This window comes from Anaerostipes sp. 494a (assembly GCF_001940315.1).
In the GTDB taxonomy this organism is placed as follows: Bacteria; Bacillota; Clostridia; order Lachnospirales; family Lachnospiraceae; genus Anaerostipes; species Anaerostipes faecalis.
In genome coordinates, this window is sequence record NZ_MJIF01000001.1 from 2,235,344 (window position 1) to 2,350,686 (window position 115,343).

The 115,343-nt window shown below is 36.4% G+C and carries 107 protein-coding genes, 1 riboswitch and 1 other annotated feature (2 of these 109 running past the window's edge); of the genes, 102 read left to right on the forward strand and 5 right to left on the reverse strand.

Annotation, left to right across the window (positions count from 1 at the left end):
- The 30 genes from BHF70_RS11210 to groL all read left to right on the forward strand — a co-directional run.
- Positions 1-1,409 carry the 3' portion of a valine--tRNA ligase gene (locus tag BHF70_RS11210; protein ID WP_075760296.1) on the forward strand. The gene continues 1,234 nt to the left of window position 1, outside the view, so only the last 1,409 of its 2,643 coding nucleotides appear in the window; its start codon lies beyond the left edge, outside the window; the stop codon is at positions 1,407-1,409.
- A gap of 289 nt (positions 1,410-1,698) precedes the next feature.
- A complete protein-coding gene (thiS, locus tag BHF70_RS11215) occupies positions 1,699-1,893 on the forward strand; it encodes a sulfur carrier protein ThiS (protein WP_075760297.1) in 195 nt (64 codons plus the stop codon).
- A gap of 97 nt (positions 1,894-1,990) precedes the next feature.
- Positions 1,991-2,761, forward strand: coding sequence for a thiazole synthase (locus BHF70_RS11220; protein WP_075760298.1), 771 nt, complete (start codon positions 1,991-1,993; stop codon positions 2,759-2,761).
- Positions 2,762-2,770: 9 nt separating this feature from the next.
- Positions 2,771-3,934: a 2-iminoacetate synthase ThiH gene (thiH, locus tag BHF70_RS11225; protein ID WP_075760299.1), complete on the forward strand. Its 1,164-nt coding sequence runs from the start codon at positions 2,771-2,773 to the stop codon at positions 3,932-3,934.
- A gap of 139 nt (positions 3,935-4,073) precedes the next feature.
- Positions 4,074-4,997, forward strand: a complete 924-nt coding sequence (gene pyrF, locus BHF70_RS11230) for an orotidine-5'-phosphate decarboxylase (protein WP_075760300.1) — start codon at positions 4,074-4,076, stop codon at positions 4,995-4,997.
- Positions 4,998-5,012: 15 nt separating this feature from the next.
- On the forward strand, positions 5,013-5,780 hold the full coding sequence (locus BHF70_RS11235; protein ID WP_075760301.1) for a dihydroorotate dehydrogenase electron transfer subunit: 768 nt from the start codon (positions 5,013-5,015) through the stop codon (positions 5,778-5,780).
- A complete protein-coding gene (locus BHF70_RS11240; protein ID WP_075760302.1) occupies positions 5,780-6,682 on the forward strand; it encodes a dihydroorotate dehydrogenase in 903 nt (300 codons plus the stop codon). Before BHF70_RS11235 ends, BHF70_RS11240 begins: the two co-directional genes overlap by 1 nt.
- 28 nt (positions 6,683-6,710) lie before the next feature.
- A complete protein-coding gene (locus tag BHF70_RS11245; RefSeq protein ID WP_075760303.1) occupies positions 6,711-7,136 on the forward strand; it encodes a CBS domain-containing protein in 426 nt (141 codons plus the stop codon).
- A gap of 11 nt (positions 7,137-7,147) precedes the next feature.
- The gene (gene pyrE / locus BHF70_RS11250; RefSeq protein WP_075760304.1) at positions 7,148-7,825 is read left to right on the forward strand and encodes an orotate phosphoribosyltransferase; all 678 of its coding nucleotides are present in this window, start codon (positions 7,148-7,150) and stop codon (positions 7,823-7,825) included.
- Between the two features lie 2 nt (positions 7,826-7,827).
- Positions 7,828-8,319: a VanZ family protein gene (locus BHF70_RS11255; protein WP_075760305.1), complete on the forward strand. Its 492-nt coding sequence runs from the start codon at positions 7,828-7,830 to the stop codon at positions 8,317-8,319.
- Positions 8,306-8,632 (forward strand): hypothetical protein, encoded by a 327-nt coding sequence (locus BHF70_RS11260; protein ID WP_075760306.1) that lies wholly within the window; start codon positions 8,306-8,308, stop codon positions 8,630-8,632. The genes BHF70_RS11255 and BHF70_RS11260 overlap by 14 nt, the downstream gene beginning before the upstream one ends.
- 10 nt (positions 8,633-8,642) lie before the next feature.
- A complete protein-coding gene (locus BHF70_RS11265) occupies positions 8,643-9,230 on the forward strand; it encodes an HD domain-containing protein (RefSeq protein ID WP_075760307.1) in 588 nt (195 codons plus the stop codon).
- A gap of 15 nt (positions 9,231-9,245) precedes the next feature.
- On the forward strand, positions 9,246-11,264 hold the full coding sequence (locus BHF70_RS11270; RefSeq protein ID WP_075760598.1) for an aminopeptidase: 2,019 nt from the start codon (positions 9,246-9,248) through the stop codon (positions 11,262-11,264).
- A gap of 41 nt (positions 11,265-11,305) precedes the next feature.
- Positions 11,306-11,809, forward strand: coding sequence for a 5-(carboxyamino)imidazole ribonucleotide mutase (gene purE / locus BHF70_RS11275; protein ID WP_075760308.1), 504 nt, complete (start codon positions 11,306-11,308; stop codon positions 11,807-11,809).
- A 31-nt stretch (positions 11,810-11,840) separates the two neighbouring features.
- Positions 11,841-12,866, forward strand: a complete 1,026-nt coding sequence (gene purM / locus BHF70_RS11280; RefSeq protein ID WP_075760309.1) for a phosphoribosylformylglycinamidine cyclo-ligase — start codon at positions 11,841-11,843, stop codon at positions 12,864-12,866.
- Positions 12,860-13,495: a phosphoribosylglycinamide formyltransferase gene (purN, locus tag BHF70_RS11285; protein WP_075760310.1), complete on the forward strand. Its 636-nt coding sequence runs from the start codon at positions 12,860-12,862 to the stop codon at positions 13,493-13,495. The genes purM and purN overlap by 7 nt, the downstream gene beginning before the upstream one ends.
- On the forward strand, positions 13,495-14,100 hold the full coding sequence (locus BHF70_RS11290) for a C40 family peptidase (protein ID WP_075760311.1): 606 nt from the start codon (positions 13,495-13,497) through the stop codon (positions 14,098-14,100). Before purN ends, BHF70_RS11290 begins: the two co-directional genes overlap by 1 nt.
- Positions 14,101-15,372 carry a phosphoribosylamine--glycine ligase gene (gene purD, locus BHF70_RS11295; protein ID WP_075760312.1) on the forward strand — a complete coding sequence of 424 codons (1,272 nt, stop codon included), beginning with the start codon at positions 14,101-14,103 and terminating at the stop codon, positions 15,370-15,372.
- Positions 15,373-15,585: 213 nt separating this feature from the next.
- Positions 15,586-16,668: a D-alanyl-D-alanine carboxypeptidase family protein gene (locus tag BHF70_RS11300; RefSeq protein ID WP_075760313.1), complete on the forward strand. Its 1,083-nt coding sequence runs from the start codon at positions 15,586-15,588 to the stop codon at positions 16,666-16,668.
- Positions 16,669-16,912: 244 nt separating this feature from the next.
- Positions 16,913-18,043: a tyramine oxidase subunit B gene (locus tag BHF70_RS11305; protein WP_330390948.1), complete on the forward strand. Its 1,131-nt coding sequence runs from the start codon at positions 16,913-16,915 to the stop codon at positions 18,041-18,043.
- Positions 18,044-18,063: 20 nt separating this feature from the next.
- Positions 18,064-18,894, forward strand: a complete 831-nt coding sequence (locus BHF70_RS11310; RefSeq protein ID WP_075760315.1) for a helix-turn-helix domain-containing protein — start codon at positions 18,064-18,066, stop codon at positions 18,892-18,894.
- Between the two features lies 1 nt (position 18,895).
- Positions 18,896-19,240, forward strand: a complete 345-nt coding sequence (locus BHF70_RS11315) for a P-II family nitrogen regulator (protein ID WP_075760316.1) — start codon at positions 18,896-18,898, stop codon at positions 19,238-19,240.
- Positions 19,241-19,252: 12 nt separating this feature from the next.
- On the forward strand, positions 19,253-20,659 hold the full coding sequence (locus BHF70_RS11320; protein WP_075760317.1) for an APC family permease: 1,407 nt from the start codon (positions 19,253-19,255) through the stop codon (positions 20,657-20,659).
- 131 nt (positions 20,660-20,790) lie between these two features.
- On the forward strand, positions 20,791-21,180 hold the full coding sequence (locus BHF70_RS11325; RefSeq protein WP_075760318.1) for a GntR family transcriptional regulator: 390 nt from the start codon (positions 20,791-20,793) through the stop codon (positions 21,178-21,180).
- Positions 21,177-23,639, forward strand: coding sequence for an ATP-dependent Clp protease ATP-binding subunit (locus tag BHF70_RS11330; protein WP_075760319.1), 2,463 nt, complete (start codon positions 21,177-21,179; stop codon positions 23,637-23,639). The genes BHF70_RS11325 and BHF70_RS11330 overlap by 4 nt, the downstream gene beginning before the upstream one ends.
- Before the next feature lie 69 nt (positions 23,640-23,708).
- Positions 23,709-24,122, forward strand: a complete 414-nt coding sequence (locus tag BHF70_RS11335; protein WP_075760320.1) for an endosialidase — start codon at positions 23,709-23,711, stop codon at positions 24,120-24,122.
- Positions 24,123-24,146: 24 nt separating this feature from the next.
- Entirely contained in the window at positions 24,147-25,505 is a 1,359-nt protein-coding gene (gene radA, locus BHF70_RS11340) for a DNA repair protein RadA (protein WP_075760321.1), read from the forward strand.
- Between the two features lie 92 nt (positions 25,506-25,597).
- On the forward strand, positions 25,598-27,259 hold the full coding sequence (locus tag BHF70_RS11345) for a glutamine--tRNA ligase/YqeY domain fusion protein (protein WP_075760322.1): 1,662 nt from the start codon (positions 25,598-25,600) through the stop codon (positions 27,257-27,259).
- Positions 27,260-27,889: 630 nt separating this feature from the next.
- A complete protein-coding gene (locus tag BHF70_RS11350) occupies positions 27,890-28,162 on the forward strand; it encodes a co-chaperone GroES (RefSeq protein ID WP_075760323.1) in 273 nt (90 codons plus the stop codon).
- Positions 28,163-28,184: 22 nt separating this feature from the next.
- Positions 28,185-29,813, forward strand: coding sequence for a chaperonin GroEL (gene groL / locus BHF70_RS11355; protein ID WP_075760324.1), 1,629 nt, complete (start codon positions 28,185-28,187; stop codon positions 29,811-29,813).
- Between the two features lie 155 nt (positions 29,814-29,968).
- On the opposite strand, the gene BHF70_RS11360 is transcribed toward groL, so the two are convergent.
- A complete protein-coding gene (locus tag BHF70_RS11360) occupies positions 29,969-30,790 on the reverse strand; it encodes a MerR family transcriptional regulator (protein WP_075760325.1) in 822 nt (273 codons plus the stop codon).
- Between the two features lie 220 nt (positions 30,791-31,010).
- Between BHF70_RS11360 and BHF70_RS11365 the strand changes: the two genes are divergently transcribed.
- The 11 genes from BHF70_RS11365 (at position 31,011) to guaB (ending at position 42,867) form a co-directional block, all read left to right on the forward strand.
- A complete protein-coding gene (locus BHF70_RS11365) occupies positions 31,011-32,159 on the forward strand; it encodes a tyramine oxidase subunit B (protein WP_075760326.1) in 1,149 nt (382 codons plus the stop codon).
- A 72-nt stretch (positions 32,160-32,231) separates the two neighbouring features.
- A complete protein-coding gene (locus tag BHF70_RS11370) occupies positions 32,232-32,507 on the forward strand; it encodes a (2Fe-2S)-binding protein (protein ID WP_330390949.1) in 276 nt (91 codons plus the stop codon).
- Positions 32,507-34,075 carry an FAD-dependent oxidoreductase gene (locus tag BHF70_RS11375; RefSeq protein WP_075760327.1) on the forward strand — a complete coding sequence of 523 codons (1,569 nt, stop codon included), beginning with the start codon at positions 32,507-32,509 and terminating at the stop codon, positions 34,073-34,075. The genes BHF70_RS11370 and BHF70_RS11375 overlap by 1 nt, the downstream gene beginning before the upstream one ends.
- 12 nt (positions 34,076-34,087) lie before the next feature.
- Complete coding sequence (locus BHF70_RS11380; RefSeq protein ID WP_075760328.1) at positions 34,088-34,414, forward strand: (2Fe-2S)-binding protein; 327 nt, start codon at positions 34,088-34,090, stop codon at positions 34,412-34,414.
- Positions 34,414-35,550 (forward strand): NAD(P)/FAD-dependent oxidoreductase, encoded by a 1,137-nt coding sequence (locus tag BHF70_RS11385; RefSeq protein WP_075760329.1) that lies wholly within the window; start codon positions 34,414-34,416, stop codon positions 35,548-35,550. The genes BHF70_RS11380 and BHF70_RS11385 overlap by 1 nt, the downstream gene beginning before the upstream one ends.
- A 74-nt stretch (positions 35,551-35,624) precedes the next feature.
- Positions 35,625-37,139 carry a Na+/H+ antiporter NhaC family protein gene (locus BHF70_RS11390; RefSeq protein ID WP_075760330.1) on the forward strand — a complete coding sequence of 505 codons (1,515 nt, stop codon included), beginning with the start codon at positions 35,625-35,627 and terminating at the stop codon, positions 37,137-37,139.
- Positions 37,140-37,159: 20 nt separating this feature from the next.
- Positions 37,160-38,317, forward strand: coding sequence for an iron-containing alcohol dehydrogenase (locus tag BHF70_RS11395; protein WP_075760331.1), 1,158 nt, complete (start codon positions 37,160-37,162; stop codon positions 38,315-38,317).
- Between the two features lie 274 nt (positions 38,318-38,591).
- Positions 38,592-39,413 carry a sulfide/dihydroorotate dehydrogenase-like FAD/NAD-binding protein gene (locus tag BHF70_RS11405; protein WP_075760333.1) on the forward strand — a complete coding sequence of 274 codons (822 nt, stop codon included), beginning with the start codon at positions 38,592-38,594 and terminating at the stop codon, positions 39,411-39,413.
- Between the two features lie 2 nt (positions 39,414-39,415).
- Positions 39,416-40,807, forward strand: coding sequence for an NADPH-dependent glutamate synthase (gene gltA, locus BHF70_RS11410; RefSeq protein ID WP_075760334.1), 1,392 nt, complete (start codon positions 39,416-39,418; stop codon positions 40,805-40,807).
- 21 nt (positions 40,808-40,828) lie between these two features.
- Entirely contained in the window at positions 40,829-41,194 is a 366-nt protein-coding gene (locus tag BHF70_RS11415; protein ID WP_075760335.1) for a PTS glucitol/sorbitol transporter subunit IIA, read from the forward strand.
- A gap of 221 nt (positions 41,195-41,415) precedes the next feature.
- Positions 41,416-42,867: an IMP dehydrogenase gene (gene guaB / locus BHF70_RS11420; RefSeq protein WP_075760336.1), complete on the forward strand. Its 1,452-nt coding sequence runs from the start codon at positions 41,416-41,418 to the stop codon at positions 42,865-42,867.
- A gap of 114 nt (positions 42,868-42,981) precedes the next feature.
- On the opposite strand, the gene BHF70_RS11425 is transcribed toward guaB, so the two are convergent.
- Positions 42,982-43,605, reverse strand: a complete 624-nt coding sequence (locus BHF70_RS11425) for a superoxide dismutase (protein WP_075760337.1) — start codon at positions 43,603-43,605, stop codon at positions 42,982-42,984.
- Positions 43,606-43,802: 197 nt separating this feature from the next.
- On the opposite strand from BHF70_RS11425, the gene BHF70_RS11430 reads away from it, so the two are divergent.
- The 9 genes from BHF70_RS11430 (at position 43,803) to BHF70_RS11470 (ending at position 57,584) form a co-directional block, all read left to right on the forward strand.
- Positions 43,803-47,492 (forward strand): efflux RND transporter permease subunit, encoded by a 3,690-nt coding sequence (locus BHF70_RS11430; protein ID WP_075760338.1) that lies wholly within the window; start codon positions 43,803-43,805, stop codon positions 47,490-47,492.
- Between the two features lie 188 nt (positions 47,493-47,680).
- Positions 47,681-48,406, forward strand: a complete 726-nt coding sequence (locus BHF70_RS11435; RefSeq protein WP_075760339.1) for a phosphatase PAP2 family protein — start codon at positions 47,681-47,683, stop codon at positions 48,404-48,406.
- A 5-nt stretch (positions 48,407-48,411) separates the two neighbouring features.
- Positions 48,412-49,443, forward strand: coding sequence for a lysylphosphatidylglycerol synthase transmembrane domain-containing protein (locus tag BHF70_RS11440; RefSeq protein ID WP_075760340.1), 1,032 nt, complete (start codon positions 48,412-48,414; stop codon positions 49,441-49,443).
- A gap of 12 nt (positions 49,444-49,455) precedes the next feature.
- Complete coding sequence (locus BHF70_RS11445) at positions 49,456-50,073, forward strand: CDP-alcohol phosphatidyltransferase family protein (protein ID WP_075760341.1); 618 nt, start codon at positions 49,456-49,458, stop codon at positions 50,071-50,073.
- A gap of 11 nt (positions 50,074-50,084) precedes the next feature.
- A complete protein-coding gene (locus tag BHF70_RS11450; protein ID WP_075760342.1) occupies positions 50,085-50,948 on the forward strand; it encodes a phosphatidylserine decarboxylase in 864 nt (287 codons plus the stop codon).
- A 78-nt stretch (positions 50,949-51,026) separates the two neighbouring features.
- A complete protein-coding gene (locus BHF70_RS11455) occupies positions 51,027-52,283 on the forward strand; it encodes a DNA polymerase Y family protein (protein WP_330390950.1) in 1,257 nt (418 codons plus the stop codon).
- Positions 52,284-52,391: 108 nt separating this feature from the next.
- Entirely contained in the window at positions 52,392-53,093 is a 702-nt protein-coding gene (locus tag BHF70_RS11460) for a C39 family peptidase (RefSeq protein ID WP_075760344.1), read from the forward strand.
- Between the two features lie 261 nt (positions 53,094-53,354).
- Entirely contained in the window at positions 53,355-55,979 is a 2,625-nt protein-coding gene (ppdK, locus tag BHF70_RS11465; protein WP_075760345.1) for a pyruvate, phosphate dikinase, read from the forward strand.
- Positions 55,980-56,174: 195 nt separating this feature from the next.
- The gene (locus BHF70_RS11470) at positions 56,175-57,584 is read left to right on the forward strand and encodes a phospholipase D family protein (protein ID WP_075760346.1); all 1,410 of its coding nucleotides are present in this window, start codon (positions 56,175-56,177) and stop codon (positions 57,582-57,584) included.
- 139 nt (positions 57,585-57,723) lie between these two features.
- Here the strand turns inward: BHF70_RS11470 and ilvC are convergent, their stop codons facing one another.
- Positions 57,724-58,740: a ketol-acid reductoisomerase gene (gene ilvC, locus BHF70_RS11475; RefSeq protein ID WP_075760347.1), complete on the reverse strand. Its 1,017-nt coding sequence runs from the start codon at positions 58,738-58,740 to the stop codon at positions 57,724-57,726.
- Between the two features lie 74 nt (positions 58,741-58,814).
- Positions 58,815-59,828 (reverse strand): bile acid:sodium symporter family protein, encoded by a 1,014-nt coding sequence (locus BHF70_RS11480; protein ID WP_075760348.1) that lies wholly within the window; start codon positions 59,826-59,828, stop codon positions 58,815-58,817.
- A gap of 96 nt (positions 59,829-59,924) precedes the next feature.
- Positions 59,925-60,156 (reverse strand) — a binding site (T-box leader).
- Positions 60,157-60,355: 199 nt separating this feature from the next.
- Here BHF70_RS11480 and BHF70_RS11485 point away from each other — a divergent pair.
- The 21 genes from BHF70_RS11485 to phnX all read left to right on the forward strand — a co-directional run bounded on the left by BHF70_RS11485 (position 60,356) and on the right by phnX (position 84,149).
- Complete coding sequence (locus BHF70_RS11485) at positions 60,356-61,390, forward strand: metallophosphoesterase family protein (RefSeq protein WP_075760349.1); 1,035 nt, start codon at positions 60,356-60,358, stop codon at positions 61,388-61,390.
- Between the two features lies 1 nt (position 61,391).
- Entirely contained in the window at positions 61,392-62,726 is a 1,335-nt protein-coding gene (locus tag BHF70_RS11490; protein WP_075760350.1) for an ATP-binding protein, read from the forward strand.
- A gap of 13 nt (positions 62,727-62,739) precedes the next feature.
- Positions 62,740-63,735, forward strand: coding sequence for a LacI family DNA-binding transcriptional regulator (locus tag BHF70_RS11495; RefSeq protein WP_075760351.1), 996 nt, complete (start codon positions 62,740-62,742; stop codon positions 63,733-63,735).
- A 135-nt stretch (positions 63,736-63,870) separates the two neighbouring features.
- The gene (locus BHF70_RS11500; RefSeq protein WP_075760352.1) at positions 63,871-65,784 is read left to right on the forward strand and encodes a sucrose-specific PTS transporter subunit IIBC; all 1,914 of its coding nucleotides are present in this window, start codon (positions 63,871-63,873) and stop codon (positions 65,782-65,784) included.
- Positions 65,785-65,802: 18 nt separating this feature from the next.
- Positions 65,803-67,266, forward strand: a complete 1,464-nt coding sequence (locus tag BHF70_RS11505) for a glycoside hydrolase family 32 protein (RefSeq protein ID WP_075760353.1) — start codon at positions 65,803-65,805, stop codon at positions 67,264-67,266.
- Positions 67,259-68,233: a carbohydrate kinase family protein gene (locus BHF70_RS11510; protein ID WP_075760354.1), complete on the forward strand. Its 975-nt coding sequence runs from the start codon at positions 67,259-67,261 to the stop codon at positions 68,231-68,233. Before BHF70_RS11505 ends, BHF70_RS11510 begins: the two co-directional genes overlap by 8 nt.
- 265 nt (positions 68,234-68,498) lie before the next feature.
- Positions 68,499-69,746, forward strand: a complete 1,248-nt coding sequence (gene codA / locus BHF70_RS11515; RefSeq protein WP_075760355.1) for a cytosine deaminase — start codon at positions 68,499-68,501, stop codon at positions 69,744-69,746.
- Between the two features lie 18 nt (positions 69,747-69,764).
- Positions 69,765-70,961 (forward strand): PucR family transcriptional regulator, encoded by a 1,197-nt coding sequence (locus BHF70_RS11520; protein ID WP_075760356.1) that lies wholly within the window; start codon positions 69,765-69,767, stop codon positions 70,959-70,961.
- A gap of 206 nt (positions 70,962-71,167) precedes the next feature.
- Positions 71,168-71,842, forward strand: a complete 675-nt coding sequence (gene deoC / locus BHF70_RS11525) for a deoxyribose-phosphate aldolase (RefSeq protein ID WP_075760357.1) — start codon at positions 71,168-71,170, stop codon at positions 71,840-71,842.
- Positions 71,843-71,863: 21 nt separating this feature from the next.
- A complete protein-coding gene (locus BHF70_RS11530; protein ID WP_075760358.1) occupies positions 71,864-72,880 on the forward strand; it encodes a Gfo/Idh/MocA family oxidoreductase in 1,017 nt (338 codons plus the stop codon).
- A 12-nt stretch (positions 72,881-72,892) separates the two neighbouring features.
- On the forward strand, positions 72,893-74,302 hold the full coding sequence (locus BHF70_RS11535; protein WP_075760359.1) for a PTS mannitol transporter subunit IICB: 1,410 nt from the start codon (positions 72,893-72,895) through the stop codon (positions 74,300-74,302).
- An 80-nt stretch (positions 74,303-74,382) separates the two neighbouring features.
- Positions 74,383-75,141, forward strand: coding sequence for a DeoR/GlpR family DNA-binding transcription regulator (locus tag BHF70_RS11540; protein ID WP_075760360.1), 759 nt, complete (start codon positions 74,383-74,385; stop codon positions 75,139-75,141).
- An 18-nt stretch (positions 75,142-75,159) separates the two neighbouring features.
- Entirely contained in the window at positions 75,160-75,588 is a 429-nt protein-coding gene (locus BHF70_RS11545) for a PTS sugar transporter subunit IIA (RefSeq protein ID WP_083638515.1), read from the forward strand.
- Between the two features lie 116 nt (positions 75,589-75,704).
- Complete coding sequence (locus BHF70_RS11550; RefSeq protein ID WP_075760362.1) at positions 75,705-76,988, forward strand: M18 family aminopeptidase; 1,284 nt, start codon at positions 75,705-75,707, stop codon at positions 76,986-76,988.
- Complete coding sequence (locus BHF70_RS11555) at positions 76,988-77,656, forward strand: YoaK family protein (protein WP_075760363.1); 669 nt, start codon at positions 76,988-76,990, stop codon at positions 77,654-77,656. Before BHF70_RS11550 ends, BHF70_RS11555 begins: the two co-directional genes overlap by 1 nt.
- Positions 77,657-77,775: 119 nt before the next feature.
- Positions 77,776-78,645, forward strand: coding sequence for a MurR/RpiR family transcriptional regulator (locus tag BHF70_RS11560; protein WP_075760364.1), 870 nt, complete (start codon positions 77,776-77,778; stop codon positions 78,643-78,645).
- Between the two features lie 179 nt (positions 78,646-78,824).
- Positions 78,825-79,604, forward strand: a complete 780-nt coding sequence (locus BHF70_RS11565) for an ABC transporter ATP-binding protein (protein ID WP_075760365.1) — start codon at positions 78,825-78,827, stop codon at positions 79,602-79,604.
- Positions 79,605-79,637: 33 nt separating this feature from the next.
- Complete coding sequence (locus tag BHF70_RS11570) at positions 79,638-81,275, forward strand: ABC transporter permease subunit (protein WP_075760366.1); 1,638 nt, start codon at positions 79,638-79,640, stop codon at positions 81,273-81,275.
- Entirely contained in the window at positions 81,272-82,282 is a 1,011-nt protein-coding gene (locus BHF70_RS11575) for an extracellular solute-binding protein (RefSeq protein WP_192846108.1), read from the forward strand. Before BHF70_RS11570 ends, BHF70_RS11575 begins: the two co-directional genes overlap by 4 nt.
- 3 nt (positions 82,283-82,285) lie before the next feature.
- Complete coding sequence (locus BHF70_RS11580) at positions 82,286-83,383, forward strand: 2-aminoethylphosphonate--pyruvate transaminase (protein ID WP_075760367.1); 1,098 nt, start codon at positions 82,286-82,288, stop codon at positions 83,381-83,383.
- A complete protein-coding gene (phnX, locus tag BHF70_RS11585; protein WP_075760368.1) occupies positions 83,376-84,149 on the forward strand; it encodes a phosphonoacetaldehyde hydrolase in 774 nt (257 codons plus the stop codon). The genes BHF70_RS11580 and phnX overlap by 8 nt, the downstream gene beginning before the upstream one ends.
- Before the next feature lie 43 nt (positions 84,150-84,192).
- Here phnX and BHF70_RS11590 read toward each other — a convergent pair whose 3' ends face one another.
- Positions 84,193-84,744 carry an HD domain-containing protein gene (locus BHF70_RS11590; RefSeq protein WP_075760369.1) on the reverse strand — a complete coding sequence of 184 codons (552 nt, stop codon included), beginning with the start codon at positions 84,742-84,744 and terminating at the stop codon, positions 84,193-84,195.
- Between the two features lie 176 nt (positions 84,745-84,920).
- Between BHF70_RS11590 and BHF70_RS11595 the strand changes: the two genes are divergently transcribed.
- The 31 genes from BHF70_RS11595 to BHF70_RS11745 form a co-directional block, all read left to right on the forward strand.
- The gene (locus BHF70_RS11595) at positions 84,921-86,030 is read left to right on the forward strand and encodes a prephenate dehydrogenase/arogenate dehydrogenase family protein (protein ID WP_075760370.1); all 1,110 of its coding nucleotides are present in this window, start codon (positions 84,921-84,923) and stop codon (positions 86,028-86,030) included.
- Positions 86,031-86,033: 3 nt separating this feature from the next.
- Entirely contained in the window at positions 86,034-87,314 is a 1,281-nt protein-coding gene (aroA, locus tag BHF70_RS11600; RefSeq protein WP_075760371.1) for a 3-phosphoshikimate 1-carboxyvinyltransferase, read from the forward strand.
- A 31-nt stretch (positions 87,315-87,345) separates the two neighbouring features.
- Positions 87,346-88,119 carry an HAD family hydrolase gene (locus BHF70_RS11605; protein ID WP_075760372.1) on the forward strand — a complete coding sequence of 258 codons (774 nt, stop codon included), beginning with the start codon at positions 87,346-87,348 and terminating at the stop codon, positions 88,117-88,119.
- 42 nt (positions 88,120-88,161) lie between these two features.
- On the forward strand, positions 88,162-89,439 hold the full coding sequence (locus BHF70_RS11610; RefSeq protein ID WP_075760373.1) for a glycoside hydrolase family 10 protein: 1,278 nt from the start codon (positions 88,162-88,164) through the stop codon (positions 89,437-89,439).
- A 147-nt stretch (positions 89,440-89,586) separates the two neighbouring features.
- A complete protein-coding gene (gene putP / locus BHF70_RS11615) occupies positions 89,587-91,113 on the forward strand; it encodes a sodium/proline symporter PutP (protein WP_075760374.1) in 1,527 nt (508 codons plus the stop codon).
- A 138-nt stretch (positions 91,114-91,251) separates the two neighbouring features.
- Positions 91,252-91,512, forward strand: a complete 261-nt coding sequence (locus BHF70_RS11620) for a spore coat associated protein CotJA (protein WP_242946363.1) — start codon at positions 91,252-91,254, stop codon at positions 91,510-91,512.
- Positions 91,509-91,769, forward strand: a complete 261-nt coding sequence (locus BHF70_RS11625; protein WP_075760375.1) for a spore coat protein CotJB — start codon at positions 91,509-91,511, stop codon at positions 91,767-91,769. The genes BHF70_RS11620 and BHF70_RS11625 overlap by 4 nt, the downstream gene beginning before the upstream one ends.
- Before the next feature lies 1 nt (position 91,770).
- Positions 91,771-92,373, forward strand: a complete 603-nt coding sequence (locus tag BHF70_RS11630; RefSeq protein WP_075760376.1) for a manganese catalase family protein — start codon at positions 91,771-91,773, stop codon at positions 92,371-92,373.
- 219 nt (positions 92,374-92,592) lie between these two features.
- Positions 92,593-92,859 carry a PqqD family protein gene (locus BHF70_RS11635; RefSeq protein ID WP_075760377.1) on the forward strand — a complete coding sequence of 89 codons (267 nt, stop codon included), beginning with the start codon at positions 92,593-92,595 and terminating at the stop codon, positions 92,857-92,859.
- A gap of 4 nt (positions 92,860-92,863) precedes the next feature.
- Positions 92,864-93,343, forward strand: coding sequence for a S24/S26 family peptidase (locus BHF70_RS11640; RefSeq protein ID WP_230973597.1), 480 nt, complete (start codon positions 92,864-92,866; stop codon positions 93,341-93,343).
- A gap of 25 nt (positions 93,344-93,368) precedes the next feature.
- The gene (locus BHF70_RS11645; protein ID WP_075760378.1) at positions 93,369-93,845 is read left to right on the forward strand and encodes a 3-isopropylmalate dehydratase small subunit; all 477 of its coding nucleotides are present in this window, start codon (positions 93,369-93,371) and stop codon (positions 93,843-93,845) included.
- A gap of 2 nt (positions 93,846-93,847) precedes the next feature.
- Positions 93,848-95,089, forward strand: a complete 1,242-nt coding sequence (locus BHF70_RS11650) for a 3-isopropylmalate dehydratase large subunit (RefSeq protein ID WP_075760379.1) — start codon at positions 93,848-93,850, stop codon at positions 95,087-95,089.
- 30 nt (positions 95,090-95,119) lie between these two features.
- A complete protein-coding gene (locus BHF70_RS11655; protein WP_075760380.1) occupies positions 95,120-95,611 on the forward strand; it encodes a LeuD/DmdB family oxidoreductase small subunit in 492 nt (163 codons plus the stop codon).
- A gap of 5 nt (positions 95,612-95,616) precedes the next feature.
- On the forward strand, positions 95,617-96,858 hold the full coding sequence (locus tag BHF70_RS11660; RefSeq protein WP_075760381.1) for a 3-isopropylmalate dehydratase large subunit: 1,242 nt from the start codon (positions 95,617-95,619) through the stop codon (positions 96,856-96,858).
- An 88-nt stretch (positions 96,859-96,946) separates the two neighbouring features.
- A complete protein-coding gene (locus tag BHF70_RS11665; protein ID WP_075760382.1) occupies positions 96,947-98,119 on the forward strand; it encodes a cation diffusion facilitator family transporter in 1,173 nt (390 codons plus the stop codon).
- A gap of 151 nt (positions 98,120-98,270) precedes the next feature.
- Entirely contained in the window at positions 98,271-99,455 is a 1,185-nt protein-coding gene (locus tag BHF70_RS11670; protein WP_075760383.1) for a MerR family transcriptional regulator, read from the forward strand.
- 13 nt (positions 99,456-99,468) lie between these two features.
- Complete coding sequence (gene rfbD / locus BHF70_RS11675) at positions 99,469-100,314, forward strand: dTDP-4-dehydrorhamnose reductase (protein WP_075760384.1); 846 nt, start codon at positions 99,469-99,471, stop codon at positions 100,312-100,314.
- Positions 100,315-100,324: 10 nt separating this feature from the next.
- Positions 100,325-100,879 carry a dTDP-4-dehydrorhamnose 3,5-epimerase gene (gene rfbC / locus BHF70_RS11680; RefSeq protein ID WP_075760385.1) on the forward strand — a complete coding sequence of 185 codons (555 nt, stop codon included), beginning with the start codon at positions 100,325-100,327 and terminating at the stop codon, positions 100,877-100,879.
- Positions 100,880-100,909: 30 nt separating this feature from the next.
- Positions 100,910-101,791 carry a glucose-1-phosphate thymidylyltransferase RfbA gene (gene rfbA / locus BHF70_RS11685; protein WP_075760603.1) on the forward strand — a complete coding sequence of 294 codons (882 nt, stop codon included), beginning with the start codon at positions 100,910-100,912 and terminating at the stop codon, positions 101,789-101,791.
- Positions 101,792-101,803: 12 nt separating this feature from the next.
- Positions 101,804-102,826 (forward strand): dTDP-glucose 4,6-dehydratase, encoded by a 1,023-nt coding sequence (gene rfbB, locus BHF70_RS11690; protein WP_075760386.1) that lies wholly within the window; start codon positions 101,804-101,806, stop codon positions 102,824-102,826.
- Positions 102,827-102,843: 17 nt separating this feature from the next.
- A complete protein-coding gene (locus BHF70_RS11695) occupies positions 102,844-103,326 on the forward strand; it encodes a VanZ family protein (RefSeq protein ID WP_242946365.1) in 483 nt (160 codons plus the stop codon).
- A gap of 7 nt (positions 103,327-103,333) precedes the next feature.
- Positions 103,334-104,095: an N-acetylmuramoyl-L-alanine amidase gene (locus tag BHF70_RS11700; protein WP_075760388.1), complete on the forward strand. Its 762-nt coding sequence runs from the start codon at positions 103,334-103,336 to the stop codon at positions 104,093-104,095.
- Between the two features lie 115 nt (positions 104,096-104,210).
- Positions 104,211-105,095, forward strand: a complete 885-nt coding sequence (locus BHF70_RS11705; protein WP_075760389.1) for a DUF445 domain-containing protein — start codon at positions 104,211-104,213, stop codon at positions 105,093-105,095.
- Positions 105,096-105,191: 96 nt separating this feature from the next.
- On the forward strand, positions 105,192-105,968 hold the full coding sequence (locus BHF70_RS11710; RefSeq protein WP_242946367.1) for a polysaccharide deacetylase family protein: 777 nt from the start codon (positions 105,192-105,194) through the stop codon (positions 105,966-105,968).
- A gap of 45 nt (positions 105,969-106,013) precedes the next feature.
- Positions 106,014-106,190, forward strand: a riboswitch (cobalamin riboswitch).
- A gap of 176 nt (positions 106,191-106,366) precedes the next feature.
- Positions 106,367-107,059 carry a DUF4430 domain-containing protein gene (locus tag BHF70_RS11715; RefSeq protein ID WP_230973595.1) on the forward strand — a complete coding sequence of 231 codons (693 nt, stop codon included), beginning with the start codon at positions 106,367-106,369 and terminating at the stop codon, positions 107,057-107,059.
- A 1-nt stretch (position 107,060) separates the two neighbouring features.
- Positions 107,061-107,897 (forward strand): energy-coupling factor transporter transmembrane component T, encoded by an 837-nt coding sequence (locus tag BHF70_RS11720; protein WP_075760391.1) that lies wholly within the window; start codon positions 107,061-107,063, stop codon positions 107,895-107,897.
- Complete coding sequence (locus BHF70_RS11725; RefSeq protein WP_075760392.1) at positions 107,884-109,431, forward strand: ABC transporter ATP-binding protein; 1,548 nt, start codon at positions 107,884-107,886, stop codon at positions 109,429-109,431. The genes BHF70_RS11720 and BHF70_RS11725 overlap by 14 nt, the downstream gene beginning before the upstream one ends.
- The gene (locus BHF70_RS11730) at positions 109,428-110,045 is read left to right on the forward strand and encodes an ECF transporter S component (protein ID WP_242946369.1); all 618 of its coding nucleotides are present in this window, start codon (positions 109,428-109,430) and stop codon (positions 110,043-110,045) included. The genes BHF70_RS11725 and BHF70_RS11730 overlap by 4 nt, the downstream gene beginning before the upstream one ends.
- A gap of 27 nt (positions 110,046-110,072) precedes the next feature.
- Positions 110,073-111,908 (forward strand): outer membrane protein assembly factor BamB family protein, encoded by a 1,836-nt coding sequence (locus BHF70_RS11735; RefSeq protein ID WP_075760393.1) that lies wholly within the window; start codon positions 110,073-110,075, stop codon positions 111,906-111,908.
- Between the two features lie 104 nt (positions 111,909-112,012).
- Positions 112,013-113,677 (forward strand): hypothetical protein, encoded by a 1,665-nt coding sequence (locus BHF70_RS11740; protein ID WP_075760394.1) that lies wholly within the window; start codon positions 112,013-112,015, stop codon positions 113,675-113,677.
- A gap of 247 nt (positions 113,678-113,924) precedes the next feature.
- A protein-coding gene (locus BHF70_RS11745) for a glutamine synthetase III family protein (RefSeq protein WP_075760395.1) crosses the window boundary here: on the forward strand, positions 113,925-115,343 show its 5' portion. The gene runs 702 nt beyond the window's last position; the window shows 1,419 of its 2,121 coding nt (coding positions 1-1,419); the start codon lies at positions 113,925-113,927; its stop codon lies off the right edge, out of view.

The following is a 115,343-nucleotide window of genomic DNA, read 5'->3' on the forward strand; positions in this document are numbered from 1 at the left end:
GACATAGAATCCCGGCATATTATTGTGATGAATGTGGAGAAGTTGTGGTATCAGGAGATGTACCAGAAGTATGTCCAAAATGCGGATGCAAACATTTAACACAGGATGAAGATACATTGGATACATGGTTTAGTTCAGCTCTGTGGCCATTTTCAACTCTTGGATGGCCGGATAAAACGGAAGAAATGGATTATTTCTATCCAACCAATACACTGGTTACAGGATACGATATTATTTTCTTCTGGGTTGTCAGAATGGTATTCTCAGGATATGAACATACAGGAAAATGTCCATTTGACACTGTATTGATCCATGGACTTGTTCGAGATGAACAGGGACGTAAGATGAGTAAGTCTTTAGGAAATGGTATTGATCCTCTGGAAGTTATTGCCCAGTATGGAGCAGATGCATTGAGATTTACTCTTGTTACAGGAAATGCACCGGGAAATGATATGCGTTATACAGAAAAACGTGTCATTGCCAGCAGAAATTTTGCAAATAAAGTTTGGAATGCTTCCAGATTTATCATGATGAACCTGGAACAGGCAGATTTTACGAATGTGACGTTAGATGATCTGACAAGTGCAGATAAATGGATCTTATCTAAATTAAATACTCTGGCAAAAGATGTAACAGAAAATATGGAAAAATATGAACTGGGAATTGCAGTTCAGAAATTAAATGACTTCTTATGGGAAGAATTCTGTGACTGGTATATTGAAATGGTGAAACCACGTTTGTACAATGACGAGGATGAAACGAAAGCTGCAGCTCTCTGGACATTGAATACAGTTCTTACAGAAGCTTTGAAGCTGTTACATCCATATATGCCGTTTATAACAGAAGAAATTTACTGTAATCTGACAGATGAAGAATCTATTATGCTTGCAAAATGGCCTGAATTTAAAGAAGAATGGAACTTTAAAGCAGATGAAAAGGCAGTAGAAACAATCAAAGAAGCAGTACGCGGCATCCGTAATGTACGTGCAGAAATGAATGTATCACCAAAGAAAAAAGCTCAGGTATATGTGGTATCTGAAAGTGAGGAAATTCGAAATATCTTTGAAACAGGTAAAGTGTTCTTTGCAACTTTAGGATATGCAAGCGAAGTTATCATTCAGAATGATAAAAACGGCATTGGAGAAGATGCAGTATCAACGGTTATTCCAGAAGCAGTTATCTATATGCCATTTGCAGAACTGGTAGATATTGAGAAAGAAAAAGAACGTCTGGCAAAAGAACAGAAGCGTCTGACAGGAGAAATCAAACGTTGTGAAGGAATGCTTGGAAATGAACGATTTGTAAGCAAGGCACCAGCTGCAAAAGTACAGGAAGAAAAGGATAAACTGGCAAAATATCAGCAGATGTTAAGTCAGGTAGAAGAACAGCTTGGAAGATTAAATAAATAATTGACAGTGTTTTTGAATTATGATACTATTTCATATAGAGTGAGTTCGTTAAAAGGTTCACGAAGGGGCACACCACCTCGGGTGTGGGTTTCTTCGTGGACCTTTTTTATTACATAGGAAATTCCTATGTAATAAAAAACGCTCCGCGCGGATGTGCACGATGTGCAAAGGAAAACAATTAAAACTGCTACACATCGGCACGCCAAGCGGAGCAAGTCCCTTATGATTGAGGGATACAGGGAGTTGACAGCGGACTTGTCCGCTTTGTTCTTAAACAGGAGGATTTTATATGAAAGTAAATGGTGAGATGAAACCTTTAGAAACAGAAATGTCTCTTGAAGATTTTCTTGTCAGAGAAGGTTATCAGATTGCGCGAATTGCAGTAGAACGTAATGGAGAAATTGTTCCAAAGGGTGAGTATACAAATGTGATTTTAAGTGATGCAGATACACTGGAAGTGGTTTCTTTTGTTGGAGGCGGCTGATATATCAGATAGAAGATGAATTCCGTGTCAAGACTTTTGAGATGGTTTTGAATGGAAACAGAAATAAAATAAAAAAGTTTTTTAAAGGAGAAATATAATGAAACAGGATAAGTTGGTAATTGGTGGACACGAGTTTGACTCCAGATTTATTTTAGGCTCTGGGAAATATTCCCTGGATTTGATTAACGCAGCTGTACAAAATGCAGGTGCAGAGATTATAACATTGGCTTTAAGAAGAACAAATACAGGAGATACAGCAAATATTCTGGATTACATCCCAGAAGGAGTAACTTTGCTGCCAAATACATCAGGAGCAAGAAATGCAGAAGAAGCTGTTCGAATTGCAAGACTTGCAAGAGAAGTAGGGTGTGGTGATTTTATTAAAATCGAAGTCATTCATGACTCAAAATATCTGCTTCCAGACAATTATGAAACAATTAAAGCAACAGAGATTCTTGCAAAAGAAGGATTTGTTGTAATGCCATATATGTATCCGGATTTGAATGCAGCAAGAGACCTGGTAAATGCAGGTGCAGCATCTATTATGCCTTTAGGTGCACCAATTGGTTCCAATAAAGGAATTTGTACAAAAGATTTTATCCAGATTCTCATTGATGAAATTGATCTTCCAATTATTGTAGATGCAGGAATTGGAAAACCTTCACAGGCATGTGAAGCTATGGAAATGGGTGCTGCAGCAGTTATGGCTAATACAGCCATTGCAACAGCAGGGGATATCCCGGCTATGGCAGAAGCCTTCAAAAAAGCTATTGAAGCAGGAAGAAGTGCTTACCTTGCCGGCCTTGGAAGAGTTATTGAAAAAGGTGGAAGTGCATCTTCACCACTGACAGGATTTTTAAAGGACTAGGAGGATATCATGAGCGAAAGAATAGATGAACATACAGATCATATGAAATATACAGAAGATATGGAAGCAATTGATTCTGATATTATGGATAAAGTCATTGCCGAAATGAATGCATTTGATCCGGAAAAATATACAGCAGAAGATGTAAAACGTGCATTAAATGCGGAGACTTGTTCCCCAGAAAACTTTAAAGCTCTGCTTTCACCGGCAGCACTGCCTTTTCTGGAGGAAATTGCACAAAAGGCACAGAAAGAAACAAGAAAACATTTTGGTAATTCAGTTATGATGTTCACACCGTTATATATTGCAAATTACTGTGAGAATTACTGTATTTATTGTGGTTTTAACTGTCATAATAAAATTAAACGTGCAAAGCTCAATGCAGAAGAAATAGAAAAGGAAATGAAAACTATTGCGGAAACCGGACTGGAGGAAGTTTTAATTCTTACAGGAGAAAGTCCGAAAATGTCTGATGTGGAATATATTGGAGAGGCATGTAAAATAGCAAGAAAATATTTTAAGGTTGTCGGACTTGAAGTTTATCCAATGGATTCCAAAGATTATGCATATCTTCATGAATGTGGTGCAGATTTTGTAACAGTATTCCAGGAAACTTATAATTCAGAGAAATACAAGACATTACATTTAGGCGGAAGAAAGAGAATCTTCCCATACCGTTTCAATGCGCAGGAACGTGCAGTCATGGGAGGAATCCGTGGTGTCGGTTTTGCAGCACTTCTTGGTTTGGATGATTTCCGTAAAGATGCTCTGGCAACAGGAATGCATGCTTATCTTCTTCAGAGGAAATATCCTCATGCAGAAATCGCATTTTCATGTCCAAGATTACGTCCGATCATTAACAATGATAAAATTAATCCAAAAGATGTTCATGAACCGCAGCTATTGCAGATAATCTGTGCATATCGTATTTTTATGCCGTTTGCAAGTATTACCATTTCCAGCAGAGAATGTGCAAGGTTCCGTGATAATATCATTCAGATTGCAGCAACCAAGATTTCAGCAGGAGTAAACGTTGGAATTGGTGGACATACTGGAGAAGAAAAAGGTGATGAGCAATTTGAAATTGATGATGCAAGAAATGTAGAAGAAATTTATCATGCCATCGAGGAAAACGGAATGCAGCCGGTTATGACGGATTATATTTATGTATAAAACAAATGTTAAAGTAAAAGGAAGTTGAAAAACTTCCTTTTTTCTTTCTTAAGAACTGCTTCCGTATCTTGTCCTAGGCGATTTTTCATGTTATGATTAATTGAATATGCAAAGATAGCTAAAAAAAGGAGAAATTGCCATGATCAATCAGTTAGTAAAAAACATCAAAAAACTGGATGCACCGATTGTTGTAGGGTTAGATCCTATGCTTGATTACGTGCCGGAACATATTATGAAGGCAGCAATTGAGGAATATGGAGAAACACTGGAAGGTGCAGCCGAAGCCATATGGCAATATAATAAAGGAATTATTGACAGCGTATATGACCTGATTCCGGCAGTGAAGCCTCAGATTGCCATGTATGAGCAGTTTGGAATTCCGGGCCTCGTTGCATTTAACAAAACCTGTGAGTATGCAAAGAGCAAAGGACTGGTCATCATCGGAGATATTAAACGTGGAGACATTGGTTCTACATCAAAAGCATATGCTATAGGACATGTAGGTCAGGTACAGATTGGAAGTAAAAAATATAGCGGATTTTGTGAAGATTTTGTAACAGTGAATCCGTATCTTGGAAGTGATGGAGTTCGTCCGTTTATGGAAGTCTGCAGGGAAGAAAAGAAAGGGATGTTTGTTCTTGTGAAAACATCCAATCCGTCCAGTGGAGAATTCCAGGATCAGGAAGTTAATGGAAAGCCAATATATGAAATGGTAGCCGAGAAAGTTGCTTCCTGGGGAGAAGAATTAATGGGAGATGGTTATAGCTATGTAGGAGCCGTTGTAGGAGCGACTTATCCAAAGATGGGAGAAATCCTGCGAAATGTTATGCCAAAAGCATATATTCTGGTACCTGGATATGGAGCACAGGGTGGACAGGCAAAAGATCTGGCACCATTCTTTAACGAAGATGGTCTTGGAGCTATTGTTAACTCCTCCAGAGGTATTATTTGTGCATACAAACAGGAACAGTACAGTCAGTTTGGAGCTGAGAATTATGCAGACGCATCAAGACAGGCAGTACTGGATATGAAAGAAGATTTAAGACAGGCTTGGGAACGATAAGAAAGGAAGATGCCAATGAGTAAAAAACAGGTTATAGCCCAAATTTTATCACAGACATCTTTGGCAGATGGAATTTATGATATGACATTAAAAGCAGAAGACATAGCATCCGAGGCAAAGGCCGGACAGTTTATTTCTGTTTATGTAAATGATAAAAGCAAAATTCTGCCAAGACCGATCAGTATTTGTGGGATTAACAAAGAAGAAGGAACTTTAAGAATTGTATATAGAGTAGCTGGGGAAGGAACAAAGCAGTTGTCAGGTTACGGTCAGGGAGATTCTGTTAAGATTCTTGGACCGTTAGGTAACGGATTTACTCAAAAAGACAGTAAAGCGATTTTAATTGGAGGCGGCATTGGGATTCCACCGATGCTGGAACTTGCTAAAGGGCTTTCATGCGACAAGACTATTGTTCTGGGATATCGTGACAGTCAGATGTTTCTGAAAGAAGAGTTTGAACCATATGGCGAAGTGGTTATTTCTACGGAAGATGGTTCTGTGGGAACAAAGGGAAATGTTATTGATGCAATAAAAGAGCAGGCAGTGGCGGGAAGTATTATTTATGCATGTGGTCCTACTCCGATGCTTCGAGGAATCAAAGCATATGCAGAAGAACATGATATAGAAGCACAGATTTCCTTGGAAGAGCGTATGGCATGTGGAATTGGAGCATGTCTTGCATGTGTCTGTAAGTCAAAAGAAATTGATGCACATTCACATGTTCACAATAAACGCATTTGTAAAGATGGACCTGTTTTTGATGCCAGGGAGGTGGAACTGTAATGAATTTATCAGTAAATATTGCAGGGGTTACCATGAAAAATCCGGTAACTACCGGCTCTGGAACATTCGGTTCCGGACAGGAATATAACGAATTTGTTGATTTAAGTCAGCTGGGAGCAGTTACAACAAAGGGAGTTGCCAATATTCCATGGCCGGGAAATCCAACACCAAGAGTAGCAGAAGTGTATGGAGGAATGCTCAATGCCATTGGATTACAGAATCCTGGAATTGATGTATTTGTAGAAAGAGATATTCCATTTTTAAAAGATGCAGGGGCTACTATTATTGTAAATGTATGTGGAAAATCTGAAAAAGATTATGTTGAAGTAGTAGAGCGTCTTGCAGAACAGCCGGTTGATCTGTTAGAAATCAATGTTTCATGTCCAAATGTAAAAGAAGGTGGAATTGCTTTTGGACAAGATCCTAAGGCTTTATATGACATTACAAAAGCTGTAAAAGCCAAAGCCAGACAGCCAATTATTATGAAACTTAGTCCAAACGTTACAGATATTACAGAAATGGCAAAAGCAGCAGTAGACGCTGGAAGTGATGCATTATCTTTGATCAATACATTAACAGGTATGAAAATAGATATTGAAAGAAGAGACTTTGTTCTGGCCAATAAGACAGGAGGCATGTCCGGACCTGCAATAAAACCGGTTGCAGTCCGTATGGTTTATCAGGTGGCAAATGCAGTCGATGTACCAATCATTGGCATGGGTGGAATTGCCACAGCAGAAGATGCACTGGAATTTATTATGGCAGGTGCCACAGCCGTTTCAGTAGGAACAGCTAATTTTATTGATCCGACATCTACGATTAATGTTATTAAAGGAATAGAAGATTATATGAGACGTCATCAGATTGAAGATATTAAGGAATTGATTGGATGTGTCAAATAATCCGTTATAGAAAAAGGAGGGAGAAGATATGAATATATTATTTTTTCTGACTCCCAAAAAAGAAGTTGCGTATATTCCTGCATCAGATACATTAAGGCAGGCACTTGAAAAAATGAGATATCACGGATATACTGCAGTGCCGATGCTTACAAAAGAAGGGAAATATGCAGGAACCATAACAGAGGGGGATATTTTGCGGGCTATGCAGGATTTCTGTAACTGGAGTCTGGAAGCTGCAGAAAAAGTAAAAATTCTTGATATCCATCGAAGAAGGGATAATCAGTCCATATTGATTGATACAGATATGAATGATCTTGTGGATGTAATCATGGATCAGAATTTTGTACCGGTTAACGATGACCAGGGAAATTTTATCGGAATCGTGACAAGAAAAGATGTAATTCAATTTTATTACAATGAATATAAAAAAGTAAATCAACCATTAAGAGAATAGGAGTAGAAAATATGGAACAGTATAAAAAAGAATTTATTGAATTTATGATTGATTGCAATGTACTGAAGTTTGGAGATTTTGTAACAAAAAGTGGAAGAAATACACCATTTTTTGTTAATACAGGTTTTTACAGAACAGGTTCACAGTTACGTAAATTAGGTGAATATTATGCAAAAGCAATTGAAAGTAAATTCGGATTTGAGTTTGATGTATTATTTGGACCGGCGTACAAAGGTATTCCATTAAGTGTTGCTGCATCTATTGCAATTTCTGAAAAATATGATAAGGATATTCGTTATTGCGCGAACCGTAAAGAAGTAAAAGATCATGGAGATAAGGGAATTCTTCTTGGAAGTCCTATTGAAGACGGTGATAAGGTTGTAATCATCGAAGATGTAACAACAGCAGGTACCTCCATTCAGGAAACACTTCCAATAGTGAAAGCGCAGGGAGATGTGGATGTTCTTGGACTGGTTGTCTCTGTGGATCGTATGGAACGGGGTCAGGGAGAAAAAAGCGCATTAGATGAAATCCATGAAAAGTATGGATTGGAAACTACAGCAATCGTAACAATGGAAGAGGTTGTTGAACATCTGTATAATAAACCATATAAAGGGAAAGTTATCATTGATGATACATTAAAGGCTGCAATTGATGCATACTATGAAAAATATGGTGTAAAACATTAAGGATGGTTTCAGTGACAATTGAGAAAAAAAGAATAGGGCGTTTTAGTATAAAGATACTTTTTTACTTATATATTATTCTTATATTTTATTTTGTACTGCTAAGCGAGAGATATGGGAGGGAGACTGGTTATCAGACCTCCCATGTCAATTTTATTTTTTTAAAAGAAATTCGCAGATTTTGGGAATATCGGCATTTATTATCTTTGGAAGCTTTTATAACTAATTTGTTTGGTAATATTTTTGCATTTAGTCCCTTTGGATTTATGATTCCAATCGTAACGGAGAAGAGAAAGGGATGTATTCGTGCAGTTTTAGGCACATTTATTTTCAGTCTGGTAATCGAAACCAGCCAGTTGATTATGAAAGTGGGAGTGTTTGATGTGGATGATCTTCTGCTGAATACAGTAGGTGGATTTATTGGATATATTTTGTATAGAATTTTACTGGAAATTAGCCAAATCTTAGAAAGAAGGCATATACATGGGAAGAAATAGAAAGAAGAAATTTGCATATCGTCCATCAGACAGGGTAGTTTCCAGAGCATCTGCTGTTTCTGCTTTTTTAGGAATAGTGGGAATTGTTGGTTATGGATTGCTGATTGCGGGATCATTTTATTCAGAAGGAAATGGTGGTGTAATATATGGACTTGCAGGATGGGCAATTCTGATAATGTCAATTGTGGGGCTGCGCCTCTCAATAAAAAGTTTTGAAGATACGGCATCTATGGTAATATGGAAAATCATCGGATGTACAACCAACGGACTCGTTTTAGTATTTTCTGCTATTATTTTTATTCTAGGAATATAAGGAGACTATTATGAAGCGTTTAGAACAACAGATGAATTTTATTATTGAAATTGATAAGCTTAAGAATATTGTTCGTCAAACTTATGTGTCCAGTGGAGAACGAAAAGAAAACGATGCAGAGCATGCATGGCATTTTGCTATTATGGCAGTTTTACTTGCAGAATATGCAAATGAGCCTATAGATGTTTTGAAAGTGATAAAAATGGCATTAATCCATGATCTGGTGGAGATTGATGCAGGTGATACTTATCTATATGATGAAGAAGGAACGAAAACAAAGGCAGCACGTGAAATGAAGGCAGCTAACCGAATTTATCATTTACTGCCGGAGGATCAGGGGAAAGAGCTGTTTGATCTCTGGAGAGAGTTTGAGGAAAGAAAAACACCAGAAGCAAAGTTTGCAGCTACTTTGGATCGTACAGAACCGATTCTTTTAAATGACGCAACCGATGGAAAAGCATGGTTGGAGCATGGAATTACAGAAAAGCAGGTAAGAGAAAGAAATCTGCATACAAAAGAGGGTTCTGTTGCAATCTGGCAGTATCTGGAAGGTATTTTTGACAAGAATATAGAAAAAGGGAAAATTAAAAGGAGATAGCTAGTTTTGGATCCAATGTTAATAGAAAGACATGAGTTGAATCAAACCGGATTAGAGACTGTTTTACAAGAAGTGAAACAGGGTGGTAAGTATGCTGCGTATTTTAAAAAAGTGGCAGAAATGCTGCAGTATTTAAACGATATTTATGATGTGCAGCCAAAAACATTAGAACAGCTGAAAAAATGGAATCAGGAATGGTATGCAGAGATATCATCAGCAGCTTATGAAATGAGCTTTGCCAATCCAGAATTTTCTATAAAACAGGTGGGAATTGATTTTGGCCAGCTTTTCAGTTTTTTATTTGCAGAAATGCGTTGTGGATTTATTTATGCAGTAGAAGGAAGATTGTTTGATCTTGTAATTAATAATGAGTTATTTTTGGAAGTATATCAGGTTTTTCGTGATGGTGAAGAACATCCTGAAAAAATCAGACAGATTATATATGAACATATGAGAGATTACAGCAGTGATGTTTTTGAATATCGTATTCAGGAACAACTAAATCCAGAACTTTCTTTTGCAACAGATATTGTTATGAAGTCAGATTTATCAAATCCGGATTTTCTGTATCAGTATGGAGAATATATTTCAGAAAATGAAATCCGGACACTTGAATTTCTGAATCATCTTCCTAAAGAAAAAATTCGGGATATTGCAAAAACATATGTGGAAGGTTTTCATGAAGGATTTATTGTAAATAACATCGATATGACTCCCAAAAGGACTGTTAATATAAGATATAGCATTGGATTTGAACCGATTATTCGTGAAGCGGTGAAGCAATTTGCAGAAATTGGATTATCTCCTGTTATATATCGTTGCGGACATTCCACTCTGGTCAGAGGATTAAATAAAATAGGATATGTTTCATCCAGTCCAAATCTTCAATATGAATATGACCATAGATATGATCAGGCAGTTTACTTTGATAACCGATTTATGAAACATAAGCTGGAATGTTATAAAAACTCCTATGAAAAATGGAAAGAAGAGGCATTTGTATTTGCAGGTCCGGCATGTATGGAAACTTTTGGGGAAACTCCATTTCTACCGCAGAATAAAGAGGCAAATTATAAATTATCAAAAAAGCAGCAGGAGTTATCTGTAGAGTTTCAAATCAAGGCTTCAGAGATTATGAATCAATATATAAAACCTGACCAGAGAAGTTTTACCATTATAGCGTATCCTGTTCCAGAAATTGGAGAAGATTTTGAAAAGATTTTTCAGGAAGTTATTAAAGTAAATACGCTAGACAAAAAAATGTATTGTGAAATACAGCAGAAACTTATTGATGCTTTAGATCAGGCAGTGGAAGTTCATGTACAAGGTGAAGGAAATAACCAGACGGATTTATATATTGCTATGCATGACCTGCAAAATCCTGATCAGGAAACTAATTTTGAAAATTGTCTGGCAGATGTAAATATTCCGGTAGGTGAGGTATTCACTTCACCAAAACTGGCTGGGACTAATGGAATTCTACATGTTGGGGAAGTTTATCTGAACGATTTGAAATTTATTGATTTAAAGCTGGAATTTAAAGATGGAAAAATTGTTTCATATTCCTGTAAAAATTTTAGCAGTGAAGAAGAAAATAAAGAATTTATCAAAGAGAATCTTCTATATAATAGAGATACACTTCCAATGGGAGAGTTTGCAATTGGAACAAATACGACAGCCTATGTAATGGCAAAAAAATATGATATTTTATATAAATTACCAATTTTGATTGTTGAAAAAATGGGACCGCATTTTGCAGTGGGAGATACATGTTACAGCCACAATGAAGAAACAGAGGTTCATAATCCTGATGGAAAAGAAATTGTGGCAAAACATAATGAATGTTCAATAGAGGGAGAATATTTCCAGTGTCATACAGATATTACGATTCCTTATGAGGAACTGGATACTATCACAGCAATTGGACTTGGCGGAGAGGAAATACCATTGATCAGGAAAGGTATGTTTGTGCTACCGGGAACAGAAAGGTTAAATGAAGCATTGACGGGAAACGGTCAAGTTAGTAAAATGTAAGTGAAAAAATAAATTAGAATATAAACTTAAGGAGAAAAAAGATGGCAAAAGTAGCAATTGTAATGGGAAGCGATTCAGATATGCCTGTTATGAGAAAGGCAGCAGAATTTTTAGACGAGATGGGAATTGACTTTGAGATGACAATCATTTCTGCACACAGAGAACCGGATATTTTCTTTGAATGGGCAAAAGGCGCAGAAGACAGAGGCGTAAAGGTTATCATTGCAGGAGCAGGAAAAGCAGCACATCTTCCAGGTATGTGTGCGGCATTATTCCCAATGCCAGTCATTGGTATCCCAATGAAGACATCAGATTTAGGAGGAGTGGATTCATTATATTCCATCGTACAGATGCCATCTGGAATCCCGGTTGCAACAGTAGCAATTAACGGGGGATTAAATGCAGGAATTCTTGCAGCAAAGATTCTTGCGACATCAGATTCAGATCTTTTAGCTAAATTAAAAGATTACAGCGAGACAATGAAACAGTCTGTAGTAGAAAAAGCTGAAAAGCTTGATCAGGTTGGTTATAAAGACTATAAGTAATATTTCAAGTCATTTAGGAGGATTTTAACAAATGGATTACAAAAAAGCAGGTGTAGATATTGAAGCGGGATATAAATCTGTTGAGCTGATGAAAGAGCATGTTAAAAGAACCATGCGTCCAGAGGTTTTAGGAGGTCTTGGAGGATTCTCCGGTGCATTTTCTTTGGAAAAAATCAAAGAAATGGATGATCCGGTTTTATTATCCGGTACAGATGGATGTGGAACAAAAGTAAAACTTGCCATGATTCTGGACAAGCATGATACCATTGGTATTGATGCGGTAGCAATGTGCGTGAATGATATTGCGTGTGCAGGAGGAGAACCATTATTCTTCCTGGATTATATTGCATGTGGAAAGAATTATCCTGAAAAGATTGCAACTATTGTTAGTGGTGTGGCAGAAGGATGTGTTCAGTCAGATGCAGCGTTGATTGGAGGAGAAACAGCAGAACATCCAGGATTAATGCCAGAAGATGAATATGATCTGGCAGGATTTGCTGTTGGTGTATGTGACCGTAAGAATCTGATTACAGGAGAAAACTTAAAAGAGGGAGATGTTTTGATTGGTATGGCATCTACCGGTGTTCATAGTAATGGATTTTCTCTGGTCCGTAAAGTTTTTGAAATGACAGAAGAATCTTTAAATACATATTATGATGAGCTTGGAACAACTTTAGGAGAAGCACTTCTGGCTCCAACAAGAATTTATGTTAAGGCATTAAAATCTGTGAAAAATGCAGGAGTTACAGTGAAGGCCTGCAGTCATATCACAGGTGGCGGATTCTATGAAAATATTCCAAGAATGTTACCGGAAGGAATTCACGCAGTTGTTCATAAAGATTCCTACGAAGTTCCTGCAATCTTTAAACTTCTGGCAGAAACAGGAAATATTGATGAAGAAATGATGTACAACACATATAATATGGGACTTGGAATGATCGTTGCAGTAGATCCGGCTGATGTGGATACAACATTAGAAGCATTAAAAGCAGCTGGAGAAACAGCTTATGTTGTAGGTGAAGTCAAAGAAGGAGACAAAGGAGTTACTTTATGCTAAAGTTGGCTGTTTTAGTATCTGGAGGAGGAACAAATCTGCAGGCAATCATTGATGGAATTGAGAACCAGACCATTACCAATGCAGAAATTAATGTGGTCATCAGTAACAATAAAAATGCATATGCACTGGAACGTGCTAAAAAACATAATATTGATGCGGTTGCATTGTCTCCAAAAGATTTTGAATCCAGAGAGTTGTTTAATGAAGCACTGTATCAGGAACTGGTTGACCGAAAGATTGATTTGATTGTACTTGCAGGATGTCTGGTGGTTATTCCGGAAAAGATTATCAAAACATTTGAAAACCGGATTATTAACATCCACCCATCTTTAATTCCATCTTTTTGTGGAACAGGATATTATGGGCTGAAAGTTCATGAAAAAGCACTGGAACGTGGAGTGAAAGTATCAGGTGCAACGGTACATTTTGTAGACGAGGGAACTGACACAGGACCAATCATCAATCAGAAAGCCGTTTATGTTGAAGAAGGTGATACACCGGAGACTCTTCAGAGACGAATTATGGAACAGGCAGAATGGGTTATCATGCCAAAAGCCATTGATGATATTGCTAATGGACGAATTTGTGTAAAAGATGGGAAAGTAAAATTTACTTCTAAGGAAGCATAATGAAAAGATTTCTGATCAGAGCAGTGATCATTATAGGGATTATGGCAACAGCCATCTGGTTTTCTCTATTTAAGAATAATTTTAATAAAGAGAACCCGAAAAAGATCACAAAAACGGCAGAATATAAAACAAAAGAAAAGATTGAGAAGCCAAAGAATGAACAAACCAAAAAGGCGATAGCAGAGGCTTTGGAAATCTATAAAGAAAAACCTGTTTATAGCCAGAGCAAAAGGATGCTTGATGGATATGTGGACTGCAGTTCTTATGTATGGAGATGCTGGTCCAAGGCAGGAATTTCCTTTGGACAGGAGGATTATGCACCAACGGCAGCAGAGATTGCCAGATGGTGTCGGGAAAATAACAGATTACTATCGATGAAAACTGTCAATGGTCATAGTGAGAAACTGGAACCGGGAGATTTGATTTTCTATACAAAGCGAAAAGGAAACAACGGACGTTTCAAAAATATCGCACATGTGGGAATCTACATTGGAAATGGGAAAATGCTTCATGCAGACGGAGCTTCTCCTTCTTACCAGGACCCATGGTACCGGAAAACAGCAGCAGTGGCTAGACCGGCAGGTATAGCAGAAAGGGAAAGATAAATGAAGGTTTTAATCGTAGGAAGCGGCGGAAGAGAACATGCAATTGCCTGGGCAGTAGCTAAAAGCCCAAAAGCAGATAAAATTTACTGTGCACCTGGAAATGCAGGAATTGCAGAATTTGCAGAATGTGTTGATATTGGAGCAATGGAATTTGAGAAGCTGGTTGCATTTGCAAAAGAAAAAGAAATTGATTTGACTATCATCGGTATGGATGATCCTCTGGTAGGAGGAATTGTAGATGCATTTGAGTCAGAAGGATTAAGAGTCTTTGGACCTCGAAAAAATGCTGCGATTATTGAGGGATCCAAAGCTTTTTCCAAGGATTTAATGAAAAAGTACAATATTCCAACAGCAGCATATGAGAATTTTACAGACCCGGATGAAGCATTAAAATATCTGGAAACAGCAAAAATGCCGATTGTTTTAAAGGCCGACGGACTAGCACTTGGAAAAGGTGTATTAATCTGTAATACATTAGAAGAAGCAAAAGAGGGAGTAAAAACCCTGATGCTGGATAAACAGTTTGGTGATGCCGGAAATGAAATTGTTATTGAAGAATTTATGACAGGAAGAGAAGTATCTGTTCTTGCATACTGTGATGGAAAGACTATTAAATGTATGACATCTGCACAAGATCATAAACGTGCAAAAGATGGTGATCAGGGACTTAATACAGGCGGAATGGGAACATTTTCACCTAGTCCTTTCTACACAAAAGAAGTAGAAGAGTTTTGTGAGAAATATGTTTATCAGCCAACCATTGATGCAATGGCAGCAGAGGGAAGACCTTTTACCGGAATTCTATTTACAGGTCTGATGCTTACAGCTGATGGTCCAAAAGTGCTGGAGTATAATGCACGTTTTGGAGATCCGGAAGCACAGGTAGTTCTTCCTCGTATGAAGAATGATATTATTGATGTGATGGAAGCATGTATTGATGGAAAACTTGCAGATGTAGAACTGGAATTTGAAGATAATGCAGCTGTATGTGTCGTACTTGCATCTGATGGATATCCGGAAAAATATGATAAAGGTTTTGAAATCAAAGGTCTGGATACATTTAAGGATAAAGATGGATATTACGTATTCCATGCAGGAACTAAATTTGATGGTGACAAGATTGTAACCAATGGAGGACGTGTTCTTGGTGTTGTAGCCAAAGGAGATAATCTGAAAGCAGCCAGAGCTAATGCATATGAAGCAACAGAGTGGATTGACTTTGCAAATAAATACAAGAGAAATGACATTGGAAAAGCCATTGATGAGGCATAGATATAATTGAAAAGAGACAGAAAACAGGACAAGTCCTTCAGGTTCAGAAATGAATCTGAATGGACTTGTGCGCTTTGTTGATGCTCTGATTGCGTACCGGATTAAAAGTTGACTCGTTTTAAAAAATCATGTATACTAAATAAAAAATAAAATAAGTAGAAATACACGTCAGCCTGATAACAAAGGGCTGGCGGTTTTTTTGAGGGATTTTTTATGAAACAAATAAAACGAATTATAAATATATTGATCATATTATTAACAGCATCATTTTCCACATCTCCTGTTTCAGCAGTGGAGAGTGCTCCTAAAATTGTGGGAGAATCCGCAATTGTCATTGATGTAGAAACAGGTGATGTATTATATGAAAAAAATCCGGATATTAAACATTATCCGGCAAGTATTACAAAATGCATGACAGCATTGGTTGTTTTGGAAAATCGGGATCTTGATGATACGGTGGAATATAGTAATGAGGCATTATTGTCCATTGAATCGGGGAGTAGTGCTGCATACATTAAACCAGGAGAAATTATGACGGTGGAAGAAAGTCTGTATGTTATGATGCTGCATTCTGCCAATGATGTTGCTCATGGACTGGCTTATGAGGTAGGTGGAGATCTTCCTGGTTTTGCGCAAATGATGAATAAAAAGGCAAAAGAACTGGGATGTACGGACACTAATTTTGTAAATGCCAGTGGATTGAATGATTCTAATCATTATACGACAGCATCGGATATAGCTAAAATTGCACAGGCAGCGTATTGTAATGAAATTCTTCAGAAAATCATGGGGACGGTACGCTATGAACAGCCTGCTACAAATCTGACCAAGAATACTCGGACGTGGATCAATGGGAATCGAATGATTCGTGAAGGCAGTGAGTATTATTATGAACCTTGCCTTGGAGGAAAGACTGGTTATACTGTAGCTGCTGGAGGAACTTTGATTACTTATGCCAGACTTCATGATAGAGTTCTTGCCTGTGTCATTTTAAAAAGTCAAAATTCTGCAAAAGCTTATGAGGATAGTATTAAGTTATATAAATATATAGATGAAAATAAAGATTTTTCTGTCTATCAGCAAAGAAGTGTAGAGCAAAAAAATAAAGAATCAGTAGAAGAAAATACCCAAACTCAGAAAACCATAATGAAAGAAACAGGTAACATATTAAAAACTGCCATTGAGAAAATAAAAGATGATTGGATTTTGATTGTTTTCATTGTTTTGCTTTTTCTTTATGTAAAAAGAAGAATTCATCTGAAAAGAAAGGCAATAGCAAGAGAAAAGGCAAGGTAAAGAGCGAAAGCGAAGGCAAGACAACGAGAGAGAGAACGACGTAGAAGATATTATTAAATATAGATGAAAAACTCTTGAAAAATTATTTCACATCCTGTATAGTAAAAAAGTAAAAAATGAGTATCGTTTTTTACAATACATAATTTTGTATCTGTGATAAGATGATTACTATAGAAATTAACGAAGTTCAGTCAAAGGTGTCTGTATTCTATGCAGGCATCTTTTTGTTTTATGGGAGGAAATTATGGATACAAAAATCAAATTTTTATATTTAAGTGAACCCGATATGATTAAAGCCGGTGTAAAAGACATGGACCAGTGTGTGCAAGTCATGGAGAATATGTTGATTACCCTTAAAAAAGGTGATTACGTAATGGGTGGAAATAACCACAATTCTCATGGAACTCAGGTGACATTTCCTGATGACCCGAAATTTCCGGGGATGCCAAAGAACGCAGATGACCGTCGATTTATGGCAATGCCTGCTTATCTTGGAGGAGATACACAAATGGCAGGAATGAAATGGTATGGCTCCAATGTGGAAAATAAGAAAAGCGGGTTGCCACGATCCATTTTAATGATGATGCTTAACGATAAAGATACAGGAGCTCCAGTGGCAATGATGTCAGCAAATCTGGTAAGCAGTTATCGTACAGGAGCTATTCCAGGAGTAGGAGCAAAATATCTTGCCAGAAAAGATGCTTCAACGGTTGCAATCGTTGGACCTGGAGTTATGGGAAAAACCTCTCTGAGAGCATTTGTTAGTACATGTCCAAATCTGGATACATTGAAAGTAAAAGGTCGTGGGAAAAAATCCATGGATTCTTTCTTGAAATTTGTGAAAGAAGAGTGTCCACAGCTTAAAAATATTACAGTATGCGACACAGTAGAAGAAGCAGTGCGAGATAGTGATATTGTCTGCATGACTACAACAGCTCCGGTAAAAGAGAAAGATTTCCAGTATATTGACAAGGCATGGGTGAAGAAAGGTGCATTGATTTGCATGCCTTCTGCAGCGAGATTTGACGATGACTTTTTGATTAATGATTGTAAACTTGTTGTGGATAATTACAAACTGTATGAAGCGTGGGCAGAAGAATTTCCATATCCTAGCTATGAAATGGTACAGATTATCGGGTCTAAATTTACAGATCTTATGCATGAAGGAAAAATCCAAAGAGATGACATTATTGATCTTGCAGATATTATGATGGGAAATCATCCGGGAAGAGAAAGTGACGATGATATTATTATTTATTCTGTAGGAGGAATGCCTGTAGAAGATATTGCATGGGGAAATGTTGTTTATCAAAATGCTATGGAGAAAGGAATTGGAATTGAACTTCCTCTTTGGGATGTTCCTGAAATGGCATAGATCCAGGAGGAGTGAATGCTATGGAAAAAGAAGTGCCATATGATGTTATGGTACAGCCATATGTTTCTATGTATACAAGTAAATATCATTCAATGGTGCAAAGAAAATATGGAATTTCTCATTTTTATGAGTTTACAATAGAACATGAGTCTGAGAAGCAGATTCAGGCAGTTCCAGATGGAAGTGTGGATCTCCTTTTCGATATTGGTCAGAACAATGTTCGAACGTACATTGGTGGAACAGTATTACAGGCAAAAAACTGGCCGTTGACTGAAGGAAAAACATACTTTGGTGTTCGCTTTCAGCCGGGAAAATGTATTTTACCAAAGGAATTAGCGATTCAACAGATCATTGATAAAGATTTGGAAATTGATGGTAACAATTTTGGAGATCATTTAACAGAAGAATTGCAGGAACAAGATAGTCTGAGAAATCGTGCACATATTTTTTTAAAAAAGTATTTAGTGAATCAGGAAGAAGGCTTCCAGCAAAATGACCCAACTATGTTGTTGGAAAATTATATTCAAAGACGAATTTACGAAAGTCATGGAAATATCAGTATAAAACAACTGGCTGATGAAACCAGTTATACTGAATGCTATATAAGAAGAGTATTTAAAAAAGTTCATGGAATCAGTCCAAAAGTATTTGAACGATTTGTACGATTTCAGAATTTATTAAAACAAATGGATGTAATGGGGAAATCCAGTGAAATGGAGGAAATGGCCTTATCATGCGGATATTATGATCAATCTCATATGATAAAAGATTTTAAATCCTTTGCTGGTATGACGCCGGAAATATATTTGCAATTACTAAATAATAAAAAGAAAAACACAGGAGGACTTTGATATGAGTTTATCAAAAATTGAAATTATTACAGGAATGTCAAAATTACCAAATCTAAAAGCAGTTTTAAGTAAAGCTGGAGTGCGTGGAATGACGGTAACTCAGGTATTGGGATGCGGAATTGAAAAAGGAACCCGTGAATACGAAGTAGACGATGATTATGAAATGGAATTGCTTCCTAAACAGCAGATTAGTATTGTTGTTGAAAAAGAAAAGGTTGATGAAATTGTCGAAATTGTAAAACATGAATTATATACAGGACATATCGGAGATGGAAAGATTTTTGTATTTGGTATTGATAATGTAATCAGAGTGAGAACCGGTGATGAGGGAATAGATGCATTATAGTTGGAGGCGCATATGGAAAATGAAAAAAAACTGGGATTAAGAAATGTTGTTTCGGTTTCCGTAGGATTGGTTATTGCTACCAGCTGTCTGGTTTCTTTAGGACAAGGTGCTGGAACCATAGGTGTTGTATTTATTTTTGCAATGATTATGGCCTGTCTTTTAAATATGACAACAGTGGCATCACTTTCAGAGTTAAATGCTTTAATGCCGAATACAACAGGAGGACTGGCACAATATACACTGGCAAGTATGGGACCCTTCCCAACGCTTATATCAATGGTAGGAGGATATCTTCTGTGTAATGTTCTTTCATCAGGAGTAGAGGCATCAATTTTTGCTTATGCAATGGAACAGACATTTCATCTGCCGATTCCGCGAATTACTTATACTCTTGTGATGACGGTAGTGTTGCTGATTGCAAATTTAAGAGGTGTGGATATGTTCGCTAAGATTCAGGATCTGGTTGCGTATCTGCTGATTGGTTCTATGGCTCTGATGGGGCTTATGGGAGCATTGGGATTAGGAACAGGAAAAATGGTCCATCAGCCATGGAGTATGGCAACCGATTTTAAATCTGTCATTTCTATGACAGCAGTTGCATTTTGGCTGTTCATTGGTGCAGAATATGCAATACCGATTTCAAAAGAGGTAAAAAATGCTAAGAGAAATGTACCTTTGGGAATGATGCTTGGTCTGGCATTAATTTGTCTTGTTCAGTCTATACTGGTACTTGGATTTCATAATTATACAGATTGGGGAGAACTGGCGGACTCTGCAGCACCACATCTGTTATATGGCGTAAAACTTCTTGGACAGCCAGGAAAAATCTGGATGGCATTTGTTGCAGCTCTGGCAGTTATAAGCTCTCAGAATTCCGGGGTGCAGGGGCTATCTAGTATATGTCAGGGAATGGCAAAGATGAATATGATGCCACAGTGTTTTGCAAAGACTAATAAAAATGGAGTTCCATATGTTGGAGTATGGTTTGTCAGTATTGCCATTACAGTGTTTGCCATTGCAAGTAATGGTTCTACAGATGCCATCAGTTTCATGATTTTAGTGGGATCAGTATTTTGGATGATTTCTTATATTTTTGCACATATTGATGTATTAATCCTAAGGAAGAGGCTTCCTAAAGCACCTCGTTCTTTCAAAAGTCCAGGTGGAGGAATTTTACAGATTATTGGAATTCTGGGTACAGTTTATATGATTTTAAATATTTCTACTGATCCAACAGAAAAACATACCATATGGCTTTTGACTATTGTAGTTTTTGGAATATTGGCAGTATACGCATTTTTCTGGATTAAATATAAAATGAAGCTTCCAGTGTTTAAAAGCGTGCCGGTTGAAAAAGTTATGGCTATGGAAAATAGCATGTATTATGCGACTCGAAGAAAAAGAGGAATTGCAAATTAGAAATAGTATGAGTAAAGATCATGGACAAGAATTGTCTGTGATCTTTTTTTCTTGACAGGCTGTGCCTTTTATTATAGTCTGAGTATAACACAAACTAAAGAAAAGTAAAAAATAGAAAGAAGGGATTGCATATGGTATTGGAGATTGATTTCAATAGTGATGAAGCAATCTATGTCCAGCTTCGAAATCAGATTATATTAGGAATAGCATGTGAAGAATTTGCAGATGGTGAATCACTTCCTTCTGTACGTCAGCTGGCACAGATATTAGGTGTAAACATGCATACTGTAAATAAAGCATATGCTATTTTAAGAGAAGAAGGATATTTGAAATTAGACCGAAGAAAAGGTGCAGTAGTCAGCGTTGAAACTTTAGAGAAACAAAAAGAACTGGAAGCAATTGGAGAGAATCTCCAGCTGCTGGTTGCAGAAGCTGTCTGCAAGGGGATTACGAAAGAAGAGATGTGTTATCTTGTTGACTGCATGTATCAAAAGCTAGATAGAAATCAGGAGGGATTATGAACAGATTACCATTTACCAAACTTGCTGCAAGAGCTATAGAAGAAGGAAAAGAAATTGCAAAATATCTGGGATTTAAAGATATTAGCAGTATTTTTCTGATTCTCGGATTATACGGGACTGATGGATCTTTAGCCAGTGAAGTATTAAAAATGCATGGTCTTACCAGAGATATGCTGGAGGAATTTGTGCAGCAAAAGGCAACTCGACCTCAAGATGGAAGAAGAAAAGCCTCTCTTACCCCAAAAAGCGAAGCAATTTTAGAAATTGCAGGTGAAACTGCATTAAAATATGGATGTGATGCTATTGGAACAGAACATATTTTAATGGCTATGGTTCGAGATGGAGATAATGAAGCACTGGAGGTGTTAAAAAAGAATAAGATTGCACTGGATGGAATCTATACAGATATCCTTGTGACGGCAGGAATGGATTATAAAGTCGCCAAAGCGGAGTTTACAGAAGCAATCAATTCAGATATTTATGAGGGAGAGGGATCAGGAGATACTATACTGGAGCAGTACAGCACTGACCTGACAGAAAAGGCTTTAGAAGGACAGCTGGATCCTGTTATTGGAAGGATAGAAGAACTGGAACGTCTAATGCAGGTTTTAAGCCGTCGCACCAAGAATAATCCATGTCTTATCGGAGATCCTGGTGTTGGTAAAACAGCAATTGTAGAGGGATTGGCACAGAAAATCTCAAGTGGTATGGTACCATCACTTTTGAAAAATAAGAGAATTCTTTCATTAGATTTGACAAGGGTCATTGCGGGAACAAAATATCGTGGAGAATTTGAAGAGCGTATGAAGAGAATCGTTACGGAAGTAACAGAGGATCCGTCAATTATTTTATTTATAGATGAGATTCATACAATGATTGGAGCAGGTGGCTCAGAAGGGGCAATGGATGCATCCAATATATTAAAACCTGCATTGGCAAGAGGAGATTTTCAGCTGATCGGGGCAACTACCAGCGAGGAATATACAAAGTATTTTGAAAAAGATGCAGCGCTTGTAAGAAGATTTCAGCCGGTTAGAATTGAAGAACCATCCATTCAACAGACTGTGACGATTTTAAAAGGATTAAAATACAGATTTGAGGATTATCATAGAGTGCTGGTACCAGATGAGATTATAAATTTTATGGTTACATTATCAGATCGGTATATCAGTGACCGTTTTCTGCCAGATAAAGCAATTGATTTATTAGATGAAGCATGTGCAAGGAAACGTATGGGACTGTTGAAAAATTCTGAAGATTTTTATGAGGAAAAAAACCAGATCGAAATGCTGGTGCAACAAACAGAAGAAGCAATCTCTGACGGGGATATGGTAAAAGCCAGAAAAATTAAAGAAGAAAAACTGAAACTGCAGAAAGCTTTAGACAGCAAAATTAAAAGAATAAACAAAAAGCAGAATATTATTCCTGAGATTAATGAAGAAGATGTTGAAAATATAATTGCTTTGTGGACAAAAATTCCTGTTAATCAGTTGAAAAAAGGAGATCTGGAACGTCTTCGTAATCTGGAAAAAGAATTGCACAAGCAGGTGATTGGACAGGACCAGGCGGTTAAAGCTGTGGCAAAAGCAATCAAAAGAAGCAGAGTTGGATTAAAAGATCCAAAACGCCCAATTGGATCATTCCTGTTTCTTGGTCCAACAGGAGTTGGTAAGACAGAATTATCTAAAACACTGGCAAAAGCAATGTTCGGACGGGAAGAGGACCTGATTCGTGTAGATATGTCAGAATATATGGAAAAGCATAGTGTGTCAAAGATTATCGGATCTCCTCCAGGATATGTAGGATTTGGTGAAGGAGGACAGCTAAGTGAGCAGATTCGAAGGCATCCATATTCTGTTATTCTATTTGATGAAATTGAAAAAGCACATCCTGATGTATTTAATATTCTTCTTCAGGTACTTGATGATGGACATATTACAGATTCCAACGGAAGACAGGTAGATTTTAAAAATACAGTGATTATTATGACATCCAATGCAGGTGCCAATCGTATTATTGCACCAAAACAGTTGGGATTTGCTGCATCTATGGATAAAAAGAAGAATCATGAAATCATGACTAAAGGTGTAATGGAAGAAGTTAAACAGATTTTCAGACCAGAGTTTCTCAATAGAATTGATGAAACTATTGTATTTGCAGTGCTTACAAAAGAAGAAGTAAGAGAAATTGCAAAATTATTTATTAGTGATGTTAAAAGTCGTTTGATGAACAGTTATCAGATTTCCCTGAAAGTAACTCCAGGTGCCCTGGACTGGCTGGCAGAGAAAGGCTATGATGAGAACTATGGAGCAAGACCTCTTAGGAGAGTCATTCAAAGTGAAATTGAAGATGTTCTTGCAGACTGGATATTAGAAGGAAGATTAAAAAATGGCAGTCAGATGACTATTGGTAAGAAAGATAAAAAACTGACATTTTCTGTAAAGGAAGCTAGTAAATAAATAAGAAATATTATATAATAATAAAAGTATAAACGGTGCGTAACCAAACATTAATAGGAGGATAAAACAATGGCAGTGGTAACTGAATTATTTCGCAGCGAAGAGAATGGAACCCTTTGCTTTGGTGACTACACATTAGCAGCAAAAGCTAAAAAAGGTGATATCGAATTTGAAGGAGATATCTACAAAATTAAAACATTTAAGACAATGACAAAGCTGGATAAGAATGGACAGCTGATTTTTGAATCTGTACCTGGTTCAGCAGTACATAATTTTGTAGCTACAACAGATGGGGTTGCATTTGATATAGAATCTGACAGTGATGTTCAGGTTACTTTAGAGGTGGAACCACAGCAGGATTATAAAGTATATATTGATAATACGAATATTGGAACAATGAAAGCAAACCTTGCCGGAAAATTAACAATGGGAGTAGAGTTAAGTGAAGGAAGAGCTGTTTCAGTAAGAGTAAAGAAACAATAAAAGTATAAGAGGACAGGGGAATCTATGGCAAAGCAAAAGACCGTATATTTTTGCAGTGAATGTGGTCATGAATCTTCCAAGTGGATGGGACAGTGTCCTGCCTGTAAACAATGGAATACTTTTGTAGAAGAAAAGATAACAGCAGCCAAAAAAGGAGGGGCAAAGCCTGTAAAGGCTTCTGCCTCTCCTATGAGTATATCAGAGGTTACTGTTCAAAACGAAGAACGATTTCCAACAGGGATTCATGAATTAGATCGTGTACTTGGAGGAGGAATTGTGACCGGTTCTCTATCTCTGGTAGGTGGAGATCCTGGAATAGGAAAGTCAACTCTTCTTTTACAGGTATGCCGCAATCTTACTAATCAGGGTAGAAAAGTCTTGTATATATCCGGGGAAGAATCAATGCATCAGATTAAAATTCGCGCAGAAAGGATTGGTACATTTGAACAGGAAATGTTACTTTTCTGTGAGACAGATTTAGATGCAATCTGCAGTGCGATTCTGAAAACTAAACCACAATTTGTGGTGATTGATTCTATTCAGACTATGTACAGTGAAGAATTATCTTCTGCAGCAGGAAGTGTGTCCCAGGTACGGGAAGTAACATCACAGATGATGCGAATTGCAAAAGAGGAGAATATTGCAGTATTTATCGTTGGACATGTAACCAAAGAGGGTGTTGTTGCGGGTCCAAGAACATTAGAACATATGGTAGATACTGTGCTTTATTTTGAAGGAGAGCGGGAAGCGGTATATCGAATTTTAAGAGGTGTCAAAAATCGTTTCGGTTCAACAAATGAAATAGGCGTATTCGAAATGTGTTCAAATGGACTGATGGAGGTGGAGAATCCTTCTAAGACCATGCTAAGTGGTAGACCATTAGATGCATCTGGCTCTGTAGTAGTTTGTTCCATGGAAGGAACCAGACCGATTTTAATTGAAATTCAGGCATTGATTTCACCTACCAGTTTTCAGATGCCCAGAAGAACAGCGGTAGGTATTGATTATAACAGAGTGAATCTTCTAATGGCTGTATTGGAAAAACGAGTTGGATTACAACTGGGAGGCTGTGATGCCTATGTGAATCTGGCAGGCGGAATGAGACTTGGAGAACCTGCAATTGATCTTGGTGTTATAATGGCTATTGCATCCAGTTACAAGAATATGTCGATTTCGCAGGATACGATTATTTTTGGAGAAGTAGGACTGGTTGGAGAAATTCGTGGAGTATCTGGCGGGGAAGCAAGAATAAAGGAAGCTGAAAAGCTGGGATTTAAAAGATGTATTCTGCCGCAGGCTAATGTAGATCAATTAAAAATTTTCACGAATATGAAACTAATGGGCGTATCAAATGTTCTTGAAGCCTTGGATTTAATTGGCTGATAAGAGAAAAATACAGAGTATGTGGAGATATACTTGATTATATTGTGCAGATAATTTAAGATAAGGAAAGAAATATCATATGGAGGACAGACATGGAAGAAACTGTATCAAAGAATTTTATAGAACAGATTATTGATAAAGATATAGAAGAGGGACATTGTAAAAAAGTGGTTACAAGATTCCCGCCAGAACCAAATGGGTATTTGCACATTGGTCATGCAAAGTCTATTTTATTAAATTATGGATTGGCTCAGGAGTATAATGGAGAATTTCATTTTCGATTTGATGATACCAATCCAACAAAAGAAAAAGAGGAATTTGTTCAATCTATCAAAGAAGATGTAGAATGGCTTGGAGCAGATTACAAAGAACACATTTATTTTGCGTCAGATTATTTTGATAAAATGTATGAATGTGCGGAATTTCTGATCAAAAAAGGAAAAGCATATGTATGTGATCTGACACCGGAACAGATCCGTGAATATCGTGGAACATTGACAGAACCTGGAAAGAACAGTCCATATCGAGATCGTACACCGGAAGAAAATCTGCAGTTATTCCGTGATATGCGTGATGGTAAATTCCCGGATGGAAGTAAAGTACTTCGTGCCAAAATTGATATGACATCAGGTAATATGAATATGAGAGATCCGATTCTCTATCGTATTGCCAGAATGGAACATCATAATACAGGTAACAAGTGGTGTATTTATCCAATGTATGATTTTGCCCATCCATTGGAAGATGCTTTTGAGGGAATTACACATTCTATTTGTACTTTAGAGTTTGAAGATCATAGACCATTATATGACTGGGTGGTAAATGAATGTGAATTTGAAAATCCGCCAAAGCAGATTGAATTTGCAAAATTATATCTGACTAATGTGGTTACTGGAAAACGATATATTAAAAAACTGGTAGAAGATGGAGTTGTAGATGGATGGGATGATCCAAGACTTGTTTCATTGTCTGCGTTGAGAAGAAGAGGATATACTCCTGAGGCTATCCGTAAATTTATGGAACTGGTAGGAGTAGCAAAGAGTCACAGTTCAGTGGATAATGCAATGCTTGAGTATTGTATCCGTGATGATCTGAAGTTAAAGAGACCTCGTATGGCAGCAATCCTAGATCCGATTAAACTGGTTATTACAAACTATCCAGATGATCAGATGGAATATGTGGAAGTGCCGAATAACCAGGAAAATGAAGAGATGGGAACAAGAACTGTTCCATTCTGTAAAGAATTATATATTGAAAGAGAAGACTTCAAGATTGAGAAACCGAAAAAATATCGTCGCCTCTATGTAGGTAACGAGGTTCGTCTTATGAATGCATATTTTGTAACCTGTACAGGATATGATGCTGATGAAGATGGAAATGTAACGACAGTTTACTGTACTTATGATCCTGCATCTAAAGGTGGCAACAGTCCTGATGGAAGAAAGGTCAGAGGAACCATTCACTGGGTAGCAGTTCCTACAGCAGTTCAGGCAGAAGTAAGATTATATGAAAATATCGTAGATGAAGAAAAAGGTGTTTATAACGAAGAAGATGGTACTATGAACATTAATCCAAATTCATTGACGATTATTGAAAATGCTTATGTAGAACCTGCTTTGAAAGAATTCAATCCAGGAGACAGTTTCCAGTTTATGAGAACCGGTTATTTCTGTATTGATACAAAGGATACCACAGAAGATCATCTGGTATTTAATCGAATTGTAAATCTGAAGAGTTCATATAAACCAAATTAAAACAAAAATTCACATGCTTCTCGGAACGCTTCCTTCGCTGGCGCTTCGTCCAGATGTGTCCGAGTTCGCAAGTGAGATTTTATAGTAGAAATAAAAATGAGATGTCTTATAAAAAAATAAGATGTCTCGTTTTTGTTACTTAATGAATGAAGATATATTAAAGTTAAAAAATTCACATGCTTCTTGGAACGCTTCTTTCGCTGGCGCTTCGTCCAGATGTGTCCGAGTTCGCAAGTGAGATTTTATAGTAGAAATAAAAATGAGATGTCTTATAAAAAAATAAGATGTCTCGTTTTTGTTACTTAATGAATGAAGATATATTAAAGTTAAAAAATTCACATGCTTCTTGGAACGCTTCTTTCGCTGGCGCTTCGTCCAGATGTGTCCGAGTTCGCAAGTGAGATTTTATAGTAGAAATAAAAATGAGATGTCTTATAAAAAAGTAAGATGTCTCTTTTTTATTTACATCAGTGGAAAAGTTTACACATTTTTTATAAAAAAGGGGGTTGCATTTTTTTTCCTCGGTGTTATACTAAGAAACATAGAGTTAGCACTCGGTTAAAGTGAGTGCTAACAATAAAAGATAAAAAATGACAATTTTCTAAAAATTTTTTTGGAGGTAATACGATTATGAAATTAACACCATTAGGAGACAGAGTTGTTCTGAAACAGTTAGAAGCAGAAACAACTACAAAATCTGGTATTGTTTTAACAACAGCATCTCAGGAAAAGCCACAGGAAGCAGAAGTTATCGCTGTTGGTCCTGGAACAGAAGATGTGAAGATGGAAGTTTCTGTAGGACAGAAAGTAATTTATTCTAAATATGCAGGAACAGAAGTAAAATTAGAAGATGATGAATTCATTATCGTAAAACAGAATGACATCTTAGCCGTTGTAGAATAATTCATTTGGAGGTATGTAAATCATGGCAAAGGAAATCAAATACGGAATTGAAGCAAGAAAAGCACTGGAAGCAGGAGTAAACCAGTTAGCAGATACAGTGAAAGTAACAATCGGACCAAAAGGACGTAACGTAGTTCTTGATAAATCTTTTGGAACACCATTGATTACAAATGACGGTGTAACAATTGCAAAAGAAATCGAACTGGAAGATGCTTTTGAAAACATGGGAGCACAGGTAGTAAAAGAAGTTGCTACAAAGACAAATGATGTTGCTGGAGATGGTACAACAACAGCTACAGTTCTTGCACAGGCAATGATCAATGAAGGGATGAAGAACCTGGCAGCAGGAGCTAATCCAATTATTCTTCGTAAAGGAATGAAAAAAGCAACAGAAGCAGCTGTAGAAGCAATCGCAGAAATGAGCAGTCAGGTAACAGGAAGAGATCAGATTGCCAAAGTAGCAGCAATCTCTGCTGCAGATGAAGAAGTTGGAGAATTAGTAGCAGATGCTATGGAAAAAGTATCTAATGATGGAGTTATTACAATCGAAGAATCTAAGACAATGAAAACAGAATTAGATTTAGTAGAAGGTATGCAGTTCGATCGTGGATATTTATCAGCATATTTCTCAACAGATATGGAAAAAATGGTTGCTGAATTAGAAAATCCATATATTCTGATTACAGATAAGAAGATTTCTAATATTCAGGACATTCTTCCATTACTGGAACAGATTGTACAGGGTGGACAGAAGTTACTGATTATTGCAGAAGATATCGAAGGAGAAGCATTAACAACATTAATCGTTAACAAGTTACGTGGTACATTCTCAGTATGTGCTGTTAAAGCTCCTGGATATGGTGACAGAAGAAAAGCAATGTTAGAAGATATCGCTATTTTAACAGGTGGTACAGTAATTTCTGAAGAAGTTGGAATGGACTTAAAAGATGCAACTTTAGATCAGTTAGGACGTGCAAAATCTGTCAAAGTTGAAAAAGAGAATACAGTCATCGTTGACGGTGAAGGTGATAAAGATGCAATTCAGGCACGTATTGGACAGATTAAAGGTCAGATTGAAGAAACAACATCTGAATTTGATAAAGAAAAATTACAGGAAAGACTGGCTAAATTATCTGGTGGAGTAGCAGTTATCCGTGTTGGAGCAGCAACAGAAACAGAAATGAAAGAAAGTAAACTTCGTCTGGAAGATGCTTTAGCAGCAACAAAAGCAGCAGTAGAAGAAGGAATCATCTTTGGTGGAGGATCAGCATATATTCATGCTTCCAAGAAAGTTGCAGAAGCAACAAAAGATCTGGAAGGAGACGAAAAAACAGGTGCAAATATCATCTTAAAAGCATTAGAAGCACCATTATTCCAGATTGCAGTAAACGGTGGATTAGAAGGAGCTGTTATTGTAAATAAAGTAAAAGAACAGGAAATTGGAATTGGATTTGATGCACTGAACGAGGAATATGGAAATATGATCGAAAAAGGAATCATTGATCCAGCCAAAGTTACAAGAAGTGCATTACAGAATGCAACATCTGTAGCATCAACTCTGTTAACAACAGAATCTGTAGTTGCAAACATCAAAGAAGAAGCACCAGCAATGCCAGCAGGAGCAGGAGCACCAGGAATGGGTATGATGTAGACGCTGGACACTAAGCGAAAGTAAAGAATCAGATTCGTGGGAAAATCAGAATAATATAGAGAATCTCTTGGTAATTTTTAATTGGGGCTGTCATCAGGGTAACTGGGTAAGTTGCTATAGTGGCAGCCTCTATTTTTTTTGTGTGCAGATGCAGATTAAGACTTAATCTGCATCTGGACTTCAATGATATTTTCATTTTCATCGGTGGTTTCATATTCATTAATATAACCAAATTCAATGGGATCAGATATGATCTTTAAAGAATGTTCTTTGGCATAAAGAAACATTTTATTTACCCATTCTTTTGTGTAATCATAGCTGCCGGAATATATGACAGAAAGGTATTTTCCTGCCGGAAGAGTATAGTTGCTATCATACATTGGCTTTGGAGAATAAAAAAACACATTTTTTGTTCTCAATTGTTTAGATTTTGGATTACTGTTTTTTACATCCAGAGTATAGCAGTCACATGCACCAATGGTATGTATATCCTGGTGATGATTTTGCATATATTGTGTAACAGCATAATCAACATAATCGTTGGGAAGATTCGTATCACTGATCATAACACAATCACGTACAGGTAAGTCCAGGGTACGAATTTGGTTAAGATATTTTGTTTTTTCCAAAGCACTTTGAATATTTGAAAGACGGTTCAGGATACTGTTCTTGTTCTGAACCAACTTTTCAATGGATTCATCAATGATATCCAATTCTGTCTTTAATAATTTGATAGAATTTTCGACGGTACGATGGTCATCGAAATTTTTGATTTGTTCTAAAGGCATATTCAAAGCCAGCAATTCTCGAATCATTGTTAATTTTCGGATATCTTCCAAAGTGTATAATCGATAATTATTGTTTGGATCTCTTTTTGGGTGTAAAAGTCCCACTTGTTCATAATAACGGATAGAGTCCACACCTATATTGTATAACTTTGATAGTTCACCTATTTTAAAATATATTTCTTCGTTCATTTTTTTTTCCTTTTTATACGACTTGTTTATTGATATTCTAACATAAATTGAAAAAAATTGGGAAAAAGGTTATTGACTCTAGTATAATACTAGACTATATAATGCGTTTAGACAAAGAAAACAGCGCAAAGGAGCACTGAGGTTGTAAAACACCTATAGTGTTCCTTTTTTTAAGTTTTCTGAAAATTTCAATGTTCGCCATAATAAAAAGGAGGATATGATGAGTGACGCAAGGATTGATTTTTTATATTTGAATGAACAGGATATGATTAAGGCTGGAGTATTGGATGCGGGAAAATGTGTCGATGTAATGGAAGAGGTGGTATCACTTTTAGGAAAAGGTGATTATCTGATGGGAGGTCCTGATCACAATGCACATGGATTGATGTTGGAATTTCCTAAAGAATCTGATATTGAAGATTTTCCGCTGCAAGATTCCAGAGATCGTCGTTTTATAGCAATGCCGGCATATCTGGGAGGAAGATTTCATGTAGCAGGGCAGAAATGGTATGGATCAAATGGAAGAAACCGTGCAAAAGGTTATCCAAGATCTATTTTAATGGCAACTTTAAATGACGTAGAGACCGGAGCACCGATCAGTTATATGTCTGCAAATCTGCTGAGTTCTATGAGAACCGGAGCTATGCCTGGATTGGTAGCAAAACATTTTGCCAAAAAAGATGCAACAACTGTTGGTATCATCGGTCCTGGAGTTATCAATCGTTCTTCCATGAGAGCTTTTGCAGCTAAATTTCCAACGATTCATACAGTTAAAATGGTTGGAAGTTCACCAAATTCAAAAACAGCAATAAAAATGAAGGAGTTTATCGAAGAACATTTTCCAGAAATTACGACAATTGAGATTTGTGCTACTGTGCAAGAAGCAGTGAAGGATGCGGATATTGTTTGTGAAGCAGCATCTGTAACATATCCAAATTGGCCGGAATTAAAATATGAGTGGTTAAAACCTGGAGCAGTTGTTGTTTCCACCAACGGATTAAATATTTCATGGGAAGATGAAAAGAAATTTTCCAAAGTTGTTGACAACTGGGGAATGTATGAAGAATACGCTCAGGAAGATGGAGATGACTTTTATCCGGATGGAACAAGAAAGAATTGTGGAACTATAGGAGAAGATTTTGTGTTTATGGTCAGAGATGGCATGATCAAAAGAGAAGATGTGAAGAATCTGGCAGACATTGTAAATGGAGAGTGTAAAGGAAGAACATCAGAAGATGAAATCTTCCTTGTATCCATAGAAGGAATGCCAATTCAAGACGTAGCATGGGCTTATGAGTGTTATCATCAGGCAAAAAAGAAAGGCATTGGAACAATGCTTAATTTATGGGAAGAACCAGTAGCCTTTTAATATAAAGATAGGAGGAAATAACATGGGTAGAATTAAAGAACATCCAATTTTAGGAACTGCACCAGAAAAAAAGTGGTAAAGTTTTATTTTGATGGAAAAGAAATGGAAGGAATGGAAGGTGAACCGATTGCTGCAGCATTGAAAGCTGCAGGGGTTATGGTACATAGATATACAAAGAAACGTCATGAGCCAAGAGGTATTTTTTGTGCGATTGGACGATGCACAGACTGCGTTATGATCGTAAATGGACAGCCAAATGTGAGAACTTGTATTACTCCATTGGAAGAGGGGATGACAGTGCAGACTCAATATGGAGTTACAGCAAAAGAGGAAGGAGGCAGCCTATAATGAAAAGATATGATTTGATTGTAATCGGAGCAGGACCTGCAGGGTTATCTGCTGCCATTGAAGCCGCAAAATGTGGAATGAAACCAATTGTTTTTGACGAAAATGCAAAACCAGGCGGACAGCTGTTTAAACAGATTCATAAATTTTTTGGATCCAAAGAACATAGAGCTAAAATCCGAGGTTTCAAAATTGGAGAAGATTTATTAAAAGAAGCTGAGGAATATGGAGTAGAAGTTGTTTTAAATGCAACAGTTATTGGATTGTATCCTGAAAAAGAAATTACAGTAAAAATTGGAGATCAGGTAAAACATTTTAAGGGTGATTCCATTCTGGTAGCAACAGGAGCCAGTGAAAATATGGTTACATTCAAGGGATGGACAAAACCAGGAGTTATTGGTGCCGGTGCAGCACAGACAATGATGAACCTTCACCATGTAATGCCAGGAGAAAAAGTATTGATGCTTGGAACAGGAAATGTAGGATTGGTTGTAAGTTATCAGCTGTTACAGGCAGGATGTGAAGTAGTAGCACTGGTAGATGCAGCTCCAAGAGTTGGTGGATATGGAGTTCATGCATCTAAAGTATCTCGTTGTGGCGTGCCATTTTATTTATCCCATACAATTAAAGAAGCAGAAGGTGACGAATATGTAACTGGAGTCACCATTGCAGAAGTAGATGATAAGTTCCAGTTTATTCCTGGAACAGAAAAACATTTTGATGTTGATACCATCTGTGTGGCAGTTGGATTGTCACCTAGCTCTCAGTTATTAAAACAGGCAGGATGTAAAATGATGGATACACCAGGAGGATATATTCCAGAATGTGACGAATTTGGACAGACATCTATTGATGGAATTTTTGCAGCAGGAGATGTTTCCAGCATTGAAGAAGCAAGTTCAGCTATGATAGAAGGAAGAATCGCAGGTGTTTCCATTGCGGCGGCAGCCGGATATATGACAGAAGAAGAACGTATGGCGCAGTGTGAATCACTGGAACAGGCATTGGGAAGTCTTCGCAAAGGTATGTTCGCTCCTGAAAACAGAGGTAAGATTATAAAAGAGACAGAAGAAGGAATCGAAATTTCAACCAATCTTTTGAAAAAAGGTTATGTGGCAGATGATGAAATTGCAAGATATCCTGGTTTTGTAAAAAAAGTGGGTGTTCATCCGGTAATGGAATGTACTCAGAATATCCCATGTAATCCTTGTCAGGATGCATGTCCAAAAGGATGTATTACAATCGGTGAAAATATTACATCACTTCCAGTTGTTGATGTGGAAAAAGAATGTATCGGTTGTGGAATGTGTGTAGCTTCCTGCTCCGGACAGGCAATTTTCCTGATCGATGAAGGATACGAGGAAGGATATGCAAGTGTTACAATGCCATATGAATTTTTGCCTCTGCCACAAAAAGGTGACAAAGGAATGGCATTTGACCGTAGTGGAAGCCCGGTTTGTGAAGCAGAAGTTATTGGTGTCAAAAGTGCAAAAGCATTTGATCATACCAATCTGTTAACGATTAAAGTACCAGCAGATATGGTTGATAAAGCTCGCTTTTTCAAAAGATAGGAGGATGCGGATATGATTAGTGTAGATGATAAATTAAAAGAAATTGGAGAATATGTACCGCAGCCGGATGATGATATGTTAGTATGTCGCTGTGAGGAAGTGACCAAAGGAGAAATCAGACAGGCAGTTCATGCGGGAATGTTTACAATAGAAGAAATTCGTCGTTTTTTAAGAAGTGGAATGGGACTTTGTCAGGGACAGACCTGTGGAAAACTGGTAAAAGGAATTGTTGCAAGAGAATTAAAGATATCTCCTGCTGAATTGGAGCCTGCAGTATCAAGAGCTCCAATGCGTCCGATGACAATGGAGATTCTTGGAAGAGATGGAGGTGACCAGTAATGAAACAGACAGCAGAAGTAATAATTATCGGTGGCGGTGTTAATGGTTGTGCAGCAGCATACTATCTTGCAAAACGCGGAGTAAAAGATGTTATTGTATTAGAAGCTTCTGATAGTATTGGGCATGGAGGATCCAGTCGAAATGGTGGAGGTGTCCGTCAGTCTGGACGTGATGTGAGAGAACTTCCATATGCTATGTATGCTATCAAAAATATGTGGCCTACTTTATCTGAAGAATTAGGGGTAGATGTGGAGTACTGTCAGGAAGGAAACCTGCGTCTTGGAAAAACAGAAGCACATTTAAAGAAGTTAAATCAGCTGGCAACAAATGCACAGAGTGTTGGTCTGGATGTGCGAATGATTGATGCAAAAGAAGTAAAAGAAATTAATCCATATTTATCTGATGATATCATTGGAGCCAGCTGGTGTCCAACAGATGGACATGCAAATCCAATGATGACAACTCTGGCATATTACAAAAGAGCAGTAGAATTAGGAGTATCTTTTATCAAAGGTGCACCTGTAAAGAAAATTGAAAAGGTAAGAGGAAAGGCAAGAAAAGTTATAACAGTTGATGGCACTGTATTTGAAGGAGAAACTATTATCCTTGCAGCAGGATATGAAAGCAGAGAAATTGCAAGAACTGTAGGTATTGATATTCCTATGACTAAATATTTTGAAGAAGCTCTGGTTACAGAAATGCAGCCACCAATGTTTAAACAAATGCTTGGAACCGCAGATGCAGATTTCTATGGACATCAGGCTGCTCACGGATCTTTTGTATTTGGTTCTGAATGTGGACTTGAAGAAGCTGCAGATAAAGAGTTAACAGATCTTAGAACATCTTCTTTAACGATGTCAGCAGGATGTCGTGCGATCATGGGATATATCCCGGCACTGAAAGATGCTAAGATTGTAAGAAGTTGGGGTGGATGGTTAGATCTTTGTATTGATGGTGTTCCTGTTATCAGCCCGGTAGAAGAAGTACCTGGTCTGATTCTGGCATGCGCATTTACAGGACATGGATTTGGAACTGCACCGGCAGTAGGACTTATGCTTGCACAGATGGTCGTGGGAGAAGATACCATTGTAGATATCAGTCCTTTACGATATGACCGTTTTAAGGCAGACCGTTAAAATGATGAAAGAAAAGGATATGGCGCAATAGCTGCTTATGTCCTTTTCTTTTGGAAAGATAGGAAGTGAAAAATATGAGTGAAAAAAATATAATCAAAAGGATTCTGTATTATATGAATCCAAAACAAATTGATCCTAAAATGGTAAAACTATGGTCTTTTTATCTGATCATGAATATCATCTTCTTCTTGTTACCTAAAAGCATGGTAGAAGGAAACATTCTGATTCTTGCACCAATTGTTGTACTGTTTGTTTATGCGCTGACAACAAAAGATGTCATGAGCAGTTTGATACTGGGTACGTTTTCATCTTATATTTTATGGTACAAATTAGGATGTGTAGGTGGTTTCTTTGATGATTTAATGGTAGTTCTTGCAGATGAAGAAGATATACAGATGTATATGTCCTTTTTCTTATGTGGAGGAATCATCATTGCCATGAAGCGAAGCGGAAGTACAAAGGCATTTGCAGATTTTATTACATCCCGATTTGGTAAAAATGAGAAAATGATTCTTGCGGCATCTGGAGTATATGCGGGAGCAACATCTATTGATGATTATGTATCGGCTTTAACTGCAGGAGCGTCTTTTTCTCCACTGATGGAAGCGATTAGAAAACCTAAACTGGCGTTGGCATATGTTGTTCGAACATTAAGTATCAATGTTTCAGAAATGCTTCCATTTGGCGCATGGGGATATTTTGTAATCTATCAGATTGCAAATGCAAAAAATGTTGAAAGCCGTGCAGAAGCAACGCATATTTTCATACAGACGATTCCGTTTATGTTTTATTGTATTGTTGCCTGTGTGATTGCACTATTATTTGCTGTAGGAATTTTTCCAAAAATCGGACCAATGAAAAAAGCATATCAGATGATGGAAGAAGAAGGAATCCAGATGGGTGCAATTGATGGTGGTGAAGATGATGACGAAGATGATGGGTTTGACGAAAATAATCCAAGAACGCAAAATGTCAGTGTATTAAATCTGATTCTTCCGATTATTGTAATTGTAGTTGCACTGATTGCAACGGATTTAAACTGTTATCTGGCATTTGGTATTGCTGCAATTTTTACCGGAGTATTATATGTACTTCAGGGATTGATGACAATTAGTGATTATGTACAATGTACAGTTGACGGATTTCTTGACATGATGGATATGGTCATGATCTTGATGATCGGATATTGTATGCAGGAAGTAATGTATGCTATGGGCATGGAAGCATTTGTACAGGGGGTTTGTAATGCAATACCTATTCCAAGTCTGATACCGTTCCTGATTTTTGTATTTTTCTGCTGCGAAGAATATTTATTTAGTCTGAATTATACATTGTTCCAGATAGCAATTCCAGTTCTAATGGTCGTACTTAGTAATATGGGGGCAAACGTTCCGTTATGTTTAGGGGCGTTGATTTCTGCAAGTCTGTTTGGTGCTAATGCATGTGTTGTATCTGACCTTGGAGTAGTATCAGCAAGATCCTGTGGTGTAAAGATATATGAACAGTATATTGCCTGTCAGCCATATTTTATTATTTCGGCAGTTATTTCCGGTGTAATGTATCTGGTAGCAGGATTTGTACTAGGATAAATATATTGAAGGAGAAAAATATGATTCAACCATTTAAATTTTATATGCCGACTAAAATTATATTTGAACGTGGAGCTATCAGACAGGTAGCTGACGAGGCGGCAAAGATAGGGAAGAAAACATTAATCGTAACAGATAAGCCAATGCTTGATACAGGTTTGCTTGATCCTGTCTTTGAAGATTTTAAAGCGAAAAATATAGAATATATTTTGTGGTCAGAAATTGTTCCGAATCCAAGAGATGTGGATATTGAGCGGGGAGCAGCTTTTGCAAAAGAACAGCAAATTGATTCTATGGTTGCAGTAGGTGGAGGATCAGCCATTGATACAGCCAAGGCAATAGGGGCAATTCTTGAAAATGGCGGGAAATGTGAAGACTGGAGAGAAGGAAACCTTAAAAATGTAATAACCCCTTTGATTTGTGTCCCTACAACTTGTGGAACAGGAAGTGAAGTTACCCATGAGTCTATTGTAAATAATACAAAAACACTGGAAAAGGACTGTATCTGGGGAGATGAGGTCAGCGCAAAAGTTGCTGTACTTGATCCAGATGTTCTAATAAATCTTCCGAAAAGATTGCTGGCATCCACAGGAATGGATGCATTGACCCATGCAGTAGAAGCATATGTATGTAAAGCGGCAAATCCATTTACAGATGCATTGGCAGAAACTGCCATCAGGCTCATAGGAAAGAGTCTTGTAAAAGCGGTAGAAGAAAATAGTGAAGAAGTTTATGTTGATATGATGGCAGCAAGCTGTATGGCGGGAGCAGCTTTTGGAAATTCAGATGTGGCATCTGTTCATTCTATTTCAGAGGCACTGGGTGGATATTATGATATTCCTCATGGAGTTGCCAATGCAATGATGCTTCCAGAAGTCAGTCGATTAAGTGTTCCAGGAGCACCGGAAAAATATGCAGATGTAGCCAGATTCCTCGGGGTTGTTGTAGAAGGAAAAACAGTTGAAGAGGCAGCATATGCAGGTGTTGACTATATGGAAGAATTGGCTGAAAGATTAAATATACCAAAGTTCTGTGAATTGGATGTTGTGGATCCAAAGGATTTTAAGAGACTTGCTCATACAGCAGCAAATGCAGAAGAAACTTTTGATAATCCAGTCATATTTACAGAGGCGGATTTTGAAAATCTGTTTATTAAATTATATAAGGAGAATAAGTAAAATTATTCTATATACTTCTATAGCATTTGAAGGGAAAAAGGAAAAGCATGTGATTGCTTTTCCTTTTTCTGTTATAATAGTTTTATGGGAGAATGATAGAACGGCAGAAAATTATTATGAAATTATTATTCATCCATTGAGAAAGACTAGTCGTGGATAGATGCTGATAATGAAATAAAACAATTGCATTACACATTTTAAAAAAAGTTCTTTTCTATTGAACTTTTAACATGTATAATGTAGAAAGATATATTTTGAGAAAGAGGTGTACGTGGTGTATAAAATCGTAAAGAAAACGAAACTTAACAATCTTGTTGAGTTAATGGAGATTGAAGCTCCATACGTAGCAAGAAAATGTGAACCTGGACAGTTTATCATCATCAGGGTAGATGAAGACGGGGAAAGAATTCCATTGACCATTGCTGATTTTGACCGTGAAAAAGAAACAGTAACCATTATCTATCAGGTGGTTGGTTATTCAACAGAATTATTGAGTAAAAAAGAAGAAGGAGACTATGTACAGGACTTTGTTGGTCCTTTAGGACAGCCTTCTCCATTACATAAATGTGAACGTGTAATAGGAGTTGCCGGAGGAGTGGGTGCAGCACCTTTATATCCACAGCTTCGTAAACTGGCTAAGATGGGAGTACCTGTCGATGTAATCATTGGTGGTAAGAGTGCAGAATTTGTTATCCTTAAGGAATTATTTGAAGAATTCTGTGATAATGTATATATTGCAACAGATGATGGAAGCCTTGGAACAAAAGGATTTGTTACAACAGTCTTGGAAGAACAGATTAAATCCGGGGTAAAATACGATGAAGTTATTGCAATCGGACCACTGATCATGATGAAAAATGTAGTAAAGATTACAAAAGAGTACGATATTCCAACAACTGTATCCCTGAATCCGATCATGATCGACGGAACTGGAATGTGCGGAGGTTGTCGTGTAACTGTTGGTGGTGAGACAAAATTCGCATGCGTAGACGGACCAGATTTTGATGGATTCAAAGTTGATTTTGATGAATGTATGCAACGTCAGGGAATGTTTAGAGAAGAAGAACATGAATGCAGAATTGGAAGGGGGAAATAGTCATGGCAAATATGAGCCTGAAAAAAGTAGCGATGCCTGAACAGGATCCTAATGTACGAAATAAGAATTTTGAAGAGGTTGCTCTGGGATATACAAAAGAAATGGCAATGGAAGAAGCAACACGCTGCTTAAATTGTAAAAATAAACCTTGTGTAAATGGATGTCCTGTTAATGTACCGATTCCTGCGTTTATTGAAAAAGTTGCAGCAGGAGATTTTGAAGGTGCTTATGAAGTTATCACAAGCGAAAATGCATTACCTGCCATCTGCGGACGTGTCTGTCCACAGGAAAACCAGTGTGAAGGAAAGTGTGTACGTGGTATCAAAGGAGAACCAGTTGGTATCGGACGTATGGAACGTTTTGTTGCAGACTGGCATATGGCAAATGCAAAACCGACAGAAGTGAAAATCGAGAAAAACGGAAAGAAAGTAGCTGTAGTAGGATGTGGACCGGCAGGAATTACCTGTGCAGGGGAACTGATCAAAAAAGGATACGACGTTACTGTATTTGAAGCACTGCATAAGGCAGGAGGAGTATTAAGTTATGGTATTCCTGAATTCCGTCTTCCAAAAGATTTAGTTGCAAAAGAAATCGAGACAGTGGAAAAACTGGGTGTAGAAATCAGGACTAATGTAATCGTGGGACGTTCCGTTACGATTGATGAATTGATGGAAGAAGGATATGAAGCTGTATTCGTAGGAAGTGGAGCCGGACTTCCAAGATTTTTAAATATTCCAGGAGAAAACCATCTGGGTGTTTATTCTGCAAATGAATTTTTAACTCGTGTCAACCTGATGAAAGGTTATAAATTCCCAGAATGTCCAACACCTGTAAAAGTTGGAAAGAAAGTAGCTGTTGTAGGTGCAGGTAACGTAGCTATGGATGCAGCGAGAACAGCAAAACGTCTTGGGGCAGAAGAAGTATATATTGTATATCGCCGTAGTGAAGAAGAAGCTCCGGCACGTCTGGAAGAACTCCATCATGCAAAAGAGGAAGGAATTATTTTCAAATTCTTAAATAACCCTGCATCCATCAAAGCTGATGAAAATGGATGGGTCAATAAGATGGAAATCATCAAGCAGGAATTAGGAGAGCCGGATGCATCTGGAAGACGTTCCCCACAGCCGATTGAAGGATCAAATTATGATCTGGATGTTGATACAGTGATTATTGCAATCGGACAGAGTCCTAATCCTTTGATTCGTCAGACTACACCAGGTCTGGATACACAGAGATGGGGCGGAATTATCGTAGATGAAGACACAATGAAGACAAGTAAAGATGGTGTATACGCTGGAGGTGACACTGTAACAGGTGCAGCTACAGTTATTCTTGCCATGGGTGCAGGGAAGAAAGCAGCTGCAGCAATTGACAAAGAATTACAGAATAAATAGAGGGTAAAAGGAGGATTCCATATGAGTAAAGTAATATTTCAGACAGAAATCATTGAAATGGGAGATCAGATAGAAGCTTTTTTTGACGAAGGAATGTTTGTTCTGTTCGGAGAGAATGTTCCGGATACATTGAAAGATTTTTGTTATTTTATTAATGTTAAAAAAGTTGATGGAACTATTAAAGCAGGTGACAAGCTGATAATAGATGAGAAAGAATACCTGATTACAGCTGTAGGAGATATTGCCCAGTCAAATCTGGAAACTCTTGGACACTTGACCGTTGTATTCAGTGGAGCAAAGGAAGCAGGACTGCCAGGAAGTATCTGTGTAGAAGCAAAACCTCTGCCTAATCTGAATCTGGGAAGTAAGATTGCTGTTGTAGAATAATTAATGCCTGATTTAGAAGAGATACTTATGCAAGTATCAGTATTATAGAAAAAAAGGGGTTGCTGTAATATCAGTAATTCCTTTTTTCAAAAATAGTAAGTTGAAACATTTAACCAAAACAATCTTGACAGTAAAAAAAATATTTGTTAAGATAACATACTATATAATCAGAACAATAACAAAAGAAATAATCTAATCTTTAAGAGAAAGTGAGGAAAAAAATGGGAAAGTTAATTGGTGAAGGAATTACATTTGATGATGTGCTCTTAGTACCAGCATATTCAGAAGTAATTGCAAATGACGTAGATACATGTACACGCCTGACAAATAAAATTAAGTTGAATATTCCATTAATGAGTGCCAGCATGGACACTGTAACAGAACACCGTATGGCGATTGCCATGGCAAGACAGGGTGGAATTGGGATTATTCATAAGAATATGACTATTGAACAGCAGGCAGAAGAAGTAGATAAAGTAAAACGTTCAGAAAATGGAGTTATTACGGATCCGTTCTCCTTATCACCAGAACATACCATTCAAGATGCCGATGATTTAATGGCAAAATTCCGCATTTCAGGTGTGCCAATTACAGAAGGTACAAAATTAGTTGGTATTATTACAAATCGTGACTTGAAATTTGAAACAGATTTTTCTAAAAAGATTAAAGAGTCTATGACTTCTGAAGGACTGGTAACAGCAAAAGAAGGTATTACTTTAGAGGAAGCAAAAAAGATTCTTGGAAAAGCAAGAAAAGAAAAACTTCCAATTGTTGATGATGATTTCAACTTAAAAGGATTAATTACTATTAAAGATATTGAAAAACAGATTAAATATCCAAATGCAGCAAAAGATGATCAGGGAAGACTCCTTTGTGGTGCAGGTGTAGGAATTACAGCAGATGTTCTGGATAGAGTACAGGCACTGGTTGATGTGCATGTAGATGTTATTGTAGTGGATTCAGCACATGGACATTCTGCAAACGTATTAAGAGTTATCAGAATGGTAAAAGAAAAATTCCCGGATCTTCAGGTTATTGCAGGTAATGTTGCAACAGGAGCAGGTGCAAAAGCGTTAATTGAAGCTGGAGCTGATTGTGTTAAGATTGGTATCGGACCAGGATCTATTTGTACAACCCGTGTTGTAGCTGGTATTGGTGTACCTCAGGTAACAGCTATTATGAGTGCTTATGAAGAAGCTAAGAAAGCAGGCATTCCAATTATCGCTGATGGAGGTATTAAATACTCAGGAGAAATCACAAAGGCAATTGCAGCTGGAGCAGATGTATGTATGCTTGGAAGTATGCTGGCAGGTTGTGATGAAAGTCCTGGAGAATTTGAATTATATCAGGGAAGAAAATATAAAGTATATCGTGGAATGGGATCTTTGGCAGCTATGGAAAATGGAAGTAAAGACCGTTATTTCCAGACAAACGCAAAGAAACTTGTACCAGAGGGTGTAGAAGGACGTGTAGCTTATAAAGGAACAGTTGAAGATACTGTATTCCAGCTGTTAGGTGGATTACGTTCTGGAATGGGTTACTGTGGAGCAAAAGACATTAAGACTTTACAGGAAACAGGAGAATTCGTTAAGATTACTGCTGCTTCATTGAAAGAAAGTCATCCACATGACATTCATATTACAAAAGAAGCACCAAACTATAGTGTAGAATAGTAAAAAAGCAAAGTAGATAAGGCAGCTTTACTTAAGAAGCTTTTTCTATTAAAAACAAAAAAGTTTTGGAAGAGATTCCAAAACTTTCTTTGTTTTGTAAATATAGTATTCAAATTACAACTGATGGGCGAAACGTTCTTCAACATAATCCCAGTTAATGATTGAAAACCAGTTGTTAACATAATCCATGCGACGATTCTGATACTGGAGATAATATGCATGTTCCCAGACATCAATAGGAAGAAGTGGATAGACAGAGCTGGTTAATGGTGTGTTTTGATTTGGCGTAGTAGTAATTTCCAGATTGCCGTTATTCATAATCAGCCATGCATAGCCTGAACCAAATAAACATAAGGCTTCATTTGTTAAATTTTGTATAAAAGTATCAAGTGATCCAAAAGATGTTTTAATTTTATCTAATAACTGTCCTTTTGGAGGCGTCATCTCTTCTGCCGGCTTCATACACTTGAAATATAACTGATGGTTATAAACACCCCCGCCATTATTTTTAATCTCGGTTTTAACAGAATCTGAAACTGTCAGAGGCTCTGTAAGGAGCTGTTCCAGAGTCATGTTATGAAGTTCCTCATGAGGCTGCAAAGCGTGATTTAGTTTTTCTACATAAGTAGCAAGATGCTTGTCGTGATGAAAATGAAGAGTTTCAGCACTGATGACAGGTTCTAGAGTGTGATAGTCATATGGAAGAGGTTCCAAAGAAAAAGGGTAAGTTTCATTCATAATTAAGATCTCCTTGTTTTCTTTTTATTGTACGTGAATCACATAGATATTATTCAAAAATGGTTGACTTCTTTTTTTTACTGAGATAACATAAGTATATTTGGATAGTATTTAAAAGCAGAATGAACTTTTTGCTTTCATGAGAGAAAAATGGAGCAGAGTTGAATTGTTGTTTCATAACAGGAAAGGTGAAGATTATGATTTCAAAATTTAGTGTAAGAAAGCCTTATACAGTAATTGTAGGAGTTGCATTAATTCTTATTTTAGGAATTGTTTCTTTTACAAAAATGACAACAGATTTGCTTCCGAGCATGGAACTTCCATATGCTATTGTTATGACTACATATCAGGGAGCATCTCCAGAGGAAGTAGAGACAACAGTAACAAAGCCTGTTGAACAGTCTATGGCTACTATTTCAAACATTAAGGAAGTAAATTCCATATCCAGTGAAAATTTATCTATGGTTATCCTGGAATTTGAAGGTGACACTAATATGGATGCTGTATCTCTTGATATGAGAGAGAAGCTGGATATGCTGACAGGGTATTGGACAGATAAAGTTGGAAATCCGACGATAATGAAACTTAACCCTGATATGATGCCTGTTATGGTAACAGCGATGGATGCTAAAAAGCTGGATACAGCAGAACTATCAGAATTAGTGGAAAAAAAGATAGCTCCGTCTGTTGAGGCTGTGGATGGAGTCGCTTCAGTTAATACTACTGGATTAGTTGAAGAAAATATCAATGTTATTATAAATGAACAGAAAATAGAAAAACTGAACAATAAGATTAAAGATGCTTTGAATGGACAGTTTGATGAACAACAGAACAAATTGGACCAGGCAAAAAATCAGTTGGAAACAGGAAAAAATACACTGAATGCTAAACGAAATCAGGCAAACAAGCAACTGGCTAAAGCTCAGACGGCATTATCAGACGGACAGATTTCCCTTGCGCAAAAAGAAGTACAGGTAACCAGTGCCATTACCAATTTAAAAAATCAGAAGACAACACTGCAGATGACGGTCAAAGAGCTTTCCGTTCAGATTGGAAAATGGGAAGACCAGGTAAAAAAACTTCCAGATGGGGCACAGAAAGTTCAGCTGGTGGCACAGCTTACAGAATTAAAGAAACAAAAAAGTACAGCATCTGAATCAATAAAAACAATTGATAAAAATATTAAATCATTAAATAAGGCATTAAAGCAGATTCAGGAAGGGAAAAAAGAAATCAGCGCGAAGATTACCCAGTTTAATATTCAATCTGCATCTGCCGGTCAGCAAATGACAACAGCGGAGATTGGAATTGCCCAAAGGGAGACACAGATTACCACAGGTCAGCAAAAACTGGATGAAGCTAAAGCTCAGGCAGAAGCCTCAGCAAATGTGAAAGATAAATTAACTGTAGAAAATGTAAAAGCATTGCTGGTAGCACAGAATTTTGAAATGCCTGCAGGATATATTACAGAAAATAATGTCCAATATCTGGTTAGGGTTGGAGATAAAGCCGAAAGCCAGAAAGATTTGGAAAATATGGAATTGATGGATCTTGGAATAGAAGGTATTCCAACGGTAAAATTAAGTGATGTGGCTGATGTAGCTGTCGTGAATAATCAAAGTGACATGTATTGTCGTGTCAATGGATATAACGGAGTTATTATGACAATACAGAAACAAAATAATTATTCAACAGCTGATGTATCAGACCGGATTGCAGATAAATTGCAGGAACTGAAGAAAGAGAATAAGGATTTACATTATATTAATATTATGGATCAGGGTATCTACATTGATCTGGTTACAGGATCTGTAATGAAAAATCTTCTGATGGGTGCAGGTCTGGCAGTTATTATTCTTCTTCTGTTTTTGAAGGATATAAAGCCGACACTTGTTATTGCATGCTCTATTCCTCTTAGTGTTATTTTAGCAGTGGTTTTAATGTATTTTAGCGGAATTACATTAAATGTAATATCACTTTCAGGTCTGGCACTGGGGGTAGGTATGCTGGTAGATAATTCTATTGTAGTTATAGAAAATATCTATCGTCTGAGAAAAGATGGAGTACCGGTAAAAGAAGCTGCAATTACTGGAGCAAAAGGGGTTGCAGGTGCCATTACCTCGTCCACTCTTACAACAGTATCTGTTTTCTTACCAATTGTGTTTACAACAGGTATTACAAAGAAGCTGTTTGTGGATATGGGATTGACTATTGGGTATTCTTTGCTGGCCAGTCTGATTGTAGCAGTAACATTTGTACCAATGATGTCTGCTGGAGTTCTTCATAAAGTAACAGAAAAGGACAGTAAATTAATTGATCGTCTGCAGGGTGCATATCAGGGATTCATGGAAAAAATATTGAATCGTAAAATTGCAGTTATCTTGATTACATTGGTATTATTTGCAGGAAGTATATATGGAGCAACGCAAATCGGCAGTTCACTTATGCCAAATATGGATAGTACACAGATGTCACTGACTATACAGATGCCAGAAGGATCATCCATGGAAGATACAGCTGCAATGTCTGATACAGTAATGGAAAAGATTAAAAAAATAAAAAATGTGGATAGTGTGGCAGCTATGATTACAACAGATTCAACTGGTATGGGAATGTCATCTGGAAAAAGTAATACAGATCGTTCCAGTATGTACATTTTGTTAAAGGAAAATAAAAAGAAAACAAACAAAGAAATAAAAAAGGAAATCTTGAAAAAAACAAAGAAGTTTGACTGTGAAATTGAAGTAATGGAATCTAATATGGATATGAGTGCCCTTGGAGGAAGTGGTATTTCGATTCAGGTTAAAGGAAGGGATTTAGATACACTTCGTGCCACAGCAGAAGAGATAGCCCAAAAGGTGAAAAAAGTTAAAGGAACAATGAATGTTATGGATGGTTCTGAGGAAACTACACCAGATATACATATCACTGTCAATAAGAAAAAGGCTGCTCAGTATGGATTAACAGTTGCCAGTGTTTATCAGCAATTGAACCAGAAGCTTTCTGAAGCATCTCAGGCAACAACAATAGTTATTGACGACAAGGAAATGAATGTGAAGGTTGGCAACAGTACTAAAAATACGTTGACAAGAAGTGATTTGAGGAATTTGAAGTTAAGTGGAACAAAAAATGGAACAAGTAAAGAGATATCATTATCATCCATTGCATCATTTAAAAACAGTGATAGTCTTTCTTCTATTAACAGAAACCAGCAGGAAAGAACTATTACTGTGACAGCTGAATTAAAAGATGGCTATAACATAGGAAAAGTCAGCCAGCAGGTACAAAAGAAATTAAAATCATATAAAGCACCAAAAGGTTATTCATATACTATGAAAGGTGAAATGGAATCTATAGAGGAAACAACAGGACAGATTGGACTGATGCTTCTGCTGGCAATCGCATTCATGTATTTGATTATGGTTGCACAGTTCCAGTCACTGAAATTTCCATTTATTATTTTGTTTACAATTCCAATGGCATTTACCGGAGGATTTTTGGCACTATTGATTACAGGAAAAGATTTAAGTGTCATTGCAATGATCGGATTTGTAATGCTGGCAGGAATTATTGTAAATAACGGTATTGTTCTGGTAGATATGATCAATCAGCTGAGAGAACAGGGATATGAATTGCAAGATGCCATCGTGACTGCAGGAACACTGCGACTTCGCCCGATTTTAATGACTGCATTGACTACGATTCTTGGATTATCAACAATGGCCATCGGTTTTGGACAGGGAGCGGAAATGATGCAGCCTATGGCAATTGTCACCATTGGAGGACTGATTTACGGCACGCTTCTCACTTTAATTGTAGTACCATGTATCTATGCTCTGTTTAACAGAAAAAAGAATAAAAGATTAGAAATTCAAGAGGTTGAATAGAAGAATCTTACAAAAATATTAAATATAAGGGCTTTCCTTTACTTTTAAACATAACAAAGATATAATATTACAAGGATCATGTCAGATGTTGGCATGATTCTTGTAGTATAGAAGGTCTTTTATAACTGAATACCAGAACCACATGCCATGAGGGCATTTTAATAAAAAAAGGAGAAGAGGCATAGATAATGAAAGATGGAAAAAACACTATTATTGGTTTTATTCCTAAATATGCTGTTATTCCGCTGATTTCATCTTTTGTATTTAATACATTGGTATACAGTGGAACAATGAAGCTTTGCTCTGGTTTTTATCACCATGATTTTACGACCGGGTTTGATCGTATGGTGCCATTGATACCGGAATTTATCAGTATATATTTAATATGCTACATTTTCTGGGTGATTAACTATATATTAATAGGACGTATTGGCAAAGAGCATATGTATCGCTTTTTGGTGGGAGATTTTATTTCAAGATTTATATGTGGACTTTTTTTTGTCTTTCTTCCCACTACATTGGTCAGACCAGAAGTAACAGGGACAGGATTTTGGGATTATGTATTAAGATATGTATATAAAGTAGATCAGTCTGCTAATTTATTTCCATCAATTCATTGTCTGGTGAGTTGGTTCTGCTATGTAGGAATCAGGAATCAGAAGGAGATTCCTAAATGGTACAGAAAGTTTTCTGCCTTTTTTGCAATTCTGGTTTGTGTTTCTACTCAGGTCATTAAACAGCACTATATTATTGATCTGATCGGTGGAATTTTTCTGGCAGAATTGTGTTTTGCAATTGGTCAGAAAACAGACTGGTATCAGGGCTTATGGAAATTTTTTACGAAAGTAAATCAATTTTTTGGTTTTGAAAGCAATGAGGATGAATCTGGAGAATTATCAGAATTAAAAGGGTAGGTTCCATGAAAAATAAAAAAAGTATTATAGGCAATGCAGTATTTTTTATTGCTCTATTTGGATTAACAGCATATGCTGTATTGAGGGGAAAAGAACTGCCAGAATTACTGAATGTTATCCATTCGGTTTCGCCGATTTACTATATTGCAGGATTTGTGTTCATTATAGTATTTGTATGCTGTGAATCATACATAATATACAGAATGCTTAGAGTTTTAAAGTATGATCAGGTACCAGGAAGAAATTGTATCAAATATTCATTTGTTGGGTTTTTCTTCAGCTGTATTACCCCTTCCGCAACAGGAGGACAACCGGCACAGCTGTATTATATGAATAGAGATCAGGTTGACGTTTCGGTGGGAACTGTCATATTAATGATCATAACAATTTTATATAAATTTGTTTTGGTTTTTCTAGGTGTATTAATATTTTTGTTTAGACATTTTTTAATAACAGAATATATTTGGAAAGTTTCTTTTTTCTTTTATCTTGGAATGGCTTTGAATATTTTTTGTGTTACATTTATGCTTATTTTGGTTTTTGAGCCTACATTAGCTTCCAGATTGCTTTTGACATTTATGCATTTGTTAGAGAGGATGCACATTCTTCGAAAAAAAGATGATAGAATGACGAAGCTGCAGAATTCCATGGCAAAATATCATAAGGCAGCAGCCGTCATCCAGGAACATCGGGGATTAATGTTTCAGATGTTTCTTGTAACATTGGTCCAGCGCATTATTCATTTTTCTATTACATATCTGGTATATAAGGCGTTTGGACTGACACATCTGGGATTTGTGGATGTTGTAGCGCTTCAGTGTGTAATTTCTATTTCAGTGGATATGCTACCTCTTCCGGGAGGAATGGGAATCAGCGAAGGTCTGTTTTTGAAAATCTTCTGTAAGATTTTTTCTGGTAGTCTTTTATATCCTGCGATGCTTTTAAGTCGTGGAATCAGCTATTATGCATTGGTACTGATCAGTGCACTAATGACTTGTGTTGCACATGTCACAATAAAGGATAAGGGTAAAGAATAGAGGGTATTAATTATGATAGGATTTTATAACGTTTCAGTGATTTTAACATATCTGGGGGTTGTCAGTGCTGTTTTTGGCATGTCAGCGGCTTTTGATGGGAATTTTAAAATAGCGGTTTTGTGTCTGATGATATCAGGATTAACAGATATGTATGATGGTACCATTGCAAAAATGATTAAAAGAAGTGATGATGCCAAGAAATTTGGAATCGAAATTGATTCTTTATGTGATTTAGTTTGTTTTGGAGCTTTTCCGGTGGTAATCGGATATGCATTGGGAATGGATACATGGTATGCAAAAATTGCATATATGATGTATATTTTAGGAGCTGTGATTCGACTGGCATATTTTAATGTTACAGAGGAACAGCGGCAGGCTGCAACCACTGAACGAAGAAAACATTATCAGGGACTTCCTGTTACTTCGGTTGCACTGATTATACCTATTGTATATCAGTTGAGACGATTTTTTCCTGAACAGTTTCCATACATATATGTTTTTATGATTTTTGTGATTTCGCTGCTGTTTGTTATTGATTTTAAAGTTTTTAAACCAGGAAAGAAATCTATGCTTACTTTTGTAATTATAGGTGCAATTGTTGCAGCAAAAATGTTTCTGTTTAAGATTTAGGAGGAATACATATGAAGTATGCAGATATGGATGGGAAAATTTATGAAGAAGAAAATTTCCAGGATCGATTTCTGAAACTTTTGTATTCTACATTTACAGGAAGGTTAAAATTAAAAATACTAACCAGGCCATGGGTATCAAAAATAGGGGGAGCTTTTTTAAGTTCTCCTTTTTCTAAATGTATGATACAAAGTTTCATTGAAAAAAATCATATTGATATGAGTCAATATCAGAAGAAAAAGTATCGGTCATATAATGATTTTTTTACCAGGAAGATAAAAGAGGGAAAACGTCCGCTTCCAGATGATCAGGATGTTTTGTTCAGCCCTTGCGATAGTAAAGTCAGTGTATATCCCATTGAAAAAGACACCACATTCGTTGTAAAGGATACAGAATATTCTGTTGAATCATTACTTAGGAATGATAAGATTGCCAGCTATTTTGATGGAGGCTATGCAGTCATTTTGCGTCTGACTGTAGATGATTATCACCGTTATTGTTATGTTGATGATGGAATAAAAAGTGAAAATTATTTTATTCCAGGGGTATATCACACTGTAAATCCGGTGGCAAATGATTTTGTTCCTATTTATAAAGAAAATGCCCGGGAATTTACAATGATGAAAACCAGACATTTTGGCAATATGATTCAGATGGAAGTTGGAGCTTTAATGGTGGGACGAATTGTTAACCATCATGGATACGGTACTATGAAAAGAGGACAAGAAAAGGGATACTTTGAATTTGGAGGTTCAACGATTGTCCTTCTTATAGAAAAAAATAAAGTAATCATAAGAGAAGAATTACTGGAAAGGACAAAGCAGTGCTGTGAAACCAAGATCCGTCAGGGAGAACCTTTAGGGAGAGCCATTTAACCACTGAATTGTTTCATATCAGATATAAGATGACTCCCGAGAGAGTCTTAAGCTAAAATTTAGAGAAAGGGGATGCAGATGGATCGGAGAGTAATATTTCATATTGATGTTAATTCTGCATTCTTAAGCTGGGAAGCTGTATATAGAATGAAAGAACTGGGTGAGGATGAAGATTTAAGGAAAATTCCGGCAATTATAGGAGGGGATGAAAAGAAACGTCATGGAATTGTGCTGGCGGCATCCCTTCCGGCAAAAAAGTATGGAATCAGGACGGCAGAAACTATTCGGGAAGCAATAATAAAATGTCCGGAAGTAAAAATATGTCCATCCCGTTATGGTCTATATAGTCGTTATTCACAAAGATTTGTGAATGAAGCTTTAAAATTTTCTCCGGTACTGGAACAATATAGTATTGATGAAGTTTTTCTTGATATGACAGAAACGATTCATCGTTATGAGAGTCCTTATATGGCGGCCTGTTTATTAAAGGATACTATTGGCAAAAAACTGGGATTTACTGTCAATGTTGGAGTTGCACCGAATAAACTTCTTGCAAAAATGGCATCAGATTTTGAAAAACCCGATAAAGTGCACACTTTGTTTCCAGAAGAAATTCCGGAAAAAATGTGGCCTTTACCGGTTAGAGATTTATTTTTGGTAGGGAAAGCAACTCAAAAAAAACTGGAATTACTGGGAATACGGACTATAGGAGAATTGGCTTCTGTGGATTTAAAACTCCTACAGGATCATGTGGGAAACAAACATGGGCAGACCCTCTATAATTATGCCAAAGGTATTGATTCTTCACCTGTGGAAAGTGAAGAAGGTTTAAATAAAGGATATGGCAATAGTATTACTTTGGCAAAGGATATATCAGATATTAAAGATGCTGAGCATGTGCTGTTATCATTGGCAGAGATGGTTGCATCCAGACTGCGGGCAGATCATGTGAGAAGTTCCTGTATATGTGTGGAGATTAAAGATACTGAATTTCGGCGAAGCAGTCATCAGAGAAAACTGGATGTACCAACAGATATTACCAATGAGATTTATAAAATTGCAAGAGAGCTTTATAGGGAAAGCTATAGTGGAATTTCTGTAAGGCTTCTTGGACTACGTGTCACGGATATTACCAGAGAAGAGTTTGCCCAGATAAATTTATTTCAACAGGAAAAAAGAGAAAAACTTCGAAAATTAGATGCTTCCATTGATCGGATTCGTCTTAAATATGGTAGAGATTCTATTCAAAGAGCCAGTTTTCTAGATGGAGAAATAGATCATATGACAGGTGGTCATAGAAGTGGAGCAAAATTTGAAAAAGGAAAAAATCAATAAAATTCATACAAATTTAATATTTGAAACACTTGATTAACATAATTAATCTTGGTATAATTCTGTTTAAAAGGAAAAAATGTCGAATTACAGGTTCTACCGGAGGTTTTTATGAGAATCCTGAAAAAAGCAGGCAGATTGTTAGCTGCATTTAGTTTTACAATACTTATGGCATCACAGACAACAGGCGTTATGGCAGGACAGAATCAATATACTTCTTCATTGAAGGTTGTATATTATAATCAGGCTGATTATCCAGGAGAGAAAATTGGTGGAAGTACAATTCAGGCTGCAGGATGTGGTCCCACATCTGTTGCGGTTTGTTATAGCTCCTTAACAGGGAAAAAAGTCAGTGTACCTAAAATGTGCAAACAGGCTTATGAAAATGGATGGTATTATACTGGACAAGGATGTACTCATGATGTGGTTCCGGGACTTTCTAAAATGTATGGGCTAAATTGTGATGGTTTGGGATATAGTTATAAAGCAGTAAAGAAAGCACTGTTGGCAGGACATCCTGTTGTAGCTTTAATGGGACCGGGTGATTTTACAAATAAAGGGCATTTTGTTGTTCTGACCAGGATGGTAGGGAAAGATCAGGTAAAAGTTGCAGATGTTGGAAGCCGTGCCAATACTTATAAAACATGGTCTTTAAAAAAGATTATCAGACAGGGAAAAGAAGGAGCAGATGCCGGAGGACCTTTCTGGGAAATCAGTAAAAAGGAAAAGAAAATTAATTATAAAGAAGAAGTCAGAAAGAGTCACAGCCGATTAGATGCGGTTCCGCTGGCAATCAAGAAAGCAATTCAATAAATAAATCAGGAAGCAGATAAAATTATCTGCTTCTTTTTATTAGAAAATTTCTTCTGCAAATTAAAGAAAACAGATAATTGTATAGAATTTAGTAAATTTTATTTAGAAAAAAGCGCGAAATATGCAAAATAAATAAGAAAAAAAATAAAAATAAAATTTATTGTGAAAAACGCATAAAAATATTTCCCAAATCATAAGTTTTGTGTTACAATTAGACCAATGACATATGATATGACAACTTAAAATTTAGGAGGTAGAGACATGTCAACAAAATGGGTTTATCAATTTAGTGAAGGAAATGCTGAAATGCGTAACCTGCTTGGTGGAAAGGGAGCCAATCTGGCAGAAATGACAGGACTGGGTCTTCCAATCCCTCAAGGTTTCACTGTAACAACAGAAGCTTGTACAAACTACTATGACTGCGGCGGGAAAATCAGTGACGAAGTAGCAGGTCAGGTTTATGATGCTATGGCAGCTCTTGAAGAGATCCAGGGTAAAAAGTTCGGAGATCTGGAAGATCCTCTTTTAGTATCTGTTCGTTCCGGAGCAAGAGTATCTATGCCGGGTATGATGGATACAATTCTTAACTTAGGTCTGAATGATGTTGCTGTAGAAGGATTTGCAAAGAAAACAGGAAATCCACGTTTTGCATATGATTCTTATCGTCGTTTCATTCAGATGTTTGCTGATGTTGTAAAAGAAGTGGACAAAGCTAAATTTGAAGAAGTCCTGGATGATATGAAAGAGGACAAGGGTGTAAAATTTGATACGGATTTAGATGCAGATGACTTAAAAGAAGTTATTGCTCGATATAAAAAGATTTATAAAAAAGCTTTGGGAGAAGATTTCCCACAGGATCCAAAAGATCAGCTGTTTGAAGCAATCAAAGCAGTATTCCGTTCCTGGGATAATCCTCGTGCAATCTATTATCGTCGAATGAACGATATCCCTGGAGACTGGGGAACAGCTGTTAACGTTCAGACAATGGTATTTGGTAACATGGGAGATACATCAGGAACAGGTGTTGCATTCACAAGAAACCCATCCACAGGTGAAAAGCAGATTTATGGTGAATACCTCATCAATGCACAGGGTGAAGACGTAGTTGCCGGTGTTCGTACACCACAGCCAATCAGCAAATTAGCAGAAGATCTGCCAGAGTGTTATGAACAGTTCATGAATATTGCTCATACACTGGAAGATCACTATCGTGACATGCAGGATATGGAATTTACAATCCAGGAAGGAAAACTGTATTTCTTACAGACAAGAAATGGTAAGAGAACAGCTCCTGCAGCACTTCGTATTGCATGTGAATTAGTAGACGAAGGTATGATTTCTAAAGAAGAAGCTGTATCAAGAATTGAAGCTAAAGCACTGGATCAGTTATTACATCCAAATTTTGATCCAGAAGCAATTAAAGTAGCGATTCCTATTGGAACAGCACTTCCAGCATCTCCAGGAGCAGCAGCAGGTAAAGTATATTTTACAGCTGATGCAGCAAAACTTCATCATGAAGCAGGAGAAAAAGTTGTATTAGTTCGTTTGGAAACATCTCCAGAAGATATTGAAGGAATGCATGCAGCAGAAGGTATTCTGACAGCTCGTGGTGGTATGACATCTCATGCAGCTGTAGTTGCTCGTGGAATGGGTACAGCATGTGTAGCCGGATGTGGAGAAATTAAATTTAATGATGATAACACAGAGTTTACATTAGGTGGAAAAACAATAAAAGAAGGAGATTATATCTCTATTGATGGTTCCACAGGTAAGATTTACCTTGGAGAAATCCGTACAGTTCCTGCAAGCATTAGCGGAAACTTTGACCGTATTATGACATGGGCAGATGAAATCCGTACACTTCAGGTAAGAACAAACGCAGATACACCTGCAGATGCTCTTAATGCAGTTAAATTTGGAGCAGAAGGTATTGGACTTTGCCGTACAGAGCATATGTTCTTTGATGCAGAAAGAATTCCAAAGATTCGTCGTATGATTCTTTCAACAACAAAAGAAGCAAGAGAAATTGCTCTGAATCAGTTAATTCCTTATCAGAAGAAAGACTTCAAAGAATTATATGAAGTAATGGAAGGTAGACCGGTAACAATCCGTTTCTTAGATCCACCTCTTCATGAATTCCTTCCAAATACACTGGAAGAAATTACTGCACTTGCAAAAGATATGAATGTAACAGTAGAAGAAATCAATATGAGACGTGCGTCTCTCCATGAATTTAATCCAATGATGGGTCATCGTGGATGCCGTCTTGCTGTTACTTATCCGGAAATTGCAAAAATGCAGACGAGAGCTGTTATGGAAGCTGCAATTGAAGTAAAACAGGAAAAAGGATATAACATCGTTCCTGAAATCATGATTCCATTAGTAGGAGAAAAGAAAGAACTTGCATATGTTAAAAATGTGGTTGTAGAAACAGCTGAAAAAGTGAAAGCTTACTATGAATCAGATATTGAATACAAAGTTGGTACAATGATCGAGATTCCTCGTGCTGCATTGCTTGCAGATGAAATTGCAGAAGAAGCTGAATTCTTCTCATTTGGAACAAATGACTTAACTCAGATGACATTTGGATTCTCTCGAGATGATGCTGGTAAATTCCTTGAGTCTTATTATGAGAATAAGATTTATGAATCTGATCCATTTGCAAGATTAGATCAGAAGGGTGTTGGTCAGTTAGTTGAAATGGCTGCTAAGAAGGGTAAAGCAACTCGTCCGGATATTCATCTTGGAATCTGTGGAGAACATGGTGGAGATCCATCTTCTGTAGAGTTCTGCTACAGAGCTGGATTAGACTATGTATCCTGCTCACCATTCCGTGTACCAATTGCAAGACTTGCAGCTGCACAGGCAGTATTAAATGACAAATAAGTCTTAAATAGACCTCTATAAAATTTATATAAGATAAAAACCCGTTGTCAAATTTATTTGATAGCGGGTTTTTATTTCAATTAGATAGTCTGAAGACAAAAGAAGAATTGATTTTATGATATAATGTATCTAAAATGAAAAAAATTACTTTAATTGTAGTAAATATCATCCATGAATGAAGACGGAGGTGACAGAATGAATAGAAAAAAAGTCTTAAAGATAATTGTTTTCTCTTTACTGGCATATGTTGTTTACTTTGTTATAGGGATGCTTGCACCATTTATTCAGATGAAATCTGTTAGTTCAGATTATAAAAAAGAAATAGATGTTACATCATTTTATAATCAGAATAATAGGAGCAGTCATGAATATGCCAAAATCATTGAATCCAATAAGGAGGCACTGGATGTGCGACTTGATATGATAAAACGAGCTAAAGAGGAAATCATTTTATCGACTTTTGATATAAGAGAAGGAAATAGCACAACAGATATGTTTTCAGTAATGACAGAGGCAGCAGACCGTGGAGTAAAAGTTAAAATTCTGGTAGATGGACTTTATGGAACTCTTCATATGGAGGGACGAGATATTTTCAAAGCATTTGGCAGTCATCCTAATGTGGAGATACGATTCTATAATACACCGAATCTTTTAAAACCATGGACAGTGCATGGTTGCCTTCATGATAAGTATCTTGTGGTAGATCAGCAGTACCTTTTAATGGGTGGAAGAAACAATTTCGATTATTTTCTTGGAGAACAGAGAAAAGGAAAATCGCTAGGCTTGGATAGGGAAATATTAATATATAATAAAGGGTCAGAAAAAGATAGTTCTGTTAATCAGGTGAAAAATTATTTTAGAAAAGTATGGAATCTTAATGTCTGTAAAACAAAATTTAATAAGTGGTCAAAAGAAAAAAGAACATCTCAAATTCAAAAGTTGAAAAAGCATGCAGAGAAAATACACAATATAGGATATGATTATGAAAAAGAGACGATATCTATAGAGAAAGCAACATTGGTAACAAATCCAACTCATATTTATGGAAAAGAACCATATGTGTGGGAAACTTTGAAGCAGCTGATGATATCAGCCGATCAGCGTATATTGATTCATACGCCATACGCTGTTTTTTCAAAGGAAATGTACAAGGGAATGAAAGAAATTAAAAGAAAAGTTCCTGACACAACTATAATTCTGAATTCCATTGCCTCAGGAGATAATATTTGTGCTTCAGCAGATTACAAAAAAAACAGGAAAAACATTGTGGGTACAGGCGTAAAAGTTTATGAGTATATGGGGAAACATTCTACGCATGGAAAGTCTCTAATTATCGATGATGATATTGCAGTTGTAGGATCATATAATTTTGATTGCAGAAGTACTTATGTGGATACAGAAACTATGCTTGTGGTTCATGGTAAAGAGATTACAAAACAGTTGGAGCAGAATCTCAATCTGTTAAAAGATGGTTCCCTGGAAGTTGACGAAAATGAAAATTATAAAAAGAATAATGCTGTTGAAGAACGTATGGGTGATGGTAAAAAAGAACGATTAATTACTTTTTTATCCTATATAGTACAGGGATTTCGATATTTAATATAAGATTAGACAGGCCTAGATTTTACATAAAAGGAGTAATTCGTATCATAAAAGAAATGAACAGGCAGCAGTTGGATACTGCAACTGCTGCCTGCTGATGGTAAAAAGTTTTTGCTTTGTTCTTAATTTATGTAAGGAAAGATTAGTTGTTGATTAATTTGTCTTCATTGCTCCAGCTGTATAATTTACGTACTTCTTCTCCAACTACTTCTGATGGATGTTCTGCAGCTAATTTTCTCATAGCTTTAAAGTGTACCTGTGATCCGGCATCAGACATGTCTAATAAGAAGTCTTTTGCAAATGTTCCATCCTGGATATCAGTAAGAATCTGTTTCATTGCTTTCTTAGTATCTTCTGTAATGATCTTTGATCCTGTAATGTAGTCACCATATTCTGCTGTGTTGGAAATAGAGTATCTCATTCCTGCAAATCCTGACTGGTAAATCAGGTCAACGATCAGTTTCATTTCATGGATACATTCAAAGTATGCATTTCTTGGATCATATCCAGCTTCTACTAATGTTTCGAAACCTGCCTGCATTAATGCGCAAACTCCACCACAAAGTACTGCCTGTTCTCCGAAAAGGTCTGTTTCTGTTTCTGTTCTGAAAGTTGTTTCAAGAACACCGGCTCTAGCTCCACCAATTCCAAGTCCGTACGCAAGAGCTAAGTCTAAAGCTTTTCCTGTAGCATCCTGTTCAACAGCTACTAAACAAGGAGTTCCTTTTCCTGCCTGATACTCACTTCTTACAGTATGTCCTGGTGCCTTTGGAGCGATCATTGTTACGTCAACATCTTTTGGAGGTGTGATACATCCAAAGTGAATGTTGAAACCGTGAGCGAACATTAACATGTTTCCAGCTTCCAGATTTGGTTCGATGGATTCTTTGTATAATTTTGCCTGTTTTTCATCATTGATCAGGATCATGATAATATCAGCTTTTTTAGCAGCTTCTGCAGAAGTATAAACTTTAAATCCCTGTTTTTCAGCTTTTTCCCAGGATCTGCTTCCTTCATACAGACCAATGATAACGTTACATCCAGATTCTCTTAAGTTAAGGGCATGTGCATGTCCCTGACTTCCATAACCGATGATAGCGATGGTTTTTCCATCTAAAAGTGATAAGTTACAGTCTTCTTGATAATAAATCTTTGCCATTTTGCATTCCTCCATTTAAAAAATTTATATAAGTTTATATAGTAAAGGGATAATCCCGTTACGTGCATAAAATATTAGTTTAATACGTGTTTTGCGGAAACTTTTTCTTTGTCTGTCCATGAAAAAAATCCAGCCAGTAGAGTACCGGAAATTGAATGCCATACACAGGAAACTGCACAAATAATTGCAGATTCTGGTGTAGATGCAAATTGGGCGGTTGTTGTTGCAAGGTTTGTTGCAAGACCTGCATTTTGCATACCTACTTCAATGGAAATAGTACGTTTCTTTGCGGTATTCATACCGGTAAGTTTTCCGGCAGTATATCCAAGAAGATATCCTAAGCTGTTATGAAGCAGTACTGCGATGAACACTACTACACCTGACTGGAAGAAGTTTGATCCCTGAGAAGAAATAACTCCACCGACAACACAGGCGAGACCTATAACTGCAACACCAGGCATAACCTTTTGTATTTCCTGGAACCATTGTTTGTTTCCGTAAAGATAGTTGATAACAAATCCAATAGCAACAGGTATAATAACTGTTTCGATAATTGAAACCAACATTGGAAATCCCTGAATAGATATTTTTGTACCACTTGCAAGGAAAGAAACCATAAGCGGTGTCATAACTGGTGATAAAATAGTAGATACAGTAGTCATTCCAACAGAAAAAGCCACATCTCCACCACAAAGATAAGACATAATGTTGGAAGATACACCTCCAGGACAACATCCTACTAAAATAAGACCAAGGGCAATACCGTCTGGAAGGTGCAAAGCTTTGGATACGGTAAATGCCAGAAATGGCATGATCAGGTACTGCGCTACCGCACCGATACATATGTCAAAAGGACGTTTTGCAAGTATTTTAAAATCCTCAGTTGTTAAAGTCAGTCCCATACTAAACATGATGATACCAAGGATAATTGACTGACTGGTAAATTTGTTGGAAACCGGATCCAAAAATAACTGATAATTGACCCATCGCATAAGTCTTGGGACAAAAAAGGTAACAACTGCAATAGCGATTACGACTATGGAAGTGTAATCAGATAGTAATTTGCTGAATTTCTGTAATGTTTTCATAAATAATCCTCCTGATATATATAAACTAAAAATTAATTTAAAACGCAAAGGTGAAAAGTCCATTTCAATCAAAAAAATCCCTTTCAGATATAAACTGAAAGGGACGAAATAATCCGCGTTACCACCCTGTTTCTGCAAAATATTCTGCAGCACTCTAAACGTACCAGTATACGTCGTCCTTGTAACGGAGGATTCCGGCGTGACCTACTTATATTTCAGCCAGCTTCTTAGAGATGATATCTGTCCTTACCGATATACCTGTTTTCACCATCCACAGGCTCTCTGATTATCTGCATAAAAACAGCTTTGTTCTCTTCAACGAATTTCGGTGAACTTTCTTCGATTTGCTATCACTTATTATAGTCTTACAAAAATAAATGTCAAGATAAATTTTTTTCATTTTAAAAAAAGAACATGGAGATTTTGATAGAGTATGTCAAAAATATCTGAAAATCTGAAGACTTGTCCCTTAAGTTTTGTTAGGATATAATAGAAAACAAAACAGATTAGAAAAGGCAGGTGGTATTTTGAAATTTCTTCATATTGCGGATATTCACTGGGGTGCAAGGCCGGATCGAGATAAGTCATGGGGAATAATAAGGGAAAAAGAAATAAAAGAAACTTTTCAAAGAGTGATAGACTATGCAAATGAGCATCAGATAGATTTACTTTTGATTTCTGGAGATTTTTTTCATCAGCTGCCATCTTATCAGGAAGTCCGAGAAGTGGATTATCTTCTTTCAAAACTTTTGAATACAAAGACGGTGTGGATTGCAGGAAACCATGACCATTTAACAGAAAACAATTCGTTAAGTAATTATCCTTTTCAGTCAGACACAGTATTATTAAAAGGTCCTTCTATGGAAAAGGTTTATTTTAAGGATTTAGAGACAACAGTCTATGGTTTTAGTTATTGGACGGATCAGATTGCAAAACCGCTATATGATGATATACATCCAACCCAAAAAGATGGTATTCATATTTTGCTTGCACACGGAGGAGATCAGACTCATATTCCTATTTCCAGGGAAAAACTGAAATGGTCTGGATTTGACTATATTGCTTTGGGCCATATCCATAAACCGGAGATTATCTTTGAAGATCTTATGGCATATGCTGGTTCTCTGGAACCAATAGAAAAGACAGAAACAGAAAGACATGGTTTTATTGAAGGTGAAATCACAGAAGAAAAGCAGATTATTAGATTTGTGCCGTTTGCCAGGCGGAGATATGAAGATTTGGAAATTAATATTTCAGAGGATATGAGTGGTGAAGAAATTCTTGATTTAGTAGAAACAGAAATCAGGAATTATGGAGAAGATAATATTTATCAGATTTTTTTCTATGGCACAAAGGATCCCATGGTTCAGCTAGATTTTGAATGCTTGATGGAGAAATATTATATTTTACAGATACAATTTCATGTGGATAGTCAATGGGATTATGAGGTGTTATCTAAGGAGGACAATCTTTTGATACAAAATATTGCAGAATTACTGAAAAATGAACCGGAAGCATTAGAATATGCTATGGAAGCTTTATCTGTATCCAGGGAGAATTAAAATGGAGATAAAGGAAATAAACATCAGTGGATTTGGAAAATTTTATAATTATCACGTTCTTTTTTCTGATGGAATTCAGGTGATTTATGGAAAAAACGAGGCGGGAAAAACCACATTACGTAAGTTTATCATTGCTATGTTGTTTGGATTGGAAAAAGGGAGAGGTCTGGCAGCGAGAAATGATGATTATTCAAAATACCGTCCTCTGAAAGGGGGATTGTACGGTGGAAGCATGGTGATCTCTCATGATGGACAGCGTTATCGCATCTGGAGAAATATGGAAACTGGTCAGCAGGAACTGCGTCTGTTTTATGAAGATACCATGGAGGAGATACCTTTACAGGGAAAGGAACTGAAGGATGTTCTATTTGAAAGTTCAAAAGAAGCCTTTTTGAACACTGTATCTATGACTCAGTCAGATATAAGAACAGGGAAAGAGATGCAGCAGATTCTTCAGAATTCTATGGCAAATCTAAGCAGGAGCCAGAATGTAAAACTGGATATTGGAAAAGCAGTCAATTATTTAAAAGAAAAGCGAAGAGAAATAAAAAAGAATGTAGTATTTGCACAGGTGATAGAATACCGTCAAAGGTTAAAAGAACATCCATTTCAAGAGTCCAGGCTGCAGGAATATGAAAAAGAGGAAGAAAAACTTCAACGGAAACTATACCAGAAACGGAAAATTTCTATTTTGGGGAAATTTCTATTATTTATAAAAAGGTTATTTGGAATTGATGAGGAAGCTTTGCGAAAAAAAGAAATTTTTCATGATTTGGAAATCCTTCAGTTGAAAAAGAAACATCTGCTGGAAGAGAAAAAGCGAAAAGAACAGTTGGAACAGCAATATAATCAAAGTCTCCAACAGAGAAATCGGTTGGAGCAGGAAATCCATAGAATAGAAACTGCCATTCATGCCATTCAAGAGGCTGCTGGAAATGTTCAGAGAACTTTTGGAGATGATCTGAATGAAAAAATTTCGGAAACTTTTTCTCAGATGACAGGAAATTACTATGAAAAAGTCGTTATGGATACATCTATGAATATTATGGTAAAAAGAGATTTTGACTATATAGATATGAAATACCTGAGCAATGGTACAGTGGAACAGCTTTATTTTGCTCTTCGAATAGCAGCGGCAGATTTATTATATGAAAAGGATGGATTTCCATTACTTTTAGATGATGTGTTTGGAAATTACGATGAGGAAAGAATAGAGAGAACTTTGGCATTTCTAGACAGACAGCAAAAAAGGCAGGTTATTTTCTTTACGTGCCGTCAGGAGATGTTAAAGCTTCTTGAAAATGCAGAGATAGACTATCATTTGATTTGTTTGTAGTAAAGGAGATATTATGGCAAAGCAAAAAATGACTATGGCGGATATCGCAGAATTATCCGGAGTAGGAAAAAGTACTGTATCTCGCTATTTTAATGGCGGATATGTAAAACAGGCCACCAAAGAAAAAATACAAAAGGTTATTGAAGAGTATAACTATGAACCAAATGCTTTTGCCAGATTAAAGGCAAAAAAGAGCAATGTGATAGGAGTTGTTGTTCCCACACTAAATTCAAAAATCACAAGCCGGGTTATTACCAGTATTGATCGTTATCTAAGAGATAAAGAGTATACAACATTAATAAAAAATTCTGATCATGATATCGATTTGGAACTTCAGAATATTCAGCGTCTTATTAATCTGAATGTGGATGGGATTTTAATCAGTTCTATATCTATTACCAAGGAACATAAAAAAATATTTGAAGAAGCACAGATTCCAATCGTTGTTCTTGCACAGGATTATGAAGAAGGTATTTCTATTGTTGATGATGATTATAACGCAGGAAGATATATGGGTCGATATATTGGGAAAAACGCTCATAAAAAAGTTGCATATATCGGAGTATATGAGATAGATGAAGCTGTAGGAATCAGGAGAAAGCAAGGCGTTATGGATGGACTTGCGGAATATGGTATTACAGATATTATCGTGGGGAAAAGTGATTACAGTTTTATTGGAGGACAGAAAGTCACCAGGGAAATTTTAGAAGCGGTTGAAGATGTAGATGCTATTATTTGTGCAACAGACAGATTGGCTTTTGGAGCATATAAGATTCTCCAGAAGAAAGGGAAAAAAATTCCGGAAGATGTTTCGGTAACAGGTTTTGGAGGATATGATGAAAGCAGCTTACTTACACCAGAGCTTACCACATTGAAATTTGATTCCTACGGGATGGGATATCTGGGAGCGGAAACTGTTTTAAAAATGATTAAAGGAGAACCGGTATCTAAAAAACAGATTGTAGAATACGAATTCATTGAAGGGACAAGCGTAAAAAAGAAGAAATAATGATTTCTTCTTTTTTTTAAAATTATATGGAACCGATACCATAAAAGAATTGACAAAAAAGAAAAAGAAATATATAATACAAATATGGAACCGATACCATAAAAATACGAAATAATTTTTTAAAGGAGAGAAGATATGGATTACGCAAAAATTGCCAGTCAGGTAATTGAAAATGTCGGCGGAAAAGAAAATATTAAAAGTGTTCAGCATTGTGCAACTAGATTACGTTTACAGCTTAAAAATAATGATCTGAGAAATGAAGATGCAATCAGCGATGTGGAGGGAGTAAAAGGAGTATTCCTTACACAGTCACAGTTCCAGATTATTTTTGGGTCTGGACTTGTAAATCTTGTTTGTGATGAAGTGCAGAAACAATTGGGTAATCTGGTTGAAACTGAATCAGCCGATGAAGAGGAAGAAAAAAAAGGAAATCCTTTACAGCGTTTTGTGAAAATGCTCAGTGATATTTTTGTTCCGATTATCCCGGCAATTGTTGCAGGCGGTCTTTTAATGGGATTAAATAACATTCTGACTTCAGGACTATTTGACGGAAAATCAGTTATTGATTTATATCCGCAGTGGAAAGGGCTTGCAACGGCAATTAATACCTTTGCAAATGCACCATTTACATTTTTACCTGTATTAATTGGATTTAGTGCAACCAAAAAATTTGGTGGAAATCCATATCTTGGTGCTGCAATGGGAATGATCATGGTGCATCCGGATTTGCTGAATGCCTACAGTATCGGGGTAGCCGAAGCACCTGTATGGGATATTTTTGGATTTAAGATTGCAGCTATTGGATATCAGGGAACAGTACTTCCTGTACTTGCAGTAGCATTTATTCTTGCAACAATAGAAAAAAAATTACATAAAGTAACACCTACTTGGCTGGATAATTTAACAACACCATTGTTATCCATTATGATTACATCCTTTTTAACATTTATCTGTGTAGGACCAATATTAAGAGAAGCAGGAAATCTTCTGGCAGCTGGAATTACATGGGTATACAATACATTAGGGTTTATTGGAGGCGGATTATTTGGACTTGCTTATGCACCAATCTGTCTGACAGGTATGCATCACAGCTTTATTGCAATTGAAACACAGCTGATTGCAGATGTTGCTCATACAGGAGGAAGTTTTATCTTTACAACAGCCAGTATGAATAATGTGGCACAGGGAGCAGCAGTTCTTGCAGTATTATTCTTAACAAAAAATGAAAAAATGAAATCTATTTGTTCTGCATCTGGTGTTTCTGCATTGCTTGGAATTACAGAACCAGCTATGTTTGGTGTAACTCTGAAATTAAAATATCCATTCTATGCAGCAATTATCGGGTCTGCAGCGGGAAGTGCATATTGTGCAGCGACAAAAGTTCTGGCACAGGCATTAGGAGCAGCAGGTATTCCTGGATTTATTTCAATGAAACCGGAGGCATATTTGAACTTTGGAATTGGTCTGGTAATTTCCATGGCAGTTTCAGCAGTATTGACTATGATTTTCTGGAAGAAATTTAATATTGAAGGAGAAGAACAGGAAACAAAAACAATTGAAACAAAAGAAACTGTAGAAACAGAAGAAGTAGTTTTAGAAAGAGAAGTTACTTTATATTCTCCAATGAAGGGAGAAGTAGTGCCTATAGATCAGTCTGAAGATCCGGTATTTTCATCTAAGACAATGGGAGATGGTGTTGCAATCAATCCAGAGGAAGGGGTTGTTTATGCACCTGCAGATGGAAGAATCAGTCTTGTATTTCCAACAAAGCATGCTATAGGAATGACACTGAATAATGGAGCTGAAATTCTTATTCATGCCGGAATTGATACTGTAAAAATGGAAGGTGAAGGTTTTGACGTGTATGTGGAAGCTGGACAAAAAGTAAAAAGAGGAGATAAGCTTTTATCTTTTGATATGAATCTTGTTGTGGAAAAAGGTTATAAGACACAGACAATGTTATTGATTGCAGAAAGTAACGGAAAAGAATTAAATATAAAACCAGGTAATATGGCGGATAATGATACAGAAGTCGTGATTTTAAAATAAAATCAGAAAGGTAAGAAGATGTTTAAGAAATACGAAAAAGTCCTGAAAAAAGATTATGAGATATGGTATAAACAAAATGAAGAATATAGACAAAAGGTTGCAAAAGACCCCAAACGATTAAAAATTCATTTGATGCCAGAAACAGGATGGTTAAATGATCCTAATGGGTTATGCCAGTTTAAAGGAACTTATCACATTTTTTATCAGTATACACCTTTTGAACCCACTGGTGAGTTGAAATTATGGGGGCACTATACAACCAGAGATTTTATTCAGTATCAACAGCATGAACCAGTTTTATTCCCGGATTCTGATTTGGATAAGCATGGAGTATATTCAGGTTCAGCCTTTATTGAAAATGATACAGTGAATTTCTTCTATACAGGAAATATTAAATATTTCGATAGAGATGATTACGACTATATTAATTCAGGACGTGGAAGTAATACGATTTTAGTAACGAGCAAAGATGGATTTGAATTCTCAGAGAAAGAGTTATTAATGACAACTGATGATTATCCGGAGGATATGAGTAATCATATACGTGATCCAAAGGTTTTTAAGCGTGGAGAAAAATACTATATGGTTCTTGGCGCAAGGGATCGAAGTGGAGTCGGAATGATTCTGATGTATGTGTCAGATGATATGAAAAACTGGAAATATAAAAATCGTATTACTACCAGAGAAAAGTTTGGATATATGTGGGAATGTCCGGATGTATTTGAACTGGATGGACAGCTGTTTATTATTTGCTGTCCTCAGGGAGTAGAGCAGAAGGGAATTGACTTTGAAAATGTTCATCAGACAACAGTTATGAAACTTTCTTACGATTTTGATACAGATGAATATGACATTACAGATATTAAACTATTGGATCGCGGATTTGATTTTTATGCACCACAGACATTTGAAGATGAGCAGGGAAGAAGAATACTGATAGGCTGGATGGGAATTCCAGATGCTGAATATACAAATCCAACCACAGAGAATGGATGGCAGCATGCGCTGACTATCCCAAGAAAACTTTCTATAAAAAATGATCGGCTGATTCAAGAACCGATTGAAGAATTGAAAAATCTCCGAAGCCATGATAAATCAGTCTGCACTTTTTATGATGGGCAGGAAATTATTTTGGGGAATGTTGTGTATGAAGCCAATGTAGAGTATAATGAATGCATCAACATGGAAATGACATTAAGAGATGGAATTACATTGTCTTACAAAGATGAAATTCTCACATTGAATTTAGGTGCATTTGGATCAGGAAGGGAGACCAGAAAGGTTCATGTAAGATCCCTGAAGCATCTTCAGATTTTTGCTGATACGACATCTTTGGAAATTTTCGTAAATCATGGAGAGGAAGTTTTTACATCAAGGATTTACAGTATGGAAGGAAGAATTTCAATTTTGGGACAATGTGAAGGCATAATGACAGTTTATCCATTAAAGTCATTTTCTATAGAAGGAGGATGTAATGAATAACAGATTATGTGGAATTGGAGAAGCTCTTATTGATTTTATTCCAGAGTTAAAAGGTCAAAGACTGAAGGATGTACCATCTTTTACAAGGGTGGCAGGTGGAGCACCTGCAAATGTTGTAGGAGCAGTCACAAAACTTGGAATCCCATCTAAATTTTTAACAAAACTTGGAGATGATCCATTTGGTGATTATATTGTAGAAGTTTTGGATGAAGCAGGAATTGATACATCTAATATTGCCAGAGATCAGGAAGGTGAAACTGCACTTGCATTTGTTTCCCTGGCAGCAGATGGAAATCGTGATTTTAAATTTTATAGAAAAAACAGTGCAGATTTACGTTACAGTGTGGAAGATATCCCAGAAGATATTCTCAATGATTGTGGAATGATTCATTTTTGTAGTGTAGATTTGGTGGATTCTCCTATGAAAGAAGCTCATAAGAAGCTGATCGAGATGGCAATTGAGCAGGATGTTATGGTATCTTTTGATCCTAATTTACGTTTTTCACTATGGGATGATCTGGATCAGTTAAAAAAGACGGTTAATGATTTTCTGCCGTACGCTGATATTATTAAGATTTCTGATGAAGAACTGGAATTTATTACAGGGTATTCAGATATCAAAGATGCAGTACCTGAATTGCTTTCCGGTCGTGGAAAATATGTGATTTACACGAAAGGAAAAGATGGTGCAGAAATCTACACCCAAAATGGTATGGTAGAAGCTCCGGGATATACTATTGAAGTACGTGATACAACAGGAGCAGGAGATTCTTTTATTGGTGCTTTCTTATTCTGTATTTTAAGAGATCAGGTAAAGAATCTGGATTCAGTATCAGAAGAAAAATTATATGAATATCTTGATTTTGCCAATGCATATGCAGCTTATACAACAACAAAGGAAGGTGCATTAGCAGCAATGGCAACCGGTGAAGAAATGATTGACTGGATGAAACAATTGAAAAAATAATTAAAGATCTGATAATAAATATTCTTTTGTTTCAATAAGACAAAGAAAAGACAGTTTTTTTGTTATTCAGAGATAAATATTTCTTTTTTTAAACAATTGTATTGACGAATCAGCAGGAATAGTGATATTCTTCATCCATAGAAAAATAAAAGATTACGGCAAAGGAGCTGGAGTATAAGACTTCAGCTCCTTTTGTTGTTTAGAAAACTTTTTCTATATTATTATGAAAAATAAATTTAAGAATAAACAAAGGCAGGAAGTCAATATGAAAAAATATATAAATGCAAGATTAAAAGGGAAAAAAGAACTGGTACAGTTTTTGGTATGGGATGGAATGATTCAGCAGATTGAAAAGGAAATTCCTGCAGAATGTGAAACTATTGATTTACAGGGAAATCTGGTAATTCCACCATATGTAGATCCACATATCCATTTAGATTATGTTTTTACAGCCAATATCGGAGAAACCAATGGTACAGGTACTTTGTTCGAAGGAATCCAAAGATGGAGTGAATTTAAAGAACAGCAAACGGTTGAAGAAGTAAAAGAACGTGCTATCAAAGGAATTCAAAAAGAAATGCTGCAAGGTGTTCAGTGTATGAGAACTCATGTGGATGTAACAGATCCAAATCAGACTTCTTTGAAAGCTTTGCTGGAAGTAAAAGAGAAAGTGAAAGATTTGGTAGATCTGCAGATTGTAGCATTTCCACAGGAAGGAATGTATGCATATAAAGGTGGAGATGAGCTGGTAGAAGAAGCATTGAAAATGGGTGCTGACTGTGTAGGTGGAATCCCTCATTATGAACTTGCAAGAGAATTTGGAGAGAAATCTATTCATAAAGTTGTAGAACTAGCTGTAAAATATGACAAACTGATAGATGTTCACTGTGATGAAACCGATGATATTCAGAGCCGCTTTCTGGAATTGTTAAATGCACTGGTCCTTATAGAAGGTATTGGAACAAAGACAGCTGCCAGTCATACATGTTCTTTCGGCTCTGCAGACAACAGTTATGCTTTTCGAATGATGAAACTGTTAAAGCAGTCTGGAATAAACTTTATTTCCTGTCCGACAGAAAATATCTATCTTCAGGGTCGTCAGGATACATATCCAAAACGTCGAGGGCTCACAAGGGTAAAAGAATTAAATGATAATGGAATCAATGTTTGTTTCGCACAGGATTCTATGTCAGACCCTTGGTATCCATTGGGAAATGGAAATATGATGAACATTCTGGATCATGGAATTCACATTGCACAGATGATGTCTCCGGAAGAAATTCAAAATGATCTGGATCTTGTTACGGTAAATGGTGCAAAAACAATGAACCTTATGGATCATTATGGCATTGAAGAGGGAAAACCTGCCAATTTTATTGTGCTGGATGCCAAAAACGAATTTGACGCTATCTGTGAAAGAGCAGGAGTTCTGGCATCTGTCCGAAATGGAGAGTATCTATTCAAGAAAGAACCTGAGAAGATTCAGCAGGCAGTAACGTTACTTCAGAAGTAGAAGAAGGGAAGATTAGCAATGTTTCAATGCAAAGATTTATTGGCCTTGCCAAGTATGGCAAAAGCCAGAGTGATTTCAGGTAAGGGAGGAATGAATCGTGGAATACGATGGGCTTATAAAGCAGAAACCATGGATTTTTCTCAATGGATTCACGGGCAGGAACTCTTGATTATCAGTGCACCGGTAATTCAAAAAGCAGATTTTGATTTGTTTGCATTGATACAGGAAGCCATTGAAAACCGGATGTCTGGAGCATTGCTTTTAATAGGTGAAAAGTATGTAGCGGCAATTTCAAAAGAAGTGATGGAAATTTCCAATCGAAATGATTTTCCTCTGATGGTGATACCGTGGAATGTTCCGTTGGTCAATATTTTTGAGGAAATGGGGCATGCAATTTCCTATCATGAAAATATGGAAAATGATGGGGAAGATTTATTGGCAAGTATTATTTTTGGGAATAATATCAATATTCATACATTAGAACTAAAAAGTCAAATGATTGGTTATGATATAACGCCGCCACAGCAAATTTTTGTGATTCACTTTTTTAAGGAAAAAGGAAAAGATGCTTTTCCTGCTATGGAAAATATGGAAAAACAGGAAATTATTCAAAAAATTATTGCTGTTTTTAAAGAAAATGGTTATCAGGTTCTTGCATCCTGCTATAGCAATAATCTGGTAGGAATGATGCAGGCGGAAGAAAAGAAAAGAGAAAAAGCAGAGTCTGCTTATGAAGAAATATGCCAATATTTAGCAGATGAAAAGAAGGAATGGAGCTTTGCAATCGGAGTTGGGAAAAGTTATGAGCATTTGGCAGATTTGCAGAAAAGTTTTCAGGACGCATCCAAATGTATTACTTTGGCAGAAAAACTTCATAGACATCAGGAGGTTCTGTGGTATGACAAACTTGGTTTTTACCGATTATTGATGTCTTTTGAAAACCAAGAATTATTAGAGAGTTATTGTGAAGAAGTAATAGGTGGATTGATTCAGTATGATGAGGAAAATCATACTGAGTTAGTGGAAACTTTAAAAGAATATTTTCTGCAAAACTGTAACCTTCAAAACACATCAGAAAAGATGTTTATTCATAGAAACACAATCAAATATAGATTGCAGCGAATTGAACAGTTAACAGGAAAATCCTTCCATGATGCATTTGAAATATTGGAACTGCATAATGCAGTGATTATTTATACCATGTATCATGAGTAAGTTAAAACATATGTAATCTTAAAAAAGAGACTTTCATAAGTAATTATGAAAGTCTCTTTTTTAATAATAATCTTTATTTAATTTCATTATGTTTTGAATTATACAATTTAAATGTTGACAAATAAACGGAAACGATGTAATATAAAGATACAAACAAAGAATAATAAAACAAAACAAAAGAAAATAAAGAAAGTTGAGGTTACAAAATGGTATCAGTAGAACAATTGGCAAATATGGTGGATCATACAAATTTAAAGGCATTTGCAGATGATGCAGCATTTCAGAAGTTATGTGATGAGGCAAGAGAATATAATTTTAAAATGGTAGCAATTAATCCGGCACAGACAGAAAGATGTAAAGAAAAGTTGGCAGGATGCCCGGTACATGTAGGGGCAGCAATTGGATTTCCTCTCGGACAGACAACTTTAGAATGTAAAGTCTTTGAGACAAAAGATGCTATAGAGAAAGGTGCCGATGAAATTGATTATGTGATTAATATCGCAGAACTGAAAAATAACAATTATGATTATATTAAAAAAGAGATGGAAGAAATCGTGAAGATATGCAGAGATGCCAATGTAATTTCTAAAGTTATTTTTGAAAACTGTTATTTGACAGATGATGAAAAGAAAAAAGTTGCAGAAATTGCCAAAGAAGTAAAACCTGATTTTATTAAAACATCCACTGGATTTGGAACTGGTGGAGCAACGGTAGAAGATGTAGCATTGATGAAATCTGTTGTTGGAAATGAAGTAAAAGTAAAAGCTGCTGGTGGAATTCGTGATTTAAAAACAGCTTTGGCTATGGTAGAAGCTGGAGCAGAAAGACTTGGAACAAGTGCAGGAGTAGCAATCATAGAAGAATACAAAAAACAGAAGTAATTAGAAAGGAATGAAACCGAAATGAAACAGGAAGTAAAGATTTGTCTGATTGGTTCTGGAAGAGCCGGAATGATTCATGGACATAATTTTGTTGGACGAGTTCCAAGAGGTAAAATCGTTGCTGTTTGTGATCCTGTTGGGAATGTGGCAGAAGAAGCAGCAAAAGAGTTAGGAATTGAATTGTCTTATAAAGATTATAACGATGTAATGAAAAACCCAGATATTGATGCAGTTGTGATTGCCTGTCCGACTAAATTTCATAAAGAAATTACAATTGCAGCAGCTGAAGCAGGAAAGCACATTTTCTGTGAAAAACCAATGGCAATGGATGAAAATGAATGTGATGAAATGATCGCAGCAGCCGAAAAAAATGGAGTCAAACTTCAGATTGGGTTTATGCGTCGCTTTGATGAAAGTTTTCAGGAAGCGAAAAAATTAATTGAATCAGGAGAAATTGGAGAAGTTGTTTCCGTAAAATCTCATACGAGAGGACCAAGTAAACCAAAAGAATGGATGTATGATATTTCTATCAGTAATGGGCCTCTTGGAGAGGTATGCAGTCATGACATTGACACAGTCCGATGGTTTACAGGAAGTGAAATCAGCAGTTTATATGCTGTAGGCGGTAATTATCGAAACAAAGAAGTTGCAGAGAAATATCCTGATTTTTACGATAATGTGATTATGAATGTGGAATTTGAAAATGGAATGCAGGGAATTGTAGAAGGTGCTCAGTATGTTCAGTATGGATATGATGCAAGAGTAGAAATACTTGGAACAGAAGGAGTAATTTCGTTAGGCGATATTCATGAGAAGAAAGTTATGACTTGTACAAAGAATCATGATATAAAACGTCCGACGATGCATAGCTGGACCTATTTGTTCAAAGATGCATATGTGGCAGAGGATACAGCTTTTGTTGATGCAATTCTTGATGATACTGAGGTTTTGGCAACCGGGCATGATGGGAAAATGGCAGTACGGATCGTAAAAATCGGAAATGAATCACTGAAAGAGAAAGCAATTAAAATATTATAAAGGAGGATAACTATGGGAAACAGTAGTACAGGATTTCGTGCAAAAATCCAAAAATTTGGAGGTGTGCTAAGCGGCATGGTAATGCCAAATATTGGCGCATTTATCACATGGGGATTAATTACAGCAATTTTCTTAGAGACAGGATGGGCACCAAATGCAAAAATTGCTAAATTAATTTCACCAATGTTAACTTATTTACTACCGATTTTAATTGGATATACGGGAGGAAAGAATTTCTACGGTGATCGTGGAGGAGTCATTGGTGCAGCAGCTACTATGGGTGTCATTGTAGGCTCAGATATCCCAATGTTTATGGGTGCTATGATTATGGGTCCAGTTGCAGCATTGTGTATGAAGCAGGTGGATAAACTATTTGAGGGAAGAATTAAGCCAGGATTTGAAATGATTGTAAATAATTTTTCCTGTGGAATTCTTGGAATTTTCTTGGTATTAGCCGCATATTTTGGAATTGGACCATTGGTACAGGCATTAAATGCGGTTCTATCTGGAGGTGTAAACTGGATTATTGCAAAAGGTTTAACACCGTTTGCAAATGTATTTATTGAGCCGGCAAAAGTATTGTTTTTAAATAATGCAATTAATCATGGGATTTTATCACCGATTGGTATTACACAAGCAGCCAAAGCTGGAAAATCTATTTTGTTCATTTTGGAACCAAATCCAGGTCCAGGTGTTGGTGTACTGTTGGCATATAGCTTCTTTGGAACAGGAACAGCTAAGAGAACAGCACCAGGTGTAGCAATTATCCATGCATTTGGTGGAATTCATGAGCCATATTTTCCATTTATCTTAATGAAACCTCAGATGATTCTCGCATCCATCTGTGGTGCAGTATCTGGTAACTTCGTATTCCAGACATTTAACTGTGGATTGGTTGCAACAGCATCTCCAGGAAGTTATTTTTCAGTATTAGCAGTTGCTCCAAAATCTGATTATATTCCAATCATCGCAGGTATGTTGTTATCTACGGCAGTATCATTTGTTGTAGGATCTCTTATTCTAAAGGTTTCCAAAGGTGGAGATGACTATGATGATGCAGTGGATAAGAAAGATTCTATGAAAGAAGAAGGAACAAGTAAAGTAGTAGAAACAGCAGTTGATTTGAAAAATAAGGTAATCAAAAAAGTATTCGTTGCATGTGATGCGGGAATGGGTTCTAGTGCCATGGGAGCATCTATTCTCAAAAATAAAATAAAGGAAGCAGGATTTGATGATATTGAGGTGAAAAATGTAGCTATTCCTGATTTGCCGGAAGATGTAGATATTGTAGTAACTCATGAATCATTAACTCAAAGAGCAAAAGATGTAAGACCAAATGCTGTACATTTCTCTGTAGATAACTTCCTTGCAGGAGAACAGTATGATGTGATTATTGAGAAAATAAAGGCAGCTAGAAAATAAAATTTAATCGCATTCATTTACAGAAATTCAGGAATGAGATATAATTTTTTTTAAAGATATCTTTTAAAGGAGAAAATGCGATGTTTGCGGAAGAAAGACAGGAAAAAATCTTAGAATTGTTGAAAAAAAACCGACGGGTTAGCAATACAGAATTGATACAGGAATTTGGAGTCAGTGGAACAACGATTCGGATTGACCTGACAGAGCTTGAGCAGAAAGGGTTACTTTCCAGAACTCATGGTGGAGCGATTGTAAGAGAAGATCCTGTTTTTGGAGAAGACTCCATTTCTTCTCGAAAGGAGAAAAATAAAAGCGAAAAAGAACAGATTGCAAAGAAGGCCCGTGAGGAAATCCAGGATGGAGATACCATATTACTAGACAGTGGGACTACAGTTTTAGAGCTGGCAGCATTATTAAGTGATGTGAGAAATTTAACGGTTATTACCAATGACCTTCAGGTTGCTTTAAAGCTTCAGAAATTTCCAGAAATACATTTGATTCTTTTAGGAGGACGAGTTCGAACTTCTTTTGAATGTACAGTTGGCGGAATGGGAATACGAGCATTGCAAGATTTTTCCGTGGATAAAGTTTTTATGACGACCAATGCGTTATCCGTTGCAAAAGGGGCAACTACTCCGAATCTTGATAATGCTGAAATAAAGCGGGAAATGATGAAAATTGGTAACCGAAAATATTTGTTATGTGATAGCAGTAAAATTGGGACAAAAACCGTATGTTCTTTTGCTAAAATTTCTGAATTTGATGTGATTATTACAGATAATCATATTTCGCAGGATATGAAGAAAGTAATGGAAGAACAGGGAGCTTTGGTTCGGTAAGTTCAGAAAGGAATGGCTGTGAGCAATATTTTTGATAAAGATAGTATCGTGTTAGGTGCAAAATTCAGCGATAAAAAAGAAGTTATTGAAGAAACAGGGAAACTGCTTTTGAATCGAGGACATATTCAACCAGAATATATAGATGCCATGTTGGAGAGAGAAGAAAAATTTTCCGTATATATCGGAAATGGAGTGGCTATTCCGCATGGGGTTGGAGGTTCTGAGAAGTATATAAAATCATCAGGAATTGCATTGATTCAAGTCCCAGATGGAGTATCCTTTGGAAAAAATAAAACAGCTTATGTTATTATAGGAATTGCAGGAGTTGATGGAGAACATTTAGACATTTTAGCAAAACTTGCAATTACCTGTTCTGATATAGAAAAGATTGAAAAAATTCGTATGGCAGTTTCTAAGGAAGAAATATTAAAGTTAATTGATATGTAAAATAAAAATGTATAGGAAAAATCCTGAGAATATGTAGAAAAATATTCTCAGGATTTTTGAAAGTCTTGAAGGATTGTGTTATTCTTGATAGAAAGACGATAATGGGAGGTGTTTTTATGAATCATAATGTAGATTGTCTGCTTGAATTTATCAGAAAAAGCCCCAGCTGTTTTCATGTAATAGAAAATGTAAAGAAACAACTATGTGCACAAGGCTTTGAGGAATTATCAGAAAAAGATCATTGGAATCTTCAGGAGGGAAACAGGTATTTTGTTACGAGAAATGACAGTTCTATTCTTGCTTTCAGGATTCCCAAAAAGAATTTTTCCGGATTTCACTTGATTGCCAGTCACAGTGATGCTCCGACTTTTCGGATCAAAGAAAATGCTGAGATAAAAGTAGAAAAACACTATACAAAGTTAAATACAGAAAAATATGGTGGGATGCTTTTAGATACATGGTTTGACAGACCGTTATCTGTAGCAGGCCGTATCATCGTCAACGAGAACGGGAAATTGAAAAGTCATTTGGTAAATATTGACCGGGATTTATTGATGATCCCACATCTGGCAATTCATATGATGAGAGGCATAGATAAAAAAGAATTAAATCCACAGGTGGATTTACTGCCTTTATTTGGAGGAAATTTGGAAGAGGGGACACTGCTGAAATTAATTGCAGAAAATACAGATGTTTCAAGAGATGATATTTTGTCTTATGATTTATTTTTATATAATCGTATGAGTGGGACTGTTCTTGGAGCTGATGAAGAGTTTATTGCATCTCCGAAACTGGATGATTTGGAATGTGCATTTGCATCCCTTCAGGCATTTCTTGAGTCTAAATCAGAAGATTATGTAACCATGTGCTGTATTTTTGATAATGAAGAAGTAGGAAGTGGTACAAAACAGGGAGCAGGTTCTACATTTCTACCGGAAGTTCTTCAAAGAATATGTTATGCGACAGGAAAAGATCAGGAAGAATATTTAATGGCAATTGCAGACAGTTTTATGTTATCTGCAGATAATGGACATGCAGTTCATCCTAATTATACAAATAAGACAGATCCTTCCAATCGCCCGTATTTAAATGAAGGAATCTTATTAAAATTCAATGCTGCTCAGAAATACACAACAGATGGACAGTCTGCTGCAGTAGTAAAATATCTTTGTCAAAAGGAAAATATTCCATATCAGACATTTTTTAACCGTTCAGATATGCCGGGAGGTTCAACTCTTGGAAATATTTCAACTGGACAGGTATCTATGCGTTCAGCAGATATTGGACTGCCGCAGCTGGCGATGCATTCGTCATATGAGATGGCAGGAAGTAAAGACTTAGATGATATGATACGTCTTATGACAGCATTTTATTTGTCAGGAAGGGAAGTGAATTTCTAATGGAGGAACAACGACTCCAGATGTCGGAAAGTTTTCTTCTGACAGCCTTATTGGCAATCGTAGGTGGATTTTTAGATGCATACAGTTACCTGCTTCGAGGAAATGTTTTTGCCAATGCCCAGACAGGGAACATTGTATTGTTCGGTGTATATCTACAAAAAGGAAATCTGCAAAAGGCTTTTTATTATTTTATTCCAATCCTTGCATTTGCATTTGGCGTTATTCTGGTAGAAATAGTAAAAAAACTGTTTAAAGAAGAACATAAAATACATTGGAGACAAAGAATTATTTTGCTGGAAATCATATTGATAACGCTGGTAGGTTTTATACCTTTGGGGAAATTGAACGTTATTGCCAATGTATTAATTTCTTTTGTATGCTCAATGCAAGTTGAAACTTTTCGTAGAGTACACGGACATCCCTTTGCCAGTACCATGTGTACAGGGAATCTTAGAAGTGGAACAGAATCTCTGTTCCAATACCTGGAAACAAAAAATAAAGATTATCTGATAAAGGGATATCGGTACTATGGAATTATTGTATTTTTTATTTTAGGTGCTGCCATTGGAGGATATATGACTGGAGTAATAGGGAATACATCTGTTTTTTTATGTAGCATATTACTTCTAATAGCAATGGTGATCATGATAAAAGAGTATAGAATATAGTTTTACAAACATTTAACATAGTTGTCCGTTAGGAATATTACTGTATATGCTAAAATAAAAACGCGGTATTATTAAAAAAATATTTTAATTTTTTGTAGAAAAATTACAGGAGAAATATAATGGAAATCAGTATTAAGATATTGATAGAAACGAAATATGGAGACTTGAGGGCATCAGAACAAAAGGCGGCAGATTATATTCTGGAAAATATAGATGAAATTCCTGGTCAATCCTTACATAAACTGGCGAAAGAATGCAATGTGAGTCAGCCAACTATTTTAAGGCTGCTTAAAGCCCTTGGATTTCAGGGATTTAAAGAATTTCGCCATGCGTTGACTGTAGAAACAGCTCGAAAACAGGAGCCGAAGCTACCTCAGCCCATGTATGGATATTCATTAAATCCAGATGACCGACTGGAAGATATTCCAAGAAAGATTTTCATGACAACAACAAATATGATGGAAGAAAACTTAAAAAATATATCTATAAAAACTTATAAAAAAGTTATAGAAGTTTTGAATGAGGCAAGAATCATTGATATTTATGGTGTGGAAAATTCCAATGTGACAGCACGAGATTTGCTGACAAAATTATTATATCTTGGATTAAACTGCAGACATATGGATGATGACTATCATCAGAGAATTTGTGCCAGCAATCTGACAAAGGAAGATGTGGCTATTGGAATTTCTTATTCCGGCTGTTCTGCGGACACTATTGAGGTTATGAAGATTGCTAAAAAGAGTGGAGCAACAACTATTGTAATAACTAATTTTAAAGATTCTGCAATTAGTAAATATGCAGATCTTCTGATTTGTACCAGTCAGGATCAAATGTTCTATGGAGATGCTATTTTTTCGAGAACAAGCCAGCTTTTACTGGTTGATATGATTTATATGGGATTGTTGATATCACGTTATGAAACTTATTCACAGAAACTTGACAGAAGCAGTAAGATAATAAGCGATAAAGCTTATTTAGAACATTAGAATTTTGTAATTTTACTACAATTTAGCAGAGTAAAAACCATGTAAAGATTTACATTCTCTTTACATGGTTTTTATTTTTTTATGATAGTTTAAGGGAAAATCGGTTGCTATAATCATCCATGTTTCAAGACAAAACCAGAAGGTTAAATCTGATTGATCAAAAAAAGGAGTTTCATTTTATGTTAAAACTGGAGAATATAAAAAAATCATATGACCAGACAGTAGTATTAGATGGGATTAATCTGGAAATCCAGGATGGAGAGATTGTCTCTATATTAGGTCCATCTGGATGTGGAAAAACAACGTTATTAAATCTGATTCTCGGGATAACAGATGCAGACAGTGGAAAAATCATTTATAACGGTGAAGATATGACAAATCTTCCAATGGAGAAGAGAGGATTTAATATTGTATTTCAGGATTATGCATTATTTCCTAATCTGAATGTTTATAAGAATATTACTTATGGATTGAGAAATAAACCTGATATTTCAACAAAAGAGGAAGTAAAGGATTTAATAAACCTGCTTGGATTAAGAGAACATTTATCAAAGAAAATAGAACAGCTTTCTGGAGGACAGAAACAGAGAGTTGCACTTGCAAGAACAATGGTTATGAAACCTAAAATTCTTTTGCTGGATGAACCATTGAGTGCGTTGGATGGTGTTATTAAAGAGTCTATAAAAGATCGTATCAAGACAATAGCGAAAGAATATCATCTGACAACTATCATTGTTACACATGATCCGGAAGAAGCGTTGACATTATCTGACCGTGTATTGATAGTAAATGAAGGAAAAATTGCTCAATTTGGAGAGCCGGAGAAAATTATAAATGAACCTGAAAATGAATTTGTGGAAAAATTTATTTTAAATCAGTTGAGAATAAAGAAAAATAATATCTTTAATTTGTTTGGTGGAAATGAAGGCAAGATGGAAAGGGATATTCTAGTTTCTTGATAAAAGAGATGAAATATTGATTAGGATAGAAGGATGAAAAATAGAAAAAATATAGAGATTAAGCTGATATATACCATTATAATGCTGGTTTTCCTTATGTTTCTGGCAGTGCCGTTCTTTAAACTTTTAAATCAGGCTTTTTTAGGAGAAGGTTCTTTTACGCTTAAATATTTTAAAGATATTCTTAGCGGAACAGGTTTTATAAGGGCCTTGAGAAACAGTCTGACGGTATCATTACTAAGCTCTCTTATTACAACGATTCTGGCTTTTATACTGGCATATACCATTTATTATACGAGAGTGCCGGGATTTTGGAAAAAAATCGTTCACTGGATAGCATTACTTCCCATGCTGCTTCCAACGATTACCTATGGATTTGCCATTATTTATTCTTTTGGAAAACAAGGTCTTCTGACAAAAATCTTTGGACATGAAATTTATATGTATGGATTTCCGGGATTGACTCTCGGTTACGTAATCTATACGATTCCGACAGCATTTATGCTGATTTATAACACTATGGGATATATTGATAAAAAGTTCAGTGTGGTATCCAGACTAATGGGAGATAGCGCGATAGCAAATTTCAATATTTCTGTACTAAGGCCGTTGCTTGGAACTTTGGCAACTTCAATGATACAGTCGTTCTTTTTAAGTTTTACAGATTTTGGTATTCCGGCTTCTGTTGGAGGAAAGGTGGATACTATTGCAGGTATTCTTTATCAGGAGATGCTTGGAAGTATTCCGGATTTTAATCGTGGAGCAGTGGTGGCAATTGTTATGCTGATGCCGTCAGTGATAAGTATTCTTATTTTAAAATGGCTGGAGAAATATAACATTCGTTACAATAAAATTTCTTCTGTAGAGATTAAGAAGAATCTGATGCGTGATGGAATATTTGGAGTAATCAGTGCATGTATTATGCTTGCTATATTATCTGTTTTTGCAGTTATATTTGTGATTCCATTTGTTGAGGAATGGCCGTATCGATTAAGTTTCAGTATGGAGCATGTAACAGCTGTATTTGAGGATCCTAACTTAATTGGAGTATATACAAATTCTTTATTTGTGGCAGCAGCCACAGCGGTTGTGGGAGTTCTTTTAAGCTATGGAGCTGCTTTGATTACAGCAAGAAGTACATTAAATGATAAATTAAAGAGTGTTATAGAAGCAATAGCTCTGGTAATTAATACGATTCCTGGAATGGTTCTTGGTATTGCATTTTTATTGACGTTTAGCGGAACAAATCTTCAGGGAACATTCATTATTTTAATTGTGTGTAATGTGGTTCATTATTTTTCAACACCATATCTGATGGTAAAGAATTCTTTATCAAAAATGAATGCATCATGGGAAACAACGGCAATGCTTATGGGTGATACATGGCTGAAAACCGTCATTCGTATTGTAACGCCAAATGCTTTTGGAACTATTCTTGAAGTGTTTAGTTATTACTTTGTAAATGCCATGGTAACCATCAGTGCAGTTATCTTTCTTGCAGGAGCACATACTATGGTAATTACAACAAAAATCAAAGAGCTGCAGTATTATAACAAATTTAATGAAGTCTTTGTTTTATCTATATTAATTCTGATAACCAATATCATTGCGAAATATTTATTCCAATGGTTGGCAAATAAAAAAACAAATTATAAAGGAGAAGAAAAATGAGAAAATTTATGAAAAAAGTGTCTATTGCCCTAATGGCAGGATTGATGGCTACAACTGGTCTGGCAGTGACTGGATGCAGTTCAAAAAAGGCAGATGAAAAAGTAGTTATTTACTCAAATGCAGATGACGAAGCTGTGGAATCAATGAAAAAAGCGCTGGATGGAAACGGATATAAAGGGAAATATGTATTCCAGACCTTTGGTACATCAGAACTTGGAGGAAAACTAATTGCAGAGGGGAAAAAGATAGAAGCGGATATGATTACTATGAGTACTTTTTATGTAGAAAGTGCACAGGATAAAAATAAAATGTTTAAAGATCTTTCTTTTGACAGAAATCTTCAGAATGAAAATAAATTTGAAAAGTACGAATCTCCAATTACTGCACAGGAAGGAACTTTAATACTGAATACAGAAGTTATGAAAGAAAATAAACTTCCAGCACCAAAATCTATCAAAGATCTGGCAAAGCCTGTCTATAAAGGATTTATTTCTGTGACAGACGTAAAAGCATCTTCTACAGCATGGCTGCTGATTCAGGGACTTGTTTCTGAATATGGAGAGGAGGAAGCTCAGAACATTTTAAAGAATATTTATGAGAATGCTGGAGATCATATTGAAGATTCAGGTTCCGGTCCAATCAAAAAAGTAAGAGCCGGAGAAGTGGCAATTGGATTTGGATTAAGACAGCAGGCAGTTGCGGACAAAAAAGATGGACTTCCAATTGATTATGTTGATCCAACAGAAGGAAACTTTACATTAACAGAATCTGTAGCAGTCGTTGATAAAGACGATAATAATAAGAGTAAACTTGCAATGGAAATGGCAGAATGTATTATTAAAAACGGCAGATTAGAACTTATTAAATACTATCCGGTGCCATTATACAATGGAGAAAAAGAAGATGCAGAACAGAAATCAGGTAATCCAAAAGAATTCAAAGAAAAATTAACATTAGATTTATTGAAACAGCATCAGCAGTTATCAGAAAAAGCAATGGGGAAATAAAGTATGAATTATAAATTATTAACACCAGGTCCGTTAACCACAACGGATACTGTGAAAAAAGAAATGATGTTTGATCATTGCACATGGGATGATGATTATAAAAAAATCACTTTGAATATCCGGAGCGGACTTTTAAAGCTTGCCCATGCAAATGAAGATGATTATACCGTTATTCTTATGCAGGGAAGTGGAACTTTTGGCGTGGAGTCTGTGTTAACAAGTGCAGTAGGTTTGGAGGATAAACTTCTGATTGTTGCAAATGGAGCATACGGAGAGCGTATGGAGGATATTGCAAAGCATGCAGGATTATCTTATGTTATTTATCATCAGGATTATGATAAGGTGCCTGATGCTGAAGAAATTGGGAGAATTCTTGATCAGGATATGTCCATCACCCATGTATCCATGGTACATAGTGAAACAACATCTGGTATTTTAAATAATATTGGGGAAGTAACAAGAGTCGTAAAACAGAAAAACCGTACCATGATTATTGATGCCATGAGTAGTTTTGCCGGTGTTGACATTAAAGTGCAGGATCTTGGAATTGATTTTCTGATCAGCAGTGCTAACAAATGTATCCAGGGAGTTCCGGGATTTTCATTTATTATCGCCAGGAAAAATGCTTTGATGAAAACCAAAGGGCAGGCAAGAAGTCTTTCTTTAGATTTGTATGACCAGTGGGAAACTATGGATAAGGATGGAAAATGGAGATTTACATCTCCTACGCATACAGTGCTTGCATTTGCAAAAGCAATGGAGGAACTGGAACAGGAGGGGGGAATCGCAGCACGTTCCAAACGTTATTATGATAATAACCGGGAAATCATTCGTAGATTTAAAGAAATGGGCCTGGAAACCTATATCAAAGAAGAACAACAAGGTCCGATCATAACAACATTTTTGTTTCCTGAAAATGCTGATTTTACGTTTGAAGAAATGTATGATTATATCAAGAAAAGAGGATATGCCATTTATCCTGGAAAGGTTACAGAAGCAGCAACATTTCGTATAGGAAATATTGGAGAAATATATAAAGAAGATGTGGATGCTCTTTGTGACATTATGAAAGAATTTCTGGAGGATAAGAAGAATGGATAATAAAATAGAAGCAGTAATATTTGACTGGGCAGGAACAACTATCGATTATGGATGTTTTGCACCTGTACAGGCTTTTTCAGAAGTGTTTGAGGAATTCGGAGTGAAACCAACTATGGAAGAAGTCCGAGAACCTATGGGAATGTTAAAAATTGAACATATTCGAACAATGCTCAAAATGGAACGTATACAGAATTTATGGCAGGAGAGATATGGTCGACCGTCAAATGAAGATGATGTACAGGCCATGTACAAAGTTTATGAGGAAAAGTTATTTGGAGTACTGAATCTGTTTGTAGATGTTAAACCTTATGTACTGGAAGCAGTAAGAGAACTTCGTGCCAATGGGATAAAAATCGGGTCTACTACCGGTTATACAGACGAGATGATGGAAATTGTGACAAAGACCGCAAAAGCCAATGGCTATGAGCCGGATGCATGGTTCAGTCCGGATTCTGTAGATTCAAAAGGACGTCCTTATCCATATATGATTTTCAAAAATATGGAAGCTTTAGATGTTACTTCTGTAAAAAATGTTGTTAAAGTAGGAGATACGATTTCAGATATAAAAGAAGGAATTAATGCAGGAGTTATATCAGTTGGTGTGATTGAGGGAAGTTCAGAAATGGGTCTCTCTGAAGAAGAATATAATAATCTGTCAGAAGATGAAAAAAATAATCTTTGTCAGAAGGTAAAAGATTCTTTCCTTAAAGCAGGAGCAGATTATGTAATTAACAATATGTCAGAATTGCCATCATTGGTTTTATAGAATGATTGATGAAAGAAATGAAAAAAGAAAGGGCTGATATGGTTTAATCAGTCCTTTTTTTTCCAAAAACCTGTTCTACAAGGTAACAATATTCAGTATATTGATGAAATTCTTTTAAATCCTCAAAGCCGTCAATTAAACTTTTATAGTACCATCCTTGCATGTCCTTGTCTTTCATATTAAATCGTTGCCAAAGTTCTTCTCCTATAGATTTGTAATCACGGGAAATTGCACGGATATTAGCAAGCTTATCCCCCATGGCCAGAATTTTGGAATTTAAAGAAGCTTCATTTTTTAGAAATTCAATGGTTCGACCTTTGCGTTCTACCCATGTTTTACTTTTATCTTCACTTTCCTGCTCAACATAAGAAGCAATTTTGTCTCCGAATTCTTTTCGGATATCTTCTATTGATACGTCTTCACAATCTTCTACAACATCGTGGAGAACAGCGGCACACATCATATCTTCATCCTTTGTCATTGCGGCAACGATTGAGGCTACTTCCAAAGGATGGATGATAAAAGGAAGATGAGTTCCTTTTCTTTTTTGTCCAGTATGGGCATCTGTAGCAAAAATAACGGCTTTCTCAAACATGACATGCTCCTTTATATAATCTAATTAAGTATAATCCATATTTATCATAAATCATTTTTTGACTCCATTCAATACAATTTTTTTTGATTTTTTACTTTTCTGCTTTAAAGTGGGAAATTGTTGACTTTTCAAATATGTAACGGTAAAATGAAAAGAAGAGTTTAAGGAGAAAAATGATGAAAACAGACAATAATTTTACGATTGGTTTTATTGGTCTGGGCTTGATTGGAGGCTCAATAGCCAAAGGAATAAAACGAGTCTTTCCTAATTATAAGATTATAGGATTCGATGAAGATAAAGAAACTTTAAAAGAAGCATTGAAGGACGGTATTGTTGATCAGATATCGGATGGAAATGAAAATGATTTTAAGGATTGTAATTATGTTTTTTTGTGCGCTCCGGTACAATATAATATAATGTATTTACAGGGACTGAAGAATGCCATTTCAAGTAATTGTATTATTACAGATGTGGGAAGTGTAAAAGGAGAAATACATAAAAAGGTTGAAGAACTTCAGATGGAAGAATGCTTTATTGGAGGTCATCCTATGGTGGGATCAGAAAAAGCAGGCTTTTCTTTCAGCTCAGACCGTTTGGTGGAGAACGCATATTATTTTATAACTCCAACAAAAAAAGTAAATGAAGAAAAAGTTAAAGAATTTACCAGTTTTATTGAGGAGTTAGGCGCACTTACGATTTTACTTGATTATAATCAGCATGATGCATTTACTGCTGCAATCAGTCATGTACCTCATATAATTGCAGCTGAACTGGTTCATCTTGTAAAGAATATGGATACAGATAATGGAATATTAAAGCAGCTGGCAGCTGGAGGATTTAAAGATATTACTCGTATAGCATCTTCTTCTCCGGTGGTTTGGGAACAGATTTCCCTTTCAAATAAGAAAAATATCAAAATGTTACTTCTTCAGGCCAAAGATCATCTGGAGGAGATAATTGAGGCATTAGATGAAGAAAATCATGACTATTTAAATACATATTTTAAAGAGGCAGGGGAATATCGGGATTCTGTACCGGATAGTGCAGTAGGTCTTATGGAAAAATCATATGAAATCTTTGTTGATATTCCAGATGAACCGGGAACATTATCTACTACGACTACATTACTTGCGCTGAATAATATCAGTATAAAAAATATTGGTATTATCCATAACAGAGAATTTGAAGAAGGTGTTCTGAAAATTATGCTGTATGATGATAAATCAGCAAAAAGAGCAAAAGAAATTTTAAGAGACAAAAATTATATAGTATATGAGAGGAAATAACAGATGAAACTTACAAGAGTAAACGGACTTCAGGGAGAATTATCAATTCCAGGAGATAAGTCGATTAGTCACCGTGCGGTTATGTTTGGATCCCTTGCAAAAGGAACAACCCATATCAGTAATTTTTTGTCAGGCGCTGATTGTCTGGCAACCATCGACTGCTTTAGAAAAATGGGAGTAGAGATTGAGCAGAATGGAACTGATGTAACAGTTTATGGTAATGGGCTTCATGGGTTAAAACAGCCAGAGGAAATTTTAGATGTAGGGAACAGTGGAACAACAACTCGTCTGATTTCCGGGATTCTTGCCGGACAGGATTTCCAGGTAACACTGTCTGGAGACGCATCATTAAATAAACGGCCAATGAAGCGAATCATGAATCCGCTGAAAATGATGGGAGCAGATATTGAAAGCGTTAATGGAAATGGATGTGCTCCATTGCATATCTGTGGTGGAAAATTAAAAGGAATTCATTATGAATCGCCAGTTGCTTCAGCACAGGTAAAGTCCTGTGCATTATTAGCAGGACTTTATGCAGATGGAAAGACAAGTGTGACAGAACCGGTACTTTCAAGAAATCATACAGAATTAATGCTTCGTTCTTTTGGAGTTCAGGTAGATTCAGAGGGTACAACGGCAACCATTACACCTCCAGATGAAATGTATGCTACGGATATTACTGTTCCAGGGGATATTTCATCCGCAACATTTTTTATTGTTGCCGGACTGATTACTCCAAATTCACATATATGCTTAAAAAATGTTGGAATTAATCCGACTAGAGATGGTATTCTTCGTGTATGCAGAGATATGGGAGCAGATATCACATTGGAGAACATTGTGGACAATGGTGGAGAACCAACGGCAGATATTATTGTAAAAACCAGTCATCTGAAAGGAACAGTTATTGGCGGGGAAGTAATCCCTACTTTAATCGATGAGATTCCGGTTATTGCATTGCTGGCAGCTTTTGCGGATGGAGAAACTGTCATTAAGGATGCTGCTGAATTAAAAGTAAAAGAGTCTGACAGAATTGCATTAACTGTAGATAATCTTGTAAAAATGGGTGTTGATGCAACAGCAACGGATGACGGAATGATTATTCGTGGAGGAAATAAACTTCATGGTGCAAGTATCCATTGTAAATATGATCACAGAATCGCTATGACTTTTTCCATAGCAGGAATAAATGCAGATGGAGAAACAATTATTGAAGATGCAGAATGTGTAGATGTATCTTATCCTACATTTTATGACCAGTTAAATAGTTTGCAAATCAAATAAAATATATTTATTATCAAGAAAGGGACACATTATGGAAAAAAAATATTTCTTTTTTGACATCGATGGAACTTTAACTGACAGGTCAACCAATGAGGTTGTACCAAGTGCACTGGAAACTTTAAGAAAACTTGAAGCAAATGGGCATTTTGTTGCTATTGCCACAGGACGAGCTCATTATAAAGCAGAAAAATTCACTAAGGCCTATGGATTTAAAAATATGGTTTGTAATGGTGGAAACGGCTATGTAATTGACAATGAATTTGTTGAAAACATTCCTCTGGATAAGGAAGGGTGTATAAAGATTGCTAATCAGGCAGAAGAACTGGGATATGGATGGTGTATTGTTTCAGATGATACCAGAGATGTATATATGAAAGATGATTTGTTTCTTCGTCAGGTTGGTAAAAGAAAAGAACCAACTAGATATATTATTGATGATCAGCTGGATCTGGAAGCTGTAGAAAAATATTTCAAAGTATATGTGGCAATTCCAAAAGAAGAAGAAGAAAAACTTACAACAAAAGAGTTAGTAGGACATCTTCGATTTGAACCAGAATATCTGATGTTTCAGCCGGATAATAAAAGAGGTGGAATTATCAATATGATGAAACATCTAAATGCAGATATTAAAGATGTTGTGGTATTTGGCGATGATTACAATGATATGGATATGTTTTGTCCGGAATGGTTTTCTATTGCTATGGGAAATGGATGTCAGGATCTGAAAGATGTTGCAAGTTATGTGACAGATACCAATGTAAATGATGGAATAAAGAAAGCATGTGAGCATTTTCATTGGATTTAGACATTATAGTTTCAAAGATTTAATTAAATATAGAGGGGTTATATGATGAGAATAGGGAAAATCCGTTTGACAGTATTGCTGTTAGTCAGTGCTCTGTTTGTAGATCTTTGCAGCCAGACAGTAATTGAAGCAGCTGGTACAGAGGAAACAACGGCTGTAGAAACAACTACAACAGCTGCTCCTGTAGAAACAACTGTAGCTTATGAAGAATATAAAGGATTTTGGTTTTCTTTTTATGATTACGATGCTTATCGTGTAAAATATAAAAAATGCACAGCATCAAACTTTCGATCTTATTTTACTGGAGTGGTAAAAAAAGGGAAAAATCTTGGAATGAATCATATTATTGTTCAGGTGAGACCTTTTGGAGATGCTATCTATAAGTCAGAATATTTTCCATGGTCAAAATATATATCCGGGAAACAAGGGAAAAGTCCGGGATTTGATCCACTAAAGATTATGGTATCAGTGGCTCATCAAAATGATATGAAGATTGAGGCATGGGTGAATCCATATCGTGTGACAAATGATTCCACAAATTACAAAAGATTATCAAAAAATAATCCGGCAAGGATATGGCATGCTGAGAAATCAACAAAGAGAAATGTTCTTTCATACGGAGGAAGTCTTTATTATAATCCTTCCAAAAAAGCAGTAAAGGACCTGATTATTAACGGAGTAAAGGAAATCGTACAGAACTATGATGTTGATGGTATTCATATGGATGATTACTTTTATCCGTTTTTTACCAAACAAAACGTTAAAACTGCATTTGATGCAAAAGAATACGAAGAATCTTCTTATAAGAAGAGTGGAAAAAGTATCTATGCATATCGTCGTGCACAGGTAAATAGTCTGGTCAGTCAGATGAAAGCTGCTATCAAAAAAATTAATCCGAATGTGACTTATGGCATCAGTCCTGCAGGAAATATCGATAATCTGACTAGCAAGTATTCTTATTATGTTGATATCTATCGCTGGTTGAATTCTACAAAGTATGTAGACTATATATGTCCGCAGATTTACTGGGGATTTAAACATCCAACAGCAAAATTTGATAAAATGACCGATCAATGGATTAATGCGGCAAAAAGTAAAAAGGTAAAACTTTACATTGGAATTGCCGTATATCGAGCGGGGTATTACACAGGAGAAAATCCAAGAGAAAAAAAAGAATGGAGATATGATACCAGTGTTTTGAAGAAGCAGGTATTATACGGACGCGGAAAAGGTGCAGATGGATTTTTATTCTTTGACTATCGGGATTTAAATAGTAAAAGGGGCAGGAAGACAGTAGCAAAATTAAAAACAGTTTTATAATAATTTATAAATTCGGTATTCCATACAATTGGAATAATCTTGCACTTTTACACTTTATTGTGCTATAATTGATATCATTATTTTAACCAAGTCAGAGATGACTTGGTTTCTTACATATAAAATAATAGACAGAAGAGGAGAGAGACTATGAAAATACCTATTTTAATTGCCATGATATTATATATGGCACTAGTTGTAGGAATTGGTGTTGTATTTAGTAAGAAAAATAAGACATCAGAGGATTATTTCCTAGGAGGAAGAGGTCTGGGACCGTGGGTAACAGCCATGAGTGCAGAGGCATCTGATATGAGCAGCTGGCTTTTGATGGGACTTCCTGGACTTGCTTATGCAACAGGATTCAGTCAGGCCGGATGGACTGCTATTGGACTGATCCTGGGAACTTATTTAAACTGGAAGATTGTAGCAAAACGTCTTCGCCATTATACAGAAGTTTCTGAGAATTCCATCACATTACCGGATTTTTTCAGTAATCGTTTTAAGGATGACAAAAAGATCTTAAGCAGTATTGCGGCTATTATGATTCTGGTATTTTTCACTGTATATACAGCATCAGGATTTGCAGCATGCGGTACATTATTTAACTCTGTATTTGGATTGAATTATCAGGCAAGTATGATTGTTTGTGCTATTGTTATTGTCCTTTATACATCACTGGGAGGATTTTTAGCAGCCAGTACAACGGACTTTATTCAGGGATTATTAATGTCTTTTGCAATTGTAATTGTTTTGGCTGTTGGTGTTTCAGCGGTCGGCGGTGTAGGACATGTTATTGAATATGGAAAAGGGCTGGAAGGATTTTTTGATGTGATGAAATACCATGATCCGGCCACTGGACATGCAGTATCACAGGGAGTTATTCCTATTCTTTCCGGATTGGCATGGGGACTTGGATATTTTGGAGTTCCACATGTTCTTGTAAGATTTATGGCAATCCGTAATCCTGAAGAGATGAAGAAATCAAGAAATATTGCAATGACATGGGTTGTCATTTCTCTGACAGTTGCAGTATGCATCGGATTTACAGGAGCTGCATTATATCCTAATGTAGAAGAACTGGCTGGTTCTGGAAATCAGAGAATCTTTATTTATATGACAACACATTTATTTAAAGGACTGCTTCCATTGTTTTTAGCTGGTATTATTTTATCAGGAATTCTTGCAGCAACTATGAGTACATCAGATTCACAGCTGCTGATTGCATCTTCCTGTGTATCAAAGGATTTATTCCAGGGACGTTTCAAAAATAATGCTACAGAAAAACATATTTTAGTTGTGTCAAGAATCACGACAATTGTCATTGCTATTGTTGGTGTTATCATTGCTATGGATGAAAACAGTTCTGTATTCGGACTGGTGGAAAATGCATGGGCAGGTTTTGGTGGTGCCTTTGGACCACTGGTTTTATTTTCATTATTCTGGAAACGTACCAATCTGAAAGGTGCTGTTGCAGGAATGCTCAGCGGAGGTATTCTGGCATTTATCTGGCCAATGACCTTTGCAAAACTGGGCGGTATTTTTGAAATTTATTGTCTGCTTCCTGCGTTTATAGTTTCATCAATCTTTATTATTGTGGTAAGTCTTTGTACAGAAGAACCGGATGAAGTCATACAGAAAGAATTTGAGGAAGCAAAACAATTAAGTAAAAATGAATAAATAATACTGAGGACGAAAAAATTCGTCCTCTTTTTTTGAAAAACTTGTCTTTTTTTCCATAGTATCTTCTTATTGGAATCTGCACATTCTGTTATTGTTCACATAAACTGTTAGTACAGAGAAGAAAGGAGAATGTTTGTGGAAAAATATATGGGGCAGAACTGTTCTTGTCAGAGAGAGCGTTCTATGGAACCAAGATGTGAATATGATACACCTATAAGAAACCACGGAAGATGGAGTCATCGTCATGCCGGTGTTGATTCTATGGTCGTTGCAATGCAGTATGTACCGTGGCAGCATTGGAACCAGATTTATTGTCCAGAAGAAGGATTGAGATATGGAACTATTTTTCCTGAACTAAATAAGCCATTTTATGGGAAAGGAGCCTGTCGTCGATGAATAAATATGATCAGAAAAAATTACTGAATTATATTGATGCAGTCAGTTTCGCCCTGATTGATACTACTATGTATTTAGATACTCATCCGGATGATCAGGAAGCAATCCTTCAGTTTCAAAAGTATCAAAGTGCAAGAAATAAGGCTTTAAAAGAGTATTCCCAATATTTTGAACCTTTAACCATTGATTCAGCAGAAATTACAGATACGTTTACCTGGGCAACGACAAAATGGCCATGGATGAAGGAGGGATGTTGAGATGTGGAATTATGAGAAAAGACTGGAGTATCCGGTAAATATTAAACAGAACAATCCACAGCTGGCAAAAGTTATCATTACTCAGTATGGAGGCCCTAATGGAGAACTGGGAGCCTCTATGAGATATTTATCACAGCGTTTTGCTATGCCGTATAAAGAGGTTTGTGGAGTCCTTACTGATATTGGAACAGAAGAACTGGCACATCTGGAAATTGTTTCTACCATTGTTCATCAGCTGACCAGCGATTTAACACCAGAGCAAATTGTTGCAGGAGGATTTGACCAGTATTATGTGGATCATACTACAGGAGTATGGCCTCAGGCAGCCAGTGGAGAGCCGTTTAGTGCTTCTATGTTTCAGTCTGTTGGTGATCCGATTACAGACTTAAGTGAAGATCTTGCTGCGGAACAAAAGGCACGGACAACGTATGACAATCTGCTTCGCCTGATTAAAGATCCTGATGTGAGAGATCCTATTGCCTTTTTAAGACAGCGGGAGGTTGTGCATTTCCAGCGTTTTGGTGAAGCACTTCGCAGAGTTCAGGAACATTTGGATTCTAAAAACTTCTATGCCTTTAACCCGGCATTTGACTGTAAGTCATAAGGTGAAGAGTAAATTTTTTGCAAAGAAGAGCCATTTTATCGTGGCTCTTTTTGTGTTTTAACATAAGGTATGATAAGATAAGGACAACACAGTTATGATTCAGAAAAAGAAATAAGAGATAGAGAAAAAGGAGGAAGAGAAATACTTCTTCCTTTTCTGTTGATTTTAGAGTAGAATAGAATGAGGTGTATTTAAATAAGGGTATTTTAGGAGGAAAAAATGAAACGAAATTCTGATTTTATGCTTAGAGATATTGCAGGTGAAGTTGTTTTGGTACCAACCGGTCAGGCAACCCAGCAATTTAATGGGCTGATCACATTAAATGAAGTCGCAGCCTTTATCTGGAAAAATCTGGACGAAGCAGGAACCAGAGAACAGCTGGTTAAAATGATCCTGGATGAATTTGAAGTTGATCAGAAGACAGCAGAGGCTGATGTTGATGGATTTATAAATGCTTTAAAAGAACATGATATGATAGTTGAGTAATTGAATGATGAAAATAGTTGATAATGAGAAACTGATTCCGGTATTAAGGGAATTGATACAGCAAGGAAAATCTGTAAATCTACTGATTAGTGGCAGCAGTATGAGTCCCTTTTTGATTCATCACAGGGATTATATTATATTTGAAAAGCCAGAAAAGCCATTAAAGAGAGGTAATATGGTTTTTTATCAGAGACCTAACGGCGCATATGTGATGCATAGAATCCATCATATTGATAAGAAGGGTAATCTGTTTATAATTGGTGATGCACAAACACAGATAGAAGGACCTGTGGATCAGAACTGTGTATTTGGAATCGTCACGAAAGTAAAGAGAAAAGGAAAATGGATAGAACCAGGAGATTTCTGGTGGGAGTTTTTTGAACATATATGGGTTCATATGATACCAGTACGTCATCTTTGTACAAAACTATATGGAATAATATACAGAATACGTTCAGCCGTATCTGTAGAAGATAAAAAATAATAAGACTTTAAAAGGAGGAAATGTTATGGGACAGGTTTTTAAGTTTCATAATGATGTAGATACTGACCAGATTATTGCATCCCAGTATTTACTTTTGCCAAATATTGAAGAAATGAAAGTGTATACTTTTGAATCAATTGACAAAGATTTTGCAAAAAAAGTGAAGGAAGGGGATATTGTTGTTGCAGGAGAGAATTTTGGATGTGGTTCTTCCAGAGAACAGGCACCAAGTGTATTAAAAGCACTGGGTGTGAAAGCAGTTGTTGCTAAATCTTTTGCACGAATTTTTTATAGAAATTCAATTAATATCGGGCTGCCGGTCATTATAAGCAAAGATCTGTATGATAAAGTGGAAGATCAGGACCAGATAGAAATTGACTTGACTAAAGGATTAATAGAACTGGATAAGGAGACACTTCCTTGTACAAAATTACCACCATATATGCAGAATATTTTAGATAATGGTGGATTGATCAGTTTTTTGAATAAGGAGGAAGCATAAATATGGGAATGACCATTGGAGAAAAAATTATTGCACGTGCTGCAAAGGTTGATCAGGTGAAAGCAGGAGAAATTCATACCATTGAAGTGGATCGTCTTATGAGTAATGACGGAACAACACATCTGACCATTGATATGTATCATAATCAGCTGAAAAATCCTCGTATTGCGGATAAAGATAAACTGGTGTTTATTATGGACCATAATGTACCGGCTGAGAATCCCAAGACAGCAGCAGCTCATCGTAAAATGCGTAATTTTGCCAAAGAACATGATATTAAGCTGTATGAAGGAAAAGGTGTCTGTCATCAGATCATGGTTGAAAACCACGTATGTCCTGGAGAATTTATTATGGGTGCCGATTCTCATACATGTACATATGGAGCACTGGGAGCTTTTGGAACTGGAATTGGATGTACAGATTTCCTGTATGCCATGGTAACAGGACAATCCTGGGTACTGGTGCCTGAAACCATTCGTTTTGAATTGACAGGTAAATTAAAAGAGGGAGTATATGCCCGCGATCTGATGCTTTCCATTATCGGAATGGTTGGAGCAAATGGCTGCAACTATAAAGTTATGGAGTTTGCAGGTGAAGGTGCTCATAATCTTGATATTGATGAACGTCTGGTACTCTGTAATCTGGCAGTGGAAGCAGGAGCAAAAACCGGTATTGTAGAGCCAGATGAAAAAGTAGTGGAGTATATTGAAAGTCGCGGACGAAAAGCAGATAATCTGTTTGTCAGTGATGATGATGCGGAATTTGAAAAAGTATATCATATTAATCTTGATGAGATTGAACCGGTAGTTGCAAGACCTCATCAGATTGATGATGTAGTTCCTGTTGGTGAAGTGCAGGATGTCAAAATCGATGAGGCATTTTTAGGTTCCTGTAACAATGGGCGAATTGAAGAACTGCGTGTTGCCGCAGAAATCTTAAAAGGTAAAAAAGTTAATGACCATGTAAGATTTATTATTGCACCGGCATCAAATGAAGTATATTTACAGGCATTAGAAGAAGGACTCATTGATATTTTCATGGAATCAGGAGCTATGGTGATGAACTGTAACTGCAGTGTCTGCTGGGGAAGCTGTCAGGGGGTTATTGGAGAAGGAGAAGTATTAATATCTACCGGAACCAGAAACTTTAAAGGACGTGCAGGACATCCGGATTCCTTTGTATATCTTGGATCAGCAGCAACAGTAACAGCGTCAGCAATTGCAGGAACTATTGTAGGCGCATAGGAATATTTTATATAGAAAAGGAAGTTTAATATGGAACAGTTTACAGGTAAAGTCTGGGTGCTGGGTGATGATATTGATACGGATATTATTATTCCTACAGAATATCTGGCACTTCCGACAGTAGAAGATATGAAACAGTATGGATTTTCACCACTTCGTCCGGAACTTGCAGGACAGATTGGTGAAGGAGACATTATTGTTGCAGGGAAAAACTTTGGATGCGGATCTTCCAGAGAACAGGCACCAGAAATCATCAAGGCACTGAAAATTAAATGTGTCATTGCAAAGTCATTTGCCAGAATCTTTTTCCGCAATTCCATTAATAACGGGTTGCTTTTAATTGAAAATGACAAGATTCAGGATGCAGTAAAAGAGGGAGATACCATTGATGTAACCCTTGGAGAAAAAATTGTACATAACGGTGAAACATATGAGATTCATTCTCTTCCGGATAATCTGATGGAAATCATCAATGCCGGTGGATTAGTGGAAGCAATGAAAAAAAGAAACGGGGTGAAATAAGTATCATGGGAAGTACAATGATTGAAAAGATTATCAGCAGAAATATTGGAGCTGAGTCAGTTAAACCAGGACAAATTGTTACGGTAAATGTGGATCGTGTTATGATACATGATATTTTTATCCCTTTTGTTGCAGATAAATTTGAAGAAATGGGATTTACAAAGTTATGGGATCCTGACAAAGTTGTTTTGATTTATGATCACATGGTGCCGGCAAGTACTGTGGATGATATTCGTCATTTCAAAATTGGAGATGCATTTGCTGAAAAATACGGAATGACCCATGTTCACAGAAGTGATGGAATCTGCCATCAGCTAATGACAGAATGCGGTTATGCAAAACCAGGAAATATTGTGTTTGGAACAGATTCACACACAACAACTTATGGATGTGTCGGATGTTTCTCTTCAGGTATCGGATATACAGAAATGGCATCTATTCTTGGTACAGGGGAATTGTGGGTAAGAGTTCCTGAAACCATTAAAGTTGTGGTAAATGGAAAATTACCGGAAAATGTCAGTGCAAAAGATATTATTTTAAGACTGATTGGTGATTTGAGAGCTGACGGAGCAACGTATAAAGCATTAGAATTTTCAGGAAGCACTATTGATGAAATGAGTGTTGCATCCAGAATGAGTATGTCTAATATGGCGATTGAAGCTGGTGCAAAATGTGCTTTGTTTGCACCGGATGAGAAGACAGCCGAATATTCTAATGTTGAACTATCTGATGTGGATTGGATTTACGGGGATGAAGATGCCCAGTATTGTCAGACGATTACATATAATGCGGAAGATCTGGTACCAGTGGTTGCCTGTCCATCTCAGGTGGATAAGATTCGTAATGTCAAAGAAGTTGAAGGTACAGAACTTGATCAGGTCTTTATTGGATCTTGTACCAATGGACGTCTGGAAGATTTGAAAGCAGCTGCAGAGATTTTAGATGGCAAGAAGGTTGCAGATTATGTAAAACTCATTGTAACTCCAGCCAGCAGAAAAATTTACAAAGAAGCTGCAAAGGCAGGTTATTTAACCATTTTAGCCAAGGCTGGAGCCATTATTACACAGCCGGGATGTGGACTTTGCTGCGGACGTGCGGGAGGAATTCTTACTGACGGAGAAAAAATTCTGGCAACAAATAATCGAAATTTCCTTGGAAGAATGGGAACATCTAAGGTTGAAATATATCTTGGATCACCAAAAACAGCAGCAGCTTCTGCTGTTGCAGGGAAAATTGTAGAAGCATAATGTTTAAAGAGATGTCCCCCGTTTTATGTGCGTAAAGCTATAAGCGGGGGATAACAAATATATATGAAAGAATAGGACAGAAAATAAGATGACGAATTTATTAATTTCTTTTTTTATTAAAGATAAGGATAATGTAAAGGATGCGAAGGTACGAAACGCATATGGCGTGCTTGGAGGAATCGTAGGAATTGGCTGTAATATTATGTTATTTATCTGTAAGTTTTTTGCAGGAATTATTACCGGAGCAATTTCTATTACGGCAGATGCATTTAATAATCTTGCGGATGCGGCTTCTTCCATTATCACGTTAATTGGTTTTCATATGGCGGGGAAGCCTGCAGATGAGGATCATCCATTCGGACATGGAAGAATGGAGTATATTTCAGGACTTATTGTTGCATTGGCAATTTTGATGATGGGTGTAGAATTATTTAAGACTGCAGTATCTAAGATTGTGAATCCAGAAGAAATAACCTTTCAGGCAGTATCAATTATAATTTTAGTATTATCAATTCTTGTAAAATTCTGGATGTCTGTATTTAATAATAAAATAGGGGATAAAATTCAGTCAGAGACAATGAAAGCTACCGCAATGGATAGTCTGAATGACTGTATTTCCACAGCTGCTGTTCTTGGTGGAATGCTTATCTTCCATTTTATGGGATATAATCTGGATGGATATATAGGAATTTTTGTAGCATGTTTTGTCCTTTGGGGTGGCTATGGTGCAGTCAGAGACACGCTAGATCCTCTTTTAGGTGAAACACCGGATCCAGAGCTGGTTGAGAATATTGAAGATATGGTTATGCGTCATGATATGATTATTGGAATTCATGATATGATAGTCCATGATTATGGCCCGGGTCGGAGAATTGTATCTCTTCATGCAGAAGTTCCATATAATGTTGATATTTTAGAAGCTCATGATCTGATCGATCATGTGGAAATGCGTCTGATGCAGGAATATCGATGCGAGGCAACAATTCATATGGATCCGGTTGTAACAGACGATGAAGAAACTACTAAGAGCAAACAGCTTGTGGAAACCTTGATTCATAATTACGATGAGACATTATCCATTCATGATTTTCGTATGGTGAAAGGAAAGACTCATACAAATGTAATTTTTGATATGGTAATCCCATATGGGGAAAATTATCAGGTAAATAAAATTGTGAAAGATGTCCGACAAAAAATTCAGCAGGAGCTGCCGGGAAATCATTTTGCAGTGATTAAGGTTGATCGAAATATGGTGATGTAGTGAAAATTGAAAAAAGAAAAATTTTATTCAGAAAATAAAGAGAAAAAGAAAAGATAGATTGGTATATAATCTGTCTTTTTCTTTTTTTTCTTGACAGTTCCCTTACGTTACCCTTTATGATAGACTAAAGAGAGAATCAGGAGGTATGGCCATGACCAAAGATGGATATTATACATCCGGGGAGTTTGCCAGAAAGGCGAATGTAACTCTTCGCACGATTCGTTATTATGATCGGCAGGGGATTTTAAAACCCAGTAAAGTTGCAGATAACGGATATCGTCTATATACAGATGCTGATTTTGCTAAGCTTCAGAAAATTCTGTCTTTAAAGTATCTTGGATTTTCTCTGGAAGAAATCATGACAATGACAATTAACGATAATGACAGAGATTATATAAAAGAATCCATAAGACTTCAGTTGAATCTGGTACAGAAAAAGATGGAACATTTAAAGATGGTAGAACAGTCCCTGAAGGATACAGCGAAACGTATGGAGAATGCGGAAGAAATTGATTGGAATGAGGTCATCAACTTACTGCATGTAACTAATATGGAAAAGAGTCTGGTGGAACAATATAAGAATTCTTCTAATTTAAATATTCGGATTGGACTTCATCAGAAATATTCACAGAACCCGGTTCCATGGTTTGACTGGATTTTTCAGCAGATTCATTTGCAAAAAGGAGAAAAAGTTCTAGAGCTTGGTTGCGGTACAGGAGAACTGTGGAAAGGACACGGGAAAGAGATTCCAGAAGGAGTAAAGATTATTTTATCTGATCAGTCTAAAGGAATGGTTGAAGATGCTAAAAAGAATATAAATGATGATTCTGGAATGTTTTCCTATGAGACATTTGACTGTAATGTAATTCCAAAAGAAAATCATAAATTTGATAAAGTTATAGCTAATCATGTGCTGTTCTATCTTCCGGATCGGCAGAAAGTATTTCGGGAAGTGCATAGGGTTTTAAAGCCGGGAGGCTGTTTTATCTGTAGTACATATGGATCACAGCATATGCAGGAAATTACTCAGCTGGTAAAAGAATTTGATAAGAGAATTATATTATCTGCCAATACATTATATGATGTGTTTGGACTGGAAAATGGAGAAAAGCAGTTAAGACAGGTTTTTACGGAAGTAGAAGAAATTGATTATCAGGATGAACTTCTGGTAGATCAGCCGGAACCGTTGATTTCTTATATTTTATCCTGTCATGGAAATCAGCATGAATATTTAAATCACAGATATCTGGAGTTTAAAGAATTTGTCCGAAAAAAAATTGCAACAGAAAAAATTATGAGAATAACCAAATCTGCAGGAATTTTTATTTGCAAATAAGAAAGGAAAAGATATGAAAGTTTTTGTAACAGGTGTAAAAGGTCAGCTTGGTCATGATGTAATGAATGAGTTGAAAAAGCGGGAAATTCATGCCATTGGTGTGGATATTGATGAAATGGACATTACAGATGCAGATCAGGTGGAAAAAGTAATTAGAGATGCGGCACCGGATGCCGTGATTCATTGTGCAGCCTATACAGCAGTGGATGCAGCAGAAGAAAATGTGGATATTTGCCGAAAAGTTAATGCACAGGGAACAGAAAATATTGCAAAAGTATGTGAAACACTGGACATTAAAATGATGTACATTAGTACTGATTATGTATTTAATGGACAAGGGGAAAGACCATGGGAGCCAGACGATGAAAGGGAACCATTAAATGTTTATGGACAGACCAAATATGAAGGTGAACTGGCAGTTGAAAAATATGTAAAGAAATTTTTTACCGTCCGTATTGCATGGGTATTTGGAATTAATGGAAAGAATTTTATTAAAACAATGCTGAACCTGGGGAAAACACATGATAAATTGACGGTTGTCAATGATCAGACAGGTTCTCCGACTTATACTTATGATCTGGCAAGACTTTTGGTTGATATGATTCAGACAGAAAAATATGGAAGATATCATGCAACCAATGAAGGGCTTTGTACCTGGTATGAGTTCGCCTGTGAGATTTTTAAACAGGCAGGAATGGATGTTTCTGTATCACCGGTAACAAGTGATGAATATCTATCCAAAGCAAAACGTCCGGCAAACAGTCGGATGGATAAGAGTAAATTAGCAGAAAACGGATTTCAGCCGTTGCCTGAATGGCAGGATGCTTTAAAGAGATACTTAAAAGAGATTGAATATTAGGAGGAAAATCATGGGAAAAATCACAGTCACACCTTGTGAAATCGAAGGACTTTATGTTATTGAACCAACAGTATTTAAAGATGAAAGAGGATATTTTGTAGAAACTTACAATCAAAATGATATGAAAGAAGCCGGACTTGATATGGTATTTGTACAGGATAATCAGTCCATGTCAACCAGAGGTGTTTTAAGAGGTCTTCATTTTCAGAAACAGTATCCTCAGGGAAAACTGGTTCGTGTGGTCAGGGGAAAAGTGTTTGATGTTGCAGTGGATTTAAGATCAGATTCTGAAACTTACGGAAAATGGTTTGGTGTAGAATTGTCTGCTGAAAATATGAAACAGTTTTACATTCCAGAAGGGTTTGCACATGGATTCCTGGTTCTTTCAGACGAAGCAGAATTCTGTTATAAATGTACTGATTTTTATCATCCGGGAGATGAAGGTGGACTTCTTTGGAGTGATGAGGAAATCGGTGTAGACTGGCCTCTGGAAGAAGGAGTTGATCTGATTATTTCAGAAAAAGACCAGAAATGGAAAGGTTTAAGTGAAACATTTAAGTTTTAAATGGAAAAAGAAAGGAATGGTGAACTGCCAATGAAAGGAATTATACTTGCCGGAGGATCTGGTACAAGATTGTATCCACTGACAATGGTAACATCTAAACAGCTGCTTCCAATTTATGATAAACCTATGATATATTATCCTCTTTCTGTGTTGATGAATGCAGGAATTCGTGAAATTCTGATCATATCCACACCAGACGATACACCAAGATTTCAAGCTCTTCTGGGAGATGGACATCAGTTTGGAATAAATCTCCAATATGCAGTACAGCCTTCTCCAGACGGACTTGCGCAGGCCTTTATTATCGGAGAGGAATTTATCGGGGATGATAGCGTTGCCATGGTTCTCGGAGATAATATTTTCCACGGGCATGGATTAAAGAAACGTTTGCTTCGTGCAGCTAATAAAAAGCAGGGGGCAACAGTCTTTGGCTATTATGTGGATGATCCGGAACGATTTGGTATTGTAGAATTTGATTCCGATGGGAAAGCAGTATCTATTGAAGAAAAACCAGAAAAACCTAAATCAAATTATTGTGTGACAGGATTATATTTTTATGACAACCGTGTTGTAGAATATGCAAAACAATTGAAACCGTCAGCTCGTGGAGAATTGGAAATTACAGATTTAAATAAGATTTATCTGGAACATGGAGAGCTGGAAGTTGAACTTCTGGGGCAGGGATTCACATGGCTGGATACAGGAACTCATGAATCTCTTGTGGAGGCAACTAACTTTGTAAAAACGGTAGAGACACATCAGCATAGAAAAATAGCCTGTCTGGAAGAAATCGCCTATTTAAATCACTGGATTACAAAAGATCAGTTGATGACAGATATCGAACCGTTAAAGAAAAATCAGTATGGACAATATCTCTTGGATGTAATGGCAGGAAAATTTTTGGATAAGTAAGGAGAAGTATTAATGAAAATATTAGTAACAGGTGGAGCCGGATTTATCGGCGGAAATTTTGTTCATCATATGGTAAACAAATATCCTGATGATGAAATCGTAAATCTGGATCTTCTGACCTATGCAGGAAATCTGGAAACATTAAAACCAGTGGAAGATAAACCCAATTATAAATTTGTAAAAGGTGATATTGCAGACCGTCCGTTTATTATGGATTTGTTTGAAAAAGAAAAATTTGATATTGTAGTAAACTTCGCAGCAGAAAGTCATGTGGATCGTTCCATAGAAGATCCATCTATTTTTGTGAAAACTAATGTTGAAGGAACCGTGGTCCTTTTGGATGCAGCAAAAAAATATGGTGTGAAACGTTATCATCAGGTATCTACCGATGAAGTATACGGAGATCTTCCATTGGACCGACCAGATTTATTCTTTACAGAAGAAACCCCTCTTCATACTTCAAGTCCATATAGCAGTTCCAAAGCAAGTGCAGATTTATTTGTTCTTGCATATCATAGAACCTTTGGATTGCCAGTGACGATTTCCAGATGTTCCAACAACTATGGACCATATCACTTTCCAGAAAAACTGATTCCTTTAATGATCAGCCGTGCACTGGCAGATGAAGAACTCCCTGTTTATGGAAAGGGTGAAAATGTACGTGACTGGCTTCATGTATCAGATCACTGTGAAGCCATTGATCTGATTATTCACAAGGGAAAAGTTGGTGAAGTTTATAATGTTGGAGGACATAATGAACGTACAAATCTGGAAGTTGTTAAAACAATCCTTAAAGCGCTGGATAAACCGGAAAGTCTGATTAAGTTTGTTACAGATCGTCCAGGACATGATATGCGTTATGCTATTGATCCAACGAAACTGGAAACAGAGCTTGGATGGAAACCACAGTACAATTTTGATACTGGAATTAAACAGACTATTCAATGGTATCTGGATAACAAAGAATGGTGGCAGAACATTTTATCCGGAGAATATGCAAATTATTTTGACAAGATGTACGGAAATCGTTTATAAGTTTTATGAAAAAATCAATGAAAGTAAGGCGGCTGTTATATTGGAGTGTAACAGCCGTTCTTATGATTGCAATTTTTCTGTTTTCTGCCAAAACAGGAAATGAATCTTCGAAAATGAGCATTGGTTATGCCAAAGAATTAGCGAAACTTCTTGGACGAATTGGCATTTTTGATGTTTCTACTCCGGCATTGCTGATGATGCATGCAGAAAGTGTTCATACCTTTGTGCGAAAAATGGCACATTTTACAGAATATGCAGTGCTGGGATTTTTTAGTTATCAGGCAATCACCTGTGATCTGCCAAATTCTAAAAAATCAGTCATTACGGCTCAGATACTTTGCACAAGTTATGCCATAACAGATGAAATTCATCAAATTTTTGTTCCAGGAAGAGAAGGAAAGGTATTTGATGTGGGCATCGATAGTTTTGGGGCGTTGACTGGAATTATTCTGGCACATTTTCTGTTTCAGTACATAGAATATCACAAGGAATCAATGTGAGGTTTTTATGCCAGGAGTAATTTTAGATGCGGGGCACGGTGGTTTTGACAATGGAGCCCAATATAATGGAAGAAGAGAAAAAGATGATAATCTTCGTCTGACTCTTGCAGTTGGAGAGATTCTTGCCCGAAATGGAATACCTGTTTCTTATACCAGACAAAGTGATATTTATCAGTCTCCATCGGAAAAGGCAAGAATTGGAAATGCCAGTGGAGCAGATTATTTTATTTCATTTCACCGGAATTCCAGTCCCAATGCCAACCAGTATCATGGAGTGGAAACGCTGGTGTTTGATGACAGTGGAAGAAAAGCAGAGATGGCCAGGAATATAAATGCACAGCTGGAGAATATTGGGTTTCGAAATATCGGAGTGCAGACAAGGCCGAATTTAACAGTACTTCGAAGGACTAATATTCCTGCAGTGCTAATTGAAACGGGATTTATAAATTCTGATCAGGATAATGAACGATTTGATGAACGATTCCAGGATATTGCTCAGGCAATTGCTGATGGAATTATGGAAACCATAGGAACGGGACAGATGCCTTTAAGTGGTATTTACCGGGTGCAGATTGGGTTATACAGAAATTTTTCCAATGCGCAGTATGCGTTAAACGAGGCAGTTGCTCAGGGATTTGATGGAGATATTGTATATGAAGCACCTTATTATGCAGTTCAGCTGGGAGAATTTGATACATTAGATGAAGCTGTAAATCTGGAAAATCAGCTAAAGCAAAAAGGATATGATACGTTGGTTGTAAAAAAGTAAATATTTAAAACAAAGAGCCTTATTTCAAAAATTATGAAATAAGGCTCTATTCAATAAAAATATAATTTGTTATAATGCTTGCTGAGAATGTCTGAGAGAAAGGAAGATGAGAAAAATGGAAATTATACAGATGTTGTCAGGTCCTTTTATTGGAGCATTGATAGGATATTGTACCAACTATATTGCAGTGAAAATGCTGTTTCGCCCGTTAAAACCTGTAATGATTGGAGGAATTCAACTGCTATTTACTCCTGGAATTATTCCAAAAAGAAAGCCAGAGCTTGCAAAAGCAGTTGGAAAAGCGGTGGGAAATTCTTTGCTTCGTACAGAAGATCTGGAACAGGTTCTGATTTCAGAAGAAATGAAAGATACAATTACAGAAGGAATCATGAACTCTCTTGAAGCAGAGATTCATGGGAAAAATATAGAAGAATTTCTTCAGGGAGTTATAGAGGAAGAAAAATATCAGGGAAAAAGAGAAAAATTAAAAGATTATGCAACAGAAAGAGTCGTAAATGCAATATCTGATATTGATATCGGAACTTTGCTTGCACAGAAAGGACAAGCGGTACTGAGTCAGATGGGCGGTATGCTGGCAATGTTTATAAATGAAGATACTATTCAGATGATCACACAGCCTTTGGGAGAAAAAATAAAAGAATATATTAATAATGAGGGGAAAGAGCTGATTGAAGAGCGCATATCAATTGAAATCCAGAGAATAGAGACAATGGAAATGGAAAATGTTTTTAATGATAGTGTTAAGGAGCATATGAAGGAATCCATAAAAGAAATGTATGATCGTCTGGTCAAAGGAAATATTACTATTATTATGAAACATTTTAAAATACAGGAAATTGTAGAATCCAAGATTAATGATATGGATGCTATTCAACTGGAAAAACTGGTTATGTCAGTGATGAAAAATGAACTTGGAATGATTGTAAATCTAGGTGCTATCATAGGATTTGTGATTGGAATATTGAATGTATTTATTTAACAGACTTCCAATGGGCATTTTCAGCTTGTTGCCAATAAGATGGAAAAATTATGTAAATAAAAGCATAGACTGTTAAAAAAGATTGGGAATGATTTTTTGAAGCCTTATCATAAGATTTTATCCAAAATAACGGTTATTATCATTTTTTGTCTCTCTGTGTTCGGTGTGTTTAAAAATATGCAGGAATTTCTTCAGAAAAATATTTATGTCTGGGATGAGAGAGAAGAACGGAAAATTCCTATTTACTGTGTAGATACCAAAGAAAAGGTTTTAAGTCTTACTTTTGATGTGGCATGGGGAAATGAAGATATGAATGATATTCTTCAGATACTGAAAAATGAGAAGGTAAAGGCCACATTTTTCTTTTCTGGTGACTGGATAAACAGATATCCCAAAGATGTGAAGAAGGTATTTAAAGAAGGTCATGATATTGGAAATCATGGTGATAATCATAAATATATGACTAAATTATCCAAAGAGGAACAGCAAAAAGAAATTCAGGGAGCTCATGATAAAGTAAAGGGTTTGCTGGGAATTTCAATGGATTTGTTTCGTCCGCCATATGGTGACTATAATTCTGAAGTTATAAAAAATGCGGAAGAAATGGGGTATTACAGTATTCAATGGAGTGTAGACAGCCTGGACTGGATGGAACCGGGAGTAGATGAAGTTATTAATAAGGTATGCAATCATAAGGCACTGGAAAATGGAGCTATCATTTTGATGCATACAGGAACAAAATGTACGAAAGAAGCATTGCAGCCAATGATTCAGGATTTGAAGAAAAAAGGCTATAAATTTGTACCGGTGTCTCAATTGATTTATCGCAAAGGTTATCGGATAGATCCAACAGGAAAACAGAAAAAGTATTAGCTATTGACAAAAAACAGAGAAATAGGGATAATATTAAAAAATAAACAAATTGCATAATTTAATGGTTGTTCTGTAATGGAGCATGAAATTGGAATCAGGTGTGAATCCTGAGCGGTCCCGCCGCCGTGATGAGGAGTCAAAGCAAAGATACCACTGGGAAACTGGGAAGGTGCCAAGACGTTGAATCAGAGCCGGAATACTTGCCATTATCTAAGGATATACTTTACGATGAATAGAGTCGTTCTCTTGATGCAAATAATAATGCCATATCTTTTTTGTGCAAAGAAGGATCAGTACATGGATACTATAATTTTTCTTTGGATTGAAGATGTGGTTTGTTCTGTGTACTAAAGTAGATCCTTAAATGCAAAATGATAAGCATGGAGGATCTATTTTTTATGAAAAAAATTATTACATGGCTGTTGATCGTAATGATGATGATTTCTGTTACAGCCTGCACCAAAGAAGATGAAAGCAAAAATCAGGCAAAGCAGGAAACTGCAACACAAAAGACCTTATCAACAGAAACGAAGAAAGAAAAGAGTACGGAAAAAAAGCAGGCTAAGTCAGAGAAAAAAGGAAAAGAAACACAAAAAAAGAAAAAGTCAAAGAAAACGGGAAAAAACCAAGAGGTAACAGAGACAAAGAAATCTGAAAAGAAATCTACAACAAAAAATGAAACAAAAACTACCGAAAAAAAGAAAGAACAAAGTACCACCGCCAATACTACAAGTGCAAAGGATGAACACTATTGTCAGATAGTGATCAGCTGTAAAACTGTACTAAATCATAAAGAACAGCTTCAGTCTAATTATCAAATCCCATCTGGTGGAAGAATTTACAGCGGGAAAATAAAGATTGAAGAGGGGGATACAGCTATGACGGTTCTTAGAAAAACCGGTGTGGAAATTGACACATCTAAGGGTTATGTTCAGGGCATTGATGGATTATATGAATTTGACTGTGGAAGAAATAGCGGATGGATGTATAAAGTCAACGGGAACTTTCCTAATGTAGGAGCATCACAGTATAAGCTCGACGATGGAGATGAAGTACAATGGTTGTATACCTGTGAAAAAGGGGATTTATAGTATGAAAAAAGTACTGGAACGAACGCATCCAGCAGTACTTCTGGTTTATTTTCTGGTGAATTTTGTGGCAGTCGTATGGAGCAGACATCCATGGATGACCGGTATTCAGACCGTTTGTTTGTGCACCATGTATTTATACCATCAAAAAAACATTAAAAAATTGTTACCTTATGGAGGGGTTTTCTGTCTGGCAGCAATAACAAATCCTTTGTTTGTACAAAGGGGACGGACGATTCTGTTCTATATCGGAAATATACGTATTACCTGGGAAGCGTTCCTTTATGGAATTCATTATGGATGTCTTCTTGTTAATGTATTATGGATGTTTTCTATTATGAATCGATATTTTCGAAGGGAACATTGGATTTATATATCCGGATCAGTATTCCCCCAAACAGGTGTTATCTTGTCTATGGCTATGGGACTGATTCCTAAATATAAAAAACAGGCAGGTCTTATGATGGAGGCACAGAAAAATTTAAAAAAAGAGTCCATGTTCCGAAGGGTAATGAAAGTTTTTTCTATGGAAACAACCTGGGCTTTTGAAAATTCTATGGACCAGCTGGATTCAATGAATGCCAGAGGATACGGAATGAAAAAACGCTCGCATTTTCATTTGTTCCAATTTGAACGAAAGGATATGTTCCGGCTGGTGCAAATCCTTCTCCTGGCAGCATTTAACGGATACGGATATGTAAAATATTATTCCAGGTTTTTCTTTTATCCAATGATTATCTGGAATCCAGTAAAAAATGTAGATTGTATTTTTATAATTTTGATGGCAATACAGATTTTATTGCCATTTTTGTGGAGGGATGGGAATTATGTATCAGATTAAAAATCTTTCCTTCCGGTATGCACTTGCAAAGGAAAATTCAATTAGAGAGGTTTCATTAAATATTGAGGAAGGAACCATGGTTTTAATTGCAGGACCAAGCGGATGTGGAAAGACAACCCTGCTGCGTCATTTAAAAAAGGAACTGATGCCGAAAGGGAAAAGAAAAGGTGAGGTTTTTTATAAAGGAAAACCATTAGAACAATTAAAGCCAGAGGAATCTGTGGGTGAAATTGGTTATTTATTTCAGGATCCTTCCAGTCAGATGGTAATGGATACTGTATGGCATGAAATTGCCTTTGGACTTGAAAATCTGGGAATGCATTACCAGCAGATGAAACGGACTGTGGCAGAAATTGTGAATTATTTTGATTTGCAGGAAATATATAACAGCAGAACGGATGAATTATCCGGTGGACAAAAGCAAATGGTAAACTTGGCGGCATTGACTGCAATGCATCCCAGGGTACTGGTACTGGATGAACCAACGGCACAGCTTGATCCCATTGGCAGGAAAAATTTTCTAGCAATGGTTGAAAAACTTCAAAAAGAATTTCAGATGACGATTATTATGGCAGCACACAATCTGGAAGATGTAATGGAAATGGCAGATCAGTGTATTTTCATGAAAGATGGAAGGGTTTTTACTCAGGGAACAGCAAAAGCGGTTATTGAAGATTTGATTCACAAAAAATCAGCAATGGTACAGTATCTTCCCCAGATGATTCGTCTGGCAGGAAAATTTCATATAGAGCCAACATTTTCTATGATGAAAATGAGAAATGCCATACAGGATTGTTCTTATGATGTGCTGGTAAAGGAAAAACAGGGAAATGGAATTGCTATGGAAATAGCCCATCTGTATGCAGGATATGGGAAAGATTCAGTACTTAATAATTTATCCTTAAAAATAAAAAATCAGGAGATATTTGCGGTAGCAGGAGCCAACGGAAGTGGAAAATCTACTCTTCTAAAATGTATTGCAGGACAAATGTCTTATGATGGAAAAGTAAAGTGTAAAAAGAGAATAGTATATCTGCCTCAAGATCCGACAGTAGTGTTTGTGAAAGAACGTCTTATAGATGATTTGAAAGAAATAGGTGAAGGGCAGGAAGAAAGGATGGATAAGCTTTTAGAGAATAGTGGATTAAAGGAAAAGCTTCAGAGTCATCCTTATGACCTTAGCGGAGGACAACGACAGATGGCGGCTTTGATCAAAGTTCTTTTGGGCAATCCGGAAATTCTTTTGCTTGATGAACCTACCAAAGGAATGGATCGGCAGCATGTGAGGCGATTTGGGCATTTTCTTTTTGAATTACAGGAAGAGGGTGTAACTATTTTATGTGTAACCCATGATCTGGAATTTTGTGCAGAGTTTGCGGATCGAATAGGAATGATGTTCAATGGAAAGATTGAAAGTGTAGATGTACCGGAGAAATTTTTTCAGGAGAATTATTTTTATACCACTGCTTCTGCAAAGATAACAAGAGATATGGATAAAACGGTAGTATTGCCGGAGAATGTGAGGTGCCTGTGAATATTGTGATGATAACATTTGCAGGAATATCCTGTATTCCATATTACTTTAAATATGAATCCAGAAAGCCACAGACAAGGGAGACAGTAGTTTTGGCAGTTATGGTTTCATTAACAGTTATGTCCAGAATTATTTTTGGAATAATACCAGGGTTTAAGCCGGTCAGTGCCATGGTAATCATATGTGGTATGGTTTTTGGCAGAGAGTCAGGATTTGTATGCGGCTCCATGAGTGCGTTTGTTTCTAACTTCTTTTTTGGACAAGGTCCATGGACAGTGTTTCAGATGTTTTCATGGGGAATGATTGGATGGATTGCCGGTATTTTAAATCGGAAACAAATATTAGAAAAAAACAGATTAACACTGATGATTTATGGAATTATGGCAGGAATATTCTTTTCTATGCTTATGGATGTCTGGACTGTTCTTGCTGCAGGAGAAGAGTTTCAATGGACACGATATATAGCAATACTGGCAACATCAATACCTGTAACAGTAGAGTATTGTGTATCAAATGTAATATTTTTATGGATATTGACCCCTGTATTAATAAAAAAATTAAGCAGGGTGAAATATAAATATGGATTTTTCGATGAAAGGGAAATTCAGCAATAAAAACACGGAGAAATAAGGAGGAAATGTATGAAACAAATGAAGAAAATCGTAGCAGCGATTACAGTATTAGCTGTAATGTTAACAAGTTATGTGCCGGTGTCAGCTTCAGTTACAACAGCACAGACACCAACAACATCAGAAGAAGCAAAGTTAAACTGGGCTAAGAAAATAGGTCAGTTGTCAGACTGGTCATCTCATAACTATAATAATCTATCTGAAATTGCAATATCCGGACAGTATATTTATGCAGCCGATGATAGTCAGCATCGTGTTATAAAGATTGATAAATCAAATGGAGAAATCATAGCAGAAGGAAAATATATTGATTCTGAGTATTTGATTCATTATGGGGCTTCTGTATGCTATGGTGAAGGAAAGGTTTTTGTTGGTTATGATAACGGAATCATTCAGGCTTTTGATGCAGAATCTTTGGAATCTCTCTGGGTCAGTGAAAAGGCAGATGATGCAATTTCTGCAAAGATGATATATGATAATGGAACTTTATATGCTGGAACAGGAAGCTATGCAGGAGCCGGTTCTTACTATGCTGTTAGCGTAAAAGATGAAGATCCAGAAAAGAAAGATGAAATAAAGAAGTTTTTATGGCATTATCAATCAGATTCAACATTTTACTGGAATCAGGGTGTGATTGCAGGAAATTATCTGATTGTAGCAGATAATCAGGGAAACGTAATCTCATTAGATAAAAATGACGGTGAAGCAAAAGATTCAATGAAATTGAATTCAAGTTTTAGTGGCGGAATTGCGCTTGATGCTGAGCAGCAAACTATTTATCTGACAGCAAAAGAAACAGCAACATTGTATGGCATAAAATTAAATCCAGATGGAGCTTTTGGCTCTGTAAAAACGGTTAATTTATATGAAGGTGGGTATGTAGCCAGTACACCGGAAGTATATAAAGGAAAAGTATATATTGCAGGTAAAAAACCTTCTGATTCATATTATGCAAAGGGATTTATGGCAGTTGTTGACGTAAAATCAGATCAGTATAAAGTAAATTATACAGTGGAACTACCTGCATATTCTCAATCTACGCCAGTTGTCGTAAAAGATGGAAATAAAGTAAATATATATTTTACGATTAATGCTCAACCAGGAGGAATCTATGCTATTGAAGATTCCGAAAATGCAAATTCTGCAAAATTAAAAGAAATCTTTTTACCAGTTGGAGAACAGGTAAATTATTGTGCTAATAACCTACATGCAGATTCAGAGGGAAATCTGTATTATATCAATGATTCAAGATATCTTTTTGCAGTTGGGAAAAAGACTTCAACACCGATAGAACCATCACAACCATCAACACCATCACAACCATCAACACCAGTTGTATCTTCCAAGCCGGTTACATATCAAAAAACCTCTACAAGAAAAGTTAAAGTTTCCTGGAAGAAAAAGTCTGGCGCAAAAGGCTATGTGATTTATGCTAAAGCAGGTAAAGGGAAATATAAGAAAATTACAACAGCCGGTAAGGTTTCATCAAAGACTGTAACTTTGAAATCAGGATATTCTTATAAATTTAAAGTCAGACCATATAAATATGTGAAAAAAGGGAAGAAAAAGGTTCGTAAATACTGGAAATCTTATCAGGCAAAAGGTAAAAATGGATCCAAAACAGTGAAAGCAACATATCGTAATGTTAAAGGATATGAGGGTTATGTAATTTATCTGAAAGAAGGGAAAGGTTCTTATAAAAAAGTAAAAACAACAACAAAAGGAGGAACCATTACTTATACAAAGAGCAAGGCTAAGACTGGAAAAACATATTCTTTCAGGTTAAAAGGATACAAAACAGTCAACGGTAAAAAAGTGTATACAACTTTGAAAGTAAAAACAATCTAAAGATTTGAAAATCCGATATTCTCCTTTACTTTACACAAAAAAATGTTTATGTTACCATATTTAAAAGACATAAATCATTATTTATAAAATAAAGGGAGAGTATTATGCAGTTTCAATTTGATTTTGGTAATTTCGATGGATTTGGTTCTGGTAGATCTGGTCCCAAAGTAAAGAAACCAGGGAAAAAAACTATAAGTTTTCTTCTTTTAATTGCTTTGATTTTTATTGGTATTTATTATTATATTGCTTTGCCTGCAGTTAATTATCAGGAAACAGGATTCTGGAGTGTACTTATTACCATACTGATCTTATTGACGGTAATTTTTGCAATTGTAAGAGGTATTCAAGGAGAGGAAAAAGCAAAGGTACTGTTTAAAATATCTAGTATTATGCTGGTTATTACAATTGGTGCTTTTGCAATTGGAATGTTATTATCATCCCAGATTATTTCTTCAAAAAAATATGCTGGTAGACTGAAAGTTGAAAACAAAGCCTTTGAAAAGGATATGAAAGAAACAGAACGTATTACAGATATTGCATTGATGGATACCGCTGGAGCAAGAATCATAGGTGACAGAGCTATTGGTTCTCTGTCGGACGTTGTCAGTCAGTACGAAGTCAGTGATTCCTACAGTCAGATTGATTATGATGGTAAACCGATGAAAGTGGCACCATTGTATTATGCAAGTTTTATTCGATATATGAATAATCGGAAAGCTGGAATTCCAGGTTATGTACAGGTAGATCCGATTATCAATGAAGCAAAATATGTAAAACTAAAGAATCCAATGAAATACTCACCATCTGCATATTTTTCAAAAAATCTGAAACGACATTTGAGATTTCAGTATCCTACAGCGATGTTTGAAGGCTATTATTTTGAAATTGATAATCAGGGAAACCCTTATTATATCTGTCCGGTTTTGAAAGCATATTCAGGACTTTTTGGAGCAAAAGATGTGAAGGGTGCCGTAATTTGTGATCCGGTTACAGGAAACAGCAGGTATTATGATGTAAAAGATATTCCTCAGTGGGTGGATCATGTTTATGATGGAGAACTTTTGCTGAAAAAATATAACTGGAAAGGACTATTATCCGGAGGATATATTAACAGTATTTTTGGCAAAAAGGGCTGTAAGGTTGCAACAGATGATTATGGATATCGTGTGATCGATGGAGATGTATGGGCGTTTACCGGAGTAACATCCGTAAATGGAGACAGTTCAAATATTGCATTTGTAATGATGAATATGAGAACTGCCCAGTCAAAATACTATCCGGTATCTGGTGCAAATGAACAGTCTGCAATGGAAGCTGCAGAAGGTCAGGTGCAGCATTTAGGTTATTCATCAGCATTTCCGTCACTGATTAATGTTTCAGGAAAGCCAACTTATGTTATGATTCTTAAAGACAAAGGTGGCCTTGTCAAAATGTATGCAATGGTTAACGTTGAGAAATACAACATTGTGGCAACATCAACCACACAAAAAGGTGTGTTGAAGGAATATAAGAGATTACTGAAAGAAGAAGGATTGATTTCTTCAAAAGAAGCTGGTACTGAATCAGAGGAGACAAAAGAAATTACTGTTGCGGATATAAAATTTATTCCAATTGATGGAAATACTTATGTTTATATTACGGATCGTGATGGTCAGGTGTATAAACAGGAATTTTCCAAAAATGAGGCGTCCATTAAGTATAAACCGGGAATGAAGATAAGGATTAGGTATGAAAAGAGTGATGATGGAATTAATTTAATTCCAGATTAGCCAAAAAGTGATTTTCAGGAAAAAGAGTGATAATTGCTTAATATAATTAAAAAATATGTACCGTATTTGATAAAATACAAAAAAAACACTTGATTTTTATAAAGAATGATTGTATTCTATAACCAATGAAGTTACTGACAAGGGCGTCAAACAATTAGGTTCATATTGTTTGTCGCCCATTTTTTTGTTTATATAATCAACGATTATAATAATGCTTCAAATGCTATCAAAGAAAGGAAGAAAACCTATGAAGGAAAAAATCAATGTAGCAGAAATTTTTGGTTCAAACGTGTTTAATGACAGTGTTATGAAAGCTCGTTTACCAAAAGCAGTTTACAAAGACTTAAAAAAGACAATTGAAGAAGGTACAGAATTAAATCCTGCAATTGCTGATGTAGTTGCAAACGAGATGAAAGAATGGGCTATTGAGAAAGGTGCAACACATTATACACATTGGTTCCAGCCAATGACAGGTGTTACAGCTGAAAAGCATGATGCATTCATTAATCCAACAGATGATGGAAAAGTATTATTAGAGTTCTCTGGAAAAGAATTAATCAAAGGTGAACCAGATGCATCTTCTTTCCCTTCTGGGGGATTAAGAGCAACATTTGAAGCAAGAGGATATACAGCATGGGATTGTACATCTCCAGCATTTATTAAAGAAACACCAAGTGCTACAATCTTATGTATTCCAACAGCTTTCTGTTCTTATAAAGGAGAAGCGCTGGATAAGAAAACTCCATTACTTCGTTCTATGCAGGCTTTGGATATTCAGGCTACAAGACTTCTTCATCTGTTAGGAAATGAGAGTGTTAAAAAAGTTAATACATCTGTAGGTCCTGAACAGGAATATTTCTTAGTTGATGAAGAAAAATACAGACAGAGAAAAGACCTGATCTTTACAGGACGTACACTGTTTGGAGCAATGCCTCCAAAAGGACAGGAAATGGATGATCATTACTTTGGAATCATCAAGCCAAGAATCGAAGGTTTCATGAGAGATCTGAACATTGAAGCATGGAAGCTTGGAATCAGTGCCAAGACAGAACATAATGAAGTGGCACCAGCACAGCATGAATTAGCACCAATTTATGATTCTAATAACGTGGCAACAGACCACAATCAGTTATTAATGGAAACAATGAGACGTGTTGCAAGACGACACGGATTAAAATGTTTACTGCATGAAAAACCATTTGCAGGAATTAATGGTTCTGGAAAACATAACAACTGGTCTATGGTAACAAATGAAGGTAAAAACCTGTTAGATCCTGGTAAAACACCTCATGAAAACCAGCAGTTCTTATTAATCCTGGCAACAATCATCAAAGCAGTTGATGAACACGCTGACTTACTTCGTATGTCTGCATCTACACCAGGAAATGATCACAGACTTGGAGCAAATGAAGCACCTCCAGCAATCATTTCTATCTTCCTTGGAGAACAGTTAGAAGATGTTGTAAAACAGCTGGTAACAAGAGGAGAAGCTACAAGCTCTAAGAAAGGTGACAAGCTGGCATCTGGAGTACATTCTTTACCAGAATTCGAAAAAGATGCAACAGACCGTAACCGTACATCACCATTTGCATTTACAGGAAACAAATTTGAATTCAGAATGGTAGGTTCTACACAGTCTATTTCTGATCCAAACGTTGTATTGAAT

What these genes read in the sequence shown, in the direction of transcription:
- thiS (WP_075760297.1), top strand. Translation starts at nt 1,699, where the DNA reads ATGAAAGTAAATGGTGAGATGAAACCTTTAGAAACAGAAATGTCTCTT.
- BHF70_RS11220 (WP_075760298.1), top strand. Translation starts at nt 1,991, where the DNA reads ATGAAACAGGATAAGTTGGTAATTGGTGGACACGAGTTTGACTCCAGA.
- thiH (WP_075760299.1), top strand. Translation starts at nt 2,771, where the DNA reads ATGAGCGAAAGAATAGATGAACATACAGATCATATGAAATATACAGAA.
- pyrF (WP_075760300.1), top strand. Translation starts at nt 4,074, where the DNA reads ATGATCAATCAGTTAGTAAAAAACATCAAAAAACTGGATGCACCGATT.
- BHF70_RS11235 (WP_075760301.1), top strand. Translation starts at nt 5,013, where the DNA reads ATGAGTAAAAAACAGGTTATAGCCCAAATTTTATCACAGACATCTTTG.
- BHF70_RS11240 (WP_075760302.1), top strand. Translation starts at nt 5,780, where the DNA reads ATGAATTTATCAGTAAATATTGCAGGGGTTACCATGAAAAATCCGGTA.
- BHF70_RS11245 (WP_075760303.1), top strand. Translation starts at nt 6,711, where the DNA reads ATGAATATATTATTTTTTCTGACTCCCAAAAAAGAAGTTGCGTATATT.
- pyrE (WP_075760304.1), top strand. Translation starts at nt 7,148, where the DNA reads ATGGAACAGTATAAAAAAGAATTTATTGAATTTATGATTGATTGCAAT.
- BHF70_RS11255 (WP_075760305.1), top strand. Translation starts at nt 7,828, where the DNA reads ATGGTTTCAGTGACAATTGAGAAAAAAAGAATAGGGCGTTTTAGTATA.
- BHF70_RS11260 (WP_075760306.1), top strand. Translation starts at nt 8,306, where the DNA reads ATGGGAAGAAATAGAAAGAAGAAATTTGCATATCGTCCATCAGACAGG.
- BHF70_RS11265 (WP_075760307.1), top strand. Translation starts at nt 8,643, where the DNA reads ATGAAGCGTTTAGAACAACAGATGAATTTTATTATTGAAATTGATAAG.
- BHF70_RS11270 (WP_075760598.1), top strand. Translation starts at nt 9,246, where the DNA reads ATGTTAATAGAAAGACATGAGTTGAATCAAACCGGATTAGAGACTGTT.
- purE (WP_075760308.1), top strand. Translation starts at nt 11,306, where the DNA reads ATGGCAAAAGTAGCAATTGTAATGGGAAGCGATTCAGATATGCCTGTT.
- purM (WP_075760309.1), top strand. Translation starts at nt 11,841, where the DNA reads ATGGATTACAAAAAAGCAGGTGTAGATATTGAAGCGGGATATAAATCT.
- purN (WP_075760310.1), top strand. Translation starts at nt 12,860, where the DNA reads ATGCTAAAGTTGGCTGTTTTAGTATCTGGAGGAGGAACAAATCTGCAG.
- BHF70_RS11290 (WP_075760311.1), top strand. Translation starts at nt 13,495, where the DNA reads ATGAAAAGATTTCTGATCAGAGCAGTGATCATTATAGGGATTATGGCA.
- purD (WP_075760312.1), top strand. Translation starts at nt 14,101, where the DNA reads ATGAAGGTTTTAATCGTAGGAAGCGGCGGAAGAGAACATGCAATTGCC.
- BHF70_RS11300 (WP_075760313.1), top strand. Translation starts at nt 15,586, where the DNA reads ATGAAACAAATAAAACGAATTATAAATATATTGATCATATTATTAACA.
- BHF70_RS11305 (WP_330390948.1), top strand. Translation starts at nt 16,913, where the DNA reads ATGGATACAAAAATCAAATTTTTATATTTAAGTGAACCCGATATGATT.
- BHF70_RS11310 (WP_075760315.1), top strand. Translation starts at nt 18,064, where the DNA reads ATGGAAAAAGAAGTGCCATATGATGTTATGGTACAGCCATATGTTTCT.
- BHF70_RS11315 (WP_075760316.1), top strand. Translation starts at nt 18,896, where the DNA reads ATGAGTTTATCAAAAATTGAAATTATTACAGGAATGTCAAAATTACCA.
- BHF70_RS11320 (WP_075760317.1), top strand. Translation starts at nt 19,253, where the DNA reads ATGGAAAATGAAAAAAAACTGGGATTAAGAAATGTTGTTTCGGTTTCC.
- BHF70_RS11325 (WP_075760318.1), top strand. Translation starts at nt 20,791, where the DNA reads ATGGTATTGGAGATTGATTTCAATAGTGATGAAGCAATCTATGTCCAG.
- BHF70_RS11330 (WP_075760319.1), top strand. Translation starts at nt 21,177, where the DNA reads ATGAACAGATTACCATTTACCAAACTTGCTGCAAGAGCTATAGAAGAA.
- BHF70_RS11335 (WP_075760320.1), top strand. Translation starts at nt 23,709, where the DNA reads ATGGCAGTGGTAACTGAATTATTTCGCAGCGAAGAGAATGGAACCCTT.
- radA (WP_075760321.1), top strand. Translation starts at nt 24,147, where the DNA reads ATGGCAAAGCAAAAGACCGTATATTTTTGCAGTGAATGTGGTCATGAA.
- BHF70_RS11345 (WP_075760322.1), top strand. Translation starts at nt 25,598, where the DNA reads ATGGAAGAAACTGTATCAAAGAATTTTATAGAACAGATTATTGATAAA.
- BHF70_RS11350 (WP_075760323.1), top strand. Translation starts at nt 27,890, where the DNA reads ATGAAATTAACACCATTAGGAGACAGAGTTGTTCTGAAACAGTTAGAA.
- groL (WP_075760324.1), top strand. Translation starts at nt 28,185, where the DNA reads ATGGCAAAGGAAATCAAATACGGAATTGAAGCAAGAAAAGCACTGGAA.
- BHF70_RS11360 (WP_075760325.1), bottom strand. Translation starts at nt 30,790, where the DNA reads ATGAACGAAGAAATATATTTTAAAATAGGTGAACTATCAAAGTTATAC.
- BHF70_RS11365 (WP_075760326.1), top strand. Translation starts at nt 31,011, where the DNA reads ATGAGTGACGCAAGGATTGATTTTTTATATTTGAATGAACAGGATATG.
- BHF70_RS11375 (WP_075760327.1), top strand. Translation starts at nt 32,507, where the DNA reads ATGAAAAGATATGATTTGATTGTAATCGGAGCAGGACCTGCAGGGTTA.
- BHF70_RS11380 (WP_075760328.1), top strand. Translation starts at nt 34,088, where the DNA reads ATGATTAGTGTAGATGATAAATTAAAAGAAATTGGAGAATATGTACCG.
- BHF70_RS11385 (WP_075760329.1), top strand. Translation starts at nt 34,414, where the DNA reads ATGAAACAGACAGCAGAAGTAATAATTATCGGTGGCGGTGTTAATGGT.
- BHF70_RS11390 (WP_075760330.1), top strand. Translation starts at nt 35,625, where the DNA reads ATGAGTGAAAAAAATATAATCAAAAGGATTCTGTATTATATGAATCCA.
- BHF70_RS11395 (WP_075760331.1), top strand. Translation starts at nt 37,160, where the DNA reads ATGATTCAACCATTTAAATTTTATATGCCGACTAAAATTATATTTGAA.
- gltA (WP_075760334.1), top strand. Translation starts at nt 39,416, where the DNA reads ATGGCAAATATGAGCCTGAAAAAAGTAGCGATGCCTGAACAGGATCCT.
- BHF70_RS11415 (WP_075760335.1), top strand. Translation starts at nt 40,829, where the DNA reads ATGAGTAAAGTAATATTTCAGACAGAAATCATTGAAATGGGAGATCAG.
- guaB (WP_075760336.1), top strand. Translation starts at nt 41,416, where the DNA reads ATGGGAAAGTTAATTGGTGAAGGAATTACATTTGATGATGTGCTCTTA.
- BHF70_RS11425 (WP_075760337.1), bottom strand. Translation starts at nt 43,605, where the DNA reads ATGAATGAAACTTACCCTTTTTCTTTGGAACCTCTTCCATATGACTAT.
- BHF70_RS11430 (WP_075760338.1), top strand. Translation starts at nt 43,803, where the DNA reads ATGATTTCAAAATTTAGTGTAAGAAAGCCTTATACAGTAATTGTAGGA.
- BHF70_RS11435 (WP_075760339.1), top strand. Translation starts at nt 47,681, where the DNA reads ATGAAAGATGGAAAAAACACTATTATTGGTTTTATTCCTAAATATGCT.
- BHF70_RS11440 (WP_075760340.1), top strand. Translation starts at nt 48,412, where the DNA reads ATGAAAAATAAAAAAAGTATTATAGGCAATGCAGTATTTTTTATTGCT.
- BHF70_RS11445 (WP_075760341.1), top strand. Translation starts at nt 49,456, where the DNA reads ATGATAGGATTTTATAACGTTTCAGTGATTTTAACATATCTGGGGGTT.
- BHF70_RS11450 (WP_075760342.1), top strand. Translation starts at nt 50,085, where the DNA reads ATGAAGTATGCAGATATGGATGGGAAAATTTATGAAGAAGAAAATTTC.
- BHF70_RS11455 (WP_330390950.1), top strand. Translation starts at nt 51,027, where the DNA reads ATGGATCGGAGAGTAATATTTCATATTGATGTTAATTCTGCATTCTTA.
- BHF70_RS11460 (WP_075760344.1), top strand. Translation starts at nt 52,392, where the DNA reads ATGAGAATCCTGAAAAAAGCAGGCAGATTGTTAGCTGCATTTAGTTTT.
- ppdK (WP_075760345.1), top strand. Translation starts at nt 53,355, where the DNA reads ATGTCAACAAAATGGGTTTATCAATTTAGTGAAGGAAATGCTGAAATG.
- BHF70_RS11470 (WP_075760346.1), top strand. Translation starts at nt 56,175, where the DNA reads ATGAATAGAAAAAAAGTCTTAAAGATAATTGTTTTCTCTTTACTGGCA.
- ilvC (WP_075760347.1), bottom strand. Translation starts at nt 58,740, where the DNA reads ATGGCAAAGATTTATTATCAAGAAGACTGTAACTTATCACTTTTAGAT.
- BHF70_RS11480 (WP_075760348.1), bottom strand. Translation starts at nt 59,828, where the DNA reads ATGAAAACATTACAGAAATTCAGCAAATTACTATCTGATTACACTTCC.
- BHF70_RS11490 (WP_075760350.1), top strand. Translation starts at nt 61,392, where the DNA reads ATGGAGATAAAGGAAATAAACATCAGTGGATTTGGAAAATTTTATAAT.
- BHF70_RS11495 (WP_075760351.1), top strand. Translation starts at nt 62,740, where the DNA reads ATGGCAAAGCAAAAAATGACTATGGCGGATATCGCAGAATTATCCGGA.
- BHF70_RS11500 (WP_075760352.1), top strand. Translation starts at nt 63,871, where the DNA reads ATGGATTACGCAAAAATTGCCAGTCAGGTAATTGAAAATGTCGGCGGA.
- BHF70_RS11505 (WP_075760353.1), top strand. Translation starts at nt 65,803, where the DNA reads ATGTTTAAGAAATACGAAAAAGTCCTGAAAAAAGATTATGAGATATGG.
- BHF70_RS11510 (WP_075760354.1), top strand. Translation starts at nt 67,259, where the DNA reads ATGAATAACAGATTATGTGGAATTGGAGAAGCTCTTATTGATTTTATT.
- codA (WP_075760355.1), top strand. Translation starts at nt 68,499, where the DNA reads ATGAAAAAATATATAAATGCAAGATTAAAAGGGAAAAAAGAACTGGTA.
- BHF70_RS11520 (WP_075760356.1), top strand. Translation starts at nt 69,765, where the DNA reads ATGTTTCAATGCAAAGATTTATTGGCCTTGCCAAGTATGGCAAAAGCC.
- deoC (WP_075760357.1), top strand. Translation starts at nt 71,168, where the DNA reads ATGGTATCAGTAGAACAATTGGCAAATATGGTGGATCATACAAATTTA.
- BHF70_RS11530 (WP_075760358.1), top strand. Translation starts at nt 71,864, where the DNA reads ATGAAACAGGAAGTAAAGATTTGTCTGATTGGTTCTGGAAGAGCCGGA.
- BHF70_RS11535 (WP_075760359.1), top strand. Translation starts at nt 72,893, where the DNA reads ATGGGAAACAGTAGTACAGGATTTCGTGCAAAAATCCAAAAATTTGGA.
- BHF70_RS11540 (WP_075760360.1), top strand. Translation starts at nt 74,383, where the DNA reads ATGTTTGCGGAAGAAAGACAGGAAAAAATCTTAGAATTGTTGAAAAAA.
- BHF70_RS11550 (WP_075760362.1), top strand. Translation starts at nt 75,705, where the DNA reads ATGAATCATAATGTAGATTGTCTGCTTGAATTTATCAGAAAAAGCCCC.
- BHF70_RS11555 (WP_075760363.1), top strand. Translation starts at nt 76,988, where the DNA reads ATGGAGGAACAACGACTCCAGATGTCGGAAAGTTTTCTTCTGACAGCC.
- BHF70_RS11560 (WP_075760364.1), top strand. Translation starts at nt 77,776, where the DNA reads ATGGAAATCAGTATTAAGATATTGATAGAAACGAAATATGGAGACTTG.
- BHF70_RS11565 (WP_075760365.1), top strand. Translation starts at nt 78,825, where the DNA reads ATGTTAAAACTGGAGAATATAAAAAAATCATATGACCAGACAGTAGTA.
- BHF70_RS11570 (WP_075760366.1), top strand. Translation starts at nt 79,638, where the DNA reads ATGAAAAATAGAAAAAATATAGAGATTAAGCTGATATATACCATTATA.
- BHF70_RS11575 (WP_192846108.1), top strand. Translation starts at nt 81,272, where the DNA reads ATGAGAAAATTTATGAAAAAAGTGTCTATTGCCCTAATGGCAGGATTG.
- BHF70_RS11580 (WP_075760367.1), top strand. Translation starts at nt 82,286, where the DNA reads ATGAATTATAAATTATTAACACCAGGTCCGTTAACCACAACGGATACT.
- phnX (WP_075760368.1), top strand. Translation starts at nt 83,376, where the DNA reads ATGGATAATAAAATAGAAGCAGTAATATTTGACTGGGCAGGAACAACT.
- BHF70_RS11590 (WP_075760369.1), bottom strand. Translation starts at nt 84,744, where the DNA reads ATGTTTGAGAAAGCCGTTATTTTTGCTACAGATGCCCATACTGGACAA.
- BHF70_RS11595 (WP_075760370.1), top strand. Translation starts at nt 84,921, where the DNA reads ATGAAAACAGACAATAATTTTACGATTGGTTTTATTGGTCTGGGCTTG.
- aroA (WP_075760371.1), top strand. Translation starts at nt 86,034, where the DNA reads ATGAAACTTACAAGAGTAAACGGACTTCAGGGAGAATTATCAATTCCA.
- BHF70_RS11605 (WP_075760372.1), top strand. Translation starts at nt 87,346, where the DNA reads ATGGAAAAAAAATATTTCTTTTTTGACATCGATGGAACTTTAACTGAC.
- BHF70_RS11610 (WP_075760373.1), top strand. Translation starts at nt 88,162, where the DNA reads ATGATGAGAATAGGGAAAATCCGTTTGACAGTATTGCTGTTAGTCAGT.
- putP (WP_075760374.1), top strand. Translation starts at nt 89,587, where the DNA reads ATGAAAATACCTATTTTAATTGCCATGATATTATATATGGCACTAGTT.
- BHF70_RS11625 (WP_075760375.1), top strand. Translation starts at nt 91,509, where the DNA reads ATGAATAAATATGATCAGAAAAAATTACTGAATTATATTGATGCAGTC.
- BHF70_RS11630 (WP_075760376.1), top strand. Translation starts at nt 91,771, where the DNA reads ATGTGGAATTATGAGAAAAGACTGGAGTATCCGGTAAATATTAAACAG.
- BHF70_RS11635 (WP_075760377.1), top strand. Translation starts at nt 92,593, where the DNA reads ATGAAACGAAATTCTGATTTTATGCTTAGAGATATTGCAGGTGAAGTT.
- BHF70_RS11640 (WP_230973597.1), top strand. Translation starts at nt 92,864, where the DNA reads ATGATGAAAATAGTTGATAATGAGAAACTGATTCCGGTATTAAGGGAA.
- BHF70_RS11645 (WP_075760378.1), top strand. Translation starts at nt 93,369, where the DNA reads ATGGGACAGGTTTTTAAGTTTCATAATGATGTAGATACTGACCAGATT.
- BHF70_RS11650 (WP_075760379.1), top strand. Translation starts at nt 93,848, where the DNA reads ATGGGAATGACCATTGGAGAAAAAATTATTGCACGTGCTGCAAAGGTT.
- BHF70_RS11655 (WP_075760380.1), top strand. Translation starts at nt 95,120, where the DNA reads ATGGAACAGTTTACAGGTAAAGTCTGGGTGCTGGGTGATGATATTGAT.
- BHF70_RS11660 (WP_075760381.1), top strand. Translation starts at nt 95,617, where the DNA reads ATGGGAAGTACAATGATTGAAAAGATTATCAGCAGAAATATTGGAGCT.
- BHF70_RS11665 (WP_075760382.1), top strand. Translation starts at nt 96,947, where the DNA reads ATGACGAATTTATTAATTTCTTTTTTTATTAAAGATAAGGATAATGTA.
- BHF70_RS11670 (WP_075760383.1), top strand. Translation starts at nt 98,271, where the DNA reads ATGACCAAAGATGGATATTATACATCCGGGGAGTTTGCCAGAAAGGCG.
- rfbD (WP_075760384.1), top strand. Translation starts at nt 99,469, where the DNA reads ATGAAAGTTTTTGTAACAGGTGTAAAAGGTCAGCTTGGTCATGATGTA.
- rfbC (WP_075760385.1), top strand. Translation starts at nt 100,325, where the DNA reads ATGGGAAAAATCACAGTCACACCTTGTGAAATCGAAGGACTTTATGTT.
- rfbA (WP_075760603.1), top strand. Translation starts at nt 100,910, where the DNA reads ATGAAAGGAATTATACTTGCCGGAGGATCTGGTACAAGATTGTATCCA.
- rfbB (WP_075760386.1), top strand. Translation starts at nt 101,804, where the DNA reads ATGAAAATATTAGTAACAGGTGGAGCCGGATTTATCGGCGGAAATTTT.
- BHF70_RS11695 (WP_242946365.1), top strand. Translation starts at nt 102,844, where the DNA reads ATGAAAGTAAGGCGGCTGTTATATTGGAGTGTAACAGCCGTTCTTATG.
- BHF70_RS11700 (WP_075760388.1), top strand. Translation starts at nt 103,334, where the DNA reads ATGCCAGGAGTAATTTTAGATGCGGGGCACGGTGGTTTTGACAATGGA.
- BHF70_RS11705 (WP_075760389.1), top strand. Translation starts at nt 104,211, where the DNA reads ATGGAAATTATACAGATGTTGTCAGGTCCTTTTATTGGAGCATTGATA.
- BHF70_RS11715 (WP_230973595.1), top strand. Translation starts at nt 106,367, where the DNA reads ATGAAAAAAATTATTACATGGCTGTTGATCGTAATGATGATGATTTCT.
- BHF70_RS11720 (WP_075760391.1), top strand. Translation starts at nt 107,061, where the DNA reads ATGAAAAAAGTACTGGAACGAACGCATCCAGCAGTACTTCTGGTTTAT.
- BHF70_RS11725 (WP_075760392.1), top strand. Translation starts at nt 107,884, where the DNA reads ATGTATCAGATTAAAAATCTTTCCTTCCGGTATGCACTTGCAAAGGAA.
- BHF70_RS11735 (WP_075760393.1), top strand. Translation starts at nt 110,073, where the DNA reads ATGAAACAAATGAAGAAAATCGTAGCAGCGATTACAGTATTAGCTGTA.
- BHF70_RS11740 (WP_075760394.1), top strand. Translation starts at nt 112,013, where the DNA reads ATGCAGTTTCAATTTGATTTTGGTAATTTCGATGGATTTGGTTCTGGT.